We start from the raw sequence: 115,343 nt of genomic DNA, 5'->3' as shown, positions 1-115,343 counted from the left end.
GCTCCAGCTGAGCAGTAGCACCAGCACGTAAATCTAAGGACGGCGTACCCCAGCTTGTGCTGGCGTAAAGTTCCGGGAACTGAGTGGTGGACTCCGCCCGCATCTGTTCAGGCACCTCGTAACATCCGGCACAGATCGCCGGACCGATCCACGCCTCAACTTGCTCAGCTCCCAGAACCGTCAACCGTTCAATGGCGGCCGGCACGATACCGTTCAGCACACCTTGCCGGCCAGCATGTACCGCCGCAGAAATGGTTTCGGTAGCCCGCTCCGCCAATAAGATCACTGGCAGACAATCAGCGACCAGCACGGCGAGCGGCAAGCTAGCGGAAATCAAACCGTCTGCGGTGGGCTGCTGCCCAGCTCGCTCGACCTCCACTAGCTCACGCCCGTGTACTTGAGACATGAATTGGAATCCGGTTTCTAACCGGAGTTCCTCGCGCAGCGACTCACGATGCTGCCGGGCTGCCGAGTCCGCCGGCACGTTCAAGCTCAACGAGCCGGCCCGGATATCGCTAAAAGCCACACCCCAGCCGGGCCGGACCTCTCGGCGCCAGAAAAACATCGCTGAGTCTGCTATTTCAGGAAATCAGGGACATCCAGATCATCTTGCCGGGCGCTGCTCAGGTCAGGCTCCACCACAGCGGGCAGATCCATCTCGAAACTGTTCTCGGCCGAGGAAGAATTGTGTCCCGCGCTTTGGCTCCAGGAGGATAGATTCGCCGCAGCAGCTGCCGGGGCGGCTTCCTCTTCGCTAGGCTTCGCTGCTGCCCGGGCCACCGGGTCACCTGCTGGCGCGCTGGTGGCATCCACATTGTCAAAGCCGGCCGCGATCACGGTGACCCGCGCCTCGTCGCCCAGTGCGTCGTCAATCACCGCACCGAAGATGATATTCGCCTCGGGGTGCGCGACTTCCTGAACCAACCGGGCCGCCTCATTGATCTCGAACAATCCGAGATCAGAACCGCCCTGAATGGAGAGCAGCACACCGTGTGCACCATCGATAGAGGCTTCCAGCAGCGGTGAGGCAATCGCCAACTCGGCGGCCTTCACGGCGCGATCCTCACCTCTGGCCGAACCAATGCCCATCAACGCCGAGCCGGCGCCCTGCATCACCGATTTGACGTCGGCAAAGTCGAGGTTGATCAAACCGGGAGTGGTAATGAGATCGGTAATGCCCTGCACGCCGGAAAGCAGCACTTGGTCTGCCGAGCGGAAGGCATCGAGCATCGAGACATTGCGATCGCTGATCGAAAGCAATCGGTCATTGGGGATCACGATCAAGGTGTCTACCTCATCGCGCAGACCGTCAATGCCGGTTTCGGCCTGATTCGAGCGACGACGGCCTTCGAAGGTGAATGGCCGAGTCACCACGCCGATGGTCAAAGCACCCAGTGAGCGAGCGATCCGAGCCACCACGGGCGCGCCGCCGGTGCCGGTGCCACCGCCCTCGCCGGCGGTGACGAAAACCATATCGGCACCGCGTAGCACCTCTTCGATTTCTTCGGCGTGGTCCTCAGCGGCCTTCCGGCCTACCTCCGGATCGGCGCCAGCACCCAGACCACGGGTGAGCTCGCGGCCAACGTCGAGCTTGACATCAGCATCGGACATCAACAGCGCCTGGGCGTCGGTATTGATGGCGATGAATTCAACGCCTCTCAGGCCAACCTCGATCATTCGGTTGACGGCATTCACGCCACCGCCGCCGATGCCGACGACTTTGATGACGGCCAGGTAATTCTGCGGTGCTGCCACGGTTGCTTTCCCTTGTTCGTTTGCTGCTTGAAGCTTTGTGACTCTAACCCTCTACTTGAGGGTTAGAGTTATGTCAAGTAATTCTTGATTGCGACGCTATGGGGCATCGCGCTGTCTTTCAATAACCGTTCCCGCGTGTCGTGCGAATCAACCGAAATTCTCACCGGGTCACCGGATGTCTGGGCGAACTCACATCGTAGACATTCACCGGGGCGGGCTCCGGTTTGCCCGGTTCGGCCTTCGGTGGATTCTTCAATAAGGTCTGCAAAACCTCAGATTTCAGCGCCATTTCGGAGGCATCTCCCCAAACAACTTTTTTTCCGTTAAGCAAAGTCAGCTCAACCGCGTCCGGAGACTTGGCCGCGGCGGACTGCAATTGCGCTCTAACCGCCGCCGGCAGCGAGGCCAATACAGCAGTCATCGCTGAGAAAGTAGCCTGGCCAATCGCCGCAGTGCCCCCGTCAATGAGCGGCAACTTCGCCGCCGCCGGATTTGAGGTGCTGCCCAATTGGGTGCCTTTGGGGTCGACCAAAATATATTTACTACCGTTTTTCAGCACCGCCACCGGAAGCCGTTCAACAATGTGCACCAATAGCGTTGACGGTGGCCTGGCTTCAATACTGACCGACTGCACCTGGGGCAAGTTGGCGAGCAGGTCCTGCACCTGGGACTGACTGATCTGAGTCAGCGATTTTCCTTGAAGTGGCTTTAGCGCGGCCTGCACTGCCGTTTCGCTGGCTAGTTTGGTGCCATCGACCTTGACCGTTTTGAGCGCGAGTGCGGGAGAGAAAAGTACCACCGCCATAATGACGGCAATCAGCGCGAGCACCCCACCGGCCAGAGCCCAAGGCCACCAACGGCGAGTCGCACCACGGCCGATAGGAAAACTCAATACCGTTGCGCCCTGATCTTCGGACGGCTCGGTGATCGGCAACTGGGAGACTTTTGTGCTGCCCGCACTCGAACTCTGCGCTTTCGGTTCCTGCTCGACTTCGGGCCTGCCCCCCTGAGTGGAGATCACCGGCGGCTTACGCCTCATCGGCATTGCTTCCTCGCTCTCCTGGGCCGGCTGTCCGGGCATTCAGCTGCTCAAGCAACACCGGCCCCCACTGGGTAACATCGCCCGCTCCGATGGTCAGAATTAAGTCCCCTGCGGAAACCTGATCCAGCAGACTCGCCAGGGCCTGCTGCGGATCGGCGAAGTGCTCGGTGTGTGCTGCCAGGTCGGTGATTAAGGCGCTGCTCACCCCGAGAATAGGCTCTTCTCTGGCCGGGTAGATGTCTAGCACCGCGGCAGCATCCGCCAGTTCCAAAGCGGCAGCGAACTCGGTGGCGAACTCACGGGTTCGGCTGAAAAGGTGGGGCTGGAAGAGCACCAGAACGCGATGTCCGGCGGCCACCGTACGGGCCGCTTGCAACGCCGCCTTGAGCTCAGTGGGGTGATGAGCGTAGTCATCAAAGACCCGGACCCCGTCGACGCTGCCTTTCAACTCGAAGCGCCGGGCCGCGCCCCTGAACTCAGCCAACGCGGCCAACAATTGCTCAGTTTCGTGCTCGGTTTCGCCCCCCAGTTCGATCCCAACGGCAAAGGCCGCCGCGGCGTTGAGCCGGTTGTGCTCCCCCGGTACCGCTAATTCAAGCTGGTATTGCCGTCCTCGGAATTCCAGGGCAGAACCTCTGAGCCGAAGATCAGCCCGCTCGTTGCGGCCATAGCGCAATACTCGATGACCTGCGGCAACCGCAGCGTCGCTGAGCGCTAGGCTGCCCTCATCATCAGCACAAGCCACCAAAAGCCCGTCCTCCGGCAGCAACGCAATGAAGTCGCCAAAGGCGCGCATCACTGCCTCGGCGCTGCCGTAATGGTCGAGGTGGTCCGGTTCGGCGTTGGTCAGCACCGCGATCTTCGGTCGGTAGTTCAGGAACGAACCATCCGACTCATCCGCTTCAGCAACAAAAATATCGCCCCGGCCGTGGTAAGCGTTCGCGCCAAGATCTACCACCGTGGCGCCGATCGCAAAGGACGGGTCCAGCCCTGCCCGACGCAGGGCCACCGCGATCATCGAACTGGTGGTGGTCTTGCCGTGCGTACCGGCAACCGCGACCACTGTGTGCCGTTTCATGGTTGCCGCCAAAGCCTCTGAGCGGTGCAGAATCCGCAGCCCGAGCTGCTGCGCGGCTAGCAGTTCCGGATTCGAGGGCTTAATCGCGCTGGACACCACCACCGTGTTCGCCGCCGAGACCTGCTCGGCAGCATGTCCAATAAAGGTCCGCGCACCAAGTTGGCTGAGCTCAGTCAGGGCCGCTGACGCTTTGGCGTCACTACCGCTCACCACTACCCCATCGGCGAGCATGATTCGCGCTATTCCGGACATCCCGGCACCACCGATACCGATGAAGTGCACAGTGCCCAAGTCACTCAATTCAAGGTCCACCTCAGGGCTCATCGGACGGCCTGCACAATCATTTCAGCCATCTTCTCCGCAGCGTCCCTAATCCCCAACTGGGCGGCACGACGAGCCAATTCCTCCAGCCGGGCTGGGTCAGTCACCAAGGGCAGTACGTGCTGGCGAAGCCATTCCGGAGTGAAATCCTTATCGGCCACACTGAGAGCTGCTTGCCGGTCAACCAAGGTGGCTGCATTAAGCGCCTGCTCGCCATTGCCCACTGGCAGCGGCACAAAAACGGCAGGCACCCCGACCGCAGCCACTTCGCTGACGGTGCCAGCACCGGCGCGACAGATTAGTAGGTCGGCTGCTGCATAGGCATCTTCCATGCCATCCAGATACTCGATTTGCTGATAACCCGCCGCAGCGACTAACTGACCTGATGCCTCGCGCACCTGCTTGCCGCGCCCGGTGATGTGCAGCACCTGAATGGCTGCTTCGGTAAGAGCTGGCAATGAATCGACGAGGGCCTGGTTGATCCGCTGAGCGCCCAGTGAGCCTCCGGTCACCACCAGCAACGGCCGGTCGGCGTCAAAGCCAAGTTCAGTTTTGGCTTGACGTTGCGCGCTGCCGCCGGGGCGGACCGCGCGCTCCAGCTGGGCAATCTGACGACGAATCGGCATCCCGACCCAGCGCGCCGCTTTCAGCTTAGTGCCTTCAAAAGCAGTGCCAATCCACGAGGTGGAGCGCGCGCCAAGACGATTGGCAAGACCGGGCCGGAGATTAGCTTCGTGGATCACGATGGGGATACCGGCCTTTTTGGCCGCCACATACATTGGCGTGCAGACGAATCCGCCCACCCCGAGCAACACATCCGCCTTTGCCTCGATCAGGATCCGCTCCGAGTCTCGAATTGCTTTGCGCATTCTGGTCGGAAACTTCAGTGCCGCAAGGCTGGGCCTGCGAGGCAGCGGAACTCGATCGATCAGGGTCAACTCGACACCGGCTGCTGGCACTAGCCGGGTTTCCAGGCCCTCTTTAGTACCGACGGCGAGAAGCTCCACCTCGGCGTGGCGGTCGCGCAGCGCGGCGGCGATCGCCAGCAAAGGGGAAACGTGCCCCGCAGAGCCGCCACCAGCGAGCACTACAGAGAGGGGATGTTCAGAGCTCATGAAGTTACTGTGTTTCTTTTCTTTGTCTTGGGAGCTTTATCGGGCAGATTTCGGGCAAAGGAGAGCACCACGCCGATCGCCACCAGGCTGATAGTCAGCGAGGTGCCACCGTAGGAGACCAAGGGCAAAGGCACGCCGATCACCGGCAGTAGCCCGGTCACCATGGCGATATTGACGAAGGCCTGGCCGAGGATCCAGGTCATCACGCTGCCGCAGACAATGCGCACGAAGAGATCATTATGGCGAACGATCACCCGGAAGATGGCAATTGCCAGTACGGCGTAAAGCAGGATCAGCACGATAGTGCCGAGCAAGCCAAACTCCTCGCCGATGATGGCAAAGATGAAGTCATTATGGGCTTCTGGGATCCAATTCCACTTCTGTCGTCCTTGACCCAAACCGACACCCCACCAGCCGCCCGAGGCCAGCGCGTACATGCCATTGCGGGCTTGGTCGCAGAGCCCGTAGACATCGTTGTAATTAGCGTCGCCACAGCCCATCCAGGCGGTCAGTCGGCCCAGTCGGTTATCGCTGGTGAGGGCCAGCGCCAGGGCGGCGATGCCGCCGAGCAACGCGGCCCCGGCAAAAAGTTTGCCCGGCGCGCCAGCGAAATAAAGAGCGGCGGCGGCGATTGCCATCACGATGACCGAAGTACCGAGGTCCTTTTCCAGCAGCACCAGCACCACCACCACGGCAGCGACCGGCACCACCGGGATCATCAGGTGCCGCAGCTGCCCGAGCAGAGGCTCCTTTTTGGACAGTACCGAGGCCATCCAGAGAATCAGCATGAGCTTGGTAATCTCCGAAGGCTGGAAAGAAAACGATTCGGAAACCACAATCCAGTTCTTATTTCCACCGGCGTCATGACCGATGAAGAGCACCAAAACCAACAACACGAAGGAAACCGCTAGGCCGGGCCAGGCGAGCACTTTGAACCATTTCGCCGGGAAGCGAGCAAGCACCAGCATCGCGATGAACCCCACAATCGCAAAAACTGTTTGCTTGATTCCTAGCGTGAAGGGACTGGTGTCTTTAGAGAGCTGCTCAACCGCGGAGGCGGAGAAGACCATCATCAGGCCAATACAGGTCAGGGCCAGCGAGGCCCCCAAAATCAGGTAGTAGCTCGAGTTCCGTGAACTGTTTTTGCCTTCCAAACGAGGCCAAAACCGATCACTTATGTCACGGATTCGCTGTCGAAAACTCGCCGTCGCCTTGGCCCCCGCTGCCACAGGCCTAGGGCTTTTCGACGTCGGGCGAGCGGGCGCGTTAACCATCTGCTACCTATTGCCCTTCAGTACCGCTTGTTCGCGTTGTCGCCTGCCCTTCCAGCAACTCCGTAACGGCGGCGATAAAAGCCTCACCGCGCTGAGCATAGGAAGAGAACTGATCGATTGATGCGGCAGCTGGAGCCAACAAAACAGTGTCACCGTCGGCGATTACGCCCGCGGCTGCCCTAACCGCCCTCGCCATGAGCACCGGTCCGGGAAAGATCGGCTGCGCATTGTCGACGGCTGCTAGCTGCTGCACCATTCCAGTCTCGCCTGAATCCGGCTCTATCACCGGGACATTCGGCGCGTGTCGTGCCAAGGCGGCCCGCAGCGCACTTGAGTCCTCACCGAGCAGAATCACCGTTTTCAGCCGTGCACTGTGCTGTTTGACCAGTTCGTCGTAGCTTGTACCTTTGGCATCTCCTCCGGCAATCCAGATCACCGGATTAAAGGCTGCCAGGGAGGCAGCGGCGGCATGCGGGTTAGTCGCTTTCGAATCATTTACCCAGAGCACGCCATCCCGCTGCGCCACCGGCTGAATCCGATGTGCTCCATTGTCGTAGTTGCGCAGTCCATCACGCACCGCCGAGGCTGCCACTCCGTAGGCCCGCACCAGGGCTGCCGCCGCCAGGGCATTAGCCACCTGATGTCGCGGTACCAGCTCGCCAATATCGGCGAGCTGAGCGAGCTCCGCCGCCGAATCGCGTCGCTCAGCGATGAAGGCGCGGTCCACTAAGAGTCCTTCGACTATGCCGAGCATGCTGATCGCGGGCATCCCGGTGGTAAAAGCAACCGCCCGGCAGCCCTCGATCACCTCTGCTTCCTCCACCATGTGCTCGGTTTCCAGCTGCTCAGCGTTATAAATACAAGCCCGCTGGGTGTTCTGGTAGACCTTCGCCTTATCGGCTGCATAGGCAGCGAAGCTGCCATGCCAGTCCACATGATCTTCGGCCAGGTTAAGACAAACACTGGAAACCGGGGAAACGCTGTAAGTCCAGTGCAATTGGAAACTGGAAAGCTCGACAGCGAAAGCGTCATAACCCTCCGGCTCGCGAATCGCATCCAGAATGGGGGTGCCAATATTGCCTACCGCAATCGCCCGCAGGCCAGCCGCTTGCAGCATCGACTCAACCATCGTGGTGGTGGTGGTTTTGCCGTTGGTTCCGGTGATCGTGATCCAGTCAGCGGTTTTACGTCCGGCCCTCTCGCGCACTCGCCAAGCCAGTTCAATATCGCCCCAGACCGGAATCCCGGCGTTGGCAGCTTCCGAGAGCAACGGGTGGCTCGGGCGGAGTCCCGGTGAGGTGACCACGAGTTGTGCGCGCTGGCCCTCCACTTCGGGCAGCTGCTGAGAGACTTGCTCGCCCAGCAAAACCTCGATGGCACCGACAATGCGCAGGGTATCAGCCGCTTGCTGCGCCTCCGCATCCTCCGCCGCTGCCACCACAACGACCCGAGCACCCAGTTCGATCAGCGTGTCGGCGATGGAGAAACCGGTCTTTCCGATGCCGGCTACCACCACGCGCAGGCCCGACCAGTCGGAATCCCAGCTACTCAGGTGAGAAAGCGGATCTGCGGCATCAATCGGACCGCTATCTTCCGTTCCGCTCAAAGCTGGACAACCCATTCGGCGTAGAAGGCACCTAAGCCAATTGCCACAAAGAGACCGCAGAGGATCCAGAACCGCACCACAACGGTCACTTCGGCCCAGCCTTTGAGTTCGAAGTGGTGGTGCAGGGGTGACATCTTGAAGATCCGTTTGCCGCCGCTGAGTTTGAAGAAACCTACCTGGAGAATGACCGAGAGGGTGATAATGACGAACAGCCCGCCGATGATCACCAGCAGCAACTCGGTGCGTGACAGGATGGCGAAACCAGCGATTGCGCCACCAATGGCCAAGGAGCCGGTATCCCCCATGAAAATCTTCGCGGGTGAGGTGTTCCACCAGAGCAGGCCGATCAAGGAGGCGAACAAGATCACCGCGAGTAGGGCGAGGTCGAGCGGGTCTCGCACTTCATAACAAGCGGCTGAGCCATTGGAACGAGGAGAACCACAGCTTTGATTGGACTGCCAAATGCCGATCAGCGTGTAGGCACCAAAAACCATTACCGAGGCACCGACGGCCAAACCGTCCAGGCCATCGGCCAGGTTCACACCATTAGTAGCCGCGGTGATAATCGCGTTCGACCAGATGATGAAGAGCACCACGCCGAGTCCGGCACCGGCGAAGGCCAAGTTGAGCCCTGGGATATCGCGCGAGAAAGAAATGCTCATGCTCGCCGGAGTGCGGCCACGGCTGTCAGCGAAGTTGAGCGCCAGGATGGCGAACGCCACGCCGATTGCAGCTTGCAGGATCAATTTAGCTTTGGCGTTCAAACCGAGCGAACGCTGTCTTGAGATCTTAATGTAATCGTCCAGGAAGCCGACCAGACCCATACCAGCCATCAGCAGGATCAGCAGCCAGCCGGAAACCGTCGGACCGGACCATTTCGGATTCATCAGCCAGATCAGCAAGTGGGTGAGCAGATAAGCGAGGATGACCGAGCCGATCACCACCGCGCCGCCCATTGTCGGGGTACCGCGTTTGGTGTGATGCGAGGTGGGGCCGTCGTCTCGAACGAACTGACCGTAGCCTTTGCGGACCAGCAGCCTGATGAACAGCGGGGTGCCGATCATGGACAGGGCCAAACCAAACCCGGCGCCCATCAAAATGGCGATCATGTTCATAGCTCGCCCAGCCCTTCCTGCTCGCTCGTCCGGCTTGCAGTTGCGCTTAATGCTATCCGGTCACCTAAATAACGAACCCCGGCATCACGAGAGGATTTGAATAAAACAATGTCCCCGCTGCACAACTCTCTCTCAAGAATCTCATAGGCGGCCTCAATATCGTCGACAAAAATGGACTCGTCCCCCCAAGAACCTTCGTTTATGGCACCAATGTGCATGGCTCGAGCTTCCGCTCCGATCACAATTAATCGGGAAATGTTCAGCCGAACCACCACCTGGCCCAGCGCATTGTGTTCCAGAATTGAGTCTTCGCCCAATTCAAGCATTGGCCCTAGCACGGCCCAGGTGCGGCGCGTCGGCCGACCTGACTCGCGGCCCAGCTCGGCGAGCGTGCGGAGCGCGGCACGCATGGATTCCGGATTCGCGTTATAGGCGTCATTAAGCACCGTCACGCCGTCCGGGCGTTCAGTTAGTTCCATCCGCCAGCGGCTCTTCGCCTTCTGTCCGTCGAGCGCTTGAGCAATCTGCTCACCGTTCAGGCCCAGTGCCCAGGCAGCCGCCGCTGCGGCAAGCAGGTTGTTAACATGGTGAACACCGATCAGTCCGCTATGCACCTCAAAACGCTGCGGGCTGCGAGCTGAGCCGGCCCCTACGGACTCGGTACTAGCCGGCTCAGCATCGCTAGCACCGGCCTCACCCGGACGCTCAGGGAATTCGAGCTCAAAACTCGGCCGCGCCGCGCTATCGGTGCTGACGTGCCAAGCCTGCACTACCAAGGCACCTTCGGGCGGCTGAACGCCTCCCTCCGCAAACCAGAGCACCGGTGCCACGGTTCGCTGCGCCATTGCAGCAACTCGGTGATCCGCCAGATTGAGCACCGCAATGCCCTGCTCGGTGAGCGCTTCAACCATCTCGCCCTTGGCAATGGCAATATTCTCAACCCCACCGAACTCGCCTGCATGGGCGCTGCCGACACCGAGCACCACCCCAATATCGGGCTTCACCAGACCGGTGAGGTAATTGATATGGCCAATTCCGGTGGCGCCCATCTCGACGACCAGGTAACGGGTATCAAAATCCGCCCGAAAAACGGTCAGCGGCACCCCGATCTCGCCGTTATAGGAGCCTTCCGGTGCAACAGTAGGCGCTATCGAGGATAAGATTCCGGCCAGCAAATCCTTGGTGGTGGTTTTCCCAGCTGATCCGGTAATCCCAATTACCGACACCTCGCCCTGTTCCCGGATCAGCCGGACTGCCTCGGCCGCCAGCTGCCCCATCGCGATCACCGCATCCTTGACGATCACAGCGGGGTAGGGCACGCCCTGCGGGTCGAGAACCTCGCGCTCCGCAATCATCAGAACTGCTCCGGCTTCGGCCGCGGCAGGGATGAAGTTGTGGCCATCGGAGTGCTCACCGGGTTTGGCCACATAGGTGCTTCCCGGGCCAGATTCGCGTGAATCAGTGGTGATCTGCGCGAGGTCGATCCGAAGATCCTCGGGTACTGTGCTGCTGAGTCGTCCCGCAGTGAGCGAAGCAATGTGGGTGGCAAAAAGTTCAATCATCTCGATTTAGGACTCTATCTCGGGAAGTGGCTCGGGAGTGAATCCGTACTTGCGCAGCGCGGTGCGAAGTTCCTCACGATCGTCGAGAGCCAGGTTGACACCACTGACCTCCTGCCAGACCTCGTGTCCACGCCCTGCCACCAAAATTCGGTCCCCAGCGCTGGCTAGTTCGACCGCACGATCAATGGCAGCCGCTCTCGGCGCGACATTCTCCACCCTGGTGTCATCCCAGGCGCTGTGCAGCGCGCCGGCGAACACTTGATCCCGAATCTGAGCGGGATCCTCATCATGTGGATCGTCATCGGTGACAATCACCACATCGGCGTGTCGAGCCGCCAGGGCGCCCATAATTTCGCGTTTGCTCTGGTCCCGTTGCCCGGTAGCCCCAAAAACCACAATGAGCTGACCTGTGACATCTCCGTGCGCGGGTCGCACCGCTTCCATCGCGCGATGCAGCGCATCCGGGTTGTGCGCAAAGTCGACCACCGAGATCGGTTCCCGGCAGATCAATTGCATTCGGCCTGGCACCTGAATGCTGAGCGGATCAAATTGATCGAGCGCGGCCTGCAGATCCTCAATGCTCACCCCTGAGACGTGCACCATCAGCACTGCCAAGGCGGCATTAGAAACGTTGAACTCGCCCGGCAAAGAAGTCCGGAAGGTGAGAGATTTGCCCTCCCCGGCAAGCTCAACCTGCCAGCCCAGGCCCTGTGGCACAGCCGAGCGAACATGCCAATCCGCCTCGGCCAAGCCCTCGGCCGACGCAACTAGCGCCTCGGGCAAAGTGGTGCGTAGGGTGGTGACCGGTACGCCCGCTGCGGCAGCCATTTTGCTGCCCCATTCGTCGTCGATTGTCACCACAGCGGCTTTGGCATGCTCGGCGCTAAAAAGTGAGGCTTTAGCGGCAAAATACTCGGTCATCTCACCGTGCAGATCAAGATGGTCTTGGGTCAGGTTGGTAAAACCTGCGACGTCGAAAACCACTTGGTCAACTCTTCCAAGGGTTAATGCGTGCGAGGAGACCTCCATCACTGCCGCGTCCAGGGATTCTTCCCGCATCAGTGCGAAGAGCGCCTGCAAGTCAGTGGCTGCCGGGGTGGTCAAGGTGGAGTCCACTCGTTGCTCCCCCACCAGGGTTTCGATGGTGCCGATCAGTCCGCTGCGACGGCCAAGCGCAGCCAGAATAGAGCGGACCAGATAGCTGGTGGTGGTCTTGCCATTGGTGCCGGTGATACCGAAAAGCTGCAAATGCTCAGCCCCGGCAGAATCGTCGCGGTAAATTCGCTCGGCAATCCTGCCCACCCAGCGTTGCGGTTCGGGCACAATGAGCAGCGGTAAGCCTTCGGCTGGGCTGCCGCGCAGCATCTCCGCCCCCGGCTGATCGGTTAGTATCGCCGCCGCACCGGCTTGTGCTGCCTGCGCTGCGTACTTCGCGCCGTGGCTGCTGAGCCCCGGCAGCGCTAAATACAGATCGCCTCTCCGTACCGCCCGAGAGTCGAGCGTTACCCCGTTGAGCATGATTTCTGGGGTGGCTATTTCGCCACCAATCAGGCCCGCTATCTCGACGAGCGAAACGGCGGGAGCTCGCCTCGGTCGAAGGCCAGGCGAAGATCCACTCGCCGGAGCTTGGCTCTCATTCACTGCAAAAACTCTCCGTACGATCTAGAACGTTGTTTTGGGCCTAAAGGCCGGAGTGGTCGACGGCGGCACCTGGTAGGTCTGCAGCACCTGGCCCATCACCGAGTTGAACACCGGCCCCTGAGTGACACCGTAAATATTGCCTTGCGGGTGCTGCACGGTCACCAACACCACGTATTCCGGGTTTTCCATCGGCGCCATCCCCACGAAGGAAGCGGTATAGCCGCTGAACCCACCAGCCGTCGGCGACTCGGCGGTGCCGGTTTTACCACCAACCCGGTACCCCGGCACATTAATATCATTGTAGTGCGCAGCCGTCACCACGCCTTCCAGCATGCCTTTCACTTGCTGCGCGGTCTGGCTGGAGATTACCTCGGTTCCGGCGGCCTGCGGGGTTTTGGTTTCCACGCCATTTGAATCGATATAGGAGTCAATCAACCTAGGTGGCAGTCGCACTCCGTTATTGGCGATCGCTTGGTATGCCATCGCGGTTTGCAGCGGGGTCTGGGCCACACCCTGGCCGAACAATACGGTGTACTGCTGACGACCGTCCCACTTATCCGGGGTAGCTAGAATGCCGGCACTCTCACCAGGCAGCGGGATACCGGTTTTCTGGCCGATACCGAAGTTATGCAAGTAGTCATAGCGTTGCTGCGGGCTCAGCTTGGAACCCACCATCACGGTACCGGTGTTCAACGATTCGGCAAGCACCCCGGAGAAGGTCATATTGACTGTGCCGTGGTCCTCGGCGTCGGAGAAGGTTTGTCCATCGATGGTGTAGGTCGGCGGAATGGTCAGCCGGGTGTCAGGGGTGGCTTTGCCCTCCTGGATAGCGGCCGCCGCAGTGATTGATTTTTCGGTGGAACCGGGCTCGATCGCGCTGGTGACAATCCTCGAGCCACGGTCCTCGGCCTTAGTGGCTCCCGGATTATTAGGATCCACCGTGGTGTCCTCGGCCATCGCAATAATATTGCCGGTCTTGACCTGCACCACGACGATATTGCCCCATTCGGCATGTTGTGCCTTGACCTGATTGCTGATGGCCTGCTGCGCGTAGTACTGCAGATCGGCATTGAGCGTCAGTTTGACCGTCTGGCCGTTAGCAGCCGGCACCACCGTGGTGGGTGCGCCCGGGATGACAATACCGTCCTTGCCCATTTGGAAGGTTCGCGAACCGTCCTTGCCGGTCAGCTTGTCGTTCAAGGTCTGCTCGAGTCCTGAGCCGCCGCCGTTCGGCCCCATAAAACCAACCACATTGCCGGCCACCTGGCCAAGCGGGTAACTCCGCTTGGAGACCGGCTGGGAGGCAACACCGGGGACCATTAGAGCGGCCACTTTAGCTTCCAGCTCCGGGGTGACCGATTTTGCCACCACATTGTATTTGCTGGTGCCGGTGACCAGTGACCGTACTTGATCGGCGTTCATGCCGAGGGTCGCCGCGAGTTCAGCAATGCCAGTATCCCGGGTGACCTTAGCCATTTTCCCGTCAGCACCAGGACGGCTATAGGTGGCTACCGCATTGTTTACCTGGTCCACCACAATGTCGTAGCGGACGATCGACTGGGCCAGCACCTTGCCATTAGCGTCCAGGATTTCACCGCGGCTGGCAGCCAACACCTGGGTTTTAGTCAGCTGGTTGACGGCGGCCTCGGCATAGCCGCCTAGGTCAAGTCCCTGCACCAGCACCAGCTTGCCCGAGATGATCAGCAGCAGGGCCAAAAGCAGCCCCAAGCCCACCCTGAGCCGACGCCGGGCCTTAATCGAGATCTTCGCCTGCCTAGCCGCAGAACTGGTCATCGCTGTTCTCATTGGCTGTGCTCTCACAATACTGCCTCGTTACGTTTCGGCTGCTGATACTGCTGTCATGCGGGCTTTGGTCAGTTCAGGTTTGGTGTCTTCTGCTCCGGCGAAGGGATGCTGCCGCCATGCAAATTCGGTTGCGGGGTTTCCTTCGCGGTGTCCTGCTTAATAGCGGGCACCGTGGTCGAGGTCAGGAACGGCAGAGCGTTGCTCAAGGCGTTCGGTGCCAAGGGGTTCGCCTGCTGTTGAGCAGTCACCGGTGTCGTCACACTCACCGGTGTGCTGCTCTCGGTCTCCGGGGCCGCGATCAGCGGGGCGGGCGTGGCAAGTTTCACCGCAGGTTTCGGCGAACCCGAGATGGTTTGGTTGTTCACGTTAATCTGTCCCGTCGAATTGGCAGCTACCATTCCCAATTGTTGCGCCTTCTGGGCCAGATTTTGTGGAGCTTGAGCGTTTTGCACTTGCTGTGTCAGAGCCTGATTTTGCTTCACCAGGGTGTCTTTTGCGCTGTTCAGCTGCACCAGTTCGTACTGTCCCGAGGAGACCGAGATGTTCAGCACCAGAACGGTTGCCATTGCTGCCACCAGGGCCAGGAAGCAAAAAACCACAAAGGGGGTCCGGCGGCGGCCGGGCAGCGCCGCTACCAGAGAAAGTGGGGTGCGCTGCCGACTTGGCAAGCTTTCCGGGCTGCTCGCCGCGGCGGCCGGGGCCACACTACTGAGCAGTCGAGCGGTAGCCCCCGCGGTGGCCTGGCTGAGCGAAGCGGTGCCGTGTGGCTGGTGCCGTTGTTGGTGCTGCGCCTTAATAATCGGAGCCTTAGGCGCGCGTCGAGAAGAAGCCGCTCTAGGGTGCGCGGTGCGCGCGGCCTGAGACTGAGTCATGGGTTTCTCCTCTTTTTGATCCGTTCCACTGCTCGCAGCCTGGCCGAAGCCGCCCGCGGATTCTCAGCGATTTCGACCTCGGTTGGCACTTCGGTGCCTTTGGTCAGAATTTTCAGTTCGGCCTTTTGTTCCTCTAGTTCGACGGGGAACCCGGGCGGGGCGCTAGAACTGGCGCCAGCAGAGAAGACCTGCTTGACGATTTTGTCCTCCAGAGAGTGATACGACATCACCACCGCGCGACCGGTGATCGCCAGCGCATCAACCGCCGCTGGCACAGCCCTTTGCAGCACCTCGAGTTCCTGATTGACCTCGATGCGCAGCGCCTGGAAGGTACGCTTGGCGGGATGCCCTCCGGTTCGCGCCGCGGCCGCGGGCACCGCTTTGCGGATCACCTCGACCAGCTCTCCGGTTCGCTCTAAGGGTTTCTCGGTCCTCGCTTCGACAATGCGTCGGGCAATCCGGGCGGCGAATTTCTCTTCACCCCAACGACGGATCACCGAGCTCAGCTCGGCTTCGCTGTAACTATTGACCAGATCAGCCGCGCTCTGTCCTCGACTGGTGTCCATCCGCATATCGAGTGGCGCATCGTAGGAATAAGCAAAACCACGCTCAGCCTCGTCGAGCTGCAGCGAAGAAACTCCCAAGTCCATCAGAATCCCGTGCACGCTAGCCACCTCGGGAAACCCGAGATCTTCGAGCACTTCATCGATTTCGTCGTAAACGGCGTGTACCAGATCGATGCGTTCCGAATACTCGGCGAGCCGTTCGCTCGCCAACTTCAGGGCTTGGGTGTCACGGTCAATGCCAATCAGGTGCAGATTCTCGAACCGCTGCAAAATGGCTTCACTGTGCCCGCCCATGCCCAGCGTTGCATCGATCACCACGGCGCGTTCGCCCCTGGCATTGGCAGCTTCAATAGCGGGGGCCAATAAATTAACGCAACGATCACGTAGCACCGGTACGTGTTTGGCGGCCGCCGCAGATGATGGTGTTGTCACTGCCGCCCCCTCGTTTCACTTCGGTACTGTCGTTGCTGTATTGCATCTGTATTGCATCTGAGTGCTCTTAAACCAGATCCCCATCCGCGCCGTGCCTTCCGCCTGGCTCCGGGGAAGGTGAGTCAGGTGGCGCAGGGCGGCTGGAGATCTCGTTCAAGAACGTCTACAGAAGTCCTGGAATTGCGTTTTCTACACTGTCGGTATCCGAGAAGGAGGTTTCCTTCTCTTCGAGGTACTCCGCCCACGCAGCGGCATCCCAGATTTCGGCCCGGGAACCAGCGCCAATCACGGCAAGCTCCCGGTCCAGACCCGCATAAGAACGAAGCGCCGCCGGGATGGTGACGCGACCTTGCTTATCCGGCATTTCGTCAGAGGCTCCAGAGAGAAAAACTCGAATGTAGTCCCGAGCTTGGCGACTTGAGATCGGAGCTTCTCGCATCTGCTCGTGAATCCGTTCAAACTCACGCTGGCTGAAGACGTAGATGCAACGTTCTTGCCCTCGAGTGAGAACCAGACCGTTGCCCAGTTCATCTCTGAACTTGGCTGGAAGGATCAAGCGACCCTTCTCGTCGAGACGTGGCGAATGAGTCCCAAGGAACACATCACCACCCCCTCCTTCACCACTACCCTCTTACGCGCTCCACTTTACCCCACAATCCACCACCGTCAACGCGAACTCAGGATTTATTCCTGTGTGTCGGCATGAATTTTTCCCAAGAAATCCCGTGTTTTCAGGGATTTTTGCCTGGGGAGAGAAGTGGAGGGAAAGGCGATGCCAAGCGCTAAAGATTGCTGCTGCTGAGCGATGTCGTAGGCGCGGGGCAGCAGAAATGGGCTCGATTGAGCCGCCAGCCCGGCGCAAATGGCCTCAGAAACGTGCTCCGATGGTCTTATCTGGCTCAGGTGGAGCTAAGTGGAGGAACTAAATAGTGGAGCTAAGTGGAGGAACTGGAGTAGCTGGACTAGCTGGGGGGGAGGCACAGAAAAACCCCTGGGGCAACTGCCACAGGGGTGGATATAGATAATTCGCTTTTCGCGACGCTTAGCCGCTGCCTCACTTCTCGCCAATCAGCGAGCGGAAGCTCGGACCTTTAGAAGCCGATCTCCAAACCGGTCGCGGGGTTACTACTCGCCGCGACGGCGTTCGTCCCAGCGCTCCTCAAGATTGGCCATAAAACTAGACTTGGCACCCGCTACCTTAGCGCCATCAGCCGACGCCGGAGTCTTCTTAACTCGGCTGCGCATCGTAGCGACAAAAACACCAGCGCCCATGAGCAGGAAGCCAATCACGCCCAGCCAAATCTGTTGGATGCCGACACCGAGCAGCAAGACGGCTAGACCGGCAACACCGATCACCACACCGAGCAGGATGTGCCTAGCGGATAGTCGACGCGCTCCCTCGTTCCCCAGCGCGCTGGCAAACTTTGGATCAGTGTCGTGCAACTGCTGCTCTAATTGATCGAGCAACCTCTGTTCGTGCTCCGACAGTGGCATCACGACCTCCTTCAGATCCGCCATCCGCATGCGGTACATCTCGTCTTATGAACGAATACCGGCATGGTTCTGGTTCCGTGCCGACGAAAATTTATCAATTTTCGTGCTAACTCTTTAAGGATAGGCTTCTCCGGCCAGAACTAAAAGCCACACCGCTAAAACTGCTCATTCGAAGCGGTCATTCGGTCTCAGGAGGCTTCTTTTCGATCAGCCGAGCGGGCATCAGCTGATATTTACCGAACTTCTCCCCCACCTCGTCAATTACGGCCTCGGCGGAGCGCCAATTATCATCCCGGCGCTCCAAGCTCAATTGCACAGCGGTCCGCTGGGCAAGTTCTAGGTTCTCCGCCCGCAGGCCGATCAACCGGACCGCCATCGGCCGTTCCCCTAAGGCCTCGAGTAGCTGGATTGCTTCCTGATAGATCAGCTGAGCACTATCTACCGGTACTGGAACGGTTCTCGAGCGGGTAATAGTGGAGAAATCCGCATATCTTAATTTGAGGGCCACGGTACGAGCGACATATCCGCTAGCCCGCAGCCGACTACCGGTGCGGTGCGCCAGCCTGAGCAACTCGCGGCGCAGCGGCACGTCATCGGTGGTATCGAATTCAAAGGTCTCCTCCGCACCGATGCTCTTCTCTGCGCGCACCGGTGTCACCGGACGCGGATCAATCCCCCAGGAAAGCCGATGCACGTGCTCACCTGAGGCGCCAAGCGCCCTGCGCAGCACGGCTACCGGCGTATTGGCGATTTGTTCAACCGTGTGGATGCCCAGCCCTTCAAGCACAGCCATCGTCTTCGCCCCCACACCCCAAAGCGCACGGGCTGGCAGGGTGTGTAAGTAAGCAACAGTGTCTGTTTTGGGAATCAAAAGTAAGCCGTTGGGTTTACACCTCGCCGAGGCAATTTTTGCGACGAATTTATTCGCGGCAACCCCCACCGATGCAGTGACGCCCATTTCTTCACTGACGCGACGCCGAATCAGTTGGGCAATCTGCAACGGCGGTCCGAGCCGGCGCATTGCGCCACTAATGTCCAGGAAAGCTTCGTCCACGCTGAGCGGTTCCACTGTGTCGGTGATCGAGGCAAACAGTTCCATGAGCTGCGCCGAGACCTGGTAATAACGCTGATGCCTGGGCTGCACAATAATGGCCTGTGGACAAAGCTTCATTGCGGTCGCCATCGGCATTGCTGAGCGCACCCCGAAAGCACGAGCCTCGTAAGAGGCCGAAAGCACCACGGAGCGCCCCTGTGGAAAACCGACGATCACTGGCTTGGCGAGCAGTCCAGGATTTTCCAGCTGCTCCACGGCAACGAAAAAAGCATCCATATCGACATGCATAATCGTGCAGTCTCGATAGTCCTGCTGACTAGCCGACGGGGTCGGCCGCCCGACCCCCGGTTGCTGCCCCGATTCCGGCTGCGGTTGCTGAATATTCATCGCTCTCTCATCTTAGTTCTTGGCACCGACAGCTTTCCGGCGGGATCGCACAAGTCATCGCGAGAACCACCCCGCCCAGAGCACCGCTTAGAATGAAAAGGTGATTCGACTTCCACGAGCCCGCCGGGCCACTCTCGCCACCGCCGGAATCCTGCTCTGCGGATTGACGGTGGTCGGCTGCAGTAACTCAAATCCGCAGCCCGGTGAAACCTCACCTAGTAGCGCAAATACCAGTAGCGCAAGCAGCAGTGCTCAGCCAAGTAGCTCAAGCAGTGGCACGCCAACGAGCTCCGCGACCGCCTCGGAGACCCCATCTTCGAATGTCCAGTCCACAGTCAACGCACTGATCCCAGGCTTCCCAAAGACTCTCTTGCCACTGTTACCGGGGGCAACTGTAAAGCTGAGTGCAGTGGATAAGAGCACCACACCGGCGACCGCGTCATTGGTGGGCAGTACCACCTCCTCGAGCAGCGCAATAGTCGACTTCTACACCAAGGCGTTCAAGGCCCAGGGGTTCACTGCTTTACCGGGCGGCAATGTCGGCGCGGTGGTGAGTAAGGACTTCGTGCGTCAAAACGGTCAGGAGAGTGTCAACCTCTCGATCAGTTCAGAGGGCGGCAGCAGTACCTTCACGCTGGGCGCGAGCGTAGCGGTGGCCTCGCTGAAGTGAACCAGCCGACCGAACCGGATGCGACGATTTCGCGCCTCCAGGCCGAGTTCATCGAGCTGCTGGCAGAGGAACTGCAAGGTTTCCTCGCCGCTAAGCGGATCGAGCTACTCAAGATCTCGACGGATGCCCCGGCCCTAATCGATACCATTGCTGGCTTGGTTACCGGCGGTAAGCGAATGCGTGCCCTACTTTGCTATTGGGGTTGGCGTGGCGCGGGTGGACCAACTGACTCGACCGCACCTATTAGCAATGCTGGAGCGGCTCTCGAGCTGTTCCAGGCCGCGGCTTTAATTCATGATGACATTATTGACCGCTCGGATATTCGACGCGGCGCCCCGAGTGTGCACCGCCAGTTCAGCCAGCTCCATCAGCGCCAACGCTGGTCCTTGGACCCCGAGCGCTTCGGCCATGCGGCGGCGATTCTGGCTGGCGATCTGTGTCTTTCGTTCAGCGAAGAGGTTTTTGCCGAGGTAGCGGCGACCGTGGCAGCTCCAGCCGCCGCCCGGGCTCGCACGGTATTCAACACCATGCGAGCTGAGGTGATGGCCGGTCAGTATTTAGACATTCTGGAGGAAGTGGCCGGGCCATCTCGCGGCGCTGCCGGGGCGGTGGAGCGAGCCCAGTCAATCATTCGCTTCAAATCCGCTAAGTATTCCACTGAACACCCTCTGGTGCTCGGCGGTGCACTGGCTGGCGGCTCAGCTGAGTTGCTCCGTGGCTATTCCGATTTCGCGCTGCCACTCGGCGAAGCATTCCAACTTAGGGACGATATGTTGGGAGTCTTCGGCGATCCACAGAGCACTGGGAAGCCCGCCGGAGATGATCTGCGCGAAGGCAAACGGACGGTGCTGATCGGCTATACGCTACAGTTGGCGTCAAAAACCGAGGCCGAATTCGTCGACCAGCGCCTGGGCATACCCGATCTTCCGGAACCAGATATCGCTCGAATCAGGGAAATCATGCAGGAATGTGGTGCGGTGACCAGCACTGAGGCACTGATCGAGAGTTATCAACAAACAGCGATGACGGCTTTGCAAGCATTGCCGATTGACCAAACCAGTTCACGGGCGCTCGGCAGCATAGCGCAGGCCGCGGTGCAAAGAACTTCCTAGGTCTCGAGCGAGGCTTCGGAACGCAAATCCTGGTTACCAGGCGAGAGCTTGAGCTCGACGTCGAATCTCGGTCTTGCGGCCGGAATGCAGAGCGTCTATTGGCCGCCCCGGCAAGGAGTCATCAGGGGTGAAAAGCCAGCTGATCGCCTCTTCATCATCGAATCCGGCGTCAGCGAGCACCACCAAAGTACCCTTGAGGCTGTCCAGCACCTCATGCTCGCTAAAGAACTCAGCCGGTACAGCTCGGATCTTGCGGTCGCCAATCCGCAGAGCCAGCAGCGAGCGATCGCTAATCAGCGAATGCACTCGAGTGACTGCAATGTCGAGCAATTCAGCGACATCGGGCAGCGGTAGCCATTCCCCCACCAAGGCTTCCACTCCGTCGGCAGCGGAACTGGGCTGCAGGGAATCTTTTTCTGATGACACATTTTCAGTACTACTCACCCCTTAAGGTTGCCACATTTCTGCCAAATTTCGGCATTCGTAGTGGTCTAAGCAGGCGCATATCACAGACTTCGACACGCCGCACAATCAATCCGGAGGAAATTGAAAACCTTGTGATATGCGAAATTTAGTGTAAATTCACATTAGTCACATGAGAAACATAGATAACTTTGGCAACACCAGCCACAGACCTGAGGACAGGACATGACTTTGCCCCGTCAGTTCAAGAACGAAACCAGTAAGCGCAAGCAAATCGCCTTAGCGAGCACGGCAGCGCTGCCAGTGATCGCCCTCTCCTCCCTCGCCCTAGCGCAGCCTGCAATAGCCGCGCCCGCTGCAACCGAACTGCCGCCGACGACGCTGTCGCACGGAAAACTCAGTCTTGCGGTCACCGTGCAGTCCTCAGCAAATCGGGTACCCAGCTCGGCCTTGGCAAGTCAGGTACCCACGCTGCGCCCTTCCGTGACGGTGCCCAGCAGCTACACCATCCGTGCTGGCGACACGATTAGTGGTATCGCGGCGCGCTATCACCTGAATATGAACACGCTGCTCAAACTCAACGGTCTGGGCATTTCAACGATTATCTATCCCGGCCAGAAGATCAGGCTCAGCGGTTCGGTAGCTGTCGCAGCAGCTAAGCCGAACCCGAGTAAAGCTGCCGCTGCTAAGCCGACAGCTACTGCGGCTCCAGCAGCTAGCGGTAGCTACAAAATCAAAGCCGGCGACACCCTCAGCGGCATCGCAGCTCGTTACCGGATCAGCCTGAGCAGCCTACTGCAAGCCAACCGACTGAACATGAACAGCATTATCTACGCCGGGAAGAGCCTGAAGATCCCCGGCAAAACTGTGGCTGCAAGCAGCCAGCCAAGCAGTAAACCTGCCGCTGCTAAGCCGACAGCTCCAGCAGCTAGCAGTAGCTACAAAATCAAAGCCGGCGACACCCTCAGCGGCATCGCAGCTCGTTACCGGATCAGCCTGAGCAGCCTACTGCAAGCCAACCGACTCAGCATGAATAGCATTATCTACGTTGGCCGGAGTCTAAAGATCCCTGGTAGCGCGGCGGCTAGTAGCAGCCCGGCTACGCCCAGTAAGCCACTGGTACCAAGCACCTTTTTGAACTACACCTACCCCGAAGCTGTGGTCTCGCAGGCCAATAAAAACAAGGCAGCACTGCTGGCAGCTCCGGTGCCAAGTCCTGCGCAAATGCAGACCATTATCGCTAACACCGCACGGCAGATGGGGGTTGACCCGTCCTTAGCACTTGCCTTCGCCTGGCAAGAATCGGGTTTTAATGCACAGGCGGTTTCTCCGGCCAATGCCATTGGCGCCATGCAGGTGATCCCGTCCTCGGGCGAATGGGCCTCCCAGCTGGTAGGCAGACACCTCAACTTGCTCAACCCACAGGACAATGTGGTGGCTGGAATTGCCATTATTCGAGCCCTGGTCCGCACCTCCCCTAACCTCAAGCTGGCCATAGCAGGCTACTACCAAGGCCAGTACTCGGTCTCAAAGTACGGGATGTACAGCGACACCAAGCAGTACGTCGCCTCCGTGATGGCCTTGCAAAATCGGTTCCGGTAGGTCATTTACAGCGCAATATCCGCGCTGCTGGGTGTTGAATCCTGGGAGATTTCCGAACAACGCCTAGGATCGAAGAGTGCAAGATATCGGACCGGAACCGCTGCTCGGCAGATTAGTCGACCAGCGCTACAAAGTGCTGAGCAGGGTGGCGCGTGGCGGCATGGCCACTGTCTACCTGGCCACTGATCTGCGCCTGGACCGTCCGGTCGCGCTCAAGGTTCTGCACCCACACCTGAGCATGGACGACTCTTTTCTCGACCGTCTGGGCAGCGAAGCAAAGGCCGCGGCAAAGCTTTCGCACCCGCACGTGGTTGGCGTGCTAGATCAGGGCGAAGAGCTCATCGATGGCAATCGGCTGGCCTATCTGGTGATGGAGTACCTGCCTGGCCACACGCTGCGCGATGTTTTGCTCGCCCAAGGCTCGCTCACCCCGAGGCTGGCGCTGGCTTATCTCGATGCTGTCGTCGAGGGGCTGGCCGCAGCCCACCGAGCTGGCCTGGTGCACCGGGACGTCAAACCCGAGAATGTCCTGATCGCAGATGATGGCAGAATCAAAATCGGAGATTTCGGGCTGGCCCGCGCGGTGACCACCTCAACGAATACCGGAACTCTGATTGGCACCGTGGCCTACCTCTCCCCCGAGCTGGTAATGGGCAGGACCGCCGACGCACGTAGCGATATATATGCCATTGGCATCATGCTCTATGAGCTACTCACCGGTGAGCAACCGTTCCGCGGCGAGGTGCCGATCCAAGTTGCCTATCAGCACGTCAACTCCTCAGTACCAGCCCCGTCAGCTGAGCTGCCGGGCCTAGCGGCAGACTTGGACGAACTGGTGCGCTGGTGCACCGAGGCCGATCCGGAAGACCGACCGCATGACGCCGACGCCCTGCTGGGCGAGTTACGCCACATTCGGACCACGCTCAGTGATGAGCAGCTAGACTACAGCAACTCCGCGGTCGTCAAGCCGACCCCGCCTAACTACCCGCCGACCGCCGCCATCTCCTCAGCACCTGGCGCCACTGAGGCGCTACCGCGAGCAACCGAGACCGAGGCGATTTCGAGGCCCACCGAGTTCCTTGACCGCTCGGTCCATCCGACGACTGTGCTGGATCGGGGCGCGGCTGCCGCAACAGCCCAGGGATCCTTCGACTCCCCAGCTGCCGCTCAGCTCAGTCCGCGCGCGGCGCGGGTCGCGGAAAAGAAAGCTCAGAAACAGGCCGCGCGCGAGGCCGCCCGTAACGCCGCTCGACCGGTGACCACGTTAAGGCATGGCAACACCCGCCGTCGCGGACTGATCTGGCTCATTCTGATCGTCATCTTAGCTCTCTTAGGCGGCACCGCCGGCTGGTTCTTCGGCTTAGGTCCGGGGGCACTAGCAACGGTGCCAGATCTCAAGAACAAGACCGTCTCGGAGGCCCAGGCGGCGTTACAAACTTTGGGTTTCAGTACCACACTGCAAAAACTCAATGATGAGAACATCGCCACCGACCGAGTGATCGCCACCGAACCGGCGGCGTTTGTGGAGCAACGCAAGTTTCAGCCCGTGGTGCTGAAGGTTTCGCTTGGACCAACGCTCTACACGGTACCGAATCTGGTGGCCGCGAATTTGGATGCCGCGAAATCTCAACTCAATCAGAATCATCTCGCACTCGGAAAAGTCAGCCAGCAATTTGATGAGAAGGTCCCTGCCGGCCAGGTGATCAGCCAAAATCCGGCGGCCGGTACTCAGAAGCGTGGAGCCACTCCGATCGATCTGCTGCTCTCTCAGGGACCCAAACCGATCCCGGTGCCTTCCGTGGTCGGTCAGACCCAGCAGAAGGCGAACGAAACTCTCGGCGGCCTCGGTCTCAAAGTCGTAGTGGCAGCTAATCAGGTTTTCGACTCCGATATCCCGGCCGGTTCGGTGGTCTCACAAGAGCCAAGTTCCGGCACTCTGCCCAAGGGGGGCACTGTCAACCTGGTGATCTCCAAGGGCCCCAAGATGGTGCTGGTGCCGAGCTTTGTTGGCCAGCAGATTGACGACGTCATCGCCCAATTGAAGAACCTCAAGCTCAAATACAATGTGACCGAGATTCTAGGTGGTTTCTTCGGTACGGTGCGAGCCCAGGATCCGATGAAGACTTCGGTGCCTGAAGGCACCGTGATCGAGCTCACCGTAGTCTGAACTCACAGCAGTCTAAACAGCCGGTACTTTCCCGGCCGTCGATCAACCACGCCCATCGTTCACGGCAGCAAAAAACTTCGGGGGGGGGTCCACTATTGAGCTAGTGGACCACCCGAAGTTACTAGGATTCAGGATTTGTTAGGATTCAGGATTTGCTAGGCTTCACGGATCGCTGCCCGCAGAGAGCTTAGCGGGAGGCCTGCGCCAATGCTCCGGAGACCAGGAAAGCCATCTCCAGCGACTGCATGTGGTTCAGCCGCGGGTCACAGACCGATTCGTAGCGGGTCAGGAAAGCTTCCTGATCAACCGGATCAGCACCGCCCAAGCATTCAGCGACATCGTCCCCGGTCATCTCCACGTGCATGCCTCCGGGGAAGGTCCCCAGGCCCTGATGCACCTCGAAGAAGCCACGAACCTCGTCAATCACATCGTCGAAGCGACGCGTTTTGTAACCATTGGGCGAGGTGACCGTATTGCCATGCATTGGATCGGTCACCCAGAGCACCTGGGCACCCGAGTCGGTTACCTTCTGTACCAAGGCGGGCAGTTTCTCCCGAATATTGGCGGCACCCATCCGGGTGATGAAGGTCAGCCGGCCCGGCTCACGGTTCGGATCCAGTTTGTCGATCAGCCGGAGCGCGTCATCACCGCTGGTGGTCGGGCCGAGTTTTACGCCGATCGGGTTCCGCACCCGGGACAAGAAATCCACGTGCGCCGAATCCAATTGCCGAGTACGCTCGCCGATCCAGAGGAAGTGCCCGCTGGTGGCGTAGGGGTTACCGGTCCGTGAATCGATTCGAGTCAAGGCCCGCTCGTAGTCCAAGAGCAGCGCCTCATGGCTGGCAAAGAACTCGGTACGCTTGAGCGCTTCAAAGTCTGAACCGCAGGCTTCCATAAACCGGATGGCCCGGTCGATTTCACCAGCCAACGATTCGTAGCGGGCATGCGCCGGGTTCTGGGTGAAGCCTTTGTTCCAATGGTGCACCAACCGCAGGTCAGCAAAACCACCTTGAGTGAAGGCACGGATCAGGTTCAGCGTGGAAGCCGAGGTGTGGTAGGCCTTGACCAGCCGGGAAGCGTCGTGACCGCGGGACTCCGGGGTGAAATCGTAACCATTGACCATATCGCCGCGGTAGGCGGGCAGCGTCACGCCGTCGCGGGTCTCCTCATTGGAAGAGCGCGGCTTGGCGAACTGTCCAGCCATCCGCCCCATCTTGATCACCGGAAGTGACGCGCCGTAGGTCAGTACCACTGCCATCTGTAGGATGGTGCGCACCCGGGCGCTGATCCGATCAGCTGTCGCCGCGTCGAACGTCTCAGCGCAGTCCCCGCCTTGCAGCAAGAAGGCCTTGCCTTGAGCCGCTTCGGCCAGTCGCCCGCGCAGAACATCGACTTCACCAGCAAAAACCAATGGTGGCAGGCTGGAAAGGTCCTTGATCGAAGCCTGATAGACATCCTCATCCTGCCAACTTGGCTGCTGCGAAATCGGCAACGAGCGCCAGGCATCCAGACCCGGGTAGTTCGCTGCTCCTGCCTGGCCGAGCCGGGCTGCAGAGTCAATGAAATTGTTTGGCATGGTTTGAGTCAGATCTTGCACGAGATAAGCCTAGTTGTTCTCGGCCTGCAATGAGACCTTGGCGCGTAATCTACGCTGCAGGCGGATAATATTTGGACTCAGAACTCAGCTAGCGGCTTCCTCCGGCTTATCGCTCGCGGTATTCTCGGCACCGGCTTTTCCGTCTTCGGCGTGATCCGGGGCCAGCTCTGCCGCAGCAACGCCTGGACCAGGATCTTCGCGCAGCGGGCTGCTCGCGGCAGCGGCCGTAACTGTGCCTTTCGTTTCGCCAGCTTTCCGAGCCGCTTGACGTTCCTTGACCGTGCTGGCATAGGCATCAACATACTCTTGCCCGGAGAGTCTCATGAGTTCATACATAATCTCGTCGGTAACGCTGCGCTGCACAAAACGATCGTCTTCCAGTCCCTGATAACGACTGAAATCTAGTGGTTCGCCAAAAATCATCCCGATCCGACGAATATTTGGCAGCTTCCGGCCAATTGGCTGCACCTTATCGGTGCCGATCATTGCTACCGGGATCACCGGTACACCGGCACTGAGCACCAGTTTCGCCACTCCGACCTTGCCCCGGTAGAGCTTAGCGTCGGGGCTTCTGGTGCCTTCCGGATAGATGCCGAGCAAACCACCCTTAGCGAGCACCTCGGCACCGGTGCTGAGCGAGTTAGCCGAAGCCGCTCCACCAGAGCGATCCATTGGCAATTGGTTGGTGAGCCGGAAGAACAGCGCGGTCAGCTTACCCTTCAGGCCAGCTCCAGTGAAGTACTCCGATTTGGCCAAGAAAATCACCGGCCTCGGCACCATCAGCGGCATGAAAATTGAATCCGAGAAGGACAAGTGATTGCTGGCCAGGATGGCCGGACCGGAGTCGGGGATGTTATCCAGCCCCTTCACCCACGGACGGAAGAGCAGCTTGAGCAAAGGACCCAAGAAGATCTTCTTCAGTACCCAATAAAACACATTTCGCCTTTTCTGCCGCGGCGCATCATTATCGGCCGCAGTGATCTGCCGCCGAGCATCCTGCAACCATACTCTAGTGAGATATTCTGCTAAAAGGGATACCCTCAGCGATATCACTGTGGACAACGTGAGGCGAGTAGCGTGCATGAACCTTTGATCACCGCCGGGCGCGGCGAACTGTCACGAATCGGCGTCGTGGTCTGTCACGGCTTCACCGGCTCACCGGAGAGCATGCGGCCCTGGGCGGAGCACCTAGCCGCAGCCGGGTTCGCAGTGAATATGCCGCTGCTGCCCGGACATGGCACCAGCTGGGAAGAACTCAGCAGAACCCCATGGCAACAGTGGTACACCGGAATTGAAGCGGCCTATTTTGAGCTCAGCAGCCGTTGTGACAAGGTCTTTATTGCCGGGCTCTCGATGGGCGGAGCGCTCGCCCTGCGGCTTGCAGAGCACCATCCGGTGGCGGGTTTGGCACTTGTTAATCCTGGTCTCACCGCCGCCGACCCGCGCGCAAAACTAGCCGGTCTATTACGCCACGTTGTCAAAAGTGTGCCAGCTATCGGCAATGACATTATTAAGCCCGGCATGGAAGAACACGCTTACCCGCGCACTCCGGTCGCGGCCGTGCATCAGTTGAACCTGCTCTTCAAGGACACCACGAAGAATCTGAACTTGGTCACCGCACCGACCATTCTGTTCAGGTCAAGCGTTGATCACGTGGTGCCTGACTCCTCGGTCACCGCCATTAAGGCAGGAATAACCAGCCCCGATTTACGCATTGTGCCGCTTTCCAGGAGCTACCACGTAGCAACCCTCGACCATGATGCCGAAAAGATCTTCACCGAGTCTGAGTCGTTCTTCAGGGAGATCGCCGGTGTCTGACGCACCTCAGGGACCAGGTCGGTCCAAAGACGAAGGCGAGCCGCCAGAGGAGCCCACCGATGATGAGGTCTGGCAGGATCTAGTCTCACGCCTGCAGGGTGACTCCGATCAGAGCATTTTTGGCTCCGAGGAAGGTCGCGAGTCAGAGTTGCCAGGCACTGAGCAGAGTGAGCAGAGTGAGCACCGCTCGAGTTTTCGGCAGTTCGACCCGCTCAATGTGCAGGCTGCCGCCGAACCCGAACAGGCTCCGGCAGCTGGTCCCCGTGACTACGAGCTAAGCGACGATGAGGAAGACTTTGTGCCCGCTGAGCCGGCCTCGCTCGCCACGGTGGAACCATCCATCGCACTGGCCTGGCTCGGTGCTGCGGGAATGCCGGTCGCTTTACTTTGCGCTGCAATTTTTTGGCGAGACGCACCGCTGATGCTGATCATTGCCGCCATCGCGGCGTTCTTATTGTCGGTCGGCTATCTGATTTACCGGCTGCCCGGTCATCGCGATCACGACGATGACGGCGCACAGGTCTAGCGTTGCGCTCCGCCTGCCTCACTGATCCGTAGGCTTCGAGAGAGATCTGCGGCGCCAATCATGCCGGCCGCCGCCCCGAGTTCTGCAAGTTCGATGGCGGCCGCGGGCCTGAAGCCTCTGCCGGTCAAATTCCGCTTAAAGGCGCGCTGCGTCGGAGCTAGCAAAAGCTCTCCCGCCTCACAGAGCCCGCCGCCCACCACGAACATTCCCGGGTCGAGTGCCGCTGCCAGGTTAGCTAGGCCAAGGCCCAGCCAAGAGCCAATGTCTTCGATGAGTTCAATTGAGGCAGCGTCTCCTTGCCTAGCCCGCTCGGTCACCACCGCTCCCGTGATAGCGTCAATATCGCCGTCCACGGCACGCAAAATCTCCTGCGCTACCGGCGAATTGGCACGGGCCAGCTCGCGGGCTTCCCGGCCGAGCGCATTGCCCGAAGCATACTGCTCCCAGCATCCCCGATTGCCACACTCGCAGCGATGCCCGCCAGGCATAATCACTTGGTGGCCGAACTCCCCGGCAACACCGAATCGGCCGCGCTCCAGTCGGCCATCCATCACCATGGCTCCGCCGATACCGGTGCCTAAGGTGATACACACCAACCGGCTCTCGCCGCGCGCCTTGCCGAACTTCCACTCCCCCCAGGCAGCACCGTCGGCATCATTGGTAAGCATCACCGGGCGGTTCAGCAGGCGCTCCAGGTTCTGCCGGAGTGGTTCATTCCGCCAGGCCAGGTGCGGGCTAAACAATACGGTACCGCCGCTGAGATCCATCCACCCCGCTGCCCCGATACCCACCGAGCCAATCGGATAATCAGCGCCGAGCTCGGAGACCAGCTCCACGATAGTTGCCTCAACCGCTCTCGGATCGCTGCCATGGGTAGGTCTACGCAGCTCCGCCAGCACCGTGCCCTGATCGTCCACCACCCCGGCAGCCACCTTTGTGCCACCAATATCGATGCCGATTGCCAATGCTGAACCTCGATATTCGGGTGTTAGTGAACTCACAGCCTTATTCTAGAAGGTAGTTGGGAAACTCGGCCTTGCACAGTAAAGTTACTGATCAGTAGATATCGAGGGAGCTATCAGTGAAAGAAATTTCCGTACCGGCAGTAGTCACCGTCCCAGAGCAGAGCAATAGCACTGATTTACTGGAGCGCCAGGCTAAGGATCCCGCTAATCGCGCCCTCTTTGCGGTGCTCGATGACAGTGGCAATTGGCGAGATATCCGAGCCACCGAATTCCGGGCGGACGTGATCGCCCTGGCCAAGGGGCTGATTGCCAGCGGTGTAAACCCCGGCGAACGGGTTGGCATTATGTCCCGCACCCGTTACGAATGGACCCTCGTCGATTTTGCGATCTGGTACGCCGGAGCGGTTTCGGTGCCGATTTATGAAACCTCGGCTGCCAGCCAGGTGGCCTGGAATCTCGCGGATTCCGGTGCGGTCGCTGCTTTCGGCGAAGCGGATTCGCATTTAGCCACTATTCGCCAGGCAGTGCAGGCGGAGAGCCTGGACGCCGTAAAGCAGTTCTGGAAGATGTCCGATGACGGACTGGACGAATTGCGGCAGGCTGGCCGCGAGATTGCCGACGAAGAGGTGGAGAAGCGCCGCTCCGCTGCCGGGCTACGCGATGTCGCCACCTTGATCTACACCTCTGGCACCACCGGGCGCCCCAAGGGTGCTGAGATCACGCACGGCAACTTTGTCGAGCTTTCTGATAATGCGCTTGGCGTACTCTCCGAGGCAGTGGCCACTGAAGGTGCGCAAACCATTATGTTCTTGCCCCTGGCACACGTTTTTGGCCGCTTCATCGCCATTCTGAATGTGGCCGGCGGTTCGCGCACCGCGCATACCCCCGATATTAAGAACTTGCTCTCCGATTTCCAGAGCTTCAAGCCCACCTATATTCTGGCCGTCCCTCGGGTCTTCGAGAAGGTCTACAACTCAGCGGTACTGAAAGCGGAGTCCGAAGGCAAGGGCAAGATTTTCGGCAAAGCAGCCGAGACCGCTATTGAGTATTCCAAAGCTCTGCAACAGGGCAAAGTGCCGTTCCTCCTCAAGCTCAAGCATGGCCTGTTCGATAAACTCGTCTACTCGAAGTTGCGGGCCGCTATGGGCGGCCAGCTGCAATACGCGGTCTCCGGTGGCGGGCCGCTCGGTCAGCGCCTCGGCAACTTCTTCTACGGCATCGGCATTACCGTGCTGGAGGGCTACGGGCTGACCGAAACTACAGCCCCGGTCACGGTGAACCGTCCCGATCTGATCAAAATCGGCACCGTGGGTCGACCATTGCCCGGTAATGCGGTCAAGATTGCCGAGGACGGGGAAATCCTGGCCAAGGGTGTCTCGGTGATGCGCGGCTATTTCCACCGTGATGATCTAAGTGCCGAAGCCTTTGTCGATGGCTGGTTCCGCACCGGCGATATCGGTCAGCTGGACGAGGACGGCTTCCTGAGCATCACCGGCCGGAAAAAGGAGATCATTGTCACGGCAGGCGGCAAAAATGTTGCTCCGGCGCAATTGGAGGATCAGATTCGCGCCGATGCCTTGGTCTCACAGTGCGTGGTGATCGGCGAAGGCAGACCCTTTATTGCCGCACTGGTCACTCTGGACGAAGAAGCCCTGCCACAGTGGGCCAGCCACCACGGCTTGGATCAGGGAATTTCGGTGCAGGACGCAGCACAGAGCCAGGTCGTGCTCGACGCCATTCAGAAGGTCATTGACCGGGCCAACAGCTCGGTCTCGCACGCCGAAGCGATTAAGTCCTTCCGTATCGTGCCCACGGATTTCACCGAGACCAGCGGCCATCTGACACCTTCGCTGAAGATTAAACGCGCCCAGGTGCTCAAGGATTTCGACGGCGTGGTCGAGGAAATCTATTCGGCCCCGAAACCGGCCTGAGCAAACTGGCTCATTGAGCGAGTTTGGCCCCGGACGTCGCTGACGTCCGGGGCCAAACTCGTTAAGAATGCTGTTTAGAGCCCCTGCAACTCATCCACGGTAAGCGCCGCCAGCTCGATGACCGCAGCCTTTGTTGCCGGGTTCAGCCGATTCAGATCAACTCGGCTGCCCTCCGCCAAATGCTTGTCATAGGGTAACCGGATCACCGATTTAACCCGGGAGCGGAAGTGGTCTTCGATCTGGTCAATATTGACCCGGGTGCCCTCCCCGGCAGACATATTGACTACCACGATGGCTTTGGCCACCAGGTCCTGCCGACCGTGCGCTTCCAACCAGGAAAGCGTCTCCGAGGCTAGTCTGGCCTCATCGACGCTACCTCCAGATACCAAGACCACGGTATCGGCCTTCTCAAGGGTGCCCTTCATCACTGAGTGCACCATGCCGGTGCCAGAGTCAGTAAGGACGATCGAGTAGTAACGGCTCAGAATATCTGTTACGGCTCGGTAATCAGCATCGTCAAAGGCTTCGGCGATGGCCGGATCGGTATCGGAAGCAAGCACATCGAGGCGCGAGCCGTCACGGGCTACATAACTGGCTAGCTCGGAGAAGCTGTTCACTGTGAACCGGTTCCGCACCAATTGCCGCGCGGTGTGATCTGCTCGGCCTGGCGAGCGGTCCGAGAGGGTGCCGCGATCCGGGTTTGCATCCATTGCAATCACTCGGTCTTCGCGCATATTGGCGAGCACCATGCCAAGCAAAGTGGTCACCGTGGTCTTGCCTACGCCGCCCTTACGCGAGAGCACCGGAATATAACGAGTTCGCTGGCCGAGCCTAGCGGCGATCCGGTGTTCCATCACTCGTTGTAAGCGGACCTTGTCCGAATCCCCGACGTTGATGTAGCCGAAGGAGCCCTGATACAACCAGCGCCGCCAGCCCGCCACCGGCGGGGTTTGCGGGCTCTCCAACAGCCGATCTGCGGTCAGCGCGGCAGCGGGCTCAGGCTTGCCTTGCTGATCCTGCCCACGACGGGCGCTGCTACGCTGCGCTTCGCTGTCGTTCTGTAGCGACGTTTCAGCCGTGGCCGAAAGCTTGAGCTGCGAGCCACTGGGCTGCCAATTGCTCTCTCGGGCAGTTGGCTCCCCGGCCCTTGAAACACTCGTTCCAGACTCACCGACCAACTGCTCACTAGCTGCCTGCTCAGTGACCAACTCTTCAGCCTCCGGCTGCACAACTAACTGCTGCTCCGATTCGGACGCAACGGACTGGGCCGTCTTTGAGGCCGGTTCAACGGCGGCTTCCGGTTCAGTCGAATCCCCGGCTGCTGGTTCAAGCTCCGACGGCTTGGCCGAAGCCTCATCACCCGTTGAGGCAACCGAATCCTCGGCATCAACCGAGACGATCACCTCGGTAAAGCTGCTAACGACGCCGGTGCTCGATGGATCGGCCGCACTGTCACTACTCAGCTCGCCGTGGCTAGGCTCAGTCTTCTCGGTCTCCGTTGGCATGACTCTTTCTTCTCTCTTTGCCGGGCGACTCAGCTCAGACACGATACCTGAGTCAAATCAGCACTTACCCTAGCGCACAGCCCGGTCAGAGCGCTAAAACAGCGAAATCTTAGCTCTCCACTACCAGCAAGAGATCTCCGCCATTGACCTGCTCCACCTGAGAGATCGCTGCCCGGCTCACCCTTCCGGCCACCGGCGTGGTGATCGACGCCTCCATCTTCATCGCCTCGATGGTCGCCACGGTATCCCCGGCTGCCACGGTGTCCCCCACCGCAGCGACCAGGGTGACCGCTCCGGCAAAGGGTGCAGCAACCTGACCGGGTACCTGTGGGTCAGCCTTCTCGGCGGACTTCACCTTAGATTCAATGCTCTTATCCCGTACGCTCACCGGACGAGACTGGCCATTCAGGGTGCACATCACCAGCCGCATGCCCTTTTCGTCGGGATCGGAAATCGCCTCCAGTGAAGCAATCAGCCGAACTCCCTTACCCAACTCAATCACGTGCTCCTGGCCACGTTGCAGGCCGAAGAGATAGTCCCGGGTGTCGAGCACCGAGACATCCCCGAAGGTGTCCCGGACGGTCTGGAATTCCTGAGTGGGCCCGGCAAAGAGCAACCGGTTTAAGGTGCCGCGCCGACTCGCCGAGTCCCCTGCCAGACCGGCACGGTCCTGTTCGTTCAACTCGACCTTACGGGGTTTGACCGCCCGTCCTTGCAGCGCCTTGCTACGGAACGGCTCCGGCCAGCCACCGGGCGGGTCGCCCAATTCTCCGGAGAGGAAGCCAATCACTGAATCCGGAATATCGTAGTTCTGCGGATTCTGCTCGAAGTCGGCGGGGTCGGCCCCCAGCCCCACTAAATGCAGCGCAAGATCGCCCACCACCTTGGAAGAGGGCGTCACCTTCACCAAATGCCCTAGAATCCGGTCGGCGGCGGTGTACATATCTTCAATTGCCTCGAACCGCTCTCCCAGTCCCAGCGCGATGGCCTGTTGACGGAGGTTGGAGAGCTGTCCACCGGGAATCTCGTGTTGGTAGACCCGGCCGGTGGGTCCCGGCAGGCCGGATTCGAAAGGTGCATAGACCCGGCGAATGGCCTCCCAATAGGGTTCGAGTGCGCTCACCCCGGCGAGCGAAATACCGGTATCCCGTGGCGTGTGCGCCAGGGCGGCCACCAGCGCGGAGGCCGAAGGCTGGCTGGTGGTACCAGCCAACGCCGCTGAGGCAACGTCAACCGCATCTACCCCGGCGTCTACAGCGGCCAGTAGCGTTGCCAGCTGGCCGCCTGCGGTGTCGTGAGTGTGCAGATGCACGGGGAGCTCGAAACGCTCGCGGAGCGCGCCGACTAGCTTCGCGGCAGCCGCTGGTCGCAAAAGCCCTGCCATATCCTTAATCGCCAGGATATGCGCTCCCGCTTCGACGATTCGGTCGGCGAGTTCCAGATAGTAATCGAGAGTGTAGAGCTTCTCCTCAGGATCCAGCATGTCCGAGGTGTAGCAGAGCGCCACTTCGGCGACAGCGGTTCCGGTGGCCCGCACCGCTTTGATCGCTGGTGCCATTTGATTGACGTCATTGAGCGCATCGAAGATCCGGAAAATATCGATACCGCTGGCCGCTGCTTCCTGCACGAACGCCTCGGTGACATCTTCCGGATACGGGGTGTAGCCAACCGTGTTACGGCCGCGCAACAGCATTTGTAGGCAAACATTCGGCAGTGCCTGACGGAGCGCGGAGAGCCGCTCCCACGGGTCTTCGCCAAGGAAGCGCAGCGCGACGTCGTAGGTGGCGCCGCCCCAGGCCTCAACCGAGAGCAGTTCCGGAGTCAGTGCCGAGACCGCTGGACCGGCAGCCAATAGGTCCTTGGTGCGTACCCTGGTTGCCAGTAGGGACTGATGCGCGTCCCGGAAGGTGGTGTCGGTGACAGCCACGGCTTGCTGTTCGCGGAGCGCTTTGGCGAAGCCTTCGGGGCCAAGTTCTTGCAGGCGTTGACGGGAACCAGCGGGCAGCTCCCCCTCGGGCAACGCCGGCAATTTGAGCGCTGGGTCAGCGTGCACCTTCAACTCACCGTGCGGCTTATTGACAGTGACGTCGGCCAGCCAGCTGAGCAGCTTGGTGCCGCGGTCGGCTGAAACGTGAGTCTTGAGCAGCTCTGGTCGTTCCTCGATGAAAGAGGTTGCTACATTGCCAGCGACGAAATCGGGGTCGTCGAGCACCGACTGCAGGAAGGGGATATTGGTGGAGACACCACGAATCCGGAACTCGGCGAGGGCGCGGCGAGCCCGGGCGACGGCGGTCGGGTAATCCCGGCCGCGGCAGGTCAGCTTGACCAGCATGGAATCGAAGTGCGGCGAAATTTCTGCCCCGGAATAGACAGTTCCGCCGTCCAAACGGACTCCCGCGCCACCGGCGGAGCGGTAACCGGTGATTTTACCGACGTCGGGTCGGAAGCCGTTCGCCGGGTCTTCGGTGGTGATCCGGCACTGCAGCGCGGCACCTTTAATGGCCACCGTCTCTTGGCTTAGTCCCAAATCTGCCAGGGTGGCACCGGCGGCGATCCGCATTTGGGCTTGCACCAGATCCACATCGGTGATTTCTTCGGTGACCGTGTGCTCCACCTGAATTCGCGGATTCATCTCAATGAATACATGCTGGCCGGCCCGCTCCCCCGCGGTATCGACCAAAAATTCCACGGTGCCGGCATTAACGTAGCCAAGCGCCTTGGCGAAAGCCACCGCGTCCCGGTAGAGAGCTTGCCGAATAGAGTCATCAAGCTCCGGTGCCGGCGCGATCTCAATCACTTTCTGGTGCCGACGCTGCAGGGAACAGTCCCGCTCGAAGAGGTGCATCACATTGCCCTGGGCATCGGCCAAGATTTGCACCTCGATGTGCCGCGGCCGGAGCACTGCCTGCTCCAGGAACATCGTCGGGTCGCCGAAAGCTGCATCCGCCTCACGCATCGCAGCCTTGAGCGCCTCGGGTAAGTCTTCTCGGGTTTCTACCCGGCGCATGCCACGGCCACCACCACCGGCGACTGCCTTGGCGAAGATCGGGAAACCAATCTCGTCCGCGGCGGCTAATAGTTCATCAAGATCTTTGGACGGCTCTGAGGACTTCAAGGTCGGCACGCCCGCCGCTTTGGCGGCCTTAAGCGCTGAAACCTTATTTCCGGCCAGTTCTAAAACTTCGGCCGGCGGGCCGACGAAAGTAATGCCGGCTGCTTGGGCGGCCCGGGCCAGATCCGGGTTCTCACTCAGGAAACCGTAGCCGGGGTAGATAGCGTCCGCCCCAGCCTCCTTGGCGACACGAACGATCTCAGCGACATCGAGATAGGCCCGAACCGGGTGGCCTTCCTCACCAATCAAGTAAGCTTCATCGGCCTTCTGCCGATGGATCGAGTTCCTGTCCTCCTGCGGGAAAACCGCAACGGTATTCGCCCCGAGTTCGTAACTGGCCCGGAAGGCACGGATCGCAATTTCACCGCGATTGGCCACCAAAATCTTGGAAAACATGTCATTCCCCTCAGCAAGCTTTACCGGCATCCGCAGGCCCTCAACATATGATGAGAAGAAGCTGCGCGAAGTTTCCACAGTATTCTATGTTGAGCTGAGGTGTCCTAGGACACACAAAGCGTAGTGTGAAGTTGAAGTCGATGACAGGATCTCGAGTGCAGGTAGTCAGTATTAGCTCCCTCAAGGGTGGCGTGGGCAAGACCTCAGTGACTCTGGGCCTTGCCTCGGCGGCATTGTCCGCGGGGATTCCGACCTTGGTAATCGACCTGGATCCGCACGCCGATGCCACTACCGGCCTGAGCGTCAATGCCAGCGGCCAACAAGATATCGGCCAGATGTTACGCAGCCCGCGGCGCGCTGAGCTGGCAGCGAATGTGGTGCCGAGTGGCTGGGTTGAACAGGCCAGCAAACGACAGCCTGCCGGGCAGCGTTCGGTGCTCGACGTAGCGGCGGGCTCGGCTTATTCCGGAATTTATGACCGTCCGGATCTGAGTCGCCGCGATCTTCGTCGGCTTTCCGCGGTATTAGCCGGTTTAGACCGTCAAGAACGAACGATCGCGGGCAAGCCTCGCTATGAGTTGGTGCTGATTGATTGCCCGCCATCGCTCAATGGCTTGACCAGGATCGCCTGGACTGCCTCAAATCGGGTGTTGTTGGTTGCCGAGCCGGGACTCTTCTCGGTCGCCGGAACTGAGCGAACCTTGCGGGCCATCGAACTGTTCCGCAATGAATTTGCCCCCGCCCTCTCAGCTGCCGGCATTGTCGCCAATCGGGTGCGCAGTGCCTCGGCTGAGCACAGCTATCGGCTGAGCGAAATGTCAACCATGTTCGGCCCGCTATTGCTCAGCCCGACCATTGCCGAACAGGCTAACTGGCAGCAGATTCAGGGCGCCGCCCGGTCGATCCATCACTGGCCCGGGGACGCAGCTAAGACGGCCGCGGAAGCCTTTGACGAGTTACTCAAGAAGGTGCTCGATAGCGGCCAGCAGCGCCGACGCGGCTAGTCGGTTAGCTCACTTAGTGCCGAGTGCCGCTCTTAAAAACAAAAAAACAAAAAACCGCCGGTGGTTGCCGGCGGTTTTTTCATTGGAATCTTAGGAAATTTTCCGGGCTGCCCGGCGTTTGCTCAGTTCATCATCAGGGAAAGACTGATCTTCAGCGTGCTCGCTGGGCAGATCGGAAAGGCTGCCTTCAACTTCGCGCCACACCTTGCCCACGGCGATACCAAAAACACCCTGGCCACCCTGCACTAAGTCAATAACTTCATCTGCCGAGGTGCATTCATAAACCGAAGCGCCATCGCTCATCAGCGTAATCTGGGCCAGATCATCCACCCCACGTTCACGCAGGTGATCCACTGCCGCTCGGATTTGCTGGAGTGATACCCCCGTGTCAAGCAGCCGCTTGACCACCTTGAGTACCAAAATGTCGCGGAAGCCATAAAGGCGTTGCGAACCGGAACCAGCCGCCCCACGTACTGTCGGCTCAACCAGTCCGGTCCTGGCCCAATAGTCGAGCTGACGATAGGTAATGCCAGCCGCTTTACAGGCGGTGGGGCCGCGGTAGCCAGCGTCCTCGTCAAGGAGAGGTAGATCCTCGGTAAAAAGCAGTCCTTGCGCACCGACCGGTATGACCGTGCTTGGATTGACGGCTTGTTTCAGCTCGCCAGCCTCGCCTTTCGGACTCATCGGACCCTCCATTTATAAAGCTCTCTCAAAGCCCCCCGGGGAAGACACATCCGAGCCTCATCGACACTGTGATGAAAGTTCATCGGTGTAACTTCTATCTCCAGTGTGACGAAACATTGACGGACATGCAATGGGAGCTGTCTTATTCGACGTTAGAACCGTGAGGCGGATTGGTCAAAGACCTGCGAAAAAATCTTCCGGCGTGTCGAAAGTTTAACGTTCAGCTTTAAGGTGAGGTCCGGCTCAGTTGGCGAAGTCTTCCGGATCGACATCATCCAAAAAAGCCCGGAACCGCTGAACTTCTTGCTCAGCGTCTTGCGGCTCGTCGTCATCGGCGTCGCTGATCAGCACGCCGGCTTCTTCCATCACCTCATCGCTACACCAAATCCGGCATTGAGCCCGCTGGGCAATGGCGAGGGCGTCCGAGGCCCGAGAATCGATTGAGGTGCCATCGTCAAGCAGCAGTTTGGCGAAAAAAACCGCGTCTTCAACCGCAGAAATGGTTACATGAGAAACGTTTCGCCCCAGCGCAATAATCACGTTATGGAGCAAATCATGGGTCAGCGGCCTCGGCGGTTTGAGACCCTGCTGGGAAATCGCAATGGCGGAAGCTTCCGGGGTGCCAATCCAAATCGGCAAGTGGCGCTCGCCATGCAATTCCTTAAGTAAAACCAAAGGCTGACTGGACGGCATCTCGATCCGCACGCCGAGCAGTTCCAGCTCAATCATTCAAGTAGCCTTTCAGCAAGCGGCTCAACTATCCATTCTGGCTATATGCCCTTGGACCAGGGCAGAATGCAAAGAAAGGCATAGCTCGCTGATTTCCCGGGCTGCCTCGGCCGCTCGGGCTTGCGAGGCACCGTCGCGGCGAGAGGTTAGCGGAGAGACAGCGCGCTCCACCAGACCGAATTCACGTTCCGCAGCGGCTTGAAATGGCCGTAAATGCCGAGGCTCTAAGCCGTGGGCGGCGAGCGCTGCGCAGGCCTTGGTGACCCTCAGCGCATGGTCATCAAAAAGGCCGCCCATGCTGCTGATCAGGCCAAAGCTGACGAGCGAGTTAATGAGTTCCGCGCTTGCCCCGGACTCGCTGCGTAGCTGATCGGCACTCAGCTTGCGGGCTCGTCCGGTGATCTCAGCGGCAAGCTCCTGATTGACCATCCGGGGTGCAATTGATGCGCTGACCCCCGGCGGCACATTTTCCGGCCCCTCACCCCGGTCGATGGCGTCCAGATAGTCACGAATCACCTTGAGCGGCAGGTAATGATCGCGCTGTAAGGCCAGCACGAAACGAAGACGTTCAATATGAGATTCGGTGAACTGGCGATAACCAGCTGGTGTTCGCTGCGGGGTGACCAGTCCCTTTTCTTCATAAAAACGGATCTTTGAAGCAGTCACCGAGGGAAAATCCTCGCTGAGCTGTGCTAGCACCTCGCCGATATTGAAAATTACCGGCCGGCCAGCATGCCCGCGAGCGGTACTGAGATTACGTGCGCCTTGCAAACTCATCAAGGTCCCTACGCTGCGGGGCTCGCGTAGTAGGTCAAACGGAATTTACCAATCTGCACCTCATTACCGCTGCGCAGTAATAGTGAGTCCACCCGGTCGCCATTTACATAGGTGCCGTTCAAGCTTCCGGCATCAACCACTCGGAACCCGTTCGCCTCGCGGCGGAACTCAACATGCCGTCGGGAGACCGTGACATCGTCAAGGAAGACGTCGGCGTCCGGGTGACGACCCGCCAGAGTCACCTCGGAATCGAGGAGAAAGCGAGCTCCCTGGTTAGGTCCCGCGTGGGCGATCAAGAGCGCCGAGCCCTGGGGCAGTGCCTCCACCGCGGAGAGCTCCTCCGCACTCAGATGCGGTGGAATGACCTGTTCCACCGCAGTGGCCGGAAAGTGTATCGAGGTGGTCTCCGAGGCATTGGGCAGCTGGCCCTCTTCCGGCGTCGTGTTCACGGCGTCGTCCTCATTGCCAACCATGTCTCTCTCCCCGTTTTAATCTGTTTTGCAGCGTGAGCTGCATGAGTTATCTGCATTAGCTACCCTCAGTGCTGAAGGTATTGGTCTAGCCTACCTGCTGTTCGTACTCCGCCGCACTGAGCAAAGTCTGATGCGTGGATAGATCTGCCAATTTGATCTCCAATAACCAGCCCTCGCCATAAGGATCTGAGTTGATCAAGGCCGGATCGCCATCGAGTGCCTCATTACGGCTCACTACTTCACCGCTCAACGGGGCGTAGATATCACTCACGCTTTTAGTTGACTCAACCTCACCGATCACCTCATTGCCGGTCACCGAACTACCCGCTTCCGGTACCTGCACGTAGACCACATCGCCGAGCGCATCCTGGGCGAAATCGGTGATGCCTACTCGAACTACACCATTCTGATCGGGCTCAGAAACCCACTCGTGTTCGGCGGTATAAGAAAAATCGGCGGGAATGTTGCTCATCAGAGGCCTTTCTAAGTTATGACTGTCTTGGTGCTGTCTTGGCGATGTCGTGGTGCTGCATCCAGTCAACAGCTAGGCTGCCAATCAGGCAAGTGGTGAAATGATGAAACCGCGAAACTACGAAACTACGAAACACAGAATTGTTCAGACGTTAATAACGAGGGGGCTAAGGCATGGCAACGCATTCGATCGGAACCATTCAGACCGAGGGCGAGACGAAATGGCTGGTTTTGGAACGCCAGCTGTCGGGCAGTAAAGAAGCTACCTGGCGAGCCATTACCGATCCGGCCTTGCTGGATCGTTTCATTGGCCGTTGGGAGGGCGATCCGAGTAGCGGCGAGGTGAGTTTCTTCATGACCGCTGAAGGTTCCACCGAGGCATCGACATACCGGGTGCTGGAATGTTCGCCCACCGAGAAACTCATTGTCGAGTCGGATTTCATGGGAACCGTCTGGCACCTGCAACTCACCGTGCAGGACAACGGCGGAGCCAGCAGCCTGCGCTTCGCGCAGCGGATCGATGATGGCATCACCCTCTCCGATGTTGGCCCCGGGTGGGAGTACTACCTAGATCGCCTGGTCGCGGTGGAGTCTGGCGAGTCCGTCGACTCAATCGTTTGGGACGATTACTACCCCTCCGCCGCCTACCAGGCGCTACAGGGCTAGTCGCGGTGTGTTGCCGGTCAGCGTACCTTTTTGATCGGCAACACACACAGCGCGCCGAGCACGGCCATCACCACGGCGGCTATAAAGAGCGCCCGGTAATTGCTGGCACCGCCACCAATGGCCAGTAATGGCACCGAGATCACGGGGACCAGGACCTGAGCGAGCAGATAGGACAAGGCCACCACGCCGAGGTCCTTGCCCGCTTCAGCCTTGCCGGGCAACACCTCGGTCATCAGCGCCACATCGACCGAGATAAAAGCGCCCTGAGCCATCCCGGCAATGGCTATGCCGATCAAGAATTGCGGGATGTCGTGAGCGGCAATCGCGACGCTCAAGCCGATCGCGGTAAGCAGCACCGAAGTCCAGATGAAGACCTTCCTTCGGCCGGTGCGATCTGAAAGCCAGGCCGAGATCATCGTGGTCAGCAGGGCAGCCACCGAGTAGACGGTGAGTACGGTGCCGACAGTGGTGGCCGCCTGATCGCTCGGGACCTTGAGCTCGTCAATCAGATAGTTCAGCATGAAAGTGGCAATAGGCACGATTGACATGGTGACCAGCAAGCGGCACCACCAGGCCCAGGCGAAATCTGGAAACTTGATCGGATTGACCCAGTAACTAGAGAGCAAGCCTCGCAAATCAAGTGGAGCGGGCCGCTCGGTACGCACAATATCGCGCAGCACTAAGACCAGACCGACCGTGGCCAGCAAGCCGATCAACACCGGTACGCCGAACCACCAGATCGGACCGGCGGGCAAGGAACCGATCAAGAAGCTGCCGACAATCAGCGCAAGGCTCGAAGAAATACCAAAAAGTGCTGAGACTCGAGCCCTGATATAGGTGGGGATCTGATCGGCGAAAAGTGCTTGAATGCAGGCGGCTGCTGCGCCGAAGCCAATCTGCGCAACCGCCCAACCAACCCCAATCATCACCGGGTTGGCCGCGGTGGCAATCACCATGATTCCGATTGAGCCAATGATCGAGCCGCCCAGAATGAAGGGCCGACGGATCCCCCATCGCGACATCGATCGGTCGCTGAGCCGCCCAGCGAGTGGGGTTACCAACATCACCACCACACCACCAATGCCCACGATCACCGCAAGCACCTGGTTTTTGCTCTCTGGCACCATCTCGTTGAGCAGCAGCGGCACACTGACCCCGGAGGAGGTCAGCGCTACTAAGTTCGCGCCGAACCAAGCGACTAAGAAAAGCGGGATGAACCAGGGTGACTGTGGTTTCCCGGGCACGTCGCGAACTTTGGCGACGCCGGACGGCCGAGCACTCAGCTCAGCAGCTTCCGGCGGATTAACTTCTGAGGAAAGCGACATCTTTGTCTCCTGTTTATCTCCTGGGAGTGAGTGATGGGACGGCCCCCCGCCGTCCCTAGAGCTGATCGCGCTGAACCGGGAAAGGTTCGTCTAATCGTGGAGCTTCTTGAAAATGCCAATAATCACATCGCTGGCCACTCGAGCAGCCGGTGAGACGCCCAGGTTGCCGCCGCTGGTGTGAGTTTGACCGATATTTCGGACGCAATAGGTGGCCACGCCCGCTTGACTGAGCCGCCCCGCGTAAGCTTCACCATCGGCCCGCAGGGGGTCGTACTCGGCGGTAAAGATATAAGCGGGCGGCAAGCCGGAGAGGTCTTCGACGAGTAACGGTGAAGCGTAGCGGTGGGTTCGACTCGCGGCGTCCGGAATATAGTCCTCGACCAGTTTGAGCAGGTTCTGACCGACCGCCTCGCTATCCATATTCAACTCATCCAACATGCTGAAATCTAGATGGCCTCGACTCAAATCCAGCGCAGGTACTTCGAGAACCTGGGCCGCCACCGGGTGCTGCGCTCGATCTTGGTTAATCAAGGTCGAAACGACCGCTAGATTTCCCCCGGAAGACGCCCCGGCCACTGCTATCCGGTCGGGGCGTGCCCCGATCTCCTCAGCATGTTGGAATACCCAGTCGAGCGCCGCATAACCTTGTTCAGCGGCCGCCGGCCAAGGATGTTCCGGAGCTAGGGCGTAACCCACCGCGGCGATAATCACCCCGGCCTCAGCAGCCCGGAATTTGTAGGCTTCACGGAACCCGGGGGCGTCAAAGCCGCCATGCCGGAAACCGCCGCCGAAGAAACTCAACACCACCGGCAAATTCGCCCCGCTTGCATTCAAGGGGTCGACTCCCGGCGGATAATGCAGCCGCACCGTGACATTGGGATAGTCAGCAAGTTCGACCACCACATCGCGAATCGGCACTTCTGGGCCGTTCAGCCCGATAACTGGCCAGCTTTGTTCCTCAGCATCAGCGACCCGCTGCCGGTAAACAGCTGCGTCCTCGCTCGGCTCGGGTTCCTGTAGGCCATGCTGGGCAAGCAGTTGCATGGCGACGAGAACGGTCTGGTCAAGTGGCATTCTAAACTCCTTGCTGAACTGCTTGTTTTTTCTGCGAGGCCCTCGCCACCAGATGTTCTTTCAATTCTTTCGCCGCTACTTGGTGCCACCGTCTAGCCGCCGCCGAGACCGCGGTAAGTCCAGAGGAAGCATGCAGTTGAGCGGTGCCGCACCACAGCCGCGCGTCGACGCCGCTTTCCAATAGCCTGGTGGCGTACTCAATGCCACTGTCCCGCACCGCGTCAAACTCGGCAACCATCACCAAAGTGGCGGGGAGCCGCTCCAAGGTGGGATACAACAGTGGTGAGGCCGCTTTGAGGGTCTCTGGATCGTTCATCGAGCCAAGATAGGCCTCAAGCAGCGTCTTCCATTGGGCGAGATCAGAAGCGGTTGCATAGAGCCGGAAGGATTCGGTGTGTTCTAGTTTGAGGCTAGCTGGAATCACTTCCAGCAACTGATGACTTATCACCGGCCCGGCGTGGTCGCGGGCGTGCAAAGCCAGCAATGCTGCGATGTTCGCTCCCGCCGAATTGCCCCCAATTCCTATTCGGCGATGGTCCCAGCCTTGTTCCGCTGCGTGCTCGGCAAGCCAGTTCAGGGCATCTACCGCGTCGTTGAGCGCTGCTGGGAACGGCTGTTCCGGCGCCAGCGCATAGCTCGTGGCGAGAATATCGCAGCCACTAGCCACCGAGCGTTCGCTGAGCAGGCGATGATTAATCTGCTCACGCGGTGTGCCTTGCACGAATCCGCCGCCGTGAAAAAATAACTGCACCGGCCGGACAAGCTCACTCGAAAGTTTGGGCCGGTAGTGGAAAACGGTCAAAAATCCAGATCGCACCGGAATGCTCAGTTCTCTGATTTCGCAGTCCGGGTTGATGGGATTGGTGAATTCCATCGCCAAGCGGTCGGAGAGTTCCCGAGCACGTGTTCGCGGGGTCTGTTCCTCGCCAGCGGCTAGACGCGCATCGAGTTCTCGATTGATCTCACTAATCCGCTGCGCCCATTCAATGGCGGCTGGCTCAGCACCCTCAGGCAGCACCAGAGCATCGCTAGCTTGCTCTTCCACTGTCGCTCTCCTTTGAACCGAAATAGTCAATCGAATCCAATGCATAAAATGCTTCGATAAAACAATACTGAAACCTAGGTCGGAGCTTGTCAAGGTGTCTCCAACTCGATTGCTAGAGTTACCTCATGCCCAGAGCAGCCGATACCACCATCCATGCCGTAGCGGAACGCGTAGGGGTGAGCATCTCGACAGTCTCCCTTGCGTTCAATCACCCGCAGCGCGTCAATGAAGCAACCCGACAGCGCATCCTGGATGCGGCCGGAGAACTCGGCTATCAACCGGCTCGCACGCCGAGCGCCAGGGCAAAAAAGGGTGCCTCGAGGATCGCTGTCTTCGCCCCGTTCAGTAGCTATGAATCGTACCGGCGGCGTCTGATGGGCGTTTTGGAAGCTTGCTCAGCCCAAGGTATCGAAGTCAGCATTTTTGACCACGAAGCGGTGGTAAGTTCCGCTTCCCCGCTGCTCGACTCGCTGCCGCTGCGGGGAGATATCGACGGCATTATTGTGATGGGCCTACCTTTTTCACCGGACGGCGCCGAGCGGATCCTCAAGTGGGGGGCCCCGGTGATCACCGTCGATCTACTTCAGGATTTCTTCAGTCAAGTGCTTGTCGATGACGAGCATGGCGGTTATCTGGCGGGCAAGCACCTGATTGCACAGGGACATCAGCGGATCGGTTTCCTGCACGAGCGGCAACACTCTTCGCGATACATCTCGGCCGGCATGCTGCGTCGCGACGGCTTAGCTCGCGCTATCGATGAAGCTGGTGGAAAGGCCGCTGGCTTCATGGTGATCGACTGCGAAGTTCCTGACGGCAGCATCGAGGCAGCGCAGCGAAATATTGCCGATTTCCTCAACGGGCATCAGCCACCGACGGCCTTCTTCGGTAATCACGATGATCTGGCCGCCGGCGCGCTCACCGGGCTGCGGGAACTCAAGGAAGGCAGCCAAATAGCGGTACTGGGCTACGATGACGGCCCACTCGCCGCAGCGCTAGGATTGAGCACGATTCGGCAACCCTTTGAAGAATCTGGCCGGGTCGCCGCAAGGCTGCTCTTCGATTCGATTGAGAATCCGGGTTCGGCCCGCCAATCCGTCTCGCTCGCACCCGAGCTAGTGCTGCGAAGCAGCTGCTGAGGCGAGTTGTTCCGGCTCAGTGGCGGACTCAGCTTAAAAGTAAAAGCTGAGTGGCTGGCTGAACGACATGACATCGTCCAGCCAACCACTCAACTGGTAAAGCTACTCAAACGGTAAAACTCAAGAACTCCAGCGGCTCGATTAGGCCGGCAGGTTCAGTACCTGACCCGGGAAGATCAGGTTGACGTCGGAAATCGCTGCAGCATTGGCATCAGCCAGCTTCTGCCAGCCGCCGGAGACCTTCAGAGCCTCGGCGATCTTGCTCAGGGTATCCCCGGCCTTGACGGTGTAGGTCTTGCCGGAAAGCTTAACGGTTCCCAGGTGGCTAGGAGCCTGCTGCACCGGAGCTTGCTGTACCGGGGCCTGCTGTACGGGAGCTGCCTGGCTGAACTGCTGGACAGGAGCTTGCTGCACCTGCTGGACAGGAGCTTGCTGCACCGGAGCGGCCTGCGGAGCAGCGCCGGCGGTACCGCTCAGGCCGAGTTTGGCCGAGCAAGCGGGCCAGGCACCCCAGCCCTGAGTCTGCAATACCCGCTCAGCGACGGCGATCTGGTCGGCCCGGCTAGCGTTCTGTGCACTGCCAGCACCGCCGTGGGAGGCCCAGGTGCTCTGTGTGAACTGCAGGCCACCGGAGTATCCGTTTCCGGTATTAATGCCCCAGTTGCCGCCTGATTCGCACTGCGCCAAAGCGTCCCAGGTGGAACCATCGGCGGCTTGAGCGGAAGTGGAGCTGACCGCGAGTCCTGCGCCAGCAATTGCGGCAACGGCTAGTACGCGTCCTGCAGTCCGGGTGATCTTGGTATTCATCATGGTGTTTCGACTTCGGCTGCCCACAACATTCGCGCGGTCGAAACCGCAGAAACTGCGCCGCTCACCGCTCCTCATTCGGTGGCTTTTTGAGACTGTCCCCTCAGCGGCTTGGGCGGAGAACAGCTAGTGTGCACGGGCGCGGCCCGTGGCTATCCAGCGACAATACGCACATTTTTTGAAGATCACAAATTGGTAACGGCTCAAAATCGGGCGTAGCTTTAGTTTCTGTGCCGCCGGATCGCCGCCATTTCGCGGTCTGACCCAGATGGCTATGAAGTAGCTAAGATTCCCCATGAAACCAGGATCCTGGCCACTGACGCAGGTTCCGGAAGCCGCTAAACTCAGCGAATGCAGACACTCATCGAGGGCCGATAAGCCGCCTAATATGGAATTGATCACAATGGACGACGGCTGCCGTCTCGCAGTGCGTACTTATGGAGAATCCACCGATCGGGCTGCGATCGTTCTCATTCACGGCGGGCCGGGAATGTGGGACTACTTCGACGAACTCGCCATCGAGCTTTCTCGCTATGCCAAGGTCTACACCTATGATCAGCGCGGGTGTGGCGAATCCGACCACACGCCTCCCTACACGATGGCCCGGTTCGATCAAGATTTAGAGGCTCTCCGAGAGTGGTCAGGCGAGGGGCAAATAACAGTGATCGGCCATTCCTTCGGTGCATATCTAGCCTTGGCCTATGCCTCCGGTCATCCGCAGCAGACTGCTTCATTGAACTACCTCAGCGGATTGGGCGTCGGTGAATGGCGAACAGAGTTCCAGCAGGCGGTGCGGGAACGCCACTCTGTTTCGGATTGGCAGCGGTTGCAACTACTCGGCGCAATGCAGCAGCGAACTAGCCAGCAAGAGCGTCAATTCCGTCGGCTCAGCTGGCAAACAGATTACGGTGATCCAGAAGTGGGTCGGCGTCTGGCGGCCCGAGACGCAGCAGAACTGCGGCCGCTCAACTATGCGCTGCATCGGGAGATATGGGCTGAATGTCGCAGTTGGGAGTCAGGCTACCTCGCTGAGTTGGCGGCGTCGGTGCGAGTGCCTAATCATTTGATTCACGGGTCCGAAGACCCTAGGCCTTATCGCGCGGTAGAAAGGCTCGCCGCGCTGACACCGAACTCTGAGTTCACCCTCCTTCCAGGATTAGGGCATCTGCCATGGCGCGAGAATCTCGGTGCAACTGTCGCAGCGTTCAACCTTCCTGTTTCTCAGGCTGCTCACTAGCATCGGACGATTGCGCTAGCAGCTTGGCATGGTCAAGGCGGGTGATCTCCGCATAGCGTTCGCCGAATTCGGCCAGCGCGTGGTCGGCGGTTTCGCCCGCACCGAGATACGCCCCAATGGTCGCCGCCGCCCCGAGTTGGCTATGCGCCCGGGCGAGCGCGCGAGCACATAGCTCGCCGTAACGCAGCAGGCTCTTGGCCTGTAATAACGCAAGATCAATTGAGCCTTTCATATCGCGGAACTGCCGAACGTAGAAGGCGACGCCTTCCGCACTGAACCAACCGAGGAAGGGATCTGACGCCGCCTGCATCATGCGCTGCCCGGCCACCACCCGCTCCCCCGGGGTGGCGAAACTCGAAGCGCCAGCAAAACGTTCCAAAACCGAGGAATTTGCCTCTTTGAGTTGCAGGAAGAGCGGCGATCCGGAGGGGTCGGTGAGCAGCACGATAGCGCAGCGAGTCCCTACACTGCCCACGCCAACCACCCGCATCGCCGCGTCCTGGAAACGATAAAGACTGAGTAAAGCGGCAATATCGGGGCTCACCGAACGCAAATAGGCTTCCACAATAGGGCGCACTCGGTCCACATCGAAGATGGGTAAATGCTCCACCAAGGGCGGTTGTTCGACAATTCGTAAGCCGCCTTCAACATCTGCGATGGCGAGCTTTTTGAGCGCCCGCTCCGAGGTGTTTCGCTCCGCTTTCCGCAAGGTCTTAGCGGTAACCTGCTGAGCTGCCTGGTCCATCGAACTAGCAGCCCGCAGAATCTCGGCTTTCGAGATTCGCTGGTAGTACCGGTCCAGCGCTGGCATGGTGGCGAGCCGACGAATTGAGATCCGATAAGCCGCCGCTGTGCCAACCGCAGCCTTGCCAAGATCTTTCGCACTCAGGTTTTGTTGCTCTCCGGCCAGCACAATGCTGCTGACCAGCCGTTTCACATCCCATTCCCACGGCCCTGGGGTGGTTTCATCAAAGTCATTGAGGTCGAAGATGAGCTCTCGATCCGGCGCTGCGTAGACGCCGAAGTTCGAAAGATGTGCATCGCCGCAGGCTTGCACATAGACCCCGGTACTCGGCGTGCCCGCCAAATCGGCGGCCATCACCGCTGCCGCGCCGCGGTAGAAAGCGAACGGCGACTCCGACATCCGCTCGAAGCGCACCGGAACTAGCGGTTGCAGGCGGCCACGATTCTGCTCCGCCAAAATCGCCAACGGGTCGCGGTCCGCAGCCGGACTGAACTCGGCCAACCGCTTTCGCGGTATCGCCGCCCGAAGCTCCTTGCCGCGTTGCCGTTGTTGCTCGGCAGAATCGTTATGCACTACTTGATGGGTGGAAGAAATCATCAGGTCCCCTGCTATTGGTTTACCGAATCATACCCACGGAACCTCGCCAATCAGCGGTTCAGTTAGACACTACCTTGCCTAAATCATCGACAATCTCGGCCCCATCCAGGTGCTCCAGTACCTGGCCGGGCAGGATGATTTTGGACTTGCGCACCCCGGAGCCAATCAAGATCAGCGGTTGCTGAAGTACTTCGGCATCGATCAGGATTGGCCATTCCGACGGCAGCCCAATCGGGGTGATGCCGCCAAATTCCATTCCGCTGAGTTCGACGGCACTCTCCCTCGGCAAGAAGGAGGCCTTACGCACGTCAAGACGCTTGCGCACCACCCCATTGATATCGACCCGTTTGTGGAACGGCACCAGACAAGCCGCTATCCGTTCGACGCCTTCGCGCTTGCCCGAGACAATCACGCAGTTAACAAGTATTTGCGGGTCCAGTTGATAGCTTTCCATGGTGGAGGCGGTGTCGGAGATTTCCGGGTCGATTTCCACCACTCCTACTTCGGCGGCGGCGCTAAATCTGCTCAAGTATTCGGCCGTCGAAGTGGCCAGTAGCTCGGGCCGCGATAACGCGGCCGTGGTTTCCAGGGTGCCTAAGGAATAGTGAGCCATTTCCTCATTCTGCCGCATCCGCTCCACCACCCGGAACACCGGCGACGATCACCGTGGCGGCAAGTTCAGTGGAGCTTCGGACCTGCACGCTCAGCCCCTGCTCGGCAAAAAGTTCAGCGCTGGCAGGTGCTTGCCGTTCGCTGGTTTCCATCACGATGTGTCCCCCCGGCGCTATCCAGTTGGACACTTCCGCAGCGACCCGACGCTGGATATCAAGGCCGTCCTGGCCGCCATCGAGCGCACTGGAAGTTTCGTAGAGCCTGGCTTCGGCGGGCATCAGGGCGATTTCCTCGGTGGGCACATAAGGAGCATTGACCACCAGCAGCGAAACCCTGCCGCGCAAGATCGCTGGTAAAGCCTCAAAAAGCTCTCCTTGGTGAACGCTGGCTTGGGCTAGTGACAGCTCAGTACCGGCAGTGCTGCTAGTACTAGCAGCACCGGCAAAAGACGCCAAGTTCTGTCGTGCGCAGCCCACTGCTGCCGGATCCAGGTCGGCGGCATGCACTTCGGCAGTGGGGCGAGCGGTGGCAATGGCTGCGGCGATACCTCCGGCTCCGCAGCATAAGTCGACGACTATCGGCTTGCTCGCGGCAGGCAGCAGCCGGAGGGCCTGGTTCACTAAGAACTCGGTGCGTCGTCGCGGCACGAAAACACCCGGAGCGACTGCTATTCGCAAGCCGTAGAACTCGGCCCAGCCGAGCAGATATTCCAGTGGGAAACCATCAACCCGACGCTGCACAAGACTCTCCCGCTCCCGCTGATTTTCTGTTTCCGCAATGAGCAGCGCCGCCTCCTCTTCAGCGAAAACGCAGCCGGCCGCCCGCAGTCGATCTACTATCGTCGAATAGTCGCTCTGTTCCACCGGCTCAGCGTATCGTCGCCCCACGATCTTCGCGAGCCGTTCTAGCTTGCCCAGGCGCTCCGAATTGACCAGGCGTCGTGCCGCCTATCGGCAACCCCTTGGCCCGACGAAACCGCTGGGTCAACAGCGGCTGACCAATCAAGATGCCAAAGAACACCATTCCCAGGCCCCCTACTTGCTGGCCATTCAACAGCTCGCCAGCCAGGACCACGCCAAGAAACACCCCGGTGACCGGATTGAGCAGGCCGAGCAACCCGGCTGAACCGAAACCCAGATGTCTCAAGCCAGCGAACCAGGTAACAAACGCTACCGCGGTGGCAATCACCGTGACATACCCAAAACCGAGCAGGGAAGGCATCGTCAAAGCGGGCGGCGCCCCTTCAAAACCGATCGCCACCGGTATCAATAGCAATCCACCGGCAACGAGTTGCCAACTGGTCAGAGTGAGGATTTCCAATTCAGCACCCCATTTTTTGCTCAGCACATAACCGCAAGAGGACAGCAGCATGGCCGCCACCGAGGCAAGTACCCCGGGAGTCGAGACGCCATTGCTCGCGGTGCCCAGCAGCAACGCCACCCCAGCGACGCCGAAGACGGCCCCCACACATTGCAATACCATCGGTCGCTCGGCGAGCAGCAGCCAGGCCAAGCCCATCATCACTAATGGCGAGGTGGCCATAATCGTGGCAGCAATACTGCTTGGTAGCAGTTGCGAGGCTAGGTAAATCAAGACGAAGAAGGCCGCGACGTTGAGCGTGCCGAGGATTAACGCCTTCCACCACCACGAACCGCTGGGCAGCTTCCGAACGAAGATCAAGAGCAGCAAACCCGCCGGCAGGGCGCGGAAAAGCGCCCCATATAGCGGGTAGTCCGCGGGCAAGAAGTTCCGTGTCACGTAGTAGTTACTCCCCCACGCCACCGGAGCGATGGCCACGATCAACAACCAGCGAAATTTACCTTCCATGGAAACTATTATATCTTCCTCGGAAGGTAAAATAACAGAGTGAGTGACTCTTTAGATCATGTGGCCAGGATTCAAGCCCAGTGGCGGCAGGAACGTCCCGAGCTAGATGTCAGCCCGCAGGGGGTGATTGGACGACTGCACCGTTTGGCGGGATTTCTCAGCGAGGAACTCGCCGTGGTCTATCAGCGCTTCGGTTTAGGCGAGGGGGACTTTGATGTGTTGGCAGCGCTGCGCCGGGCGGGCGCGCCTTTTGAACGCGCACCAGGTGAGCTGGCATCCTTCACGATGGTGACCACCGGCGCCATCACCAAACGGATAGACCGTCTAGAGCGCGCTGGGCTGGTCAGCCGCAGGGTGAGCGAAAGCGATGGTCGAGCTCGGGTGGTGGGACTGACCGACGCCGGACGTCAGCTCATCGACCAGGCCTTCACCGAGCATATGAAGAACGAACACCGGCTATTGTCGGTGTTGTCCGAGCCTGACGCCAAAGAGCTCGAACGGCTCCTAGCCGGCTGGCTCAAGTATTTCGAGGGCTAAACCCCGCCCGACAAGCCATCGAGTTCGGAGATCTGCACGTTATGAGGGCCTCATAACGTGCAGATCTCCGAACTCGGCAGACACCGCATGGGCGTACGACGCTGCCTGGGTCTGTGGTGGTGCGTGCGTGTTCAATTTTCCTGGCGGAGAAGGTGTTCGCTGAAGAGATGAACTTGCCTCCAGGAACTCAACGCCAGCGGTTTTCCTCACGCTTTTCCTCACGCCTTTCCTTGCGCGCCACGATCGAACGTCGATTACTGATTAACTATCGGATGGACCCGGCGCTGGCTCAAAGCATGTTGCCAGCGCCACTGCGAGTGCGACTCGTCGACGGAAGTGCGCTAGCCGGGATCTGTCTGATCCGGCTCGGCCAGATCCGGCCGGACGGAATAACCGGCGATTGGCTCCCGGCTAGTTGGGGCTGGCGGGCAGAGAATGCCGCGCACCGGATCGCGGTGGAGCGGCCCGAGGACCCAGCGCAGCAGGGCGTCTATATTCCGCTCCGCCACAGCGCCTCCTGGCTTCCGGTGCTCGGCGGCGGCCGGGTCTTCCCGGGGGCTCACCACAAAGCACGATTCACGGTGGCCGAGACCGCCTCCCAGTTCAACATCAGAATGACCTCGGCCGAGGCGCAGCTCGAGGTCGAAGCCCGCGCCTCAATGGGATGGCCCAGTACCTTGTTCGGCAATCTTGCCGAGGCATCTACTCTCTTCGCCGAAGGCAAGGTTGCTTGGTCCCCGGGACACCAACAGGGCGTCGTCGAAGGCGTCCGACTAGGCACCGAACGCTGGCAGATCGAAGCTGCCGAGATGCTCAGCCTGAGCTCTTCCTTTTTCGACACCTTGCCCAGCTCGGCGATCAGCTTCGATAGCGCACTATTGATGCGTAACATTCCCAGCTATTGGAGCTCAGCAGGAACTTTGCTGGCAGAAAGCCTTCCGAGCACTGAAGCCAGCCGGTAGCTTGGAGGAATGCCCACTCTGCTCCCCCGCCCTAAGACTCTGTTGCCTCGAACCGGTCAATTCAACCTCGGCCCGGAGACCACGATCTCCGCCCCTAGTGAACTTTTCAATGAACTGAGCTGGCTGCAATCGGCGCTTCGCCCGGGGAGCGGCTTAGCGCTGCGAGAAGCTACCGAGGGCAGCATCCGGCTGGCACTTTCGACCGAGCTGGCCGCCGAAAACTTCCGTTTGGAGATCACCGAGGAACGGATCGATATCACTGGTGGCGATGCAGCGGGAGTGTTCTATGGTTGTGCTGCGCTTTTGCAGCTACTTCCGGCTGCGGTCTATCGCAAGGCCGCGGCACCGGGGGTGGCCTGGTCAGTTGCGGCCTGCTTGGTCGAGGATGGTCCGCGCTTCCAGTGGCGTGGCGCAATGCTTGACACCGCTCGGCATTTCCAGCCCAAACACGAAGTGTTGCGCTTCATTGACCTGATGGCGATGCACCGGCTCAACGTGCTGCACTTCCACCTGACCGAAGATCAGGGTTGGCGGATCGAGATCAAACGCTACCCGCGGCTCACCGAAGTTGGCAGCTGGCGGACCGAAACCCAGGTCGGCGCTTACGACGGCGCACCCGCCGATGGCCGGCCGCACGGCGGTTTCTACAGCCAAGACGATATTCGGGAAATCGTTGCCTACGCGGCACAGCGTCACATCACAGTGGTGCCCGAAATTGAGTCTCCGGGTCACGTGCAAGCCGCCCTGGCAGCCTACCCAGAACTGGGCGTAACCGGCCAGCAACTGCCGGTCTTCACCCGGTGGGGTGTGAATCCGAATGTGCTCAACCTTGAGGATTCCACGGTTGAATTCTTCAAAAACGTGCTCGACGAAGTGATGGAGCTCTTCCCCTCGCCGTTCATCGGCATTGGTGGCGACGAGTGCCCCAAGGAACAATGGCTCGCCGATCCGCGCACCCAACAGCGGATGCTCGAACTCGACCTGCACGACGGTGAAGGCCTGCAAGCATGGTTCATCAGCCAACTCGCCGAACACGTCACCGCCAAGGGCCGGAGGATCTTCGGCTGGGACGAGATTCTGGAAGGCAGCGTCCCGCAGAACGCCCTGGTCGCGTCTTGGCGCGGGATGACCGGCGCAGTCACCGCCGCGAAGCGCGGTCACGACGTGATTGCCTGCCCGGACGACGTCGTCTATCTGGACTACCGGCAATCTGAACTGGCCGAGGAACCAATTCCAGTGGCGATCGCGGTCAGTGTGCAGGACGCCTACGCTTTCGAGCCGGTGCCCGCCGAGCTCAGCCCCTCGGAGGCCAAGCATGTGCTCGGCGGCCAGGCCAATATTTGGACCGAACACATGGATTCACCACGCACCATCGACTATTTCGCTTTCCCTCGACTGTGCGCTATTGCCGAAGCGCTGTGGAGCTCCGCCGAGCGAGACTTCGCCGATTTCGAGGTGCGCTTAGCCGACCAGCTAGCACGACTGGACGCTATCGGTGTGGAGTATCGGCAGGCTAGTGGACCGCTGCCCTGGCAACAACGCCCGGGGGTGATTGGCCGGCCGGCCAGCCGTGAGGGCCGCGAAGCGTTCATGGAACAGCTGGTGGCTAATATCGCTGATCGGTAGTCCCACCACACCGCATTGCGCCGCCGTCACTTGACAGTCGCGTGCTCTTCCCGGGCTGCTGCTTCCTTTGATGTCGTGAGATGACCACGAGATGGCTTAGTCAGTTCCGGCTAGTGCCAGAATGGCTAAAGATCTCACCACCACAAGGAGCCGCTATGTCATCGCTGGGTCGGCCGCTGCGCAAGCTCGGCTTCCTCACCATCGGTCTTTTCGACGAACACGATCCGCGGACCGGTCATGAAGCCACACTGCGGATCATCGAACTCGGCGAAGAACTGGGCTTTGACAGTGTCTGGCTACGGCAACGGCACCTGCAATTCGGGATTTCTTCTCCGCTGACCGTGCTGGCGGCCGCCAGCCAGCGCACCAAACGAATTGATTTCGGCACCGCGGTGATCCCGTTGGGCACCGAAAATCCGCTCCGACTGGCCGAAGATCTGGCTACCGTCGATCTGCTTTCCGGCGGCCGGTTGAACCCCGGGGTGAGCGTTGGCGTGCCCCTGCACTATGAGGATTACAAGGAGCATCTGTACCCGGATAGCTGGGCGCAGGAAGATTTCAGTTACCAGCGGGTCGAGCGCCTACTACATAATCTGCGGGGCGAGGCAGTGAGCCGCTTTGCCGGTCAGGAGACCGCTGTCGAAGCCTTCTCGGATCGGGTTCAGCCGCATTCACCCGGGCTGGCGGCACGAGTTTGGTACGGCGCAGGCAGCCTGCGCTCCGCGGAGTGGGCCGGGCAACACAATCTCAATCTGCTGATTAGCAGCGTCACCAGCGCCGATGAGTCAGCGAGTTTCGACGAGGCCCAGCTCAGCCAGGTAGAACGCTTCCGATCCCTGCACTCGGCCGGTCATCAAGCCCGGGTCTCTCAGGGCTTGGTGGTGATTCCGACCGACAGCGCGAGCGTCGAACAAGCTAAGCGTTACCGCGAGTACGCCGCCTCCCGATTCGAGCGGACCCTCAGCCCGCAAGGCCCACGAAGGATGCTATTTGCACCGGATCTGGTTGGCAGCTCGGAGGAAATCGTCGAAAAACTCGCTGAGAACCGGGCCTTCGGCGAGGTCGAAGAAGTCGCCTTCGCGCTGCCGTTCAGCTTCGGGCAGGCTGACTACGAGCAGATCCTGAGCGATATCGCCGGTGCACTGGCACCGAAGCTGGGATGGCGTCCGGCCGACGGTTAGACTTCAGCCCAAGGCAGGAACAAGTGGAGGAAAAGCGATGAAACTAGTTCAAGTTGCGCAGCACGCCAAGGATCTTGACCGGGCGACGGCGTTCTACCGGGAGTTGCTGGGCGTCGAACCCACCGCCCGTTTCGTGCCCCCTGGCTTGGTCTTCTTCGACCTCGACGGCGTCCGCCTGCTCCTCGACGATAAAGCCCCCTCCGCGCTGCTTTACTTAGCGGTGCCAGATGTCCGAATCAGCATCGAACAATTCCGCGATCGGTTCCGGGTAGTCTCCGAAGCCGCGGTAATCTTCCATCACGACGACGACACGCTCGGCCCCGCGGGCACCGATGAGTGGCAGGGTTTCATCGAAGATCCCGAGGGCAACACCGTGGGCTTGGTTAGCCAGTTGCCGAGCTGAGAATTCTCTGCCCGAGCCTCCAATCGGAGAACTCCCAGGCGCGGTCGATATAGTGGAGGGTCTCTTCGGAGCGTCAGCACACCTCCACTATTGGCAGCGAGAACTCATTGGGCATTTCAGCACTTATTCTTTCCGTGATCGGCCTGAATATCTACGCCTTCGCACTGGTTTTCGTCCGATCTTGGCTCTATAAGCAGCCGGTGTACCGGCCGATGCTGTGGAACATCTGGCTCTCGGTCTTGCCCGTTTTTGTACTGACCTTTGGCATGCTGTTCGCCTTTATAGTGACGGCGCTGACCGTTGGCTTAGGTACAGTCGGCCAGTTGATCGGCTGGCTGGTGATGGCTGTGGTGCTGCTCGCTTGGCTTCTGCTGCTACCAAATTCGGCGTATCTGATCACCGAACTCAATCTGAATCATCGAGTGGAGGAAGAGACAACACCGCTGTGGTACGACATTATTAGTGTGCTCGCCCTAGCGATGTCCGGGGTGGTAAATATGGTGGTCAACCTCTTCTTGGTCACCCTGATCTTCGTCGCTTTCTTCTTCAAAGATCTCTCCGGAGTGCACGCGGTAGGCACCGTAGTATTCTCCGTTGCGTTGATCGTCCTAGTCAGCTTCGGCGTCTATTTGGGCCGTTATCTGCGTTTCAATAGCTGGGATATCCGGCATCCCAGTGGCATGTGGCGTAAGGCTCGTGAACACTTCGGGCAACCCCGGGCAAGCAGGGATTGCGTGGTTTTCGTGCTCACTCACTCGATCTTTTTCGGGCTCATGTATGGCTGCATTGCGCTTCCGGTGCTGCAATTAATTGTCTACACCGACTCTTTGCAGAAGGCGCTGCTCTAAGCTCCTGCCGCCAGCTCGATATCGCGGTGCCGCTAGCGGCGGCCCAAGAAAATCGGGTTGCTGAGAGCCGCCATCGGGCCGAGCTGCAGTTGGGCCCCCATTCCGGTTCCGGAGCCCGGGCTGCCATCGGCGAGTGGGTGCCGTACTTCGACCCGAACATAAGCCGCTAGCTGCGGCGTGGTGAGCCAGTTAGCGCTACCTTGGCCACTAGCGGGCAAGGAAATTTGCTGGGTCTGGCCTTCGTCGGTGATAAAGCGCACCACCCCGTTGGGCACCCCGGAAACAGTAGCGGTCACGGTGACCGGGGTGCTGGCACTGACCTCGAGCCGCTCACCAATCCCGGCGCTACGTTGTTTGCCGCCGCTATCCCCTGGCACCGTGGCGACCTTGAAATCCAGGGAAATATCGGCAGATTCAGCGATCCAGCTCTGCCCGGCGCTAATTCCTCTCAGCAGCGCATCACGGGATAGCCGATCCGCGCGCACTACATTGTGCGGCAAGCCGATCTGTTGCGGCGCGCTGTGTGCGTCGGAGTTGCCCATCGCTGGCACCCAGGAGTCATCGCGGCCCCGGGCGTAGCGCACTAGCATGGCATCCCAAGTGTCGACGGCGGATTCGTCGTCAGCTGTCCATGGCCCGTTCCAGACCTCGACAGCGTCAGCCTGCTCATAACCGAACTTCCAACGGCAACCGACATAGGGACAATACGGGTGGGCGGGCACCAAAATGGCACCGGAACGGTGAATCTGCTGCGCGGCCTTGCCGAAGAACTGATCGCGAGCGCGGTATCGCCAATCAATCCAGTCCCCCGCAGGCAGCCCGAGTGCCAAGTAATGCCCATTGCGGGTGGTAACTTCCTCGCCAGTCAAGATCAGCAGATCCGGCCCGGCCAGCGGACCCCAGACACTGTGCGAAGAGGAGGTGTTGTGTTCGGTGCTCACCATGAAGTCGAGCCGAGCAGCCCGCGCCCCGGCAGCGACTTCTTCCGGTGTGCGGCGACCATCTGAATAGACGGTGTGCAGGTGGCAATCGCCTCGGTACCAACCGCTACCCGTTCCCGCGATCTGCTGTGGCGGATAGCTCGGCTTCGCTGCTTTGCCGTCGGGACCGTAGTCGAGCGTGACCTTGACGGTGTAATCCAGACCCTGGGCTGCGACTTGATAAGGCCCGAGCACCACGTGCCAGGTGCCACGCTTGACCCTGCCCGGCAAATAGCCCGGGGTCGCTTCGCTCGCGGAAATGCTAAATTCGGTGCGGAACCCGCCTGACCAGCCACGAAAACCCTTGCCGCCGAGCTCGAAGCCGCGCTCATCGAAGATGCCAATATCGCAGGAATTACTGAGTAAGCCGCTGGGCACTGTGGGTTTGCTGTAGCTGTAGGAGACCGAGATTCGATTGACCCCGGTGGGCACTTCGACCGGCAGGTATACGAAGTCGGCAGCGCCGGGTGCTAGGTGGCCGGTGATGGTCTGAGTCTTGCTGCTTCCATTGGGCGCAGTGGCGAAAGCCGCCGGCGCGAGCATCAGCGAATTGCCAGCCAGTGCTGCGGTGGCGGTGCTGGCAAGCGCCGCCGTGACGAAGTGCCGTCGCGACGGTTTCGGCTCGTGGTTTACTGTGCCGCTCTGCTCAGAAGAGATAGACGTCATGGTGCCAGTCTGCTCAGCTTCAGTGAACAGCTGGTTACCAGAGGCTGAACGAAGCCGACACGAGGCGTCTACAGCTTCATGACAATTTGGGAAAAACCTGGTTGAGGATCAATCGACGATCTATATTTGTGTTAGTCCATCGAATGGAAACAAGGCGCGCCGTTTGCGCCGCAATCCGGGGAGCGCCATGAAACTCAAGCTAAGCCGCTGGCTGACTTTGCCGCTTCTCGCTGCGCTGTTATCTGCCAGCTTAGCGGGCTGCACGGCGCGACCTAGCGAGCAGGAACTGACCGCCCGATTCAGCGGACTAAACGGCATCGCCAGCATGAAAACCAGCTGTAGCCAGCCATTGCCCTGGAACTGGGATTGCCAGATAAGGATCGCCACGAAACCGAAGATCAGCGCCGCTGATCTGACCAACATCATCAGATCCACCGGGGACCTACGACTGAGAATCACCAGCTCATCAGCATCGCAAAGCGGCAGCGAATTATCAATGGATATTCAAGAACGCCCCAGCGACGTTGATGCAGTCGAGCTGGCAAAGGCGTATACCTTGGCCGAAGCCCAGCCAAAGCTGGCGAATTTCCGGGTAGACCGCTACTTCGGCTCAGGCAGCACAGGGTATTCAGCAAACCTCGAACTCGAGGCATCGGCCACGTTCAACGAACTAAGCCGCCTGGCCGCGGTGCTGGCCGATAACGCCGTAATCAAGCAAGCGAACGTGCTGGCTGCGAAGTTTGAAATCAATACCGAGAATAACCACCCACCGCTGGCGGAGATATCGCTTTTCGATCAGATCGCGAAGAAGTATTCAGTGATCGGCGGAAAGCTCAGCCCTGGCGCACTCGAGGTGCGCTTAGCCACCAGCGTGGATCGTCAGACCGCAATAAGCTTCGCCAGTAAGCTGCCGCAGTACAAGGAAATCGATCAGGTCTACCTTGAGAACAACCCGATCATCGAACGACACAAAATTGCTCAAGGCAGCGCCGCCTCACTGGAAAGCCTGATCGACCTGATTCGCGATCAGCCGCAACTCAAGAAAATCGAGGCCGGCGGCGCTGCGCTCAATATCACCGTGCCAAATACCGCGCTGCTGAAAAAAGTGGATGACACTCTTTCGGCGCACCCCGCCTACCATCAGGTACTGATCAGCTACACACTCGGACGGTCAAAAGTTTCCAAGCCGGCGCACCTCAGTGTGCCGCTGGGAGTCTTCATTAAGCTGCTCGAGGACGAAGACCTTGACTCGGTGAATATGGGCGTCTCGGAGCAGGACGGTCTGAATGTCTCGGTCTATGCGACTCAGAACATCTCCGCTTACGAGATGGGTAAGCTGCTAGCCGTCTCCGGCTTGGGAGATCCGGCGGCGCAGGTCAGGGTGCAGGTCTCCAGCAAGACACCGCCGGAAAAATGGAGCCTCAAGTTCTCCACCGCCGATCCCGGCCACATTCCAGACGGCAAGAAGGTGGACGCTAACCGGGTTAAGGAGCTGGCGAGCGGCTGGCAAGCAGGCAAGGATTCACTGGGCAAATAAAAGGCTCGGGAGGACGGCCCCTGGTCCCCCGACTCCACTTTGCCGATTTCTTGCCAAAAACTCTCACTCTCAACCGTTGACTTCAACATTTGTTGAAGTTTTAGAGTTGCCGCTATGAACAATAAACCCATGCAAGCTGCCCTCCATCAACCAATCGGCTTCTGGACCGCCCGCGCCGGCGAGGCAGTGCGTCGTCGCACTCGCGGCGCGCTCGCTGAGATTGGCCTCAGCCAGCCCGAATGGTGGGTGCTGCATCAGCTTTCACTGCATCCAGATGGGATGGCGCGAACCGAGACAGTGGAAACGGTCGGTCCCAACGAGACTCCGGAAGCCATTGAGGACGCCATTGACTCAGCCAAAGCCAAGGGCTGGCTGACGGTTGACGGTCCATTATTGAAGTCCACTGAGAGCGGCACCGCGATCTTTCTGGAAGCCGCACTGTTGCAACAGCAGCTCCAAGCAGAGCGTATGCAGGGTATTAGCGAACAAGAATTCGTCACCACGATCACCGTGCTGCAACGCACCATTGCGAATGTCGGCGGCGAGGCCTGGCATTGGTAGACATTGGTAGAACTGTATTAGCTCTGTAATTCGCAGAGCTTACCGCCGGATTGCAAACTCGCCAGTTGCTGCTTGAGGTCTGCGATTCGCTGCTCGGCCTGAGTGATCAGCGTCGCGGAAACCCTGCCCCAGTCTTCAGCTTGCGGCTCGGCTGGAAAGTCGGCAAAGATCTCGGCCATGTCACGCACCGTCAAACCAACACCCTGCGCCAGCCTGGCCACGCTGATCCGGCAGCTTGCCGATTCAGCGAAGCGGCGCTGATTACCGCTGGTGCGCACCGCCTCGATCACCCCGTGTTCCTCGTAGAATCGCACAGCTGACGGGGCGACACCGCTGCTCTCGGCGACGTCGCGCACGGTGAGCCGATGGCTGGCTTGGCTTGCTTCGCCCACCTGGCTGGCTTGGTGAGCTTGGCTGCTGAATGGCGCGCTGGCAATGGAAACTGACATACCTCAATCGTGCCGATACTCGCACCAAACCACAATAAACTGCACTAAAAAATGAAGATCGCACCGCTCGGGGCGAAGACTTTTTTAGCCGACTATTAGTCGGCTTGCTCAGCCACCACTTCGGCTTTAAAGCCGGCACCATTCTGTAACCAACCCGCGTAGTGAAACTCGCCGCCAGCATGCGGATAGCGGTCGTGATACAGCGGGGTCCAACCGTGCTCGGGGGCTTCGGCCATCACAGCGTCGACGCTGTCCGGGGAACCGGCGTGGAAGGCTAAGTGATTCACCCCGGGCTGCCGACGATCATGTTCCGGTTGGGAGAGGTTTGGTGAAGTGGTCAGCGTCAAATAAGCTCCCCCGGCTTCCCAAGACTCACCTTCGGGCCATTGCTGTTCCAGTTCGAAGCCCAGCCGCGCCAGCAACCAACCCCACTCTTTTTTGGCGGCATCGAGATCAGCAACCCACAATTCAACATGATGAAAGCCCGGCATGGCCTCAGCTTAACATCAGGCTCGCTCAGGCTTCCTCAGCGGACGCAGGAAGCTCGCCACCAGCAGTGCACCAACCATCGCCACTGCGGCGTTGACGCCAATCGCAAGCTGTAGACCGGGCAGTAAACCAGCCGTCAGCTGGCTAGCCAGGATCGCTGACATCACCGGAGTTCCCAAGGTAATACCGACCTGCTGGCTCATAGTGACCAGCCCGGTGGCGAGACCCTGCTGCTCGCTGGGCACTGAGGAGGTCGAACTCACCACATAACCGACAATGGCCACCAGATTCGCCACTCCGCCAAGGAAGCTGAGCAGCAGTAGCGGAACCAACCAGGCAGCTTGTTCGCCAAGGAAAGCCAGCGGGGCGGTCACTGCCGCCTGCACCACAAAACCGAACACCATTGCGGTAGGGGCACCGAAACGTTTGATGAGCCGCGGCGCCAGCAGCCCGCCGAGCACCGTGCCAACGCCCAGTACAGCCAGAATCAGACCCGCCGCGATGGCGCTGAATCCCAGGATGCTCTGTAAGTAGAGAGTGAGCAGGAAAACCAGCGAGGTCTCGGTGGCGAAGGCCAGTAGCCCGGCAAGATTTCCCCAAGCCACATTGCGACGCTTGAGAAGTTCCGGGCTCACCAGTGGCTCGGCGCTGCGGCGCTCAACCACGGCGAAAAGCGCGAAGAGCAGCACGGCAGCGAGCATCGGAAGCCAGCTCGCCGGGCTCAGCCAGCCCAACTCCCCTGCGTTGCTAATACCGTAGACCAGGGCGAGCAGGCCTGCCGTGACCAGAATCGCGCCCGGAGCGTCGAGTCTCGCTCGGCTCTCCGAACTTCGCTCTCGCAACACGAAAGGCGCACTGAGCAGCACCGCGACCGCAACAACGACGTTGATAAAGAACGCCCACCGCCAACTCACGACGCCGGTGAGCACCCCGCCCAGCACGGCACCGGTGGTGAAACCTGCCGCCATCAGGGCACCGTTCAAGCCGAGCGCTTTGCTGCGTTGCGGGCCTTCAGCAAAACTAGTGGTCAGCAAAGACAGCGCCGCCGGGGTGACCATTGCGGTAGCCAGGCCTTGGGCGATCCGAGCAATGATCAGCAGCGCAGGGTCTTGAGCGAGACCTCCGGCCAGCGAGGCAAGTCCGAGCAGGGCGATACCGACCAGGAACAAGCGTTTGCGGCCGAACAGGTCGGCAACTCGACCGAAAAGCAGCGTGAAACCGGCGGCACAGAGCGCGAAGGAAGTAACGATCCATTGCAAATGCTCGGTGCCGAAGCCGATCTCTGCACCGATCTGCGGCAACGCCACATTGAGGATGGAGAAGTCAACGGCCAGGGTGAAATTGGCGGTGAGCAGGACAGCGAGCGTGAGTCGCTCTCGCGGGCTCATCTTTTCGGCTTTGATGGGGGTCGCAGTGGTCATCTTCTTAGCCTTGACTGGAACCGGATTGCTAACCAGCACCCTGCTGTGCGTAGTCTTCATTTGCCTGGTCTCCTTGTGCCTGGCACTCGTCTGCCTGGCACTCGTCTGCCTGGCATTGGCAGGGGCAGGCTAAAGCCGGGTCGATGCTGGAGAATATTGTCATGCGCCACGAACAGCTTGACCTGGAAACTTTGATCCCGGGCTCGATCCTGGGTTCGGCCACGGAGCTAGGTGAGTTCCTGCGCTCCCGCCGAGATCGACTGAGTCCGGAACAGGTTGGATTGCGAAGCTTTGGCCGGCGCCGGGTACCCGGCCTGCGCAGGGAGGAGCTAGCCCAGCTCGCTGGGGTCTCGGTCACTTATCTCACTCGATTGGAGCAGGGCCAGTCACGCAACGCTTCCGAGGCGGTGATCGAAGCGCTGGCGCGGGCGCTGCAGCTGGATGCCGACGAACGCAATCATTTCTTCTCGCTGGCACAACCAGCCCCCGCCAAGAGACGTCGGCCAAGTCGCAGCGAAATCGCTAGACCAGGCGCCGAGCAGCTATTGCAGGCGATGTCCGGAGTGCCCGCGATGCTGCTGGGGCGGTTCAACGACATTCTGGCGTGGAATCGTCCGGCTCACCTGCTCTTTGCCGGGCACCTGGATTTTTCCGCTCCGCAGCGGGTGGAGAACCGACCGAACAATATTCGGATGCTGTTCCTCGACCCGCACACCCGCGCTCTCTATCTTGATTGGCAGGACGAAGCAGCCCTCGCGGTGTCCTCGCTGCGCTACATTGCGGCACAATTCCCCGACGACCGGCAGCTGGCCGAGCTGGTTGGCGAACTCAGCATGAATAGCCCCGAATTCGCCGCGCTCTGGGCGAAGCACGCGGTTCGGCTGTGCACCAGCGGAACTAAGCGTTTCCACCACCCGGTGCTCGGCGAACTGGAGCTGGATTATGAAGTGCTGCACCTCGCCGAAGGAAGCGGGCAGCGTTTGCTGACGCATACCGCCAAGCCTGGCAGCGCTTCGGAAGCTGGGCTGAAGTTGTTGGGGGTCTAGCCAAGCCTTCCGCGCGCTACAGGAAATCGCTGTTCGCCATCGGATCGGGCAGCGATTTCACTTTGCGCAGCCGTCGCGCCCGAACTTGCAAGAAGCTAAGCCACAGGCACACTAACCACATCGCTGAGGCGAGCACTATCGGTATCCACAACAGTTCGGAGTCGGGAACAGCACGAGTAATCAGAGAGACGACCAGGGCAGCGAGCAAAGCGGTAAGAATTGCTAACAGGATGGTTACCCCGGTCAGCGAGCGGACGGTTCGTGAGGAACTGGTGCGGAACCAAGCCAAGCCGGCTTCGGCCTTGCTGTAGATGCGAAGCTGTCGATCCGGAATGCCGCGTAGCGCGCGGACCTTCTCGCCCAGCGCCCGGCGCGCAACGGCCTCGTCGAGCACCTCCTGGTCTCGCTGCTGTTGCGGGGTGAGCACAGGCCGCACCGTTGGACGGGATTCGCTCATTGCGGTTCCCTTCTCGGCAGGCTCAGCATTATGAGTCGATCATCGCCATGCCAAAAAACCAGAGCAACGCGGCAGCTGCTATAGCCGCCAACGGGATCCACCAAGCCAGGCGTCGCAATGCGAGCGCCACCGTCGAAACCGTGATACCAGCCAAAACCATCACCAGCGGGCCGATGATCATGACGCCGACACCGACCGATTTCAAGCCGCAGCCACCCGCCTGGCATGAATCACCCACGAATGCTCCGCCGATCAGAGCAAGAACAGCGAGCGCCAGCCCAGCCAACACTAGGACCGCGTCCAGCGCAATGGTGCCTACAAGATCACCGATATCGCGAGACGGTTTAACGGACTGAGAACCTTCCAGACGACACTCCTTGCCATAATCGGGCTGACCATTCGTTGTTTAGGGTAAACATATATCGGACTGATTGACAGCTGTTTAGACCATTAATTTTATATAAGGCACGAACTGATAATCAACCTTGAGGAAATTCTCACTTTTTGGGGCCTTGCCGCGCTAAGCGTTGGATGTTCAAAAAACCTTGAAACTTTTCTCGTCATGCTGTCGGATTGGAGCAAGGCCGTTCGTAGTAGGGGTAAGTGGATGCCTAAGAGGGGCGTCCGAACCAGAGGAGTTGATCCCCATGCAGTACCTCGTTTCAGTTATCAATGACACCATCAACCCGGTGATGGATGACCGCAGTGCCGAGATCGATGTGTTCAACGACAAGCTTCAGGCTCAGGGCTACTGGGTCTTCGCAGGTGGACTGAGCAATCCCGAATCAGCCACCACCATCGACAACCGGGACGGCAATCCGCTGGTCACCGACGGCCCCTTCGCGGAGACCAAGGAGTTCGTCAACGGCTTCTGGATCCTTGAAGTCTCCGACTTCGACACCGTGCTCCAGCTCGCCACCGAGGCATCGCAAGCTTGCAACCGGAAAACTGAAATCCGGCCCTTCCTCTAAACGAGCCGATACATGGACGCAGCGCAGGTCGAGCAGGCGATCACCCAGGCCCATCGAGAAGAATGGGCCCGGGTCGTTGCCTCGCTGGCGAAGCGATTCGGTGACTTGGACATCGCCGAAGAGTCGGCCGCCGAGGCGTTCGCCACCGCCGTCGAACGCTGGCCGCTCGAGGGCGTCCCACCCAGGCCGGGTGCTTGGTTGACCACAACCGCCAACCGCAAGGCCATCGACCGGATCCGGCGCGAGAACAAGCGTCACGAAAAGCACCGGGAGGCGCAGATGTTGCAGGACAACGCCGCAGCGGACTCCCCTAACACTGCCGGCGCCCTTGACGATGACCGGCTGCGGCTGATCTTCACCTGCTGCCATCCGGCGCTAGCGATGGAAGTCCGGGTCGCGCTGACGCTGCGGATGGTGGGCGGGCTGAGCATGCCCGAAATTGCACGGGCCTTCCTGGTACAGGAAAGCACGATGGGGCAACGGATCACCCGGGCCAAGTCGAAGATCAAAGCCAATCGCATCCCGTATCGGGTTCCGCTGGCCGAGGATCTGCCGAGCCGAATCTCCGGGGTGCTCGCCGTGCTGTACCTAGTTTTCAATGAGGGCTATCTGGCCACTGGTGCGGACACCGAAGCGAACCGCACAGACCCGATCTACACAGACCCGATCTACACGGCCCCGATCCGCCCCGAGCTGACCTCCGAAGCGATCCGGCTGACCCGGCTGATCCACGAACTCATGCCCCATGACGGCGAAGTGAGCGGGCTGCTCGCCCTAATGCTGCTGATCGAGGCGCGACGGCGGGCGAGAGTCTCTCCCGACGGTGAGCTCGTACCGCTCGATGAGCAGGACCGCGCCTTGTGGGATAGCGATCTGATTGCCGAGGGCCATCAACTAGTCCGCGAGCGCTTGGCCTCCGGCGCGCGGCCCGGTCGATATCAAGTGCTCGCGGCGATCAATGCCGTGCACACTTCTGCCCCTGTCTTTGCCGACACCGACTGGTCCCAAATCGTCGCGCTCTACGATCAGCTGAGCCGTCTAGATCCATCGCCGATCGTCCAGCTCAATCGAGCCATCGCGGTGGCCGAGCTCGACGGTGCAGAGGTGGGTCTAGCCCTGGTAAACCGACTCAGTGAGAGTTTGAGCAATTACTCTGAGTATCACGGCGCACGGGCAGATCTGCTACGAAGGGTGGGGCGTGCAGACGAAGCACTTAGGGCTTACCACCGCGCCGTTGAACTGGCAGAGAATTCAGCCGAGAAAACCTACCTAAAACGTGCTCAAGAGGCTACCGCGGGGCCCGAACAGTACGTTCCATAGCCGTCCAGCTTCAAACAGGCAACGCCACCAAATGGCCCTCGCCGATATCCCGTAATTCTGGTCGCTCGGCACCAGGAATATCCCAATCACGATTCAGCGTACGACTGCGGCGGGTGGCACGCTGGCTGGGGTGGTTGACCGGCATGGCTGCCAGCAGTTCCTGGGTGTAAGGATGCCGCGGAGTATCAAAGATTTGTTCCCTGCTCCCCTGCTCGACCACTCTGCCGCGGTACATAATCGCCAACGAAGTGCAAAGGTGTTCGACCACGCTCAAGTCATGCGAAATGAACAGGAACGAAGTGCCCTGCTGGTCGCGCAAATCACTGAGCAGGTTGAGGATCTGCCCCTGCACCGAAACATCCAGCGCAGAAACCGGTTCATCGGCCACCACGAATTCGGGTTGCAAGGCCATCGCCCTGGCGATCACGATGCGTTGCCGTTGACCGCCGGAGAACTCATGCGGATAGCGGTCAAGTGCCTCAGCCGACAAGCCGCACTGCTCCAACACGGCAGCCGCTCGCTCACGTTCGTTGTCTCGGTCAGCCAGCCCATGCGCACGCATCGGCTCTCCGATCGCGGTGGCGATGGACAACCTGGGGTTCAGCGCGCTGAAGGGATCTTGAAAGATGTACTGCAGGCTAGCTCGCAAACGACGCAACTCGGGGCGAGGCAGCTCGAGGATCTCCTCGCCCTTAAACCGCACCGAACCAGAACTGGGATCGTGCATTCTGATCACTGACTGGCCAAAACTGGTTTTGCCACTGCCCGATTCACCGACCAGGCCCACAATCTCGCCCTTGCGGACGCTGAGGCTAACCCCGTCAACCGCCCGCAACTCCGACGGCTGGCGGCCCAGGCCGCCCCGGGAACGAAATACTTTGACGATGTTCTGCGCCGCAAAGAGCGGCGGAGTATCGGTCGTTGCCAGCTCAGCCATCATCTCTCTCCTTCCGCCCTGGCCTGACTGCGGGCCAAGCTCGGCGGCAGACCTGGTCCAGCCGCTCGGGAGGCCAGTTGCCGCACTTCCGCCGAGATCACCGGCAATCGTTCGAGACGCTGTCCGGCAAGCGGTCGGGCACTCAGTAGGGCCTCGGTGTAGGGGTGCTGCGGTCGATCGAAAAGGGCGAAGACATTGGCGCGCTCTACAATCTGACCGTCGTACATCACCAGCACGGAATCCGCGACTTCCGCGATCACGCCGAGGTCGTGGGTGATGAACAGAATGGCCATTCCTGTCTCGTCGCGCAGCTCAAGCAGCAGGTCGAGAATTTGGGCTTGAATCGTCACATCGAGCGCTGTTGTCGGTTCATCGGCAATGAGCAGCCGCGGATTGCAACACAGCGCGATGGCAATCATGGTCCGCTGTAACATGCCGCCGGACAACTCGTGAGGATAAGCCCGCATCACCCGTGCCGGGTCGGGTAAGCCAACCCGCGCCAGCCAGTCGACAGAGAGCTGATGAGCTTCCCGGCGCGAAACAGATTGATGCGCCCGGACGGTCTCGATCAGCTGGCGGCCAATGGTGAAAACCGGGTTGAGCGAACGCATCGGTTCCTGAAAGATCATCCCCACTTCGGCCCCGCGCAGCCGTTGCAGGGCGGTTCGCCGCATGCTGAGCACATCGTCGCCGTCGAAAAGTATCCGTCCAGCAGAGATCTCGCCGGGCTCGTCCACTAATTTGAGCACCGATAAGGCGGTCAGGCTCTTCCCCGAGCCCGACTCCCCCACAATACCCAGCACCTCGCCCGCGGCCACTTCGAAGCTAATATCGTCAACCACCAGTCGCGATGCTGCCGTGCGCGCCCGGCTGCGTTGCCCTGGACTGGCTTGCGAGGGAGCAGCCGGGAAGCTGATGCTCAAATTTTGCACCTGCAAGAGGCTGTTTTTGGCGCTCATTTCCGCATCCTCGGGTCGAAGATATCGCGTAGCCGGTCGCCCAAAACATTAATCGCGGCGACCGTAACCAGTAGCGCTACGCCGGGCGGAATCCACAACCAAAGATGCTGTTCGAAGTCGATCAGATTCGTCGCGGCGCCAATCATATTGCCCCAGGAAGCGTTCGGCGGCATCACTCCAAGGCCGAGGAAGCTGAGCGCCGACTCGCTCAGGATGCCAGAAGCCGTGCCCAGGGTAGCCACCACAATCAGTAATGGCATCACATTGGGCAGCAAATGGCGGAACTGGCGTGAGAAAGCACTCAGACCGAGCACTTCGGTGGCTTGCATGTAGGGCGTCTCACGCAGCGAAAGTACCTGGCCGCGGATCAGCCTAGCTAGCCCAGGCCAGCCAATAATGCTCAGCAAAACCATCACCACGTAGATCCGGGAGTCCGGCGGGAATTTCAGTTCCGAGAGCACCGCGGCAATCACAATCAGCAGTGGCAGGCCTGGGATCGACATCAGCAGATCGGCGATACGCATCACCACAGCATCGATGACACCCCGGTAATAACCGGCGACGATGCCGAGCAAAGTCCCCGGCACCAACGACAGCAGCATCGAGGCAACCCCAATGGTAAGGGAGATTCTGCCAGCCAGCATTAACCGGGTGAGCACGTCTCGGCCGTAGGAATCCGTACCCAGCCAGTGATTGGCACTCGGCGGCCGGTAAGCGATCCGCAGGTTAATCTGCTCGCCGCTGTGGCCGGTGAGGAACGGTCCCAAGAAACTGAAAAGTAGCATCGCCAGCAAGATGCCGAGGCTGATCGCTGCAGCCGGGTTGCGAAGTAAACGAGCAAAGGATTCTGACCAGAGCGAGCGACGGCGGCCGTTTCGGGTTGAGCGAGGCGGCGCCGGATCGACCGGCTTGGCAGACTCGAAGCCGGGCTCCTCCGCCCCGGAAAGGATCAGATCGCCGCTCATCGCTGTCTCGCTTCGACCAAACGCACCCGTGGATCAGCCACCGCATAGAGCACATCAGCGATAAAACTGCCGACGATGGTCAGGAACGCCAGCAGCATGGTGATAGTCATTAGCACCGCATAATCCCGGGTCTGCACCGACTCCAATTGCATCCGGCCAATGCCCGGCCAGTTAAACACTTGCTCGGTGATAATCGCGCCGGCGAACAAACCGGGCAGTTCAAAACCCAATAAGGTGATCGCCGGTAATAAAGCGTTCCGCAACGCATGCCCGAAGACCACCGACCGCTCAGCCAGTCCTTTGGCGCGAGCGGTCCGAATGAAGTCGGCGCGCAGCACGTCAAGCATGCCAGAGCGGAAATAGCGGGTCAGCGAGCCTACCCCGAGGAAGGTCAGAATGGCCACCGGCAACACCATATGCCAGCCGATCTCTATCACCTGTTCGATGCCCGTCGAGGTGCTGCCGGTATTGAGCATCCCGCCGGTGGGCAGCCAATGCAGATCGACAGCGAAGAATTTGATCATCAGCAAGCCAACGAAAAAGGAAGGCACCGATAGCGAAGCGAAGAGCCAAATGGTGACCAGTCGATCAAACCAGGAGTACTGCTTCGTCGCACTCAGCACCCCGCTGACAATGGAGATCAACCAGGTCAAAATGAAAGCCGCGACGGCAACCAGAAAAGAGTTGAACAATAGCGGGCCGATCAGTTCGGTGACCGGTCGGCTGTAAGCCAAGGAGTAGCCGAATTCGCCACGCAGCATGTTCCAGAGCCAGCCAAGGTATCTCAGCCAGAGTGGCTGGTCCAGCCCGTTGAGAGCGCGCAGCTCAGCCTTTCGCTGCGGGGTGAGCTGCCGATTGGAACTGAAATAGTCACCGGGCATCAACGCGAACAACAAGAAGATCAGCACCGAGACACCGAACAGCAGGAGTGCCATGAGGGCGAAGCGCTTGAGCAGAAAACGAGTCATAGGATTTCCAGGCCGGAGCGGCCGCCGAGACACCGTAAACTGCGTGTGTCTCGGCGGCAGACCGCTCAGCCGAAGTTACTTAGCCGCGATCTTCAGCTTGGCGAGTGATAGCGCCGCATCGGAATCTCCGGTGGAGTACAACTCTCCGTTTTCAATCCGCGCGTTCCAGGCCGAAAGTGACTTTCGGTAGTCCAGCAGGATGATCGGCGGGTCCTGGCTGAGCTTCTGATACAGCTCGGTGTAGACCTTCTGCCGTTCGGCTTGATCGAAGGTAGACGTTCCCTTCGCAATCAGCGCTTTCACCTCGGGATTCTTGTAGTGGCTGAGGTTAACCGAGGGGTCATCACTGCCGAACTCCGAGACAGCATCGTCGGGGTCGCCCAGTCCATTGCTGCGGAAGCCTGCGAGATCGTAGTCGCCCTTGTTCAAGCGTTCGAAGGCGGTATTCGAATCGAGTACCTCCGGGACAAAGTCAATACCAACGCTCTGGTAGCTCTGCTTGGCGATCGGGATCACCGGATCGTCCTGCTTGGTGGTGATGTAAGACAGGCTGAGCTTCTTGCCATCCTTCTCCCTGATGCCATTGGCACCCGCTTTCCAGCCGGCTTGATCGAGCAATTCGCCGGCCTTCTGCGGATCGTATCCATAGTGTGTGACACCGGTGGTGGTGTAGGACCACAGCGGCGGTGCGGCGAGCACGTCCGCCACCTGACCGAGTCCCTTGAATTTGGCGTCAACGATCTGCTGCCGATCCAGGCCGTAGTAGAGCGCTTGACGCACCTTAGTATCGGCAAGCGCAGGTTTTTCGTTATTGACCCAGATAGCGCCAAAGTCGGAAATCACCCGAGAACGGACATTGGCGAACCCGAGTCCCTTCAGTTTGTCCAAGGTGGCCGGATCACTGCCGAAACCGCCCTGGTCGATATCACCGTTCTGGAAGTTCTGCAGGGCCGTATCGCTGCCTAGCACCTTAAAGATCAACGTCTTGATGGCTGGCTTTCCCGCGTAGTAATGCTCATTCGCGGTGTAGCGGATCTCCTGGCCTTCGACATATTTCTCCAGCCCATAAGGGCCAGCACCGAGCGGTTTGCCATAGAGCTCCTTGAGGTAATCCAGGTGCCCCTTCGAATAACCCTTACCGTAATAAGCCTTCGAGATCACCGGACCGCCCAGCGTGGTCAGGGCCAGTGGATTGGGCTTCTTGGTGGTGATCTTAATAGTCTTGGGGTCAATCACCTGGATGCCTTTGAGGCTGCTCGCGGTGCCCTTGCGGTATTCATCGGTGCCGTCTATGACGATCTTGCTGAAGTCGACTCCGCCCGCGTAGCTGGAGTCGTTCAGCAGGGTCAGGGTGAAGGCGACATCATCGGCGGTCAGCGCCGATCCGTCGCTGAAGCTCAGGCCGTCCCGCAGGTGAAAGGTGTAGCTCAGGTTATCGCTGGAAATCTCCCATTTCTCCGCCAGGTCCGGAGTCGGTTTGCCGGAGTGATCGGCTACCACCAGGGAGGCGAAGATGGGCTGCACGGCGTTGCCGTCCCAGCCATTATCGTAAAAACCGGGTAGGAAGACACCACCGGGCTTGCTGATCGTAGTGACGAAGGAATCTGGCCGCGAATTGGCGGCGGCGGGGCTTTTACTCGGGTCGGTAGCCGGGTAAAAATCGTCCTTGAGTTTACTCAGATCAGCGCTCTCGCCGCCGGTCTCAGCGGGCTCGGTGTCGGCGCCACAGCCGCTGAGTAGCAGGACGCCAGCGAGTAGTGCCGCGGTGACCGAAGCTGTGCTCTTGATGGATTTCATCTCGACCCTTCTGGGATCGCTGAATCGCGCCCGCACGGGGTTTCCGAGCGGGCACCTTGATCAGCTGGGATTATCACTGAAACTGTGAGCAGTCCGCTGTGAACGAACTGAGATAACAGTTGGAATAGCTGCTTCAGCCTATGTGAAATGTGCTTTAGCGCCTCGATTTGAATGTCGCAGTGTTACGGCAGACCTAGACATCGAGGTGGGGGCTCACGGTGAGCTTTGGCCGCCGCGAGGACTCCCCCGGAGTAGACTGCAGATACTGTGGCCCGAGCTAACGTGGCCTCTAAGTTGAGGTCTAAAGAGAGGGCGAGCGATGGTCGGCAAGCGTCCCACGGTGTACGACGTGGCAGAGCGCGCCGGCGTCTCCATCGCCACCGTGTCACACTCCTTCCGCAAGCCGAATCGAATCCGGGCCGAGACCCGTGAACTCGTACTCACCGCAGCTAGAGAGCTTGGCTATGTGCCGAGCGGCTCCGCCCGCTCGCTCGCGGGTGGTTCAACGGGCGCGCTCGGGCTGCACCTCTTCCACCTGCTGCTACCGCAGCGCGGCGCGGCCTCCGGCGAGAGCGGCGAAGAATTGCTCACCGCCCTGGTGGAGTCGGCGGCGGCTGGGGCCGCACCGGAATGGTTTCCCGAAGCGAATACGGTGGACCATGATCCTAAGGTGTTCCCGCTCTACGTCGACGAAATCCAGCGCGGCTTCGTGATTGAATGCCGGGATCATGGCCGCCCGGTGGTGCTCAGTCAGGGCGGCACCGAGCAGTCCGAAGTGGCCAGCACAGCGGGCCGCGTCGACGGTTTAGCAATCTTTCCCGGTCCCACACCGGCGGATCAGCTGCTCGATGTGCTCGGCAGCAACCCGGTGGTGCTCTTCAGCAGCGCGCCGGACCCTCGCACCGCACAGGTCAATTCCGATAATCGCGGCGGCATGCGCAGCATCGTGGAACACCTGGCCACGGTGCACGGAGTACGCTCGCTCGGCTGGGTTGGGGAGACGTCAGGACAGTTCGACTTCAGCGAGCGATTCAGCGCCTTTGAGGAAGCGGTGTCCGCGAAACCCGCGCTGAGCCGACGGATCATCGACCAACACAGCTTTGACGCTGACCCGACTCTGCCGGGGGTAGAGCGGGCTGCGCGGGAACGGAACCTTCCGGATGTTCTGGTGTGCGGCAGCGACCAGTCAGCACTGGTGGCTCTGGAGACCTTGCAAGCTGCCGGGATCCGGGTACCGGAGGATGTACTGGTGACCGGCTTCGACGACGTGCTCGCCGCCCAGCTGTGTCATCCACAGCTCACCACGGTTCGTCAGCAGTTCGAGCTAATGGGCCGCGTCGCCGCCCACCTACTGATGGCCGAGCCCGCCCCCAAACTCACGATCACCCTCGGTGTCTCGTTGATGCCGCGCGGCAGCTGCGGCTGCTAAGCACGCGACCGGCAGCCGAAATCTTCACCTAAACTCTTGCAATCTCGCCTCATGCCAGTAAAGTTATGCGCATAACGTTAAGCGCATAACACCGAATTCCCGGGAATCAGAGCGCTGCTACGTGCTAACTCAAGGAGGAGTTGTGAAACACTCGGTACGCAGGCTCACCGCAGGTATCGCGCTTATTGCGACCGCGCTCACACTGACGAGTTGTGGACGTCCCGCCGAAGGCCCCGCTGCCAGTACCTCGGCAGTCGCGGTCGATGATGGCCCAGCCACCGGCACCGTCACGATGTGGACGATGGGATCGGAGGCCGACGCGCTCAAGCCACTGATCGCACAGTTCGAAAAGCTCAACCCGGACGTCAAGATTAACCTGACCGCAGTGCCGTGGTCAGCGGGGCACTCTAAATTGCAGACCGCGATCGCCGGTGGTGCAACCCCAGATATCTCGATGATCGGATCGAGCTGGATGTCAGAGTTCGCCCCGGCGCTCGCCACGGTGCCCAGCAACTTCTCGGCCACTGACTTCTTCCCCGGCACCATCGAGGGCACCACAGTCGATAACCGCTGGGCAGCGGTGCCGTGGTACGCCGACGTACCGATGCTTTACTATCGCACCGACCTCGCGAAACAAGCCGGCTGGGACCGCGCCCCGAAAACTTGGGACGAGGTGCAATCACTCGCCGCCGACTACCGAAGCAAGGCGGGGGCTAAGTGGGGAATGCGTCTCTACACCGGCCCGAGCTCATTCCTCGGCAACCTGTGGATTCCTTTCACCGCCGGGGCGAAGTTAGAGGACGGCAAGAAATGGACCTTCACCACGCCCGAGTGGCAGCAGGCCACTGAGTTCTACAAGAGCTGGTTCGATAAGGGCCTCGTCGATCCGAACTCCGATCCGGCTCCGGCCCAGATGCCAGCCGACTTTGTCTCCGGCAACACTCCCATGTTCGTGGCTACCCCGGCGGGGCAGGGCGCGATCACCCAGATCGCCGGTGCGGAGTTTGATAGCAAATACGCGCTGGCTCCGCTCCCCTACGGCAGCGCCCAAGTCTCGGTGGTCGGCGGCTCGCACCTTGGCGTTTTCCAGAAGGCCAAGAATCCGACCGCGGCGTGGAAACTCATTAAGTGGCTGAGCTCGCCGGATACCCAGGCTTCGTTCTTTGAGGCAACCGGGGACCTGCCGCCCGGACCCGCGGCATGGAAACTGCCTGCGCTGGCTAATAAGACCCGCATTGCGGCGGTTGGCGAGGCGCTGAAAACCGCTCTTGCCATCCCGACCCCGGCCACCCTCGAGCAGGTCTTCGCGATTGGCGACAGCACCCTGGAACAAATCCGAAAGGGCACCGTCTCGGTTTCGGATGGCCTGAAGAACTTGCAGCAGCAGGCCGATCAGATCGGACTGGGCTAGATGGCAATCAGCCAAAGCGCCCGCCGGGCCCCTCGCCGGAGGGGGCCGGCGGGTGGTTCCGGCCTTGGATCACCTTCTCGCTTGAGACAGCCTTCCCGTCGACGGCGGCAAACCCTCGTCGCTTGGATGTTCTGCCTGCCGTTCGTCGCGGTATTCGCCACCTTCATGCTGATGCCGATCGGTGGATCGCTGGCGATGTCGTTCACCGATATCACCTCGCGCGATCTGCAAACCCCTTTCGCGGTCGGATTCGTCGGGCTTGATCAGTATCTTTCGCTGCTCGGCGACCAACGATTCCTCACCTCACTCGCGGTCACCGGACTCTTCGTGCTGATCGGCATTCCCATCACGATCGGCTTTGCCCTGGCTTTGGCCGTCGGGCTCAACACCGGTCGTGGCCGAATCGTGACCATTCTGCGTGTCGGTTACTACGCCCCGGCGGTGACCAGCATCGTGGCCATCTCGGTGGCTTGGAAGTACATCCTGCAGCCAGACGGCCTGCTCAATGCCGCGCTGGGTCTGGTCGGGATCCCCGGCGTCAACTGGCTCAACGATCCGGTCTGGGCGCTGCCTTCGCTCATTATGCTCGCGGTGTGGCGCAATGTCGGCACCCTGATGGTAATCTTCCTGGCCGGGCTGCAATCAATTCCCAAGGACCTTCTCGAAGCCGCCACCATGGACGGCGCGGGGGCCTGGCGACGCTTCTTCGGCGTCACGCTGCCGATGTTGCGTCCCACCATCTTGCTGGGCGCCGTGCTCATTTCGGTCGGTTATCTGCAGTTCTTCGAGGAAGCCTTCGTGATGACCGGCGGCGGACCCTTGGACCGCACCCTGTCCGTCGCTTTCTACACCTACCAGCAGTTCGGCGTCGGCCAGTATGGCCGGGCCTCCGCCGCGAGCTACATCCTGTTCCTGTTGGTCGCCCTACTTAGCCTGTTGCAGTTCCGGCTGCTACGCAGGAAGGACTGAACCATGACGCTCACTACCTCAAGGAAGCCCGTCGACGGGACTGACGGACCCCTCCCCAATCACCGTCAGCCCCGTCGACGTCATCTTGGCCGTCCCCGTGGCCGCAACGTGGTGATGATCGTGCTGGTGACCGGACTAGTCGTCTGGATCATCCCGTTCCTCTGGATGCTGCTCGGCTCGCTCAAGACGCAGGGCGAGATCCTGCGTGAGCCGCCGACCTTCTGGCCCGAGCAGGCCACCGGGCAGAACTATGCGACCTGGTTCACCGAGCTGGACTTCCCCAAGTTCTTCCTGAACAGCGTGCTGGTCGCGGTGATCACCGTGCTCGGCAACTTGGTGTTCTGCTCAATGGTCGGCTACGCGCTGGCGAAGATGAAATTCTTCGGCAAACGGCTGCTCTTCGGCCTGGTGATGCTCACCCTGATGGTGCCGGGTGTGGTCACCTTCGTGCCGCTGTTCGTGCAGACCGCGCAACTCGGCCTGCTGGATACTTATGCGGCCTTGGTGCTGCCGTTCCTGACCGGGCCGGTGGGCGTCTTCCTGATGCGTCAGTTCATCTCCGATATCCCGGACGAGCTGCTCGAAGCGGCCCGCATCGACGGCGCGAGCGAGTTGCGGCTCTTCGCCCGAGTGGTGCTTCCGCTCTGCGGTCCGGCGCTGGCGACGCTCGCGATCCTCACCTTCCTGGCCTCCTGGAATAACTTCCTCTGGCCGCTCGTGGTGTCCCAATCCGCTGACCTGTACACGCTGCCGATTGCGCTTTCGCTGTACTCAACCGGTCAGCATTCCACCAATTACGGGCTGCTGCTGGCCGGCTCCGTGCTGGTGATCACCCCGATCCTGCTGCTCTTCGCCCTGTTGCAGCGCTGGTTCATCCAGGGCATCGCCACCACCGGGCTCAAGTAATTCAAGTAATTCAAGTGACGGAAAAGACTGAAAGCATGACGCTGAGCGACACCGATAACATCTCTAATAACCTCGCCGATAGTCTCGACAGTAGCCCGGTCCCCGGCGGGCTCGATACCGGCGGCCTGCGGCTGCATACCGCGGCCGACGGCACCATGTTCCGCGATCTCAATGGCAACGGTGTGATGGACCCCTACGAGGACCCGCGGCTCAGCGCGGCGGAACGTACCGAGGATCTGCTGGGCAGGCTGTCATTGCCGGAGAAGATCGGGTTGCTGTTCCAGACGGTGATCGAGATGGGGCCGGAGGGCCAGCTGCTGGAGGAGTCCGGTGTGTTTGCCAAATCCTCAACCAGGGCCGCGGTACTGGGCAAGGGATTATCGGCCTTCAATATCCACGCGATTCCCTCGGCGCGGGCCGCCGCTCGGTGGAATAACCGTATTCAGGCGTTGGCCGAGCAGACCCCGCACGGCATCCCGGTCACGCTGAGTACCGATCCCCGGCATTCCTTCACCGAGAACAGCGGCGTCGCTTTCACCAGCGGCCCGTTCTCGCAGTGGCCGGATATGCTTGGGATCGCCGCGCTGGGAGACGTCGAGCTGGTTAGGCGTTTCAGCGAGGTGGTGCGCGCCGAGTACCGGGCGGTGGGTTTGCGGATGGCCCTGCACCCGCAGGTGGACTTGGCGACCGAGTCCCGTTGGGGCCGTCAGCTGCAGACCTTTGGCAATGATGTGGAACGCGTGCGGGCCTTCACCCGGGCTTATGTTGAAGGGTTTCAGGGCACCAGTCTGGGGCCGGACAGCGTGGCGACCACGACGAAGCACTTTCCGGGCGGCGGCCCGCAGCTCGACGGCGAGGACCCGCATTTCCCCTATGGCCGGGAGCAGGTGTATCCGGGTGATAATTTCGAGGCGCACCTGGCGCCGTTCAAAGACGCTATTGGCAGCGGAACAGCGGCGATCATGCCCTACTACGGGATGCCGGTCGGCCTGGTCCGGAACGGGGAGCCCATCGAAGAAGTCGGATTCGCCTACAACCGGCAGATTCTTACCGGCCTGCTCCGCGAGGAACTAGGGTTCGACGGCGTTATTGTCTCCGACTGGGAACTGGTCACCGATAATCGGGTCGGCGATAAACTGCTCCCCGCCCGGGCCTGGGGCGTTGAGGAACTGACACCGGTGCAGCGGATCGTGAAGCTGCTGGACGCCGGGGTTGACCAGTTTGGCGGCGAGGAATGCGTTGAGGTGCTGGCCGAGGCAGTGGCGAGCGGAGCGGTGACGGAGGCCAGGATCGACGAGTCGGCTCGCCGGATCCTGCTGACCAAGTTCCAGCTCGGTCTCTTCGATGATCCCTATGTCGATGAGGAGGCGGCCGAGCGCATTGTCGGCAACGCCGAGTTCCGTTCGCTGGGGATAGAAACGCAGTCGCGGTCTGTGGTGGTACTCGCGAATGACGGGGTGCTGCCGCTGGGGGGCGGCGAGTCGCCGCTTCGCGTCTATCTGGAGGGTATCGACTCTGCTGTGGTGGCAGCGGAGGCGGAGGTCGTGGGCTCCCCCGGCATTGCCGAGGTGGCGCTGGTGCGCATCCCCGCACCGTATGAGCCGCGCGACGATCTGCTGCTCGAGCAAGGATTCCGCCAAGGATCGCTTGAATTCCGGCCGGGGCTTATCACCCGGTTGAAGCGAATCGCCGAAGAATGCCCGCTCGTGCTCATCGTGGACCTGGACCGGCCCGCCGTGCTGACCCCGTTCCTGCCCTTCACGAGTGCCATCGTCGCCTGCTTCGGTGTATCCGATACAGCGCTGATGGCTGCACTGTCTGGGGTTGTCTTCCCGGAAGGCCGCCTGCCGGTGGATATCCCGCGCAGCATGGCGGAGGTTCGGGAGGCGCTACCGGATCTGCCGGGCCTCAGCGCGGAGGCGCTGTTTCCTAGCGGGTTTGGGTTGCATCGGTACGGCAGTTAGCGTCGCGGGTACCGCAATGGAGCCTTAAACCCAACCACAGTAAAGCTCTATTCCGGTTAGCCATTATGGAAGACGGGCTATGAGAATAGAATCCGACCAAATACAGTGATCTGAGGAATTCTAGTGCTGTGCGGCTACGAATGGACCAGACCCAAAATCTCAAGGTGTCACATTTCCTCCACATAGGTTCGCTTGCTGTGTAGATTCACCCCTTCGGAAACAAGTTGAATAGACTGAGCAAGCCCTAACCCGTTTCGTGAGGAATAGAAAATTGGATAAACCACCGGCGGATGATCAACATGTCCAAATCGAGGAACTAGGCATCAACGGTCTTCCTCTATCACCAGCACCGCCGAGCAGCGATCTACCGCAGCGCTGGTTGAATCCGTGGCTGATCGCACTGTGGATATTCGAAGGTTTGCTTATTGTCGCAAGCATCATCTGCTTCAATGCGGTGCTGCAGACAAATGATTTCTATGGCTCAGAGGCAGCCATAAGCATCCCGGGACAGACCGGCGGCAATCAACGTCCCTGGTTTGTCGCCGTTTCTGGGCTGCTAGTCCCGGCAGCCACATCCGCAGCCATCGTCCTCGCAGCTACCCTCATCGTGCATATATTTCGAGCGGATGCCTTACGCCGCATTAGCCGCTAAAAAGTTCTTGGCTCCTCACATCGGTGAGGAGCCAAGAACTTAACAAAATTCACCCGAGAGTGTTCGAGTGCCCGCTAGACGAAGCTCCCAGGTCTGATGATCGCTGCGACTTGTTAGATTCAATCATCGCTACACCCCCGACTATCCCAGCTGCGAAAAGTTTAGAATTTAAATTATTTTTCAAAGCCATTAATATATCATCAATAATTTGAATCATCTATAGAGAGCTTTGTCGGTCTACTGGATTTGAATAGTAAATAACTGAAGATTGTCTGAAAACCCAAAAATTATTTGAAAACTAACCGTCCGAAACATGTCGAACTTTCAAATTAATTATCAGTTAAGTGTTTTGGGCTGCCGCAAAGAAGCCGGACCGCAGCCGTTTCTCCGGGTTTCCAGATTCCGCAGCGGGCCCCAACAAAGATTGCAAAGCTGGCGATTGCTGCCCTCGGGCACACGCACCCACTCTTCCTCTGACATCTCTAACGACTTTGCGAACAAATTACCCACCGTCATTTCATGGACCGCGGCATGAGTACACTGCCTTGATGATCTCAGCAGACTCTGACATTGCGGTGGCCTCGAAGAGTCGACCACAGTCCAATTCGTATTACATCGGATACTTATGGACATCTGATCGGTTCAACGTCACAGAATGCTGCAGGGGTGCAACACCGTTGGCGCGGCCTCGGAGGTCTTAATGCTCATAAGGTGCCAAAACAACATGAGGGCAAAAGAAAACCGCCAGACCATCCAGGCTAATTCCCAGTAATCTAGCGGTTTCACACGGTCGGGCTGACAGGATTTGAACCTGCGACCCCCTGACCCCCAGTCAGGTGCGCTACCAAGCTGCGCTACAGCCCGAACATTGGTTTCATCCCGAGCGAACTCGGCGAAAGCCAACTTGAAAATCATACAGTACCGCCGCGCTGGACTCTAACCGAGCACACTCAGGGCCGAGGCACCTCAGCTCAGGCATAAAGCAGGGCGAAGGCAAAACTCTCTAGCGGACACCACCAAGAACCTCAGCCCGCGCCTCCACTCCGGCGACGAACAATTCAATCGACCCTCGGTAGAACTCCTCGGCGTCAGCCACCCGGGTCAATGGCTCCGCGGCCGCAATAATGCTGGGGTAACGCTCAGCGGGCAGACCACGGATCACCGCCATCTTCCCCGCCAAATGTTCCTCGCGGGCACACTCATCCATGCCGATCTCCCGTCCCGGCTCCCCCACCACCAGCATGACGCAGAGTTCCAGCGCTGTGCGCGCAATATTCGCCGCCTCGGCCGCCGAAAACCCCATTCGCGCCAGCAGCACCAGCGCCTGCTCTGTAAGTTCGAGCCCCCGCTGCTCGGCGAAGAACTGGCTGGGCACCAAGGGCGCTACTGCGGGATGTTGGCGCAGCACCGAAACCAGCGCGGTTAATAGCTCCGTCAATGACACTTGCTCCATGCCAAGGACGGCGGCGGTGGGGTCCCCCTCCGGAGCCGCCTCGGCCCGGCCCCCCTCAACCTGGGACACGAGACGATCGGGCGTTTCGCGCTCAGAACCGCCCCGAAAACCAGGCAACTCCAGCTCGGCAATGACTGCCTGCCCCAGGGTCGCCAGCAGCTCTTCTTTATTGGCAAAATGCCAGTACATCGCCATCGGGGTGACACCGAACTCGGTGGCTAGTCGTCTAATCGTCACCGCGGCCAGACCTTCCGTCTCGGCCAGCGACAGGGCGGTAGCCAGCACGGACTCTCGGCTCAAAGCAGGCTTATTCACGGTTCAACTTTACCATGTATAGGAATTGCTATACGGTGTACATCAGGAACTACATAGGCCCCCGCTCAACGAGTCCCACCCAGCGAAGGATCCACCTCATTCCCCCGGTGCTGACCCCCACCAAATACGCTCAACCGCCAGCACCCGCGAAACAACACAAACGACAAAGGAACCCCGATGGACTACTACGGCAAAACCATCCTGATCACCGGCGCCTCCTCCGGCATCGGCAAGGCCTATGCGGAGAAGTTCGCCAGCCTGGGCAGCAAGCTGGTGCTGGTCGCCCGCAACCAACAGGTGATGGAAACCCTGGCCGCCGACCTCAAGCAAAAACACGGCACCGAAACCCGAGTCATCGGCCTTGACCTTTCCGCTCCGGGTGCCGCCGCCGCGTTACTCGAACAGGTGCCCGCCGTCGACGGTCTGGTCAACAATGCCGGCTTCGGCACTCACGGGCTGCTGCAAGATCTAGATCCCGAGAAAATCAATCAGGAAATCCAACTGAACTGCGGCACCCTGGTCGATCTCACCCAGAAATACCTCCCCGGCATGCTGGCGAACAAGAATGGCCTGGTGATCAACATCGCCTCCACGGCGGCCTTCCAGCCGATCCCCAAGATGGCCGTTTACGGCGCCACCAAAGCCTTCGTACTCTCCTTCACCCAAGCTCTCTGGGCGGAACTCCAAGGCACCGGCGTCCGCGCGCTAGCGGTCTGCCCCGGCGCTACCTCCACCAATTTCTTCAACGAGGCTGGCGAAAGCGCCGCGGTCGGCACCATGCGCAGCGTCGACGACGTAGTGAACACCACTTTCAAGGGCCTCTCCAAGAACGTTCACACCGTGGTCGACGGCACCTTGAACGGTGCCACCGCCTTCTTCGGTCGGGTTGCCCCGCGCAAACTGGTGATGAACGTGGTCAGCCGAATGATGTCGAACAATAACTAGACGCTCCAGTCCGCGCGACCGACGCTCTGGATTCCAAAGTGCACAGGTTCCTGACCAAACCAGCTCCCCGCTAGAAACGCTAGGCTCCCGTTATCCTGGCTGGATATACTCCGCACTAGGACAGCGGGCGTCTAGGCAGTTACCAGGGCAGCTCCCCCTCGGCATAAAAGTAACCCCCGGTGGGTCCATCGGCTTCAATCTGCGCCATCTTCACAATAATCGAGGCCCCTGATCGACGGTCTGCAGCCCAGTATTGCCGTTCAGATCGGTCTTGGTAAAGCCGGGTTCCACCGAGTTGATCCTGAATTGCGGAAAAGCCTTGGCATACTGCACGGTCAGCACATTAACAGCGGTTTTCGACGCCGGATACGCCACCCCTGGGTAGGCGTACCCCGGGTTCCCTGGCGTACTGAGCACGGTCAGCGAGCCTAGTCCACTACTCACGTTCACCACCACCGGCGAAGCCGAGCGCTGCAATAACGGCAAGAACGCATGCAACACCCGCACCGTACCGAAGACATTTGTCTCGAACACTTCCTGCATCATCTCAGCGGTTACCTCACCGGCCCCGACAATAGAGTTGCCTTCACCACGCGCCTCAATGCCAGCATTATTGACCAGCACGTCCAGGCCGCCGTCGGCCTCAATAGCAGCCACTGCCGCGTTCACCGAGTCATCATTGGTGATATCCAGTTGCACCAACCGAGCGCCCAGCTCGGCGGCTGCCCGTTGCCCACGGGCCAGATCTCGACTGCCGATGTAGACGGTGTGCCCCGCCGCGATGAGTTGACGGGCGGTCTCAAATCCAATGCCCTTATTTGCTCCTGTTATCAATATTTTCTTCATGCCTCCAGAGTCCCCCCGATTGAGCCCGGCAACCATTCCCCCAATGTTCCTGGGACCAACAGTGCCAGGAACAGCAAATAGCAAAGCGATACGCTGGTCGGCATGACAGGTTCCGAATTCGGCAATGCGGTGCGGCGTTGGCGCGATCGAGTCAGACCCGAAGCCGCCGGGCTGAATGCCGGGGGTCATCGCAGGGCCGCCGGTTTGCGGCGTGAAGAGTTAGCCCTTCTAGCCGGTATCTCGGTGGACTACGTGACTCGCTTAGAGCAGGGCCGGGCCAGCAATCCCTCGAGCCAGGTCGTCGAAGCACTCGGCCGCGCCCTGCGAGTTTCGGCGGCCGAACGGGAACAACTCTTCCACGCCGCCGGACTGGTCCCGCCCGGCCAGGGCACCGTGCCCGCCTTCATCGCTCCGAGCGTGCGGCGGATGCTCGATCGACTGGAGGCCACCCCGGTCGCCGTGTTCGACGCCGCGACCAACCTACTGCTGGCGAACCCGATGTACACCGCGTTGATGGGCGAGCAGCTCGGCAAGGAACGCAACGCGGCGTGGCGCAACTTCCTGGGGTCAGGTAATCGGGTACGACATACCCCGGAATCGCTGCATCAGCTCCGCTCCGCTCAGGTCGCCGATTTACGCGCCAGCGAGCAGCGCTACCCCGCAGATCTGCAACTTCGAAACCTGATCGGCGAGCTCAAAGCCAAAAGCCCGCTCTTTACCAGCCTGTGGGAGGCCGCTGCCATTGTTCCGCATAGTTCGGCGGCTAAGGTTATCGACCATCCGCAGATCGGCTCGATCACTCTGGATTGCGATATTCTTGCGGTCGTCGGAAGCGACCTGCGGATGATGATCTACACCGCAGCGCCGGGCAGTCCAGACGCACAGAACTTAGCGTTACTGGCGGTGTTGGGCAGCCAAAGTCTTATTGATTAAAGGCGATCAACTGCTCAAATTAAATATAACGACATATAGAAGATTCCTCAGGCAACTTCCTGCTAAGTCACAGAAATCGAACATAGCTTATTCCTCGGCTCAGCTGAGCCAATTCATATTCCACTGGATTTTTTCTGGAAGGATAAGAGATGTTTAGACATCAAATGACCAAGGCAGGACTCAGCGTTGCGTTCGCCTTGGGAATTGCCCTTGCTGGCTCTGCCGCAGCGACGGCTAGCCCGCACCCGGTAAGCAACGCGGGCGGCGGCTCAAGCAGCATGGCGGCCCCGAGCGGCCACAGCAGTCGGGCGGCCAACCCGGGCAACGGCACCAGCACCAATTGGTCGGGTGAGGTATTCACCGACGCCAGCTTCACCAGCGTCACCTCAAGCTGGACAGTGCCGAAACTGAGCTGCCCTAGCTCCGGTTTCCAATCCTCCTACTTCTGGGTGGGCCTGGGTGGCTGGAACGGCAACCGCAGTCTTGAACAACTAGGCACCGCGCAATGGTGCAACAACGGAGCACCGCACTACGGTCTATTTGCCGAATTCTGGTCTAATCCGCCCATCGCTGGCGACGGCGGCGAATACCCCGGTTACCCGGTAAAGCCGGGCGACACCGTGACCGCTACGGTGAGCAAGCTTAGTAACGGCAAGTACCGAATCTACGAAACCTCAAGCCGCGGCTGGACCTACAGCCAGGACGGCAACGCCCCCGGCAATGACCCGGGAAACCTCACCGCCGAGGTAATCGCTGAAGCCCCCGGCGACGAAGGTACCCCGCTGGCGAATTTCGGCACCGGCTATTTCAATAACATCGTCTACTATGCCGATCAGGACGCCACCTCGAACCTGTATGACATTAAGTACAACAATGTCCTGAAGGACAGCAGCAGCTACAACAACACTGCCAATACCTACGGCATTAAGGTCGGCTGGCTGCATTCCTGAGGAATCGGTGGTTGAATCACCCCGCCGAGGTCCGTAGCCAGTCATCCATCGTCGGCTCGACGAAGTTCACCTGATCGACGTCGACCTCCTGGACGTATTCCTCGGGTCGAGTCCGTTCCGGCAGCGCAGAGAACTTCCCTGCCGCCGGAGCGGACTCTTTGGGTACTTGTCGGTTATTCTCCATATCTTCAGGGTACGTTCCAGTACCCCAGAGCGCACTAGGTGAGCGCCCAGAAGCAGCCAAAGATCTACTAAAAAAACTACTGTCTTTTACGTCACTTGCGGCGTTACTCTCTTACTACTTGGTGGGTGCCAGCTAGGCTCCCAATGCATCTAAGGAGAAATGAATGCCTACTCGCAATGAGGCTTGGCCCGAAGGCACCCCCAACTGGGTTGACCTGGGTGTCGACGACATCGAAGCGACCAAGACTTTCTATGCTGAGCTTTTCGGCTGGGAGTACGAGTCCGGCGGCGAAGAGTCCGGCGGCTACGTGCTTGCCCACAAAGACGGCCAGCCAGTAGCGGGCTTCGGCCCCAAACAGGACAGTGAACAGCCCACTGTCTGGACCACTTATTTGGCTTCCGACGACGTCGATGCGGCCGCCGAAAAGGTCACCGCAGCGGGCGGCCAGCTACTCGCGCCAGTAATGGATGTGATGGATTCCGGTCGGATGACTATCGCTGCTGATAGCGTCGGATCGGTCTTCGGCATTTGGCAGGCCGGTAACCACAACGGCGTTGGTCGTTTCAACGAAGACGGCACGCTGTGCTGGAACGAATTGCACACCCGCGACTACGAGCAGGCCCGGCAGTTCTATTCCTCGGTGTTCGGCTTTAGCTATAACGATATCGGTGGCGGTGGCTTCGTCTACTCCACCATTAAGCGTGCCTCCGATGGCGAAGAGGTTGGCGGAGTCCACCATGACACCGAGCTGCCTCAGGGCGCACCGAACTACTGGTTGACCTGGTTCGCCACCGATAACGTGGACGCTAGCTTGATCAAGGCCCAGGAACTTGGTGCCGTCGTGCTGATGCCGATCGACAACAGCCCATTTGGCCGGATGTCCATCGTGCAGGGTCCGCAGGGCGAAGTGTTCGGCTTGATCACCCTACCCAGCGAAGCTCCTGCAGAGGCCGCCGAGACGGTTGCCGACGGCGGCGAGCGCGAAAGCGGCGAGGTCAGCTAGACTTTAGCTAATTTGCGCGAAACGCAAAATTGCGGGGCTGGGATCTTACTAGTGAATCCCAGCCCCGCAGTTTGTTAAAGCTCAAAATTACCGAGTCCGTTTACGCTTCTCCCGCACTCGCATCGAAACTTCAATCGGGGTGCCCTCAAAACCAAAGGTCTCGCGCAACCGCCGGGTGATAAAGCGTCGGTAGCCGGGATCGAGGAATCCGGTGGTGAAGAGCACGAACTTCGGCGGCCTCGAGGAGGCTTGGGTGCCGAACAGGATTCTGGGCTGCTTACCACCGCGCAGCGGGTGCGGATGAGCCGCCACCAGCTCGCCCAGGAAGGCATTGAGTCGCCCGGTTGGGATCCGCTTATCCCAGGACTCCAACGCGGTATCCAGCGCTGGCACCAGTCGATCTTTATGCCAGCCGGTCTTCGCCGAGATGTTCACCCGCGGCGCCCACTCGACGTGTGCCAAGTCCTGTTCGATCTCGCGCTCTAGGTAACGACGTCGCTCGTCGTCCAGCAAATCCCACTTATTGAAGGCCAGCACCAAGGCTCGGCCGGATTCAATGGCGAGTTGCAGAATCCGCACGTCCTGCTCAGAGAGCACCTCATCCACGGCGAGTAGCACCACCGCGACCTCAGCCTTCTCCAAAGCCGCCTGAGTGCGCAGCGAAGCGTAGAAATCAGCTCCCTGCGCCATGTGCTGGCGACGCCGGATGCCCGCGGTGTCAACGAAACGCCAGGTCCGGTCTCCGAGTTCAATGAATTCATCCACCGGATCACGAGTGGTACCGGCGAGCGGATCGACGACGACGCGGTTGGAACCCGCCAGCTTGTTCAGCAGCGAAGACTTCCCGACGTTGGGCCGGCCAATCAACGCCACCCGGCGCGGGCCACCACGACGGTCGGTGGTCTCCACCTCGGAGAACTCCGGCAGCACCTCCATGATCCGGTCCAGCAGATCGGCAACGCCTCGGCCGTGCTGCGCGGAAACCGCCCAGGGCTCGCCCAAGCCGAGGCCCCAGAGCGTAGCAACATCGGAATCGGTGCGCTGATCGTCGGCCTTATTACCGACCAGGATGATCGGCTTCTTGGTGCGCCGCAGCATCTTCATCATCGACTCGTCCATCGCGGTGACGCCTACTGTGGCGTCAACGACGAAAAGTACCGCGTCCGCCAGCTCAACCGCCAATTCAGCTTGCTCGGCGACGCGCTGGTGGATGCCCTTGGCATCGAACTCCCAGCCCCCGGTATCGACTAGGGTGAAGTTCCGGCCATTCCACTCTGCGGGGTACATCACCCGGTCCCGGGTCACCCCGGGGGTATCCTCGACAACTGCTTCGCGGCGGCCAAGAATCCGGTTCACCAGAGTGGACTTACCGACATTGGGTCGACCCACAATGGCCAGCACCGGGTCGAGCCCGGCCTCGTCGTCATCCTCGAAGCCAGCATCCAGGCCAGCAAGCAGCGCGGCGTCTTCCTCATCCAATTCATAGTCGGACAGCCCAGCACGCAGCGACTCGGCGCGTTGTTCGGCTTCGGCGTCGTCGAGTGCGGAGATCTTCTCCAGCACCTGGTCCTCGCCCTGCGGCTCGAAGTCGTCAAAGTCTTCAGTCATCTTCACTCTGCTCTGCTCTCATCCGCGCTGACTCTTCTGTCCTGGGCGGAGTTTGGTCATCCGGTAATTGCTGCCCGGAAATCTTCACTGCTTGCCTAATGTGCTGGGCAAGCGTCGTACGAATCTGTTCTACTGCCGCATCCATTGAAGCACGCCCGGACATCCCGGCCTGTCGTTCAATCTTGACCGCCTCGCCGAAAGCGACATGGAATCTCCGACGCAGCGGCGGAATCTTGTCCCGGTGCTCGCCGGTGATCCTGGTGCCCAGTACCGCTACCGGAACCACTAGCGCCGCTGAGTTCAGGGCCAGCCAGGCAACCCCGCTGTTCATTGAGGCGGCGTCGCCGCTGCCCCTGGTACCTTCCGGCAAAATACCGACGCAGCCACCACGTTGCAGCACTCCTTTAGCCGCCTGCAAAGCTGCCCGGTCGCCGGAACGGTCCACCGGGATCTGCCCAGAACTGCGCAACACCCAGCCCAGGAAGCCCTTGAACATATCGTGCCGCACCATAACGTGCATATAACGTGAACTGGCGCCCACCATCACCGGTCCGTCCAAATAGCTCAGGTGATTGGCCGCGAAAACCACCGGCCCGGTGGCCGGGATGTGCTGCCGCCCGGTGATCGTGGTGCGATAAAAACCGTGATCGAGCAGCCGTCCCAAGGGCCTGGACCACCAGGTCTTCCAGGCCGCCGGGGACTCGACCGACTTCTTCGAACTCGACTCAGCCACCGACGGTTTCCCGCACTAAACGCAGCACCGCTTGCACTGTCTGTTCAAAATCCAGATCGGAAGAATCAATGGTCACCACGCCGTCCGCGGCACGCTGAAACTCCACTACGGTGGCATCCTTGGCGTCCCGGGCCAAGACTTGCGCCGCCACCTGCTCAGCGGTCTGGCTTTCACCGCTGGCCGCCAGTTGGGCACCGCGACGAGCCAGCCTGGCTGCCTCAGAAGCGGTGAGCAGCAGCCTGACCTCGGCCTGCGGGGCCACCACGGTAGTGATATCACGCCCCTCCACCACCATCCGGCTACGCACCGACTCAATCGCGGCGCGCTGCCGTCGAATCAGTTCGGTACGGGCACCAAGGTTGGTGGCCACCGCTGACACCGCCTCGGAAACCCGGGGTTCACGAATCTCATCGGTGACGTCCAGCGCCCGTTCCTGATCAAGTCCGGCAGCGACCATGCCGACGCCCGGGTCGAACCACTGCTCGAAATAAAACCGTTTGGCGAGCGCCTCAACAGCGGCTTGGTTATGCACCTCAACGCCATTTTCCAAGCACACCAGCGCCAGTGCCCGGTACATCGCCCCGGTGTCCTGATAGGCCAAGCCCAGCCGATGGGCCGTTTCGCGAGCCACCGAAGACTTCCCTGATCCTGACGGGCCATCAATCGCAATCACCAGGGACTTACCAATCCGCAGCGGTACGGACTCGCTCATTGCAATACCTTCCAGCCTCGTACCGTCAGCTCCTCAATTAGTGGCTCCAGCTTGGCTGGCAGCACCGAAATCTCCACAATGCCGGCATTGCGACCCGAGGAATGGTCCAATCGAAGATCTTCCAGGTTAACGCCGATCTCACCGATCTCAGTGAGGAGCTGAGCGATCTGCCCCGGTTCATCGTCGACCAAGACGCTCAGCCAGGCATAGGGTTGCGCGGGGCCGCCATGCTTGCCCGGGATTCGGGCCTGCCCGGCGTTTCCCGCGCTGATCACCTTCGCCATTGCCAGGCTAGCCCCCGGCGCAGCTGGTGCGTCAAGAGTGCCGATGAGCTTGATTAAATCCTCGTGCAATTGATGCAGGATGGTCACTATCGGCTCCGCATTGGCGGCCATAATCGGCACCCACATGCCGGCATCCGATGCGGCAATCCGGGTCACATCGCGCAGGCCATTACCAGCCAGCGACAGGGCATGCGGAGCGGCTTCTTGCAGCCGGGCGGCAACCAACGAGGACATCATTTGCGGCAGATGCGATACCAAAGCCACCGCGTCGTCATGTTCCTCGGGGCTGAACCGGCTGAGTACCGCACCCAGGTCAAGCCCCAGGTTCTGTGCCACCTGAACGGCGCCCTGGCCGCTGCCTTGGTGCGGGCAAATCACCCAGGGCATGGCATTGAACAACTCACCGCGCGCCGACACCGCGCCGGCCCGTTCCCGGCCGGCCATCGGGTGAGTGCCAACATAACGACTCAAATCAAGGTGGTTCTTTGCCGAGAGTTCCTGCAGTTCACGCAGAATAGCGCCCTTCACCGAGGACACGTCAACCACCACCGCGGCGGGGAAGCGCTCCAAGGCATCGGCAACGACTCGCGCGCAGACATCCGGGGGCGCTGCCACCACGACTAGCTCAGGCCAAACCCCAGGCTGCTCGTGCAACGGCCGACCAGCACCGATATCAACTGCCACCGAAAGCGCCGAGGGCGAAGGGTCGGATAGCAGTACCTCAAGGCCCCGATGACTCAGTCCCAGGCCGATGCTGGTGCCCAACAGCCCGGTACCGAAAATCACCACTGGGCCACGCAAATACGTGCTACCGGACTCGGCGGCCGCTTGGTTTAGCGGATTGCTCATCTCTACCGGACCCTTGGTTCAGAGCCCGACGGAGGCCAACAGATGGCCTACTTCTTGGTTACCGAGCACTCTGATGGTGCCTTGCTTCTGATCGCCGAGCCTAATCGGCCCCACTTGCAGTCGCACCAGGCGTTCCACCGGGTAACCGACCGCGTCGAAAAGGCGGCGCACAATACGGTTCTTGCCGGAGTGCAGCACTACCTCAACCAGAACGTGGCCGGGAGTGGAGTCAACCAGTTTGAAGGAGTCAACTTTAGTTACCCCGTCCTCCAGTTCGACACCGCGTTTGAGTTGATTGCTAATGCCGGATTCCATCGGCCCCTTGGTCTGCACCAGGTAGGTCTTCGGCACCTCGTATTTTGGATGCGTTAAACGATTCGCCAGTTCGCCGTCGTTGGTCAGCAGCAAGAGCCCCTCGGTAGCCTGGTCCAAGCGGCCAACATGGAAAAGCCGCTCATTGGCGTACTTATTTTTCAGAAAGTCGCTGATGTTTTTCCGGCCCTCTGGGTCGTCCATGGTGGAGACCACGCCCTTAGGCTTATTGAAAACCAGGTAAATCATGTTTTCTTTGAGTTGCAAGCGGATGCCGTCCACCGAAACCGCCGCGGTCTTCGGATCGACTCGCAGGCCCAGTTCTGTGACGATCTGACCGTCGACCTCGACCCGACCCTCGGCAATCATTTCCTCGCAAACCCGGCGCGAGGCCACCCCCGCCTGAGCCATCAGTTTCTGCAAGCGGATCCCGTCGGGATCATGCACGTCCTGAGCGGCGGCGCGTTTCACCGAATTCCGCTCCGGCGGGTTGTTCTTTACCGGCCCGAGGCTCTGACCGAACCGCTCCCGGCCAAAGGCCCGCGATTTCGGTGCCGCCGAGCGCGCCGGCTTGGCTGCTCCTTTAGCCCCTGCGCCCTTGCCGCCTGCTCCTTGGCTACGCGCTTTTTTGGACGCTCCCGAGCTGCCTCCCCGGCTGTTCGAGCGTGGTGTGGGTGTCATTAGTCAGTCCTTAGTTATTCAGTGAAATCATCCAGGTTTTCGAGACCCGGCAAATGCGGTGCAATTTTCGGCAGTTCATCGACGCTTTGCAGGCCGAGTCGTTCCAGGAAATAGCTCGTGGTGCCGTACAAAATCGCTCCGGTCTCAGGATCTGTCTCCAGTTCAGTGATCAATCCACGCTGAGTCAGCGTGCGAACCACTGAATCAACGTTGACCCCTCTGATCGCCGAGATCCGTGCCCTGGAGACCGGCTGCCGATAGGCGATCACGGCTAGCGTCTCCAAGGCGGCCTGGGTGAGTCTCGCGGTCTGGCCCTCAAGAACAAAGCGAGACACCAATGGTGCGAAATCACTCCGCGAATAAAATCGCCAGCCACCGGCAACGTTGCGTAGCTCGAAACCTCGCGGCCTGATCGGCTCAGACCCTTCGGTGCCTGACTCCTCCGCTTCCGGCGTCTCGGCGCGATGAACAGCTGTTCCAGTATACCCGTCATACTCGGCTCGCAGTGCCTCGAGACAGTGGTGCACCTCAGGAACCGGTCGGCCTACCGCGCTGGCCAACTCCAGCTCAGTCACCGGTTGATCAATCACCATCAGCACCGCTTCGAGTGCTGCTGCTAGGCCGCCGGGTAGATCTGCCAGCACGAACTCTTCGGTCTCGACTGGTAGCTCGGTCATTCCTTCACTCCATCATCAGCTACGGCCATGTCTTCATACTCCTCGCTGAGATTGGCAGCGGTCCAATCTTGCTGCGCCCCGGTCCATCGAATTGTCAGCTCACCGAGCGGACTGGCTTGGTCAAAGGCGATCACGGCGTCCCGGAACATCTCCAAAAGCGCCAGAAATCTGGCCACCACCACGAGGGTACTTTCGGCATCACTGACCAAGGCGCGAAAGGACATCGGCTTGCCCGCACGCAGCCGGTGTCCGATCAGCTCAGCCTGTTCCTTCACACTCACCGGGGGCGCATGCAGATGAGCCAGACCGACCTCGGTGGGTTTAGGTTCACGCGGAGTGAGCGCCTTCGCGGCGAGAGTGGCGAATTCTTCTGGACTATGCCGCCAAACCAACTCGGGCAGCAACGCTGCGAAACCCGGTTCCAGGCCGACTTGACGCGGAAAGCGCCGTGCTTCACGCTCAAGGTTCTGCCCCACCAGCCGGGCCACATCCTTGAACGCGCGGTATTGCAACAGCCGGGCGAAAAGCAGATCCCGAGCTTCCAGCAGGGCAATATCTTCTTCGTCCTCCACCTCACCGGAGGGCAGCAAGCGGGCGGCTTTCAGATCGAGCAGCGTCGCCGCAATGACCAAGAACTCACTGGCCTCATCGATTGCCCAGTCCTCGCCGGCTTCCTGCAGCGCGCGAATATAGCCAATGAACTCATCGGTCACAGTGGCCAAGGCCACCTCGGTAATATCAAGTTCGTGTTTGCCGATCAAGCCGAGCAGCAGGTCGAAGGGTCCGGTAAAGTTCTCCAGCCGAACTTCAAAGCCAGGCTTTTTTGAACTGTTTTTTAAGTTGAGCTGGGCAGCCTCCCCGGCGTCTTCCGGAGCCTGCTGCGCTACCGCTTGCTCCGGCGGTACCGAGCTACGGGGCGCCGCCACGGGCTACCAGCTCTTTAGCCAGCCGACGGTAGGCCTCTGCGCCCTGGTGATTACCGGCATAGGAGGTGATCGGCTCCGCAGCCACGGTGGCATCGGCGAACTTAATGGTGCGTTTAATCACTGTCTCAAAGACCTTATCGCCGAAGGCTTCCACCAGGCGGGTGATCACCTCTCGGCTGTGCAAGGTGCGCGCGTCATACATGGTGGCCAACACGCCATCGATCTGCAGCCGAGGATTGATCCGGTCCTGCACCTTCTCAATGGTCTCCACCAGCAACGCGACGGCGCGCAGCGCGAAAAATTCGCAGATCAGCGGGATGATCACGCCGTGCGCAGCGGTCAGCGCATTGACGGTCAGCAGGCCCAAGGAGGGTTGGCAGTCAATGAGCACCACATCGTATTCGTCCTCCACTTTGCGGAGCACACGGTCCAGCACCTGTTCACGAGCCACTTCATTGACCAGCTGAACTTCGGCCGCAGAAAGGTCAATATTGGCCGGCAGCAGGTCAAGATTCTCGGTCTCGGTGCGCCGGATCGCGTCGTGGACGTCGATCTTGCGATCCATCAGCACATTGTAGATAGTCAGGTCCAGTTCGTGCGGGTTCGTCCCTAGTCCTGCGGAAAGGGCGCCCTGTGGATCGAAGTCCACCAACAGCACACGCCGCCCAAGTTCCGCCAATGCGGCACCTAGGTTGATTGTCGAGGTGGTCTTGCCCACGCCACCCTTCTGATTGACCATCGCAATCACCCGGGCGGGACCGTGCGAAACCAGAACCGGAGGCTCAGGGAACTCGGTGACCGGTCGGCCGGTCGGCCCGAGCACGGCTTCCAGATCAATGCCGGTGGCGGTTTCGGTCGCTGCCAGTGTGCCGGACCCTTGTTCGCTACTCACTTGATCACGCTTTCCTCAGTTGCACGTCTTACCGCTGCGGCTAGCTTCTCGAATCGCTACAGCTGTACTTCTTATCGCTACGTTACCCGCCCGGCTAGGCCAACTTTGGTAATTCGCTCACTAAAGACCGCGAGCCTTGAAGTTCCAGTAAAGGTCGAAGGTTATACTTCGCGACGGTATGGCAAAACCGCGGGGACGTCAGCTAATGCGTGACGCCCCCGCGGCCCGTAAGTCTGCCAGTGAGTTAGCTCAGACTCACTATCACAGCCTCAGTTGGCTCGATCATTGCTCAGGACTTTGCCTCCCAGCTAGCCCCGGCAGTCGGCGTCCAGTGGATGGTGCCGTTCTGGAACTCCTGCTTGAAACCGCCATTCTCCGCGATCTCGTCCGACTTCGGGTAGCCGAGTTTGACCTCGAAGCCGTTGGCCTCAAAATATTTGCGGATTTCACCGCGGACGATCTGAGTGCCAGTGGCTGGCGACCAGAGGAAGAGTGCCTTCTCAAACTTCTGGTATCGGCCGACGGTGTTCAGCCCCGCACCTTCGGTCACCTTCTGCGCAGCAGCCTCATCCTGGATCGGGAAGCCCCACTGAGTCTCCGAACCAGTTGCCCGGTAAACCTTGAGAATGTCACCGTAGACAGCGAACGCCGGGGCGTTCGGATGCCAGATGATCATGCCTCGCTGGAATTCAGTGAAGCGTCCGCCGAGCTTGGAGTTGTCTTCGGCTCGGGTCGGCAGTCCGAGCGGGCTGTTCGCGCCGCCCATCGCATGCCACTTATCGCCAATCAGACCGTAGGGCTGAAAAGCCTCGTCGCGCACTCGAATGGCGTCGGCTTGCTGCTCGTCATATCTGGTTGGATGGCCTGATTTCTGCACCGCCTGAGCTAAGGCGCCCGCGCTGCCCGGGGTTTTCCCCTCAAGTGCGATGGCGCTATCCAGGAATTTATTGGTGGCATACTCCACATTGGTCAGCTGCGCCACAGTCCCCCAACCCCAGTAAGGCGACTGCTGGAACACGCCCACCGAGTCGGCATCTCCACAGTTCAGGTTATTGACGTGTGATTCAACCCAGGCGGTTTCAAAGGTCGCCAACATTACCCGGGCCGAGACATTACGACGCTGCGCAATCTCGTAGACCTTGCGGGCCACCGCAATGTCTCGGTTCGGCGGAATATAGCAGCTCTCCTCGGCAGTAGCCACTGGAGCGCCACCCGCGGGTACCGCGGTCAAACTGGCAGCGGCAGCCCCGGTTGGCGCAGCCCAGGATGGTGCAGCCAGGCCGAGCAATAAGCTCAGCGCCAGGCCGGCACCGGCAAGCACTCTAAATTTTGACATGGTTGTTCCTTCGTTCATCAGTTCGTGATCGCGTTCAGCGAGCTTGCCAGCTGGCACCGGCGGTCGGCGTCCAGTGGATGGTGCCATTTTGGAATTCCTGCTTGAAACCGCCGTTCTCAGCGATCTCGTCCGAGGCTGGGTAGCCAAGCTTCACTTCCATGCCATTGGCTTCGAAGTACTTACGGATTTCACCGCGGACGATTTGCACGCCGGTCTTCTCAGACCAGAGGAAAAGGGCGCCTTCAAACTTTTGGAAACGTCCCACCGTGCCGGCGCCAGCGCCTTCGGCTACTTTCTGGGCATTGCCTTCGTCAATGATCGGGAAACCCCATTTAGCTTCGGAGCCGCTCTTGCGGTAAGTGTCGAAGATCGCGCCGTAAACCATAAAGGCTACGTTCGGGTGCCAAATGATCATGCCGCGCTGGAAGTCACGGAAGCGGCCACCATTTTTGCTGTCGAATTCATCGTTGACCGGATTACCCACCGGTGAGTTCGCGCCGCCAGCGGCATGCCACTTATCGGCAATAGCGCCGTAAGGGATTTTGACGTCTAAGCGGTTATAACGAATCGGGTGGTATCCGTTCAGGCTGCCCCAGTTGCTCTGTTCCGGCGGTTCGACGCCGGAGTTGCCGCCACCGTGCTCAAGAACTACCGGCCGGGTGTGGCCGGCATCAGCCCAGCGCAAGAACAGAGCAATGTGTTCGGTTCCACCGTAGTCTCGCACCAGTGCGTCTCCCGGCTGAAGCTCCGCCGCCGCGATTGAGTGCGTGATGCCCAAGAACCGGCTGCCGCCATCAATCGGGTCAAAGCTAAAAGTGGTGGGGTTGCTGCGGCCATTTGGCGTCAAGTGCCACGCCATTGAGATGAATCCGGAGCAGTCATTACGGTATCCATTTGAGTCGCCTTGCTGGTTATATCTTGGCGCTTCTCGGAGTCGTTGATAAGCCCGATCGATCACTTCCCCGCGACCGATCGGCCCATTGGCGTCGGAGGCCTGCGCGGTTGGCGCGGTGACGGTGATCGCACTGAAGGCGCCCACGATCAATCCGACGATCAGCAAAACACTCATGCCGAACCTGGTGAGGCCGGTTTTGGTATTAAGTGCAGATGTCATTCGCATGTCCTTAGGTTTTGATGGAATAACAGCCTCAAGCAGATTTGAGAAATCGATTACTCAATGAGGCCGATCTAAGCCTAAGGTTTCGCAGCGCATACATAATATAAGCAAAGAAAAACTGCCAGGAAACTCCCAGTTTCTGGGAATTTCCTGGCAGCTCAAGCTTAGTAATCGATTAACCGTTTAACCGATCACTAATTCACTTTCTCAGCGATTCAGCCGATGCATAACTATCAGCGCCGGGTCCATGAGGGGCTTGCTCCGGCTCAGTCGAAGAGCCGTGCCCATCGGCGTCAAGACTGGCCTCGTTGAACGGCTCAGCCCCGGAGAGCACCCGGCCGACCTTGGCCCGATCAATTTCACCCACCCAAGTACCCATCAGCACGGTGGCTACCGCGTTGCCGGTGAAGTTAGTTAGCGCGCGAGCCTCGGACATGAAACGGTCAATGCCGACGATAACACCAACCCCATTGAGCAGTTCGGGCCGGTGTGCTTGCAATCCGGCTGCCAGCGTGGCCAGCCCTGCGCCGCTGACGCCTGCTGCACCCTTGGAGGCGATGATCATAAAGACCAGCAAGGAGATCTGCTCGCCAATATTCATCTCGATCCCCATCGCATTCGCAACGAACAACGAGGCCATGGTCAGATAGATCGCGGTGCCATCGAGGTTGAAGGAGTAACCGGTTGGCACCGTGACGCCGACCACCGGACGGGAAACACCGAGGTGCTCCATTTTGGCGATCAAACGCGGTAGTGCGGCTTCGGAGGACGAGGTGGAGAAGATCAGCAGGTACTCGCGAGCCAGGTACTTCATGAGCTTGAAGATATTGACCCGGGTCACCAAGTACAGCACGCTGCCAAGTACCAGCACAATGAAGGCGATACAGGTGGCGTAGAAGCCGAGCATTAGCACCAACATCGACTTGACCGCTTCAATACCGGTGGCGCCGACCACCGCGGCGATTGCCCCGAAGGCACCGATCGGGGCAAGCCACATCACCATCATCAGAATCCGGAACACCAGGGCTTGCGCGATCTTGACGGCGCGCACAATCGGTTCACCGGCCTTACCCATCCGCTGCACCGCAAAGCCAACCAGCAATGCGACGAAAAGCGTCGGCAGCACCGGGATATCAGGCGGGATAATCTCGAGGATGAAGTCAAAGAGCGCATTGCCGGTCTTGCCGTTTTCGGACGGCTTATAGGCCTGCAGTTTGAGTCCTTCACCGGGGTGCAGGAAGTTACCAACCACCAGACCGATCGCGAGCGCAAAGGTGGACATCACCAAGAAGTAGACAAGGGCCAAGCCACCGACCCGCCCCACCGTCGCTGCTTTCGCCACCGAACCAATCCCGGTCACAATAGTGCAGAAGATCACCGGGGCAATCAGCATCTTAATCAAATCGACAAAGATATCGCCGAGCGGCTTGAGCGAGGTGGCGAAGTTTTTGGTGCCCGCTCCGGGGGCTGAGGTGGCTTGGGCGATCAGACCGACGGCGACGCCTAGCAGCACCGCAATAATCACCGCGATATAGAGCCAATGGGTCTTATCTAGCCGCTTGCGGGGCTGCCGCCCCAAGGCGGCAGTCTCTCCACGTTGAGAGCTCATCTTATTCCTCCGATATTCTTGGACAGCAACTGCTCTCCAGGGTTTTTCAGACTCAAGGATGCCGTAATCTGTGACGGGGGTCACCATTGCGGTCATATTGTTCACCGGCTTCGATTCGGCCGAACCCCGGAGCACCCCAAGCTGAAGGAGGCTGAGAATGCGCGATTGGAGCATTGCCCGTCGCCTTTTCCTCGGCCAGTTACTTTTTATTGTCTTGCTCACCGCTGCCGTGGTCACCGCGGCCTACCTCGACGCCAGTGATCGGGTCTACAGTCAAGCCACCGAGCGAACCACCGCAATAGCTGCCACCCTCGCCGATTCGCCGCTGCTCTTGCAGGCGGCCAGCAGTGCGGATCCGAGCGCGCTGCTTCAGCCCTATGCCAACCGGGTGTTAGCTGAAACCAAAGTTGATTTCATCACCATCATGGCGCCAGACCGCACCCGCTGGACTCACCCCAGGCCGGAGGAAATAGGAAAGCCCTATATTGGTTCGGTTGACCAGGCCTTAGCCGGCCACAGCTACACCGAGACCATCGCCGGTACCCTTGGACCCTCTTTGCGCACCATCATGCCGGTGCAGGACGCCAGCGGGAAGGTCAAAGCAATGGTCTCGGTGGGGGTCACCATCTCAACCGTCGGAATTGCCTTCAGCGGTCGAATTCCGGTGATTCTGCTGCTCGGGGCCGGACTCCTGCTACTCGGCACGGTAACCTCGATCCTGCTCGGTCGATACCTGCGACGGGTCACCTTCGGCTGGGGACCAGAACGCCTCGGCCAGCTATTCAGCTACTACGAATCGGTGCTGCACTCGGTACGCGATGGACTCATCCTGGTGGACCGTCACGGCGAGCTGGTGATGTACAACGACCAAGCAGCCGATCTACTTGGCATTTCCCGACCGGTTGAGGGCGCACCCCGGCAACCGCTGGCAGAGTTGGCGGTGGCCGAATCACTCAAAGAACTGCTGCTGAGCGGCCGGACCGTACGAGACGAAATCCACCTGGTCAAACAGCATCTGTTGGTAGTCAGCCAGGAACCAGCTGTGCTGCCCGGCGTGAAAACACCTTATGGCACCGTCTCGACCCTGCAGGATCATACCGAGCTGCGTAGCCTCGGCGAAGAACTGCGTTCCACCCGGACGCTTACCGATGCGCTACGCGCGCAAACCCATGAACATGCCAATCGCATGCATACCGTGGTCTCCCTGCTGGAATTGGGGCGCACCGAACAGGCTCTGGCCTTCGCCACCGCCGACCTCACCCTGAGCCAGCACCTGGTCGACGAAGTCGTTGACGCCGATCAGGAACCGGTACTGGCAGCTCTGGTGATGGGCAAGATCGCGCAAGCCGCCGAACTCGGTATTGAACTGCGGGTCGAGTGGGACTCCGCCGCCAACTTTGAGGCCCTCGGCCCCCATGATGCGGTGACCATCGTGGGAAACCTGCTCGACAATGCCATGGATGCCACCCTGGCCAGCGAGCCTCCCCGCTGGGTGGCGATGCAGCTCAGCCATGATGAGAAGCAGGCCAGGCTAAAGGTCAGCGACAGCGGACCGGGGCTCGGTGAAACCGATCCTTCGGCGATCCTGGAACGCGGTTTCAGCACCAAGGAAACCGACGCTTCCGGTCGGGGCATCGGGCTAGCCCTGGTGCAGCAAGCGGTTCAGGGGCTCTCCGGCAGCATCACCATCTCCGCCGACGCCGAGTTCACCGTTTCACTGCCACTGCCAGCACCAGCGCTATCGCCACTGCCGGGGACGGCTATCGGCAGCGCAACCGGCAGCAAAACTGCAACCGGGCGGCGCGAGTCATGATCCGAGTATTGGTGGTCGACGACGAGCCGATTATGGCGGAGGCTCATGCGCTCTATGTGCAGCGGCTCGAGGGTTTCAGCGTGGTCGGGACCGTGCATGACGGTCAGTCCGCACTGCGCTTCCTGGCCGAGCACCCCGACGGCGTTGACGTGCTACTGCTGGATATGAACCTGCCCGATCTGCACGGCTTAGACGTCTCCCGCCGACTGCGCGCAGCCGGCCATACTGTTGATATTGTCGCTATCACTGCGGTCCGCGACCTTGAGGTTGTGCGCGGTGCGATTGCCGCCGGAATTGTGCAGTACCTGATTAAGCCCTTCACCTTTTCCTCCTTCGCAGAGAAACTTGGAAACTACCGCAGTTTCCGCGAACAACTGGGCGGCACTGGACCGACTCAGAATCGGCCCGAAGTTGCCCAGCAGGAACTGGATCAAGCCTTTGCGAGCCTGCGTTCACCGCTCGCCGAGGCACTGCCCAAGGGACTTTCGGTGGACACCTTGAATGCCGTGGTCGGCCTGTTGCAGGACGCTCAAGGCGCGGTATCCGCCCAGCAGGTCACCGACGAATTAGGCATCTCCCGGGTCACCGCAAGACGCTATTTGGAGTACCTGACCGAACGCAACTCGGTGCGCCGCTCGCCCCGTTACGGCACCCCGGGAAGGCCTGAAAACGAATACAGCTGGCGACGCTGAGAACGTCGCCAGCTGTAGCTGATTGATTAGTTGAGGTAGCCACCGCCGCCGGCGAAATACTCGCTCGCCGAGAGCTCGGTGCCGTCGTCGAGGCGAACTTTTTTCACGATCAGTGCCGGGTTGACGCCGCGCCAGGCCTCCGGCCCGGCCACCACCACGACGCCGCCCTCGGCTTCAATACTGAACCGCCCCGGGGTACCGCCGAACTTGCCGCGGGAGACGGCGGATTCGACGATCCGCAGCCGTTTCTCGCCGTGGAAGGCAAAAGCATTGGGGTAAGGATCGGACTGCGCACGCACTAGCCGCTCGATTGCTTCGGCGGGCCAGTTCCAGTCGATGTGGCTGTCCTGCTCGGAGCGTTTATGGAAGTAGCTGGCTTGAGAGAGATCTTGCGGTACCGTCTGCACCTCGCCAGCTTCCAGCCGATCCAGCGCGTCCAGTACGAGCGGCGGGATCACTTCAATGGTGCGATGGAACAGATCGACTGTGCGGTCTTGCGCGCCGACCGGAACTGATTGCTGGCTAATCACCGGGCCGGTGTCCAGGCCCTCGTCCATCAGGTGTGCGGTTACCCCGACATGACTCTCGCCATTGATCAGCGCCCAGATCAGCGGGGAGAAGCCGGCGTATTTGGGCAGCAGAGAATCGTGGATATTGAGCGTGCCGAGCCGTGGCGCATTGTAAATTTCCGCAGGTAACCAGGTCCGCCAGTTATTGGCCACAATAATATCGGCGTCGGCTGCCTTGATTGCCTCCAGCAGCGCCTGGTCGGGCCGCTTCGCAATATGCACCGGCACCCCGTGTGCCCGGGCTAGTTCTTCGACCGAATCCGACCACATCTGCTCATAGGGATTGTCGCTCGGCGGGTGGGTGACCGCGAGCACCACTTCGTGTCGGGATTCCAGCACCGCAGAAAGCGTTTTGTGTCCCCAGGTTTGGTAACCGAAGGTGATGACCCGCATTACGCCCCCTGCTCAACCAAGGACGAGGCAGCCGGGGCACCATGCTGCTCACGCAGCGCCAGCACCGAATTGAGCAGCTCGCCGCCGCGCACCGCGACGTTTGATAGCAGCGTTGAGGTCAGGCCATGGGTTGATTCGGTGGGGCCTTGCACAAACAGACCGGTGACCGGAACACCGTCGAGGAGAAGTTCATAGTCCCGGCCAAAGCTCGGGGTCTGATTCCCCAGGATGCCGACACCGCGCAGCAGACCACTGACACCTTGCGAGTTGAAGCCGGTGGCACACACCACCGCATCGTAGCGCTGGTTCTCGGCCTGTCCTTTGATCCGGTCATGCAGAGTTACTGAAACTGCAGCATCGCTTTCCACTGCCTCCAGTACCTCGGTACCGGGGCGGAAGATCAGCCGACGCGGGCCTTGCACTCGCTCGCGGTATTCAATTGCGTAGAGCTCATTGATCAGTTCCAGGTCAACACAAGAGTAGTTGGTGCTGCGATGCCGGTTGATCAGCTCGGCACGCACATCATCGGGGGCGTAGAAGAAATCATCAACCGCTGAGGGGTCGAAGACTCGGTTGGCGAAAGGACTGTCGTCCGCGGGGCTGAAGCCGAAGCTATTGAAGGCTGACTCAACCACGGCCTCGGGGTAGCTGCGATGCAGATGCTGCACAACTTCGGCGGCGCTCTGACCGCTGCCGAGCACCAGGAACCGGTTCTCGGTGGCCTCGCCAAGCTTGTCGAGATGCTCAAGCAGGCGATGGTTATGGAACAGTCTAGGCCCAGCAGTCGCCCAGCTGGGGAGCTTTTCGGCCAGCCCGGTGGCCACGATCACGCTGCGGGTCAGGTACTCTTCGGTACCTTCCGGGCCGGTGGCGGAAATCCGGTAACGAGCACCATTGCGATCCTGCTCCGCCAGCGCTTCAATACCGATCACGGTACGTTGGTACTTGACCGCGGAATTGATTGAGGCGGCCACCCATTGCAGATAGTCGGCGAATTCAATCCGGGACGGGAAGAAGGTCTGATGATTAATGAAATCGATCAATCGACCGGCTTGCTGGAGGTAATTCACAAAGGTGAAGCGGCTGCGCGGATTTCGCAACGTCGCGAGATCCTTCAGATAGGAGATTTGCATTGTGGAGCCCTCGAGTAGCATCCCGGGATGCCAGCCGAACGAGTCTTTCTGCTCCAGGAAGAGGGCCTCAATCCGGTCCCCCTCGGCGGCCGTCTCATTGTGTTCGTCGACAGCCGTCGCAAACGCTAGATTGGACGGACCCATGCCGACCCCGACAACATCAAAAACATCGTGCCGCAAAAGAGAACCTCTTCTCGAAATGGTGTTTTACCCGGAGAGCGCCGGGGCAGAAAGGCCCTCGGCGGCCGTATTTGGTAAGCCTTAACTAAGTAAGGTAATGCTATCCTACATTCGCCTTCTCGCCGAGGGCATTATTTGCAGCAGAGCAGGAGTAAAGAATCGACATGGTCAGTATTTTTGAGGCTTTCGGCTTACCGGAGCAGCCCGGATCGGCGACCTTCTGGAGTTTGGCCGAGCAAGGCTCGCCGCGCTTTATTCCAGCCGAAAACGGCTGGCAGGCACTGTTCTTAAGCCGCAGCCAGCAGAGCACTTTACTACGCTTCGACGACCGTCCCGAACCGGTCGAGATGACCGCCTGCACGGCTGAGAATGGTGATGTATTTCACTTCGCTATTCAGCATTTTCCAGCCCCCTTCCGGGTCAGCTACGGCTTTACGCAGGCCGACAACCCGAGCGGGCTGGCCGATCCGCTCAATCCGGTGGGAGCGGGCCCGCTGCGTTCCATCGCGAGCACGCCCGATGCCGCCGAGCAAGCGTTCTGGCCCTCGCTCAGCGCCGAGGCACTCTTGCCGGTACCGCCGACTCGACTGCGTTGGAGCAGCGAGCTACTCGGCGCTCGGCGTACCGTCCGGATGCAATACATCGGTCCGGAGGTCGAGGCAGCACAGCGAGTCGTGCTGTTGCTCGACGGCGACGACTGGATTCATCTGCACCCAGCTGGCCTGGCCTTCACCGCAGCGCATCAAGCTGGCGAGTTATCGCCCTGCACGCTGGTCTTCGTGCCCTCGCCCGGCGGGGACAAGCGACGTGAGGAGCTCGCCCTGAACCCGCTGTTCTGGCGGGCCGTTCGCGAGGAGTTGCTGCCCTTGATCGCCACTCAGCTGGGACGTGAAGTCGAGCCGGCAAGCACTGTGCTGGCGGGCCAAAGCTATGGCGGCCTGGCCGCCCTTTACGCCGCCGTGACGATGCCGGAGACTTTCCCGCAAGCACTCTGCCAATCCGGCTCCTTTTGGTACCCGGCCCCGGACGCTAGCGCCGCATCGGGACCACGGACGGGGCCAATGGATGGCCCGCTGGGAGGCGCAATGGCCCGACTCTTGAGCACCTCGGAGCTCGATCTTTCGGGTATTACGGTGGCATTCGACGTCGGAAGTCATGAAGGCAAGATGGTGGATCACCAAGCTGAGGTATTCCGACTGCTAGCGGAGCGTGGGGCCAGCCTGCACAGTAATGTTTCCGCGGCCGGCCACGACCGCTCCAGCTGGCGTGATGCCTTGTTGCGCGACACCGCCTGGATGCTGCGACGTATCGGCTAGCTCCCCGTTACCCAACACGAGCACCGGAATAACCTGGCTAATGTGGTGCAGGAGCGCCCCCCCACCACATTAGCCAGCAGATCTGGCGCCCGGATCTCCTGCGGCCTAGTTCGCGGTTTCCTCTATCTGGATGGCGAGCGCGGCGGGAGTGCGCAGCGCGAACAGATCTTTGATGCTCACCACTTCGCCGAACTCGGCCCGCAGCATGCCCACCAGTCGGATCGCCAGCATTGAGTGCCCGCCGAGCCCGAAGAAATCGTCCTCCAGCCGCACCTCGTCATCATCGAGCCCGAGTACCTCGGCAAAGAACTCACATACCAATTCTTCGGTTTCGCTACTCGGTTCAGTGCGTTGCAAACCCAAGAGAGCACTAATTGGCTGAGCCACTGGCAGCGCCCGGGCATCAAGTTTGCCGTTCACGGTAAGCGGCAAACCATCGATCAATGCATAGTGACTGGGCAGCATATAGTCCGGCAGCACAGCGGAAAGATGCCCGAGCAAACCGGTTAGTTGCTCGCTACTGTCTGCCCCCTCCGCTTGCTGCTTCAGTCCGATAAACGCGTTCAAGCGGTTCAGCGAGGTCGCCGGATCGGTAGATACCGTCACCGCCGCGAAACCAACCGCCGGGTAATCGGTGATGACCGCTTCGATCTCCCCCGGTTCCACTCGGTAACCCCGAATTTTGACCTGATCATCGGTCCGGCCCAAGTAGTCGATATTGCCATCAGGGCGACGTCGAACGAGGTCACCGGTGCGGTACATCCGCTCCCCTGGCTGGAATGGGCAGGCGATAAATCTCGCCGAAGTCATCGCCGGCAAACCAAGGTAACCTCGAGCCAAACCGACGCCGGAGACGTACAGCTCTCCCGGCACCGAGTCCGGCACCGGCCGCAACCACTCATCCAACACATACACATTGGTGTTATCGATCGGCGTACCGATCACCGGGTCCTGGCAGTCGAAGGTGCCTACCCCGAGGGTATTAATGGTGTATTCGGTGGGGCCGTAGAGGTTATAACCAACAACCTGCGGATGCTCAGCGAGCTTGCTCCAGAGCTGCGCGGAGACCGCTTCACCGCCGAGCAGGATCAGTGCGGGCTGATGCTCACGTTCCAAAACCCCTTCGGCGACCAACTGCTGGGCGAAGGTTGGCGTCACGTTAATGACGTCGATCCGTTCGCGTTGCAGATACGCGGCTAGCTCGGCCGGGTCCCGGCGCAGATTCTCATCGCAGATATGCACCTCATGACCATCGGCAAGCCAGAGCAGCTCCTCCCAGGACATGTCGAAGGCAAAGGAAACGGTATGTGCGACCCGGAACCTACGGTGCCCGGCGGCCGCCAAAACTGGCTCGAAAATGCGCCGTTGGTGGTTCAAGAGCATATTGGTCAGACCGGCATATTCCACCACCACGCCCTTGGGCTTACCGGTCGAACCGGAGGTGTAAATCGTGTATGCGCTATGCCGTAGGCGGTGTGCTGCTTCGGGTTCAAAACCGGGGAAAACAGCGGCTGAGACCGGGTGATCCACCGTGCCAAGTGTCGCAGCGAGTATCACAGCGGCGTCCGGCTCAGGCTCAGCGAGCTGATCGAGCAAGATCTGTTGGAAACCCTGGACACGTGATGCTACCGCGGAAACGGTAAGCACCACCTGAGGCTGGGCGTCCTGCAAGATTGCGGCTAAGCGCTCATCCGGATGATCCAATTCGAGCGGTACATAACCCGCACCGGTGCGCAGCACGGCGAAGAGCGCGACGATGGACTCCAGCGAACGCGGTATCGCGATGGCCACCGAGCTCTCCGGCCGCACCCCGCTGCGAGTCAATCTCTGTGCCAAGGCGATACTGCGTTCCTGAAGCTCACCGAAGGTCATTGACTGCCCGGCACACACCAGGGCTCGATCGGCGCGGTGCTTCGCCGCTGAGCGATCGAAGAGCTCGGGAATACTCAGCGCCGGGAACTCTCGCCCGGGCTGGGGTGCCGGCAGGTTGGTGCGAGCCAGCGAACCAATCGAGACGCCGTCGCCAGCACCGTTGAGCTGCTCAAGGATCTCCACGAACCGCTCTAGTAGCTCTTCCGCCCGGTCTCGGCTGCTCAGATCTGGCCGGTATTCAAGGGTGATCCGCAATTCGCTGCCCGGCATCACCACCCAGGTGAATGGGAAGTGCGTGGCGTCCTCGGATTCCGAGCCGGCAATGCCGTGCCGGGAGTAGAACTCCTCGGCTGCATCTGCGTCGAAGAAGTTCTGTAGCACGAAGAGATTATCGAAGAGTTGTTGATGTTCGCTGAGTCGTTGAATCTCGCCAAGTTCCAGGTATTCATAAGGCATCGTCTCAACCCGCTCAGTTTGCACCGCAGCAAGGAACTCGGGAACGCTCATCGCCGCCTCGGCGCGGATCCGTTGCGGGATGGTGTTCAGTAGCACGCCGATGGCGGCTGAGTAATCCACCCCTGATTCGGCCGGATCCGTTCTACCGGCCACCGTCAGGCCAAAGACCACGTCGTTGCTGCCGCTGTACTCCCCCAGCAAGAGCGCAAACGCCCCGCTGAGCAGCGAGTTCAGAGTGACCCCTTGCCGCCGGGCTAGCGCCGAAAGCTGAGCAGTCTGTTGCTCGCTCAAGGTACTCAATAACTTCTCCGGTGCTTGCTGAGCAGCGGCGGCGACCCGGTCCCCGGCAAGCAGCGTCGGAGAGGCCAGACCCGCCAACCGCTCGGACCAGAACTCCTCAGCGGCGGAGGCGTCTTTCAGATCAAGAGCTTGGATATACTCGGCGAAGCCCGGCCCAGCCGTCGCCAAACTGGGAGCTTTCCCCTCCACCGCCTGTTCATACGCCTCGAAGAGATCACGCAGCACCAACTGGTGCGACCAGCCGTCCCAGAGCAACAAATGGTTACTGAGCAGCAGGCTATCGGTGCCGGAAGGCAGCCGGAAGAGTGTCAACCGGATCAACGGCGGATTGAGCAGATCAAAGCCCTGCTCCCGGTCAGCGTCACGATGCTGCTTGAGACGCTCAGCGGCCACCTCTTCGGTTTCGGCGCGCAGATCTACCAGCTCAAGTGGCACGCTCTGCTGCCCAGCAGCGGTGAACTGAACAATCTGACCGGATTCCTCGGTGCGGAAACCCGCACCGAGAAGCGGGTGCCGCTCGAGCAGCGAGCTTGCCGCCTGGGCTAGAGCCACCGGATCAAGCGCGTGGTCGAAGGCAAGATAGTTCTGAGCTAAGTACTGCCCCGGCTCGCTGGCCATTTGGGCCTGGAAGTAGAGGCCTCGTTGCAGCGGGGCTAATGGCAGCGAGCGCTCGCTGCTGAGCTCGACGCCCGAGGAAGCACCGAGCGATCCTTCGGCCCGGCTGACTAACTGTTGCAGCGCTTTCAGCCACTCCTCGCTGATCCGCAGCCCCAGTTCGAGCGGCACCGCGGTGGAGAGCGTGAAAGCGGTGCGCAAGGTTTCAGCACCCTCGTTGCTCTCCCCCCAGGTGTTGACTTCGACCGCATAATCGGTGCGTGCGCCAGGATCAGTGGAAAGTTGCAGAACCCCGGTTTCCGTGCCGCGGCCAAGATAGTTCAGCAGAATCTGTGGGGTCGGTTTGGCAGCGAGCCGGAGCGCTGATTGCGGATTCAAATAGCGCAGTAGTCCGAAGCCGAGGCTCCGCTGCTCGGAGAGCTGCCGCTGCGCAACTTCCCTCGCGGCAACCAGTGGATCGTACTGAGGGCTCAGCTTTAGCGGTGCGATTGCGGTAAACCAGCCAGCCAGCTGAGAGTAGTCGGCTACCTCGTCGACGCCGGTTCGACCGTGCCGCTCCAGCTCAATGCTCAGCGGCGTCGGCTCAGCCTGCACAGCGGTCAGCGCGCTGCGCAACGCCCCACAGAGCAACTCGGTAAGACCCAAACCGCTCAATTGCGGCAACCGGGAGAACAACACCGCGCTGGCTTCCTTCGGCAAATCAACTTCGAGGCTCCAGCTGCCGCCGCTGGACGGTTCAGCGATCAGCGCCGGGGCGTCAAGCATCTCCAGCCAGTGCGGCATATCCGCCAAGAATTCCCGACGTTGCGCGGCTTGGTTGAGCCGCTCGGCATACTCGCGGTAGGAGACCGGGGAAATTGCCGGCGTCTTGCCGTCGAGCAGCAGGTTCAAATCGTCCAGCAGCACGATCCAGGACACCGCGTCCATTACCAGGTGGTGAATCACTATCACCAGAGTGCCGGACTCTGTGCCGTTGTCGATCCAGACGAATTCGCTCATCTGCCCTGCTAAGGGGCGCAGCCTGGACATCGCTGCCTCGGCAAGCCGCTGTGGCTCGCCCGCGCTCACCCGGAGAAGCTGCGGCTCGGCGGCTTCCTCGGGGATCTCCAACGACCACAGATCGTCCGGTTCAGTGTTCAGCTGCATACGCAGGGTTGGGTGGCTCTGCAATAATGCTCGCAACGCGGTACGCAGCCGCTCCTCCTCGAGTCCACCCGGAAGCTTGATGGTTCGAGCCAGGGCGAAATTGTGCAAAGTGGGTTGCAGCTCTCGCCAGCGGTGCATGATCGGCGTCAGCGGCACCGGGCCAAAACTGGGTCGGGTGTTCTGCGCAACCCGATCCTGCTGGGCTGCCGCCGCGGTATTTGCTACGGCCAGCTTAGCGGCGATCTTCGCCGGAGTTTTGAGCAGGAAAATTTCGCTGGGGCTTAGCGTGATTCCCGCGGCACGGGCTTGATTGACCACCGAGATGGCGACAATACTGTCACCACCACGGGCAAAGAAATCGGTGTCGGCATCGATGTCCTGGGCGCCGAGGGCATTGCTAAAGATTTCCTTCAAACGTTCCAGTTGCTCAGTGGACTGCCCCGGGCCCTGTTGCGCTTCAGGGGCTACCGCCGATCCGGACTGTTGTTGCTCAGCACCGAAGACCTTCGCCGCCAGCGCCTTGCGATCCCGCTTGTTATTAACCGTCAGCGGCAGTGTGGCGAAAGCCTCAAGTCGCTGCGGCACCATATGTGCCGGAAGCCGCTCAGCCAATTGGCTTTGGACGCTCTGAAGCTGCCCTGCACCGCTGGCCTCAGCTGGAGCATCCTGGTCCAGCAGCAAGCAGGCTGCCAGCTGATCGCGCTGCGGCGAAAGCAGCACCACGCAGTCCAGCACACCGGCCAGCTCGCGGGCGGCTGCTTCAATTTCACCGAGTTCGACTCGGAAACCGTTGAGCTGCACCTGGTCGTCGACCCGGCCGACGAACTCCAGTTCACCGGCGTCGGTGAGCCGAACGACATCGCCGGTGTTGTATAGCCGAGAGCCGTCATTGGCGAAAGGATTAGGCACGAAACGAGCCGCGGTGAGCCCCGGTCGCTGCCAATAGCCGCGGGCCACTTGGGGACCGCCAAGGTAGAGCAGGCCTGATTCCCCGGCTTGTACCGGTTGCAGTTGCTCGTCCAGCAAGTAAATGGCGCTGCCCGGAATGCCACCACCCAAGGTGACCGGATCATCCCCTAACAACTGGCCGCGATCGAGCACTCGGTAGGTAAAGTTCACCGCACTCTCGGTCAGACCGTAGAGATTGATCAGGTCCGGGCTGTCGACGCCGTAACGCTCGACCCAGGGCCGCAGCCGTGCGGCGTCGACGGGCTCGCCGCCAAAAACTACGTGGCGCAGCGCAAGCTCGCCGAGGGGCTCAGCACTTTCGAGGGCTGCCTGCTGGTCCGCTTCGATGAGGCGGTACAGTGCGGAGGGGCTTTGCACCAACATGGTGACGGCACGTTCGCGCACCAGGGTCAGGAAGTCCATCGGCGAACGGGTCAGCGCATGGTCTGGCACCAGTAGTTCGGCGCCTTGAGTGAGTGCACCCCACATTTCCCAGACCGAGACGTCGAACCCGAAGGAGTGGAACATCGTCCACACGTCATCGGCACCGTACTTCAACAGCCCACTCATGCTGGCCAACATGGTCACCACCGAGCGGTGCTCCACCAAGACGCCCTTGGGCGTGCCGGTCGATCCCGAGGTGTAGATCAAGTAAGCGGCGCTCCGCCACGGGATCTGTACGGAACGCTCAAGCACCTCGCTGATCGCGCCCGTTGGCTCAGCACCCAGGCCTTCTTCGACCAGGATCTCCTCGATCAGCAGCACCCGAGTGTCAGTCAGTCCTTGCGAGTCTTCCCGCATATCGGCGGCGTTAGCCAGCAAGCGGTAAATGCGTTCGCTTTGCTCTGCGGTGGTGAGCACCACGCGGGGCTGGGCGTCGGCAAGGATGAAGGCCAATCTTTCATCCGGGTAGGCCAGATCGAGCGGTACCGAGGCACCCCCAGCGGTGACCACACCAATAAGTGCGGTGACTTGATGCAGGGAACGTTCGGTAGCAACCGCGGCGAAGTCTCCCAGCCCGAGCCCTGCAGCGCTCAGAGCAGCGGCAATCCGGTCTTTTCGTGCCGCCAATTCCGCGTAACTGAGACGCTCGCTGCCCAGCACGTGCTTAGCGTCCGGAGCCCCCTCAGCCTCGGCAGTCGCCTGAGTAGCTTCGCTGAAACGGCACATCCGTAGCGCGGTTTTCTCCGGGAAGCGACGGGCCGCCCGATCGAATAGCTCGGGCAAGGTGAGCTGCTCCGGTGCGGCCAGCGGGGCAATCCGAGAGTTCAGATCGACGGCCGGGTCGAGGAGCAAAGCATCCGGCAGCAGAGTCCGTGGCAGCGCCGCGCTCAGGTCATCATTACCAATCGCCTGTAGCGCCGCAACGAAGTCCTCCAGGATACCTCGGGCCGCATTTTCGGTGACAGCTTCGGCGTCGTAAATTAGCTTGACAGCGAGCTCCAGACCGCCAGCCAGCCCTTCAGCGGAGGCAGCACCCTGCCGCGGCATCACCGCGAGGGTCAGCGGGTAGTGCGGAGCCCCTTCGCCGTCAATCTGGCTGATCCGAAGGGTGTCGGAGGGCTGGCCGAGCGCGCTGGCGTCAGCGGAAAGATCGAAGACCACCAGGGCGTCAAAGAGCGTACCAAGGCCAGCCTGGCGTTGGATGGTACCCAGTGATTCATGCTGATAAGGTCGCACCGCGTCGTGCTGTTGGCGCATTCGGCTCAGTAAATCAGCCAGCGTTGGTTCGGCCCTAGTCAGTTCGGCCGACGTGACTTCACTATTGTGGGCGAATAGCGAGCTGCGGACCGGCACCGTGTTAATGAAGAGCCCGACCATCTCGGCAATGCCCGGTAGATCCGCCTCCCGCCCCGAAACCGTAGAACCAAAGACCAGATCAGACTGCCCCAGAAGCTTGCCTAGGGCCAAGCCCCAGGCGGTGTGTACCGCGACGCTCAGAGTACTCCCGGATTGACGCAGCGAGGCTTCCAAGGAGCCGATCCTGCCGAAATCGAAGTCGACTTCGCTGAAGGAGTTCGACGGCGAATGCCCGGGACGCAGCAACGAGGGCTGCTCAAGCCCGCGGAGCTGTTCACGCCAGACCTCCGAAGATAGCTCGGCATCCTGCTCTTGCAGCCAGGCCAAGTACTCCGAGTAACCGTTGCTCGGCCGCAGTACGCTCCCGGGAGCGTGATACTCAGCGAGTAAGGTGTTGAGCATCTGGGGTACGGACCAGCCGTCGGCAATAATGTGGTGCACGGTTTGCACCAAGACGTGGTGCTCGGGTGCTAGTCGGATTAGCGTGTAACGCATCAAGGGTGCGACCGCTAGGTCAAAACCAGCGAGGCGATCCTGCTCGGCGAATTCGGCGATGGCTTGTTCTGCCGCCGCCTCCGAGATGGTTGCCTGGGCACTGAAATCTAGGTTCTGCAGCTGCGGGGCGATGCCGCGTTCCTGAACTGAAATGAGCCTGCCGTCTTCCAGACTGCTGAAGCGGGCGGCCAGATTGGGGAAGATTTCAAAGAGGCGCTTCGCCGCATCGAAGAGACGCTGCCGATCGCAGGGCCCTTGCAGTGAAATGATCTGCTGCTCGACGTATTGGCCGGCAGAATCGTCGTCAAAGACCGAGTGGAAGTACAGCCCTTGTTGCAGTGGCGTGAGCGGTAAAAGGTCAAGCAGCGCCTCGCCGTCGAAACTGTCAACCTGTTGCTGGCTGAGTTCGATCAACGGGAAATCACTGCTGGAATGGCCAGCTTGGCTGCCGAGGTCGGCCAGCTGCGCCAGCGATACCAGTGCTTCCCGCCAGTACTCGGCGATGAGTTGGATATCCGCCTCGTGGAAAATGCCCTCCGGCCAGGAAATCACGGTGCTCAGCTGATGTTCGCCATCGCTGCCGGAGTCGATAATAGCGTTGAATTCAAGAGCCCTGGGTAGTTCCATTGAGGCGTCTCGACGTTCCCCGAGTTGCTCGCCGCCCCGCGAGTTGCCGAGCATTCTCCAGTTCTTGGCGGTTGCCGATCCGAAGCGGCCCAAATAGTTGAAAAGTACCTGGCAATCGGGACGCTGGGCTATCTGCGCATCCGGGGCCTCCGGCGAACCGCCAGTGGCGCTGCCGAGATATTTGCCGACGCCCCAGGAAAGCCCCTGGCTCGGCACCTTGGCGAGCTGATCTTTGACCCGTTTCAGCGCGGCGGCGAGTGCAGCCTGCTCGGGCTGATCAGCTAACTCCCCGGGGTCGACAATGACCGGGAAAAGCGTGGTGAACCATCCGACAGTGCGGGAGAGATCAGCTTCGCGGCCGAGCAACGGAAGCACCGCACGGCCCTCCCGTCCGTGGCCTTCCAACTCAATATGGGCGAAGGTCTGCCGTTGACCGAGCTGCTTGCGCCAACGAGCCAGGCTGATCGAGAGCGCGGTCAGCAGCACGTCGTTCACGGTGGCATGGAAAACTCCCGGCAACTCACCGAGCAGCGCAGAGGTGGTTGCGGCATCCACGGTCACGGTGTGCAGCCGCTCCTCGGCCACCGTCTGCCCGGACAGTGCGGCCCGGCCAATCTGCTGGTCGACGCCGGGTAATGCCCTCTGCCAGTAGCTCAGGTCGGCGGCGAAAGTTGTCTCGGCGGCCTGTTCAAGGGTTTCGGTCCAGGTCTTCATCGACATGCCGGTATTGGCAAGTTCAATTGCTTGCCCCGAACTCAACTGCTGCCAAGCCTGGTCGAGGTCGTCAAGCAGAATTCGCCAGGAGACCCCATCGATCACCAAATGATGAGCGACCAGCAGCAAACGTTGCTGTACCGGGAACCAGACCGCTTGCAACATTGTCCCGGCCTCCGGATCCAGCCGCTCGATCGCGGCATCGGTTGCGACTTTCAGAGCCAGTTCAAAATCGGCCTCACTCACCTGCGCTGTTGAAGCTGTCGAATCGGCGGCCAGCTCGACCCGCTGCCAGAGTTGCTGTGCATCGGCGTCTTCCGGTACCTCAAATCCCCAGGGCTGCTCCCGGCGGAGTCGAGCCCTGAGCATCGGATGCCGCGAGACAATCGACATCAGCATGGCTTCCAGCGCCTCGGCGTTGAGCGCCTCAGGGGTCTCGAATAGCACCGATTGCACAAAACCATCGACGCGTCCCGAACGTTCGCCCAGCCAACGCACAATCGGCAGGCCGCCGAAGCTACCAGCGCCTGAGTCGGTGCCAACGGGTGAAGCTTGCTGTTGGCTGGCAGCGGCAGCGATGCCCCGCGTGGTACGCGATCCGAAGATATCGGTCACCGTGACGTGCAAACCATTGCGTCGTAGCGCGCTAAGCAAGGAGATCGCCAGGATGCTATCGCCGCCGAGTTCGAAAAAGTCCTGGTCCAGACCCACCGTGCCGAGCTGGAGCACATCGGCGATCTGCTCACTGACCACCCGTTCGGCATCGCTCGCAGAGGCGGCCAGCTGCGCCTCCCCACTTGCCTCCAGTACCGGCTCAGGCAAGGCGCGGCGATCGAGTTTGCCATTGGCGGTAAGCGGAAATTCCTCAAGCACCACTAGGTGGCTTGGGATCATATACTCCGGCATCTGATTCTGACACCAGAGCTTGAGCTCAGCGAGATCGAGATTCTTGCCGGTGACCGGCAAGAGATAACCGACTAGGTAGCTGCCACCGCGGCTGTTCTGCTTGGCCAGCACGCTCGCTTGCCGGATCAGCGGGTGCTGGCTCAGTGTCGATTCGACTTCTTCCAGTTCGAGCCGCATTCCGCGAATCTTCACCTGATTATCGGCACGGCCTAAGAACTCCAATGAGCCGTCGGCAGCGAAACGAGCCAGGTCACCGGTGCGGTAGAGTCGCGATCCCGGGGCACCGAACGGGTTAGCTACGAAACGAGCCGCGGTCAGCCCGGGGGCGTTGACATAGCCACGGCCGAGCAGGAAGCCGCCGGCATAGAGTTCGCCACCGACGCCGATCGGGACCGGCCGTAGCTGATCATCAAGAACGTAGAGCTCGGTGTTGGGGTTC

Annotated in this window: 98 protein-coding genes and 1 tRNA gene (2 of these 99 running past the window's edge); 35 read left to right on the top strand and 64 right to left on the bottom strand. The window is 60.1% G+C overall.

Going from position 1 to position 115,343, the window contains the following annotated elements; genetic code table 11:
- From UM93_RS02885 to dinB, 16 genes are all read right to left on the bottom strand, one after another.
- Nucleotides 1-565 carry the 5' portion of a purine nucleoside phosphorylase YfiH/LACC1 family protein gene (locus UM93_RS02885; protein WP_045073537.1) on the bottom strand. The gene continues 137 nt to the left of window position 1, outside the view, so the window shows 565 of its 702 coding nt (coding positions 1-565); the start codon lies at nucleotides 563-565; the stop codon falls past the left edge of the window.
- Between the two features lie 11 nt (nucleotides 566-576).
- On the bottom strand, nucleotides 577-1,755 hold the full coding sequence (gene ftsZ, locus UM93_RS02880) for a cell division protein FtsZ (RefSeq protein ID WP_045073536.1): 1,179 nt from the start codon (nucleotides 1,753-1,755) through the stop codon (nucleotides 577-579).
- Between the two features lie 160 nt (nucleotides 1,756-1,915).
- Complete coding sequence (locus UM93_RS02875) at nucleotides 1,916-2,836, bottom strand: cell division protein FtsQ/DivIB (RefSeq protein ID WP_234399368.1); 921 nt, start codon at nucleotides 2,834-2,836, stop codon at nucleotides 1,916-1,918.
- Entirely contained in the window at nucleotides 2,784-4,199 is a 1,416-nt protein-coding gene (gene murC / locus UM93_RS02870; protein WP_045073534.1) for a UDP-N-acetylmuramate--L-alanine ligase, read from the bottom strand. Before murC ends, UM93_RS02875 begins: the two co-directional genes overlap by 53 nt.
- Nucleotides 4,196-5,311 carry an undecaprenyldiphospho-muramoylpentapeptide beta-N-acetylglucosaminyltransferase gene (gene murG / locus UM93_RS02865; RefSeq protein ID WP_045073532.1) on the bottom strand — a complete coding sequence of 372 codons (1,116 nt, stop codon included), beginning with the start codon at nucleotides 5,309-5,311 and terminating at the stop codon, nucleotides 4,196-4,198. Before murG ends, murC begins: the two co-directional genes overlap by 4 nt.
- Nucleotides 5,308-6,465 (bottom strand): putative lipid II flippase FtsW, encoded by a 1,158-nt coding sequence (gene ftsW / locus UM93_RS02860; RefSeq protein ID WP_234399367.1) that lies wholly within the window; start codon nucleotides 6,463-6,465, stop codon nucleotides 5,308-5,310. The genes murG and ftsW overlap by 4 nt, the downstream gene beginning before the upstream one ends.
- 127 nt (nucleotides 6,466-6,592) lie before the next feature.
- Nucleotides 6,593-8,206 (bottom strand): UDP-N-acetylmuramoyl-L-alanine--D-glutamate ligase, encoded by a 1,614-nt coding sequence (murD, locus tag UM93_RS02855; protein ID WP_045073529.1) that lies wholly within the window; start codon nucleotides 8,204-8,206, stop codon nucleotides 6,593-6,595.
- Nucleotides 8,188-9,300: a phospho-N-acetylmuramoyl-pentapeptide-transferase gene (gene mraY, locus UM93_RS02850; protein ID WP_045073528.1), complete on the bottom strand. Its 1,113-nt coding sequence runs from the start codon at nucleotides 9,298-9,300 to the stop codon at nucleotides 8,188-8,190. The genes murD and mraY overlap by 19 nt, the downstream gene beginning before the upstream one ends.
- 2 nt (nucleotides 9,301-9,302) lie before the next feature.
- Entirely contained in the window at nucleotides 9,303-10,868 is a 1,566-nt protein-coding gene (locus tag UM93_RS02845; protein ID WP_045073526.1) for a UDP-N-acetylmuramoyl-tripeptide--D-alanyl-D-alanine ligase, read from the bottom strand.
- Between the two features lie 6 nt (nucleotides 10,869-10,874).
- A complete protein-coding gene (locus UM93_RS02840) occupies nucleotides 10,875-12,509 on the bottom strand; it encodes a UDP-N-acetylmuramoyl-L-alanyl-D-glutamate--2,6-diaminopimelate ligase (RefSeq protein ID WP_045073524.1) in 1,635 nt (544 codons plus the stop codon).
- A 21-nt stretch (nucleotides 12,510-12,530) separates the two neighbouring features.
- Nucleotides 12,531-14,303 (bottom strand): peptidoglycan D,D-transpeptidase FtsI family protein, encoded by a 1,773-nt coding sequence (locus tag UM93_RS02835; RefSeq protein WP_045073523.1) that lies wholly within the window; start codon nucleotides 14,301-14,303, stop codon nucleotides 12,531-12,533.
- Between the two features lie 80 nt (nucleotides 14,304-14,383).
- Nucleotides 14,384-15,187 (bottom strand): cell division protein FtsL, encoded by an 804-nt coding sequence (gene ftsL, locus UM93_RS02830; RefSeq protein ID WP_052663559.1) that lies wholly within the window; start codon nucleotides 15,185-15,187, stop codon nucleotides 14,384-14,386.
- Nucleotides 15,184-16,185 carry a 16S rRNA (cytosine(1402)-N(4))-methyltransferase RsmH gene (rsmH, locus tag UM93_RS02825; protein ID WP_045073522.1) on the bottom strand — a complete coding sequence of 334 codons (1,002 nt, stop codon included), beginning with the start codon at nucleotides 16,183-16,185 and terminating at the stop codon, nucleotides 15,184-15,186. The genes ftsL and rsmH overlap by 4 nt, the downstream gene beginning before the upstream one ends.
- Nucleotides 16,186-16,348: 163 nt before the next feature.
- Nucleotides 16,349-16,786 (bottom strand): division/cell wall cluster transcriptional repressor MraZ, encoded by a 438-nt coding sequence (gene mraZ / locus UM93_RS02820; protein ID WP_045073520.1) that lies wholly within the window; start codon nucleotides 16,784-16,786, stop codon nucleotides 16,349-16,351.
- Nucleotides 16,787-17,310: 524 nt separating this feature from the next.
- On the bottom strand, nucleotides 17,311-17,679 hold the full coding sequence (locus UM93_RS02815; protein WP_045076775.1) for a DUF3040 domain-containing protein: 369 nt from the start codon (nucleotides 17,677-17,679) through the stop codon (nucleotides 17,311-17,313).
- A 178-nt stretch (nucleotides 17,680-17,857) separates the two neighbouring features.
- Complete coding sequence (gene dinB, locus UM93_RS02810) at nucleotides 17,858-19,120, bottom strand: DNA polymerase IV (RefSeq protein WP_422784946.1); 1,263 nt, start codon at nucleotides 19,118-19,120, stop codon at nucleotides 17,858-17,860.
- A 100-nt stretch (nucleotides 19,121-19,220) separates the two neighbouring features.
- On the opposite strand from dinB, the gene UM93_RS17905 reads away from it, so the two are divergent.
- Together UM93_RS17905 and UM93_RS02800 are read left to right on the top strand one after the other, a co-directional pair.
- On the top strand, nucleotides 19,221-19,790 hold the full coding sequence (locus tag UM93_RS17905; RefSeq protein WP_052663558.1) for a hypothetical protein: 570 nt from the start codon (nucleotides 19,221-19,223) through the stop codon (nucleotides 19,788-19,790).
- On the top strand, nucleotides 19,787-20,902 hold the full coding sequence (locus tag UM93_RS02800) for a polyprenyl synthetase family protein (RefSeq protein ID WP_234399366.1): 1,116 nt from the start codon (nucleotides 19,787-19,789) through the stop codon (nucleotides 20,900-20,902). Before UM93_RS17905 ends, UM93_RS02800 begins: the two co-directional genes overlap by 4 nt.
- A gap of 33 nt (nucleotides 20,903-20,935) precedes the next feature.
- On the opposite strand, the gene UM93_RS02795 is transcribed toward UM93_RS02800, so the two are convergent.
- A complete protein-coding gene (locus UM93_RS02795; RefSeq protein WP_045076768.1) occupies nucleotides 20,936-21,268 on the bottom strand; it encodes an Rv2175c family DNA-binding protein in 333 nt (110 codons plus the stop codon).
- Nucleotides 21,269-21,550: 282 nt separating this feature from the next.
- Between UM93_RS02795 and UM93_RS02790 the strand changes: the two genes are divergently transcribed.
- The gene (locus tag UM93_RS02790) at nucleotides 21,551-22,927 is read left to right on the top strand and encodes a lytic transglycosylase domain-containing protein (RefSeq protein ID WP_045073519.1); all 1,377 of its coding nucleotides are present in this window, start codon (nucleotides 21,551-21,553) and stop codon (nucleotides 22,925-22,927) included.
- Nucleotides 22,928-23,003: 76 nt separating this feature from the next.
- Nucleotides 23,004-25,094, top strand: a complete 2,091-nt coding sequence (pknB, locus tag UM93_RS02785; protein WP_045073517.1) for a Stk1 family PASTA domain-containing Ser/Thr kinase — start codon at nucleotides 23,004-23,006, stop codon at nucleotides 25,092-25,094.
- A 187-nt stretch (nucleotides 25,095-25,281) separates the two neighbouring features.
- On the opposite strand, the gene UM93_RS02780 is transcribed toward pknB, so the two are convergent.
- Together UM93_RS02780 and UM93_RS02775 are read right to left on the bottom strand one after the other, a co-directional pair.
- The gene (locus UM93_RS02780) at nucleotides 25,282-26,670 is read right to left on the bottom strand and encodes a class II 3-deoxy-7-phosphoheptulonate synthase (RefSeq protein WP_045076766.1); all 1,389 of its coding nucleotides are present in this window, start codon (nucleotides 26,668-26,670) and stop codon (nucleotides 25,282-25,284) included.
- 105 nt (nucleotides 26,671-26,775) lie between these two features.
- Nucleotides 26,776-27,627: a lysophospholipid acyltransferase family protein gene (locus UM93_RS02775; protein WP_045076765.1), complete on the bottom strand. Its 852-nt coding sequence runs from the start codon at nucleotides 27,625-27,627 to the stop codon at nucleotides 26,776-26,778.
- A 141-nt stretch (nucleotides 27,628-27,768) separates the two neighbouring features.
- Between UM93_RS02775 and UM93_RS02770 the strand changes: the two genes are divergently transcribed.
- Together UM93_RS02770 and UM93_RS02765 are read left to right on the top strand one after the other, a co-directional pair.
- Nucleotides 27,769-28,509 carry an alpha/beta hydrolase gene (locus tag UM93_RS02770; protein ID WP_045073516.1) on the top strand — a complete coding sequence of 247 codons (741 nt, stop codon included), beginning with the start codon at nucleotides 27,769-27,771 and terminating at the stop codon, nucleotides 28,507-28,509.
- Nucleotides 28,502-29,035, top strand: coding sequence for a hypothetical protein (locus UM93_RS02765; protein ID WP_045073515.1), 534 nt, complete (start codon nucleotides 28,502-28,504; stop codon nucleotides 29,033-29,035). The genes UM93_RS02770 and UM93_RS02765 overlap by 8 nt, the downstream gene beginning before the upstream one ends.
- Here UM93_RS02765 and UM93_RS02760 read toward each other — a convergent pair.
- The gene (locus UM93_RS02760; protein ID WP_045073514.1) at nucleotides 29,032-30,036 is read right to left on the bottom strand and encodes an ROK family glucokinase; all 1,005 of its coding nucleotides are present in this window, start codon (nucleotides 30,034-30,036) and stop codon (nucleotides 29,032-29,034) included. The genes UM93_RS02765 and UM93_RS02760 overlap by 4 nt on opposite strands.
- A gap of 80 nt (nucleotides 30,037-30,116) precedes the next feature.
- Between UM93_RS02760 and UM93_RS02755 the strand changes: the two genes are divergently transcribed.
- Nucleotides 30,117-31,931 (top strand): AMP-dependent synthetase/ligase, encoded by a 1,815-nt coding sequence (locus UM93_RS02755; protein WP_045073512.1) that lies wholly within the window; start codon nucleotides 30,117-30,119, stop codon nucleotides 31,929-31,931.
- A 74-nt stretch (nucleotides 31,932-32,005) separates the two neighbouring features.
- Here the strand turns inward: UM93_RS02755 and UM93_RS02750 are convergent, their stop codons facing one another.
- Both UM93_RS02750 and UM93_RS02745 read right to left on the bottom strand, forming a co-directional pair.
- On the bottom strand, nucleotides 32,006-33,436 hold the full coding sequence (locus UM93_RS02750) for a MinD/ParA family ATP-binding protein (protein WP_234399365.1): 1,431 nt from the start codon (nucleotides 33,434-33,436) through the stop codon (nucleotides 32,006-32,008).
- 109 nt (nucleotides 33,437-33,545) lie between these two features.
- Nucleotides 33,546-36,944 (bottom strand): pyruvate carboxylase, encoded by a 3,399-nt coding sequence (locus UM93_RS02745; protein ID WP_045076761.1) that lies wholly within the window; start codon nucleotides 36,942-36,944, stop codon nucleotides 33,546-33,548.
- A 140-nt stretch (nucleotides 36,945-37,084) separates the two neighbouring features.
- Here UM93_RS02745 and UM93_RS02740 point away from each other — a divergent pair, with 140 nt between their 5' ends.
- The gene (locus tag UM93_RS02740; RefSeq protein ID WP_234399364.1) at nucleotides 37,085-37,948 is read left to right on the top strand and encodes a ParA family protein; all 864 of its coding nucleotides are present in this window, start codon (nucleotides 37,085-37,087) and stop codon (nucleotides 37,946-37,948) included.
- A gap of 90 nt (nucleotides 37,949-38,038) precedes the next feature.
- Here UM93_RS02740 and UM93_RS02735 read toward each other — a convergent pair whose 3' ends face one another.
- The 5 genes from UM93_RS02735 to gcvH form a co-directional block, all read right to left on the bottom strand.
- On the bottom strand, nucleotides 38,039-38,632 hold the full coding sequence (locus tag UM93_RS02735; protein ID WP_045073510.1) for a MerR family transcriptional regulator: 594 nt from the start codon (nucleotides 38,630-38,632) through the stop codon (nucleotides 38,039-38,041).
- A gap of 243 nt (nucleotides 38,633-38,875) precedes the next feature.
- Nucleotides 38,876-39,361 carry a bifunctional nuclease family protein gene (locus UM93_RS02730; protein WP_045073509.1) on the bottom strand — a complete coding sequence of 162 codons (486 nt, stop codon included), beginning with the start codon at nucleotides 39,359-39,361 and terminating at the stop codon, nucleotides 38,876-38,878.
- A 24-nt stretch (nucleotides 39,362-39,385) separates the two neighbouring features.
- Entirely contained in the window at nucleotides 39,386-40,138 is a 753-nt protein-coding gene (ftsR, locus tag UM93_RS02725; RefSeq protein WP_045073507.1) for a transcriptional regulator FtsR, read from the bottom strand.
- Between the two features lie 8 nt (nucleotides 40,139-40,146).
- Complete coding sequence (locus tag UM93_RS02720; RefSeq protein ID WP_045073506.1) at nucleotides 40,147-40,611, bottom strand: FHA domain-containing protein; 465 nt, start codon at nucleotides 40,609-40,611, stop codon at nucleotides 40,147-40,149.
- Between the two features lie 85 nt (nucleotides 40,612-40,696).
- Entirely contained in the window at nucleotides 40,697-41,083 is a 387-nt protein-coding gene (gene gcvH, locus UM93_RS02715; RefSeq protein ID WP_045073505.1) for a glycine cleavage system protein GcvH, read from the bottom strand.
- A gap of 173 nt (nucleotides 41,084-41,256) precedes the next feature.
- On the opposite strand from gcvH, the gene UM93_RS02710 reads away from it, so the two are divergent.
- Nucleotides 41,257-41,748 carry an SRPBCC domain-containing protein gene (locus UM93_RS02710; protein WP_045073503.1) on the top strand — a complete coding sequence of 164 codons (492 nt, stop codon included), beginning with the start codon at nucleotides 41,257-41,259 and terminating at the stop codon, nucleotides 41,746-41,748.
- A gap of 17 nt (nucleotides 41,749-41,765) precedes the next feature.
- On the opposite strand, the gene UM93_RS02705 is transcribed toward UM93_RS02710, so the two are convergent.
- The 3 genes from UM93_RS02705 to UM93_RS16990 all read right to left on the bottom strand — a co-directional run bounded on the left by UM93_RS02705 (nucleotide 41,766) and on the right by UM93_RS16990 (nucleotide 45,192).
- Nucleotides 41,766-43,073: an MFS transporter gene (locus tag UM93_RS02705; RefSeq protein WP_052663556.1), complete on the bottom strand. Its 1,308-nt coding sequence runs from the start codon at nucleotides 43,071-43,073 to the stop codon at nucleotides 41,766-41,768.
- Between the two features lie 90 nt (nucleotides 43,074-43,163).
- Complete coding sequence (locus tag UM93_RS02700; protein WP_052663554.1) at nucleotides 43,164-44,147, bottom strand: alpha/beta hydrolase; 984 nt, start codon at nucleotides 44,145-44,147, stop codon at nucleotides 43,164-43,166.
- 1 nt (nucleotide 44,148) lies between these two features.
- Nucleotides 44,149-45,192 (bottom strand): alpha/beta hydrolase, encoded by a 1,044-nt coding sequence (locus UM93_RS16990; protein ID WP_052663552.1) that lies wholly within the window; start codon nucleotides 45,190-45,192, stop codon nucleotides 44,149-44,151.
- A 125-nt stretch (nucleotides 45,193-45,317) separates the two neighbouring features.
- Here UM93_RS16990 and UM93_RS02690 point away from each other — a divergent pair, with 125 nt between their 5' ends.
- The gene (locus UM93_RS02690; RefSeq protein WP_045073502.1) at nucleotides 45,318-46,328 is read left to right on the top strand and encodes a LacI family DNA-binding transcriptional regulator; all 1,011 of its coding nucleotides are present in this window, start codon (nucleotides 45,318-45,320) and stop codon (nucleotides 46,326-46,328) included.
- 141 nt (nucleotides 46,329-46,469) lie between these two features.
- On the opposite strand, the gene UM93_RS02685 is transcribed toward UM93_RS02690, so the two are convergent.
- A complete protein-coding gene (locus UM93_RS02685) occupies nucleotides 46,470-47,138 on the bottom strand; it encodes a LysM peptidoglycan-binding domain-containing protein (protein ID WP_045073500.1) in 669 nt (222 codons plus the stop codon).
- A gap of 385 nt (nucleotides 47,139-47,523) precedes the next feature.
- Here UM93_RS02685 and UM93_RS02680 point away from each other — a divergent pair, with 385 nt between their 5' ends.
- Nucleotides 47,524-48,372 carry an alpha/beta fold hydrolase gene (locus tag UM93_RS02680; protein WP_045073498.1) on the top strand — a complete coding sequence of 283 codons (849 nt, stop codon included), beginning with the start codon at nucleotides 47,524-47,526 and terminating at the stop codon, nucleotides 48,370-48,372.
- Here the strand turns inward: UM93_RS02680 and UM93_RS02675 are convergent.
- The 4 genes from UM93_RS02675 to UM93_RS02660 are packed head-to-tail and all read right to left on the bottom strand — an operon-like array spanning nucleotide 48,341 to nucleotide 52,153.
- Nucleotides 48,341-49,714 carry a DUF2252 domain-containing protein gene (locus UM93_RS02675; protein ID WP_045073496.1) on the bottom strand — a complete coding sequence of 458 codons (1,374 nt, stop codon included), beginning with the start codon at nucleotides 49,712-49,714 and terminating at the stop codon, nucleotides 48,341-48,343. The genes UM93_RS02680 and UM93_RS02675 overlap by 32 nt on opposite strands.
- A gap of 58 nt (nucleotides 49,715-49,772) precedes the next feature.
- Nucleotides 49,773-50,327, bottom strand: coding sequence for a YbaK/EbsC family protein (locus UM93_RS02670; RefSeq protein WP_045076754.1), 555 nt, complete (start codon nucleotides 50,325-50,327; stop codon nucleotides 49,773-49,775).
- Between the two features lie 4 nt (nucleotides 50,328-50,331).
- A complete protein-coding gene (locus tag UM93_RS02665; RefSeq protein ID WP_157874080.1) occupies nucleotides 50,332-51,189 on the bottom strand; it encodes a putative protein N(5)-glutamine methyltransferase in 858 nt (285 codons plus the stop codon).
- 4 nt (nucleotides 51,190-51,193) lie between these two features.
- Nucleotides 51,194-52,153 (bottom strand): DMT family transporter, encoded by a 960-nt coding sequence (locus tag UM93_RS02660; RefSeq protein ID WP_082056994.1) that lies wholly within the window; start codon nucleotides 52,151-52,153, stop codon nucleotides 51,194-51,196.
- 39 nt (nucleotides 52,154-52,192) lie between these two features.
- Here UM93_RS02660 and UM93_RS02655 point away from each other — a divergent pair, with 39 nt between their 5' ends.
- From UM93_RS02655 to UM93_RS02630, 6 genes are all read left to right on the top strand, one after another.
- Nucleotides 52,193-52,690, top strand: coding sequence for a MarR family winged helix-turn-helix transcriptional regulator (locus UM93_RS02655; RefSeq protein ID WP_045073492.1), 498 nt, complete (start codon nucleotides 52,193-52,195; stop codon nucleotides 52,688-52,690).
- Between the two features lie 167 nt (nucleotides 52,691-52,857).
- Complete coding sequence (locus tag UM93_RS02650) at nucleotides 52,858-53,652, top strand: DUF2071 domain-containing protein (protein ID WP_157874079.1); 795 nt, start codon at nucleotides 52,858-52,860, stop codon at nucleotides 53,650-53,652.
- A 9-nt stretch (nucleotides 53,653-53,661) separates the two neighbouring features.
- Complete coding sequence (locus UM93_RS02645) at nucleotides 53,662-55,278, top strand: beta-N-acetylhexosaminidase (RefSeq protein ID WP_045073490.1); 1,617 nt, start codon at nucleotides 53,662-53,664, stop codon at nucleotides 55,276-55,278.
- 155 nt (nucleotides 55,279-55,433) lie between these two features.
- A complete protein-coding gene (locus UM93_RS02640) occupies nucleotides 55,434-56,459 on the top strand; it encodes an LLM class flavin-dependent oxidoreductase (protein WP_045073488.1) in 1,026 nt (341 codons plus the stop codon).
- 37 nt (nucleotides 56,460-56,496) lie between these two features.
- Entirely contained in the window at nucleotides 56,497-56,862 is a 366-nt protein-coding gene (locus UM93_RS02635; RefSeq protein WP_045073486.1) for a VOC family protein, read from the top strand.
- A 107-nt stretch (nucleotides 56,863-56,969) separates the two neighbouring features.
- The gene (locus tag UM93_RS02630; protein ID WP_052663548.1) at nucleotides 56,970-57,710 is read left to right on the top strand and encodes a DUF1361 domain-containing protein; all 741 of its coding nucleotides are present in this window, start codon (nucleotides 56,970-56,972) and stop codon (nucleotides 57,708-57,710) included.
- A gap of 32 nt (nucleotides 57,711-57,742) precedes the next feature.
- Here the strand turns inward: UM93_RS02630 and UM93_RS02625 are convergent, their stop codons facing one another.
- Complete coding sequence (locus UM93_RS02625) at nucleotides 57,743-59,356, bottom strand: CehA/McbA family metallohydrolase (RefSeq protein ID WP_199921803.1); 1,614 nt, start codon at nucleotides 59,354-59,356, stop codon at nucleotides 57,743-57,745.
- A 187-nt stretch (nucleotides 59,357-59,543) separates the two neighbouring features.
- Here UM93_RS02625 and UM93_RS02615 point away from each other — a divergent pair, with 187 nt between their 5' ends.
- Both UM93_RS02615 and UM93_RS02610 read left to right on the top strand, forming a co-directional pair.
- On the top strand, nucleotides 59,544-60,893 hold the full coding sequence (locus UM93_RS02615; RefSeq protein ID WP_157874078.1) for a hypothetical protein: 1,350 nt from the start codon (nucleotides 59,544-59,546) through the stop codon (nucleotides 60,891-60,893).
- Between the two features lie 114 nt (nucleotides 60,894-61,007).
- On the top strand, nucleotides 61,008-61,454 hold the full coding sequence (locus UM93_RS02610) for a hypothetical protein (RefSeq protein ID WP_045073481.1): 447 nt from the start codon (nucleotides 61,008-61,010) through the stop codon (nucleotides 61,452-61,454).
- A gap of 17 nt (nucleotides 61,455-61,471) precedes the next feature.
- On the opposite strand, the gene UM93_RS02605 is transcribed toward UM93_RS02610, so the two are convergent.
- From UM93_RS02605 to UM93_RS02595, 3 genes are all read right to left on the bottom strand, one after another.
- The gene (locus tag UM93_RS02605) at nucleotides 61,472-61,903 is read right to left on the bottom strand and encodes a MerR family DNA-binding transcriptional regulator (protein WP_082056993.1); all 432 of its coding nucleotides are present in this window, start codon (nucleotides 61,901-61,903) and stop codon (nucleotides 61,472-61,474) included.
- 95 nt (nucleotides 61,904-61,998) lie between these two features.
- Complete coding sequence (locus UM93_RS02600) at nucleotides 61,999-62,394, bottom strand: VOC family protein (RefSeq protein WP_045073479.1); 396 nt, start codon at nucleotides 62,392-62,394, stop codon at nucleotides 61,999-62,001.
- 15 nt (nucleotides 62,395-62,409) lie between these two features.
- The gene (locus tag UM93_RS02595; RefSeq protein WP_324606744.1) at nucleotides 62,410-63,873 is read right to left on the bottom strand and encodes an MFS transporter; all 1,464 of its coding nucleotides are present in this window, start codon (nucleotides 63,871-63,873) and stop codon (nucleotides 62,410-62,412) included.
- A 101-nt stretch (nucleotides 63,874-63,974) separates the two neighbouring features.
- Here UM93_RS02595 and UM93_RS02590 point away from each other — a divergent pair, with 101 nt between their 5' ends.
- Nucleotides 63,975-64,859: a helix-turn-helix transcriptional regulator gene (locus UM93_RS02590; RefSeq protein ID WP_045076743.1), complete on the top strand. Its 885-nt coding sequence runs from the start codon at nucleotides 63,975-63,977 to the stop codon at nucleotides 64,857-64,859.
- Nucleotides 64,860-64,875: 16 nt separating this feature from the next.
- Here the strand turns inward: UM93_RS02590 and UM93_RS02585 are convergent, their stop codons facing one another.
- A complete protein-coding gene (locus UM93_RS02585; RefSeq protein ID WP_045073477.1) occupies nucleotides 64,876-65,316 on the bottom strand; it encodes a hypothetical protein in 441 nt (146 codons plus the stop codon).
- Nucleotides 65,317-65,344: 28 nt separating this feature from the next.
- The gene (locus UM93_RS02580; RefSeq protein WP_157874077.1) at nucleotides 65,345-65,554 is read right to left on the bottom strand and encodes a hypothetical protein; all 210 of its coding nucleotides are present in this window, start codon (nucleotides 65,552-65,554) and stop codon (nucleotides 65,345-65,347) included.
- 409 nt (nucleotides 65,555-65,963) lie between these two features.
- On the opposite strand from UM93_RS02580, the gene UM93_RS02575 reads away from it, so the two are divergent.
- Together UM93_RS02575 and UM93_RS02570 are read left to right on the top strand one after the other, a co-directional pair.
- Nucleotides 65,964-66,287, top strand: a complete 324-nt coding sequence (locus UM93_RS02575) for a YciI family protein (RefSeq protein WP_045073474.1) — start codon at nucleotides 65,964-65,966, stop codon at nucleotides 66,285-66,287.
- A 12-nt stretch (nucleotides 66,288-66,299) separates the two neighbouring features.
- Nucleotides 66,300-67,607: an RNA polymerase sigma factor gene (locus tag UM93_RS02570; protein WP_045073473.1), complete on the top strand. Its 1,308-nt coding sequence runs from the start codon at nucleotides 66,300-66,302 to the stop codon at nucleotides 67,605-67,607.
- A gap of 10 nt (nucleotides 67,608-67,617) precedes the next feature.
- Here UM93_RS02570 and UM93_RS02565 read toward each other — a convergent pair whose 3' ends face one another.
- The 5 genes from UM93_RS02565 to UM93_RS02545 form a co-directional block, all read right to left on the bottom strand.
- The gene (locus tag UM93_RS02565) at nucleotides 67,618-68,547 is read right to left on the bottom strand and encodes an ATP-binding cassette domain-containing protein (RefSeq protein ID WP_199921802.1); all 930 of its coding nucleotides are present in this window, start codon (nucleotides 68,545-68,547) and stop codon (nucleotides 67,618-67,620) included.
- Nucleotides 68,544-69,503 carry an ABC transporter ATP-binding protein gene (locus UM93_RS02560; protein ID WP_052663546.1) on the bottom strand — a complete coding sequence of 320 codons (960 nt, stop codon included), beginning with the start codon at nucleotides 69,501-69,503 and terminating at the stop codon, nucleotides 68,544-68,546. Before UM93_RS02560 ends, UM93_RS02565 begins: the two co-directional genes overlap by 4 nt.
- A complete protein-coding gene (locus UM93_RS02555) occupies nucleotides 69,500-70,468 on the bottom strand; it encodes an ABC transporter permease (RefSeq protein WP_082056992.1) in 969 nt (322 codons plus the stop codon). Before UM93_RS02555 ends, UM93_RS02560 begins: the two co-directional genes overlap by 4 nt.
- Nucleotides 70,465-71,436, bottom strand: coding sequence for an ABC transporter permease (locus UM93_RS02550; protein ID WP_045073469.1), 972 nt, complete (start codon nucleotides 71,434-71,436; stop codon nucleotides 70,465-70,467). Before UM93_RS02550 ends, UM93_RS02555 begins: the two co-directional genes overlap by 4 nt.
- Before the next feature lie 75 nt (nucleotides 71,437-71,511).
- Entirely contained in the window at nucleotides 71,512-73,233 is a 1,722-nt protein-coding gene (locus tag UM93_RS02545) for an ABC transporter substrate-binding protein (RefSeq protein ID WP_045073467.1), read from the bottom strand.
- Between the two features lie 319 nt (nucleotides 73,234-73,552).
- Here UM93_RS02545 and UM93_RS02540 point away from each other — a divergent pair, with 319 nt between their 5' ends.
- From UM93_RS02540 to UM93_RS02515, 6 genes are all read left to right on the top strand, one after another.
- Nucleotides 73,553-74,662, top strand: a complete 1,110-nt coding sequence (locus UM93_RS02540) for a LacI family DNA-binding transcriptional regulator (RefSeq protein ID WP_045073465.1) — start codon at nucleotides 73,553-73,555, stop codon at nucleotides 74,660-74,662.
- 142 nt (nucleotides 74,663-74,804) lie between these two features.
- The gene (locus tag UM93_RS02535; RefSeq protein ID WP_045073464.1) at nucleotides 74,805-76,073 is read left to right on the top strand and encodes an extracellular solute-binding protein; all 1,269 of its coding nucleotides are present in this window, start codon (nucleotides 74,805-74,807) and stop codon (nucleotides 76,071-76,073) included.
- On the top strand, nucleotides 76,074-77,042 hold the full coding sequence (locus tag UM93_RS02530; protein ID WP_082056991.1) for a carbohydrate ABC transporter permease: 969 nt from the start codon (nucleotides 76,074-76,076) through the stop codon (nucleotides 77,040-77,042).
- Nucleotides 77,043-77,045: 3 nt separating this feature from the next.
- Complete coding sequence (locus UM93_RS02525; protein ID WP_045073461.1) at nucleotides 77,046-77,948, top strand: carbohydrate ABC transporter permease; 903 nt, start codon at nucleotides 77,046-77,048, stop codon at nucleotides 77,946-77,948.
- A 155-nt stretch (nucleotides 77,949-78,103) separates the two neighbouring features.
- A complete protein-coding gene (locus UM93_RS02520; RefSeq protein WP_045076739.1) occupies nucleotides 78,104-79,912 on the top strand; it encodes a glycoside hydrolase family 3 protein in 1,809 nt (602 codons plus the stop codon).
- A gap of 271 nt (nucleotides 79,913-80,183) precedes the next feature.
- Nucleotides 80,184-80,564 (top strand): hypothetical protein, encoded by a 381-nt coding sequence (locus UM93_RS02515; protein WP_045073459.1) that lies wholly within the window; start codon nucleotides 80,184-80,186, stop codon nucleotides 80,562-80,564.
- A gap of 790 nt (nucleotides 80,565-81,354) precedes the next feature.
- On the opposite strand, the gene UM93_RS02510 is transcribed toward UM93_RS02515, so the two are convergent.
- Together UM93_RS02510 and UM93_RS02505 are read right to left on the bottom strand one after the other, a co-directional pair.
- Nucleotides 81,355-81,428 (bottom strand) — tRNA-Pro (locus UM93_RS02510).
- A gap of 139 nt (nucleotides 81,429-81,567) precedes the next feature.
- Nucleotides 81,568-82,332, bottom strand: a complete 765-nt coding sequence (locus tag UM93_RS02505; RefSeq protein ID WP_045073457.1) for a TetR/AcrR family transcriptional regulator — start codon at nucleotides 82,330-82,332, stop codon at nucleotides 81,568-81,570.
- Between the two features lie 177 nt (nucleotides 82,333-82,509).
- Between UM93_RS02505 and UM93_RS02500 the strand changes: the two genes are divergently transcribed.
- Nucleotides 82,510-83,277, top strand: a complete 768-nt coding sequence (locus UM93_RS02500) for an SDR family NAD(P)-dependent oxidoreductase (protein ID WP_045073455.1) — start codon at nucleotides 82,510-82,512, stop codon at nucleotides 83,275-83,277.
- Nucleotides 83,278-83,487: 210 nt separating this feature from the next.
- On the opposite strand, the gene UM93_RS02495 is transcribed toward UM93_RS02500, so the two are convergent.
- The gene (locus tag UM93_RS02495; protein WP_234399363.1) at nucleotides 83,488-84,123 is read right to left on the bottom strand and encodes an SDR family NAD(P)-dependent oxidoreductase; all 636 of its coding nucleotides are present in this window, start codon (nucleotides 84,121-84,123) and stop codon (nucleotides 83,488-83,490) included.
- A 102-nt stretch (nucleotides 84,124-84,225) separates the two neighbouring features.
- Between UM93_RS02495 and UM93_RS02490 the strand changes: the two genes are divergently transcribed.
- Together UM93_RS02490 and UM93_RS16985 are read left to right on the top strand one after the other, a co-directional pair.
- Nucleotides 84,226-85,056 carry a helix-turn-helix transcriptional regulator gene (locus UM93_RS02490; RefSeq protein WP_045073454.1) on the top strand — a complete coding sequence of 277 codons (831 nt, stop codon included), beginning with the start codon at nucleotides 84,226-84,228 and terminating at the stop codon, nucleotides 85,054-85,056.
- Between the two features lie 149 nt (nucleotides 85,057-85,205).
- The gene (locus UM93_RS16985; RefSeq protein ID WP_082056989.1) at nucleotides 85,206-86,006 is read left to right on the top strand and encodes a G1 family glutamic endopeptidase; all 801 of its coding nucleotides are present in this window, start codon (nucleotides 85,206-85,208) and stop codon (nucleotides 86,004-86,006) included.
- Between the two features lie 16 nt (nucleotides 86,007-86,022).
- Here UM93_RS16985 and UM93_RS17625 read toward each other — a convergent pair whose 3' ends face one another.
- Nucleotides 86,023-86,190 (bottom strand): hypothetical protein, encoded by a 168-nt coding sequence (locus UM93_RS17625; RefSeq protein ID WP_157874076.1) that lies wholly within the window; start codon nucleotides 86,188-86,190, stop codon nucleotides 86,023-86,025.
- A gap of 163 nt (nucleotides 86,191-86,353) precedes the next feature.
- On the opposite strand from UM93_RS17625, the gene UM93_RS02480 reads away from it, so the two are divergent.
- Nucleotides 86,354-87,193 carry a VOC family protein gene (locus tag UM93_RS02480; RefSeq protein ID WP_045073453.1) on the top strand — a complete coding sequence of 280 codons (840 nt, stop codon included), beginning with the start codon at nucleotides 86,354-86,356 and terminating at the stop codon, nucleotides 87,191-87,193.
- An 87-nt stretch (nucleotides 87,194-87,280) separates the two neighbouring features.
- On the opposite strand, the gene der is transcribed toward UM93_RS02480, so the two are convergent.
- The 11 genes from der to UM93_RS02425 all read right to left on the bottom strand — a co-directional run bounded on the left by der (nucleotide 87,281) and on the right by UM93_RS02425 (nucleotide 98,929).
- Complete coding sequence (gene der, locus UM93_RS02475; RefSeq protein WP_045073451.1) at nucleotides 87,281-88,801, bottom strand: ribosome biogenesis GTPase Der; 1,521 nt, start codon at nucleotides 88,799-88,801, stop codon at nucleotides 87,281-87,283.
- On the bottom strand, nucleotides 88,794-89,465 hold the full coding sequence (locus UM93_RS02470) for a lysophospholipid acyltransferase family protein (protein ID WP_045076736.1): 672 nt from the start codon (nucleotides 89,463-89,465) through the stop codon (nucleotides 88,794-88,796). Before UM93_RS02470 ends, der begins: the two co-directional genes overlap by 8 nt.
- 61 nt (nucleotides 89,466-89,526) lie before the next feature.
- Nucleotides 89,527-90,246: a (d)CMP kinase gene (gene cmk, locus UM93_RS02465; protein ID WP_045073450.1), complete on the bottom strand. Its 720-nt coding sequence runs from the start codon at nucleotides 90,244-90,246 to the stop codon at nucleotides 89,527-89,529.
- On the bottom strand, nucleotides 90,243-91,379 hold the full coding sequence (locus UM93_RS02460; protein ID WP_045073449.1) for a prephenate dehydrogenase: 1,137 nt from the start codon (nucleotides 91,377-91,379) through the stop codon (nucleotides 90,243-90,245). The genes cmk and UM93_RS02460 overlap by 4 nt, the downstream gene beginning before the upstream one ends.
- Nucleotides 91,380-91,397: 18 nt before the next feature.
- Nucleotides 91,398-92,372 carry a pseudouridine synthase gene (locus UM93_RS02455; protein ID WP_045073447.1) on the bottom strand — a complete coding sequence of 325 codons (975 nt, stop codon included), beginning with the start codon at nucleotides 92,370-92,372 and terminating at the stop codon, nucleotides 91,398-91,400.
- A gap of 14 nt (nucleotides 92,373-92,386) precedes the next feature.
- Complete coding sequence (scpB, locus tag UM93_RS02450) at nucleotides 92,387-93,049, bottom strand: SMC-Scp complex subunit ScpB (RefSeq protein WP_045073445.1); 663 nt, start codon at nucleotides 93,047-93,049, stop codon at nucleotides 92,387-92,389.
- The gene (locus UM93_RS02445) at nucleotides 93,046-93,975 is read right to left on the bottom strand and encodes a segregation and condensation protein A (protein WP_082056988.1); all 930 of its coding nucleotides are present in this window, start codon (nucleotides 93,973-93,975) and stop codon (nucleotides 93,046-93,048) included. Before UM93_RS02445 ends, scpB begins: the two co-directional genes overlap by 4 nt.
- Nucleotides 93,959-94,867, bottom strand: coding sequence for a ParA family protein (locus UM93_RS02440; RefSeq protein WP_045073444.1), 909 nt, complete (start codon nucleotides 94,865-94,867; stop codon nucleotides 93,959-93,961). Before UM93_RS02440 ends, UM93_RS02445 begins: the two co-directional genes overlap by 17 nt.
- Before the next feature lie 289 nt (nucleotides 94,868-95,156).
- Nucleotides 95,157-96,203, bottom strand: a complete 1,047-nt coding sequence (locus UM93_RS02435) for an LGFP repeat-containing protein (RefSeq protein ID WP_162183373.1) — start codon at nucleotides 96,201-96,203, stop codon at nucleotides 95,157-95,159.
- A 34-nt stretch (nucleotides 96,204-96,237) separates the two neighbouring features.
- Nucleotides 96,238-97,317, bottom strand: a complete 1,080-nt coding sequence (locus UM93_RS02430; RefSeq protein WP_052663542.1) for an LGFP repeat-containing protein — start codon at nucleotides 97,315-97,317, stop codon at nucleotides 96,238-96,240.
- Between the two features lie 202 nt (nucleotides 97,318-97,519).
- Nucleotides 97,520-98,929: a cation:dicarboxylate symporter family transporter gene (locus UM93_RS02425; RefSeq protein ID WP_045073442.1), complete on the bottom strand. Its 1,410-nt coding sequence runs from the start codon at nucleotides 98,927-98,929 to the stop codon at nucleotides 97,520-97,522.
- Nucleotides 98,930-99,086: 157 nt separating this feature from the next.
- Between UM93_RS02425 and UM93_RS02420 the strand changes: the two genes are divergently transcribed.
- Nucleotides 99,087-100,742: a sensor histidine kinase gene (locus tag UM93_RS02420; protein ID WP_045073440.1), complete on the top strand. Its 1,656-nt coding sequence runs from the start codon at nucleotides 99,087-99,089 to the stop codon at nucleotides 100,740-100,742.
- A complete protein-coding gene (locus UM93_RS02415) occupies nucleotides 100,739-101,434 on the top strand; it encodes a response regulator (RefSeq protein WP_045073439.1) in 696 nt (231 codons plus the stop codon). The genes UM93_RS02420 and UM93_RS02415 overlap by 4 nt, the downstream gene beginning before the upstream one ends.
- 26 nt (nucleotides 101,435-101,460) lie before the next feature.
- On the opposite strand, the gene UM93_RS02410 is transcribed toward UM93_RS02415, so the two are convergent.
- Nucleotides 101,461-102,396 carry a methionyl-tRNA formyltransferase gene (locus UM93_RS02410; RefSeq protein ID WP_045073438.1) on the bottom strand — a complete coding sequence of 312 codons (936 nt, stop codon included), beginning with the start codon at nucleotides 102,394-102,396 and terminating at the stop codon, nucleotides 101,461-101,463.
- Nucleotides 102,396-103,709, bottom strand: a complete 1,314-nt coding sequence (locus UM93_RS02405; RefSeq protein ID WP_234399361.1) for a lysine N(6)-hydroxylase/L-ornithine N(5)-oxygenase family protein — start codon at nucleotides 103,707-103,709, stop codon at nucleotides 102,396-102,398. The genes UM93_RS02410 and UM93_RS02405 overlap by 1 nt, the downstream gene beginning before the upstream one ends.
- A gap of 164 nt (nucleotides 103,710-103,873) precedes the next feature.
- Here UM93_RS02405 and UM93_RS02400 point away from each other — a divergent pair, with 164 nt between their 5' ends.
- Complete coding sequence (locus UM93_RS02400) at nucleotides 103,874-105,025, top strand: alpha/beta hydrolase-fold protein (protein WP_045073436.1); 1,152 nt, start codon at nucleotides 103,874-103,876, stop codon at nucleotides 105,023-105,025.
- A gap of 105 nt (nucleotides 105,026-105,130) precedes the next feature.
- Here the strand turns inward: UM93_RS02400 and UM93_RS02395 are convergent, their stop codons facing one another.
- A protein-coding gene (locus UM93_RS02395; protein ID WP_045073435.1) for a non-ribosomal peptide synthetase crosses the window boundary here: on the bottom strand, nucleotides 105,131-115,343 show its 3' portion. 1,535 nt of this gene lie beyond the right edge of the window; 10,213 of the gene's 11,748 nt are visible here — the last part of the coding sequence; its start codon lies off the right edge, out of view — the gene reads right to left on this strand; the stop codon is at nucleotides 105,131-105,133.

It is taken from the genome of Psychromicrobium lacuslunae (assembly GCF_000950575.1).
GTDB lineage: Bacteria > Actinomycetota > Actinomycetes > Actinomycetales > Micrococcaceae > Renibacterium > Renibacterium lacuslunae.
The sequence above is the reverse complement of the archived record's forward strand: the minus strand, read 5'-3'. Positions and strand labels throughout refer to the sequence as shown.

What these genes read in the sequence shown, in the direction of transcription:
- UM93_RS02875 (WP_234399368.1), bottom strand. Translation starts at nt 2,836, where the DNA reads ATGCCCGGACAGCCGGCCCAGGAGAGCGAGGAAGCAATGCCGATGAGG.
- murC (WP_045073534.1), bottom strand. Translation starts at nt 4,199, where the DNA reads ATGAGCCCTGAGGTGGACCTTGAATTGAGTGACTTGGGCACTGTGCAC.
- murG (WP_045073532.1), bottom strand. Translation starts at nt 5,311, where the DNA reads ATGAGCTCTGAACATCCCCTCTCTGTAGTGCTCGCTGGTGGCGGCTCT.
- murD (WP_045073529.1), bottom strand. Translation starts at nt 8,206, where the DNA reads ATGGGTTGTCCAGCTTTGAGCGGAACGGAAGATAGCGGTCCGATTGAT.
- mraY (WP_045073528.1), bottom strand. Translation starts at nt 9,300, where the DNA reads ATGATCGCCATTTTGATGGGCGCCGGGTTTGGTTTGGCCCTGTCCATG.
- UM93_RS02845 (WP_045073526.1), bottom strand. Translation starts at nt 10,868, where the DNA reads ATGATTGAACTTTTTGCCACCCACATTGCTTCGCTCACTGCGGGACGA.
- UM93_RS02835 (WP_045073523.1), bottom strand. Translation starts at nt 14,303, where the DNA reads ATGACCAGTTCTGCGGCTAGGCAGGCGAAGATCTCGATTAAGGCCCGG.
- ftsL (WP_052663559.1), bottom strand. Translation starts at nt 15,187, where the DNA reads ATGACTCAGTCTCAGGCCGCGCGCACCGCGCACCCTAGAGCGGCTTCT.
- UM93_RS02815 (WP_045076775.1), bottom strand. Translation starts at nt 17,679, where the DNA reads ATGCCACTGTCGGAGCACGAACAGAGGTTGCTCGATCAATTAGAGCAG.
- dinB (WP_422784946.1), bottom strand. Translation starts at nt 19,120, where the DNA reads ATGAATATTCAGCAACCGCAGCCGGAATCGGGGCAGCAACCGGGGGTC.
- UM93_RS02790 (WP_045073519.1), top strand. Translation starts at nt 21,551, where the DNA reads ATGACTTTGCCCCGTCAGTTCAAGAACGAAACCAGTAAGCGCAAGCAA.
- UM93_RS02780 (WP_045076766.1), bottom strand. Translation starts at nt 26,670, where the DNA reads ATGCCAAACAATTTCATTGACTCTGCAGCCCGGCTCGGCCAGGCAGGA.
- UM93_RS02750 (WP_234399365.1), bottom strand. Translation starts at nt 33,436, where the DNA reads ATGCCAACGGAGACCGAGAAGACTGAGCCTAGCCACGGCGAGCTGAGT.
- UM93_RS02745 (WP_045076761.1), bottom strand. Translation starts at nt 36,944, where the DNA reads ATGTTTTCCAAGATTTTGGTGGCCAATCGCGGTGAAATTGCGATCCGT.
- UM93_RS02740 (WP_234399364.1), top strand. Translation starts at nt 37,085, where the DNA reads ATGACAGGATCTCGAGTGCAGGTAGTCAGTATTAGCTCCCTCAAGGGT.
- UM93_RS02735 (WP_045073510.1), bottom strand. Translation starts at nt 38,632, where the DNA reads ATGAGTCCGAAAGGCGAGGCTGGCGAGCTGAAACAAGCCGTCAATCCA.
- UM93_RS02730 (WP_045073509.1), bottom strand. Translation starts at nt 39,361, where the DNA reads ATGATTGAGCTGGAACTGCTCGGCGTGCGGATCGAGATGCCGTCCAGT.
- ftsR (WP_045073507.1), bottom strand. Translation starts at nt 40,138, where the DNA reads ATGAGTTTGCAAGGCGCACGTAATCTCAGTACCGCTCGCGGGCATGCT.
- UM93_RS02720 (WP_045073506.1), bottom strand. Translation starts at nt 40,611, where the DNA reads ATGGTTGGCAATGAGGACGACGCCGTGAACACGACGCCGGAAGAGGGC.
- gcvH (WP_045073505.1), bottom strand. Translation starts at nt 41,083, where the DNA reads ATGAGCAACATTCCCGCCGATTTTTCTTATACCGCCGAACACGAGTGG.
- UM93_RS02710 (WP_045073503.1), top strand. Translation starts at nt 41,257, where the DNA reads ATGGCAACGCATTCGATCGGAACCATTCAGACCGAGGGCGAGACGAAA.
- UM93_RS02705 (WP_052663556.1), bottom strand. Translation starts at nt 43,073, where the DNA reads ATGTCGCTTTCCTCAGAAGTTAATCCGCCGGAAGCTGCTGAGCTGAGT.
- UM93_RS02700 (WP_052663554.1), bottom strand. Translation starts at nt 44,147, where the DNA reads ATGCCACTTGACCAGACCGTTCTCGTCGCCATGCAACTGCTTGCCCAG.
- UM93_RS02690 (WP_045073502.1), top strand. Translation starts at nt 45,318, where the DNA reads ATGCCCAGAGCAGCCGATACCACCATCCATGCCGTAGCGGAACGCGTA.
- UM93_RS02685 (WP_045073500.1), bottom strand. Translation starts at nt 47,138, where the DNA reads ATGATGAATACCAAGATCACCCGGACTGCAGGACGCGTACTAGCCGTT.
- UM93_RS02680 (WP_045073498.1), top strand. Translation starts at nt 47,524, where the DNA reads ATGGAATTGATCACAATGGACGACGGCTGCCGTCTCGCAGTGCGTACT.
- UM93_RS02675 (WP_045073496.1), bottom strand. Translation starts at nt 49,714, where the DNA reads ATGATTTCTTCCACCCATCAAGTAGTGCATAACGATTCTGCCGAGCAA.
- UM93_RS02670 (WP_045076754.1), bottom strand. Translation starts at nt 50,327, where the DNA reads ATGGCTCACTATTCCTTAGGCACCCTGGAAACCACGGCCGCGTTATCG.
- UM93_RS02660 (WP_082056994.1), bottom strand. Translation starts at nt 52,153, where the DNA reads ATGGAAGGTAAATTTCGCTGGTTGTTGATCGTGGCCATCGCTCCGGTG.
- UM93_RS02650 (WP_157874079.1), top strand. Translation starts at nt 52,858, where the DNA reads ATGAACTTGCCTCCAGGAACTCAACGCCAGCGGTTTTCCTCACGCTTT.
- UM93_RS02645 (WP_045073490.1), top strand. Translation starts at nt 53,662, where the DNA reads ATGCCCACTCTGCTCCCCCGCCCTAAGACTCTGTTGCCTCGAACCGGT.
- UM93_RS02640 (WP_045073488.1), top strand. Translation starts at nt 55,434, where the DNA reads ATGTCATCGCTGGGTCGGCCGCTGCGCAAGCTCGGCTTCCTCACCATC.
- UM93_RS02635 (WP_045073486.1), top strand. Translation starts at nt 56,497, where the DNA reads ATGAAACTAGTTCAAGTTGCGCAGCACGCCAAGGATCTTGACCGGGCG.
- UM93_RS02625 (WP_199921803.1), bottom strand. Translation starts at nt 59,356, where the DNA reads ATGACGTCTATCTCTTCTGAGCAGAGCGGCACAGTAAACCACGAGCCG.
- UM93_RS02615 (WP_157874078.1), top strand. Translation starts at nt 59,544, where the DNA reads ATGAAACTCAAGCTAAGCCGCTGGCTGACTTTGCCGCTTCTCGCTGCG.
- UM93_RS02610 (WP_045073481.1), top strand. Translation starts at nt 61,008, where the DNA reads ATGAACAATAAACCCATGCAAGCTGCCCTCCATCAACCAATCGGCTTC.
- UM93_RS02605 (WP_082056993.1), bottom strand. Translation starts at nt 61,903, where the DNA reads ATGTCAGTTTCCATTGCCAGCGCGCCATTCAGCAGCCAAGCTCACCAA.
- UM93_RS02600 (WP_045073479.1), bottom strand. Translation starts at nt 62,394, where the DNA reads ATGCCGGGCTTTCATCATGTTGAATTGTGGGTTGCTGATCTCGATGCC.
- UM93_RS02595 (WP_324606744.1), bottom strand. Translation starts at nt 63,873, where the DNA reads ATGAAGACTACGCACAGCAGGGTGCTGGTTAGCAATCCGGTTCCAGTC.
- UM93_RS02590 (WP_045076743.1), top strand. Translation starts at nt 63,975, where the DNA reads ATGCGCCACGAACAGCTTGACCTGGAAACTTTGATCCCGGGCTCGATC.
- UM93_RS02585 (WP_045073477.1), bottom strand. Translation starts at nt 65,316, where the DNA reads ATGAGCGAATCCCGTCCAACGGTGCGGCCTGTGCTCACCCCGCAACAG.
- UM93_RS02575 (WP_045073474.1), top strand. Translation starts at nt 65,964, where the DNA reads ATGCAGTACCTCGTTTCAGTTATCAATGACACCATCAACCCGGTGATG.
- UM93_RS02570 (WP_045073473.1), top strand. Translation starts at nt 66,300, where the DNA reads ATGGACGCAGCGCAGGTCGAGCAGGCGATCACCCAGGCCCATCGAGAA.
- UM93_RS02565 (WP_199921802.1), bottom strand. Translation starts at nt 68,547, where the DNA reads ATGATGGCTGAGCTGGCAACGACCGATACTCCGCCGCTCTTTGCGGCG.
- UM93_RS02560 (WP_052663546.1), bottom strand. Translation starts at nt 69,503, where the DNA reads ATGAGCGCCAAAAACAGCCTCTTGCAGGTGCAAAATTTGAGCATCAGC.
- UM93_RS02555 (WP_082056992.1), bottom strand. Translation starts at nt 70,468, where the DNA reads ATGAGCGGCGATCTGATCCTTTCCGGGGCGGAGGAGCCCGGCTTCGAG.
- UM93_RS02550 (WP_045073469.1), bottom strand. Translation starts at nt 71,436, where the DNA reads ATGACTCGTTTTCTGCTCAAGCGCTTCGCCCTCATGGCACTCCTGCTG.
- UM93_RS02545 (WP_045073467.1), bottom strand. Translation starts at nt 73,233, where the DNA reads ATGAAATCCATCAAGAGCACAGCTTCGGTCACCGCGGCACTACTCGCT.
- UM93_RS02540 (WP_045073465.1), top strand. Translation starts at nt 73,553, where the DNA reads ATGGTCGGCAAGCGTCCCACGGTGTACGACGTGGCAGAGCGCGCCGGC.
- UM93_RS02530 (WP_082056991.1), top strand. Translation starts at nt 76,074, where the DNA reads ATGGCAATCAGCCAAAGCGCCCGCCGGGCCCCTCGCCGGAGGGGGCCG.
- UM93_RS02525 (WP_045073461.1), top strand. Translation starts at nt 77,046, where the DNA reads ATGACGCTCACTACCTCAAGGAAGCCCGTCGACGGGACTGACGGACCC.
- UM93_RS02520 (WP_045076739.1), top strand. Translation starts at nt 78,104, where the DNA reads ATGTTCCGCGATCTCAATGGCAACGGTGTGATGGACCCCTACGAGGAC.
- UM93_RS02500 (WP_045073455.1), top strand. Translation starts at nt 82,510, where the DNA reads ATGGACTACTACGGCAAAACCATCCTGATCACCGGCGCCTCCTCCGGC.
- UM93_RS02495 (WP_234399363.1), bottom strand. Translation starts at nt 84,123, where the DNA reads ATGAAGAAAATATTGATAACAGGAGCAAATAAGGGCATTGGATTTGAG.
- UM93_RS02490 (WP_045073454.1), top strand. Translation starts at nt 84,226, where the DNA reads ATGACAGGTTCCGAATTCGGCAATGCGGTGCGGCGTTGGCGCGATCGA.
- UM93_RS16985 (WP_082056989.1), top strand. Translation starts at nt 85,206, where the DNA reads ATGTTTAGACATCAAATGACCAAGGCAGGACTCAGCGTTGCGTTCGCC.
- UM93_RS17625 (WP_157874076.1), bottom strand. Translation starts at nt 86,190, where the DNA reads ATGGAGAATAACCGACAAGTACCCAAAGAGTCCGCTCCGGCGGCAGGG.
- UM93_RS02480 (WP_045073453.1), top strand. Translation starts at nt 86,354, where the DNA reads ATGCCTACTCGCAATGAGGCTTGGCCCGAAGGCACCCCCAACTGGGTT.
- der (WP_045073451.1), bottom strand. Translation starts at nt 88,801, where the DNA reads ATGACTGAAGACTTTGACGACTTCGAGCCGCAGGGCGAGGACCAGGTG.
- cmk (WP_045073450.1), bottom strand. Translation starts at nt 90,246, where the DNA reads ATGAGCGAGTCCGTACCGCTGCGGATTGGTAAGTCCCTGGTGATTGCG.
- UM93_RS02460 (WP_045073449.1), bottom strand. Translation starts at nt 91,379, where the DNA reads ATGAGCAATCCGCTAAACCAAGCGGCCGCCGAGTCCGGTAGCACGTAT.
- UM93_RS02455 (WP_045073447.1), bottom strand. Translation starts at nt 92,372, where the DNA reads ATGACACCCACACCACGCTCGAACAGCCGGGGAGGCAGCTCGGGAGCG.
- scpB (WP_045073445.1), bottom strand. Translation starts at nt 93,049, where the DNA reads ATGACCGAGCTACCAGTCGAGACCGAAGAGTTCGTGCTGGCAGATCTA.
- UM93_RS02435 (WP_162183373.1), bottom strand. Translation starts at nt 96,203, where the DNA reads ATGTCAAAATTTAGAGTGCTTGCCGGTGCCGGCCTGGCGCTGAGCTTA.
- UM93_RS02430 (WP_052663542.1), bottom strand. Translation starts at nt 97,317, where the DNA reads ATGACATCTGCACTTAATACCAAAACCGGCCTCACCAGGTTCGGCATG.
- UM93_RS02425 (WP_045073442.1), bottom strand. Translation starts at nt 98,929, where the DNA reads ATGAGCTCTCAACGTGGAGAGACTGCCGCCTTGGGGCGGCAGCCCCGC.
- UM93_RS02420 (WP_045073440.1), top strand. Translation starts at nt 99,087, where the DNA reads ATGCGCGATTGGAGCATTGCCCGTCGCCTTTTCCTCGGCCAGTTACTT.
- UM93_RS02415 (WP_045073439.1), top strand. Translation starts at nt 100,739, where the DNA reads ATGATCCGAGTATTGGTGGTCGACGACGAGCCGATTATGGCGGAGGCT.
- UM93_RS02410 (WP_045073438.1), bottom strand. Translation starts at nt 102,396, where the DNA reads ATGCGGGTCATCACCTTCGGTTACCAAACCTGGGGACACAAAACGCTT.
- UM93_RS02400 (WP_045073436.1), top strand. Translation starts at nt 103,874, where the DNA reads ATGGTCAGTATTTTTGAGGCTTTCGGCTTACCGGAGCAGCCCGGATCG.